This window comes from Catenuloplanes japonicus (assembly GCF_000717135.1).
Classification (GTDB): domain Bacteria; phylum Actinomycetota; class Actinomycetes; order Mycobacteriales; family Micromonosporaceae; genus Catenuloplanes; species Catenuloplanes japonicus.
In genome coordinates this window covers 1-95308 of sequence record NZ_JNXY01000041.1, presented here as the reverse complement: position 1 = coordinate 95308, position 95308 = coordinate 1, and the positions used below count along the sequence as shown (strand labels likewise).

General features: G+C 71.9%; 93 protein-coding genes and 3 pseudogenes. 46 read left to right on the top strand and 50 right to left on the bottom strand.

Annotated elements, in window-relative coordinates; translation table 11 throughout:
* Nucleotides 1-504 precede the first annotated feature (504 nt).
* On the top strand, nucleotides 505-1686 hold the full coding sequence (locus OP04_RS43635; RefSeq protein ID WP_063746879.1) for an LCP family protein: 1182 nt from the start codon (nucleotides 505-507) through the stop codon (nucleotides 1684-1686).
* On the opposite strand, the gene OP04_RS43630 is transcribed toward OP04_RS43635, so the two are convergent.
* The 5 genes from OP04_RS43630 to OP04_RS43610 all read right to left on the bottom strand — a co-directional run bounded on the left by OP04_RS43630 (nucleotide 1631) and on the right by OP04_RS43610 (nucleotide 7303).
* Entirely contained in the window at nucleotides 1631-2626 is a 996-nt protein-coding gene (locus OP04_RS43630; RefSeq protein WP_033345910.1) for a DUF418 domain-containing protein, read from the bottom strand. The genes OP04_RS43635 and OP04_RS43630 overlap by 56 nt on opposite strands.
* A 774-nt stretch (nucleotides 2627-3400) precedes the next feature.
* Nucleotides 3401-4054: a response regulator gene (locus OP04_RS43625; RefSeq protein ID WP_269746742.1), complete on the bottom strand. Its 654-nt coding sequence runs from the start codon at nucleotides 4052-4054 to the stop codon at nucleotides 3401-3403.
* Nucleotides 4051-5409, bottom strand: coding sequence for a sensor histidine kinase (locus OP04_RS43620; RefSeq protein ID WP_051799972.1), 1359 nt, complete (start codon nucleotides 5407-5409; stop codon nucleotides 4051-4053). Before OP04_RS43620 ends, OP04_RS43625 begins: the two co-directional genes overlap by 4 nt.
* A 64-nt stretch (nucleotides 5410-5473) precedes the next feature.
* Nucleotides 5474-6286, bottom strand: coding sequence for a cyclase family protein (locus tag OP04_RS43615; protein WP_033345909.1), 813 nt, complete (start codon nucleotides 6284-6286; stop codon nucleotides 5474-5476).
* Between the two features lie 60 nt (nucleotides 6287-6346).
* Nucleotides 6347-7303, bottom strand: a complete 957-nt coding sequence (locus OP04_RS43610) for an oxidoreductase (protein WP_033345908.1) — start codon at nucleotides 7301-7303, stop codon at nucleotides 6347-6349.
* A 103-nt stretch (nucleotides 7304-7406) separates the two neighbouring features.
* On the opposite strand from OP04_RS43610, the gene OP04_RS43605 reads away from it, so the two are divergent.
* On the top strand, nucleotides 7407-8279 hold the full coding sequence (locus OP04_RS43605) for a helix-turn-helix domain-containing protein (protein ID WP_051799971.1): 873 nt from the start codon (nucleotides 7407-7409) through the stop codon (nucleotides 8277-8279).
* On the opposite strand, the gene OP04_RS43600 is transcribed toward OP04_RS43605, so the two are convergent.
* Genes OP04_RS43600 through OP04_RS48845 form a run of 3 tightly spaced genes read right to left on the bottom strand, consistent with a single transcriptional unit; the run spans nucleotide 8224 to nucleotide 9821 of the window.
* Nucleotides 8224-8943: an ABC transporter permease gene (locus OP04_RS43600; RefSeq protein WP_033345907.1), complete on the bottom strand. Its 720-nt coding sequence runs from the start codon at nucleotides 8941-8943 to the stop codon at nucleotides 8224-8226. The genes OP04_RS43605 and OP04_RS43600 overlap by 56 nt on opposite strands.
* Before the next feature lie 12 nt (nucleotides 8944-8955).
* On the bottom strand, nucleotides 8956-9162 hold the full coding sequence (locus OP04_RS55090) for a hypothetical protein (protein WP_198154205.1): 207 nt from the start codon (nucleotides 9160-9162) through the stop codon (nucleotides 8956-8958).
* Complete coding sequence (locus tag OP04_RS48845) at nucleotides 9159-9821, bottom strand: ABC transporter ATP-binding protein (protein ID WP_198154203.1); 663 nt, start codon at nucleotides 9819-9821, stop codon at nucleotides 9159-9161. Before OP04_RS48845 ends, OP04_RS55090 begins: the two co-directional genes overlap by 4 nt.
* Nucleotides 9822-9931: 110 nt before the next feature.
* Between OP04_RS48845 and OP04_RS43590 the strand changes: the two genes are divergently transcribed.
* Together OP04_RS43590 and OP04_RS43585 are read left to right on the top strand one after the other, a co-directional pair.
* On the top strand, nucleotides 9932-11119 hold the full coding sequence (locus OP04_RS43590; protein WP_063746878.1) for a sensor histidine kinase: 1188 nt from the start codon (nucleotides 9932-9934) through the stop codon (nucleotides 11117-11119).
* The gene (locus OP04_RS43585; protein WP_033345906.1) at nucleotides 11116-11718 is read left to right on the top strand and encodes a response regulator transcription factor; all 603 of its coding nucleotides are present in this window, start codon (nucleotides 11116-11118) and stop codon (nucleotides 11716-11718) included. Before OP04_RS43590 ends, OP04_RS43585 begins: the two co-directional genes overlap by 4 nt.
* Nucleotides 11719-11763: 45 nt before the next feature.
* Here the strand turns inward: OP04_RS43585 and OP04_RS43580 are convergent, their stop codons facing one another.
* From OP04_RS43580 to OP04_RS43565, 3 genes are all read right to left on the bottom strand, one after another.
* Complete coding sequence (locus tag OP04_RS43580; RefSeq protein ID WP_033345905.1) at nucleotides 11764-13656, bottom strand: zinc metalloprotease; 1893 nt, start codon at nucleotides 13654-13656, stop codon at nucleotides 11764-11766.
* 101 nt (nucleotides 13657-13757) lie between these two features.
* A complete protein-coding gene (locus OP04_RS54150; protein WP_051799970.1) occupies nucleotides 13758-14390 on the bottom strand; it encodes a hypothetical protein in 633 nt (210 codons plus the stop codon).
* A gap of 182 nt (nucleotides 14391-14572) precedes the next feature.
* Entirely contained in the window at nucleotides 14573-15424 is an 852-nt protein-coding gene (locus OP04_RS43565; RefSeq protein ID WP_033345902.1) for a helix-turn-helix transcriptional regulator, read from the bottom strand.
* A gap of 84 nt (nucleotides 15425-15508) precedes the next feature.
* Here OP04_RS43565 and OP04_RS43560 point away from each other — a divergent pair, with 84 nt between their 5' ends.
* Nucleotides 15509-16270, top strand: a complete 762-nt coding sequence (locus OP04_RS43560; RefSeq protein WP_033345901.1) for an SDR family NAD(P)-dependent oxidoreductase — start codon at nucleotides 15509-15511, stop codon at nucleotides 16268-16270.
* A 4-nt stretch (nucleotides 16271-16274) separates the two neighbouring features.
* Here OP04_RS43560 and OP04_RS43555 read toward each other — a convergent pair whose 3' ends face one another.
* Together OP04_RS43555 and OP04_RS43550 are read right to left on the bottom strand one after the other, a co-directional pair.
* Entirely contained in the window at nucleotides 16275-16571 is a 297-nt protein-coding gene (locus OP04_RS43555) for a hypothetical protein (RefSeq protein WP_033345900.1), read from the bottom strand.
* Entirely contained in the window at nucleotides 16568-16831 is a 264-nt protein-coding gene (locus OP04_RS43550) for a hypothetical protein (protein WP_157241141.1), read from the bottom strand. Before OP04_RS43550 ends, OP04_RS43555 begins: the two co-directional genes overlap by 4 nt.
* 297 nt (nucleotides 16832-17128) lie before the next feature.
* Here OP04_RS43550 and OP04_RS43545 point away from each other — a divergent pair, with 297 nt between their 5' ends.
* The 3 genes from OP04_RS43545 to OP04_RS43535 all read left to right on the top strand — a co-directional run bounded on the left by OP04_RS43545 (nucleotide 17129) and on the right by OP04_RS43535 (nucleotide 19697).
* The gene (locus tag OP04_RS43545) at nucleotides 17129-18001 is read left to right on the top strand and encodes a helix-turn-helix domain-containing protein (protein WP_033345898.1); all 873 of its coding nucleotides are present in this window, start codon (nucleotides 17129-17131) and stop codon (nucleotides 17999-18001) included.
* Nucleotides 18001-18192, top strand: a complete 192-nt coding sequence (locus tag OP04_RS43540) for a DUF397 domain-containing protein (RefSeq protein WP_033345897.1) — start codon at nucleotides 18001-18003, stop codon at nucleotides 18190-18192. The genes OP04_RS43545 and OP04_RS43540 overlap by 1 nt, the downstream gene beginning before the upstream one ends.
* 128 nt (nucleotides 18193-18320) lie before the next feature.
* Complete coding sequence (locus OP04_RS43535; RefSeq protein WP_085067249.1) at nucleotides 18321-19697, top strand: AAA family ATPase; 1377 nt, start codon at nucleotides 18321-18323, stop codon at nucleotides 19695-19697.
* A 40-nt stretch (nucleotides 19698-19737) separates the two neighbouring features.
* Here OP04_RS43535 and OP04_RS56625 read toward each other — a convergent pair whose 3' ends face one another.
* Nucleotides 19738-21168 (bottom strand): GGDEF domain-containing protein, encoded by a 1431-nt coding sequence (locus OP04_RS56625; RefSeq protein WP_033345895.1) that lies wholly within the window; start codon nucleotides 21166-21168, stop codon nucleotides 19738-19740.
* A gap of 28 nt (nucleotides 21169-21196) precedes the next feature.
* On the bottom strand, nucleotides 21197-21913 hold the full coding sequence (locus OP04_RS43525) for an SDR family oxidoreductase (protein ID WP_063746877.1): 717 nt from the start codon (nucleotides 21911-21913) through the stop codon (nucleotides 21197-21199).
* Between the two features lie 53 nt (nucleotides 21914-21966).
* On the opposite strand from OP04_RS43525, the gene OP04_RS43520 reads away from it, so the two are divergent.
* On the top strand, nucleotides 21967-22350 hold the full coding sequence (locus tag OP04_RS43520) for a winged helix-turn-helix transcriptional regulator (RefSeq protein WP_033345894.1): 384 nt from the start codon (nucleotides 21967-21969) through the stop codon (nucleotides 22348-22350).
* Here the strand turns inward: OP04_RS43520 and OP04_RS43515 are convergent.
* The gene (locus OP04_RS43515) at nucleotides 22347-22751 is read right to left on the bottom strand and encodes a RidA family protein (RefSeq protein ID WP_033345893.1); all 405 of its coding nucleotides are present in this window, start codon (nucleotides 22749-22751) and stop codon (nucleotides 22347-22349) included. The genes OP04_RS43520 and OP04_RS43515 overlap by 4 nt on opposite strands.
* Nucleotides 22752-23089: 338 nt before the next feature.
* Here OP04_RS43515 and OP04_RS43510 point away from each other — a divergent pair, with 338 nt between their 5' ends.
* The 4 genes from OP04_RS43510 (at nucleotide 23090) to OP04_RS43495 (ending at nucleotide 27486) form a co-directional block, all read left to right on the top strand.
* Complete coding sequence (locus OP04_RS43510; protein ID WP_051799967.1) at nucleotides 23090-23743, top strand: HEAT repeat domain-containing protein; 654 nt, start codon at nucleotides 23090-23092, stop codon at nucleotides 23741-23743.
* Entirely contained in the window at nucleotides 23730-24725 is a 996-nt protein-coding gene (locus OP04_RS43505; RefSeq protein ID WP_033345892.1) for a MerR family transcriptional regulator, read from the top strand. The genes OP04_RS43510 and OP04_RS43505 overlap by 14 nt, the downstream gene beginning before the upstream one ends.
* 82 nt (nucleotides 24726-24807) lie before the next feature.
* Nucleotides 24808-26028 carry a cytochrome P450 gene (locus tag OP04_RS43500; RefSeq protein ID WP_033345891.1) on the top strand — a complete coding sequence of 407 codons (1221 nt, stop codon included), beginning with the start codon at nucleotides 24808-24810 and terminating at the stop codon, nucleotides 26026-26028.
* A gap of 48 nt (nucleotides 26029-26076) precedes the next feature.
* Complete coding sequence (locus tag OP04_RS43495) at nucleotides 26077-27486, top strand: FGGY family carbohydrate kinase (protein WP_033345890.1); 1410 nt, start codon at nucleotides 26077-26079, stop codon at nucleotides 27484-27486.
* Between the two features lie 200 nt (nucleotides 27487-27686).
* Here the strand turns inward: OP04_RS43495 and OP04_RS43490 are convergent, their stop codons facing one another.
* Together OP04_RS43490 and OP04_RS43485 are read right to left on the bottom strand one after the other, a co-directional pair.
* Nucleotides 27687-28199 carry a GNAT family N-acetyltransferase gene (locus OP04_RS43490; RefSeq protein WP_198154201.1) on the bottom strand — a complete coding sequence of 171 codons (513 nt, stop codon included), beginning with the start codon at nucleotides 28197-28199 and terminating at the stop codon, nucleotides 27687-27689.
* A 25-nt stretch (nucleotides 28200-28224) separates the two neighbouring features.
* Nucleotides 28225-28875 (bottom strand): GntR family transcriptional regulator, encoded by a 651-nt coding sequence (locus OP04_RS43485; protein WP_033345889.1) that lies wholly within the window; start codon nucleotides 28873-28875, stop codon nucleotides 28225-28227.
* Between the two features lie 16 nt (nucleotides 28876-28891).
* On the opposite strand from OP04_RS43485, the gene OP04_RS43480 reads away from it, so the two are divergent.
* Both OP04_RS43480 and OP04_RS43475 read left to right on the top strand, forming a co-directional pair.
* Nucleotides 28892-31672, top strand: a complete 2781-nt coding sequence (locus tag OP04_RS43480) for an FAD-binding and (Fe-S)-binding domain-containing protein (RefSeq protein ID WP_232323959.1) — start codon at nucleotides 28892-28894, stop codon at nucleotides 31670-31672.
* A 33-nt stretch (nucleotides 31673-31705) separates the two neighbouring features.
* Complete coding sequence (locus OP04_RS43475; protein ID WP_033345887.1) at nucleotides 31706-32479, top strand: hypothetical protein; 774 nt, start codon at nucleotides 31706-31708, stop codon at nucleotides 32477-32479.
* A gap of 46 nt (nucleotides 32480-32525) precedes the next feature.
* Here the strand turns inward: OP04_RS43475 and OP04_RS50775 are convergent, their stop codons facing one another.
* Complete coding sequence (locus tag OP04_RS50775; protein ID WP_198154199.1) at nucleotides 32526-33512, bottom strand: hypothetical protein; 987 nt, start codon at nucleotides 33510-33512, stop codon at nucleotides 32526-32528.
* Nucleotides 33513-33675: 163 nt separating this feature from the next.
* Here OP04_RS50775 and OP04_RS43460 point away from each other — a divergent pair, with 163 nt between their 5' ends.
* Genes OP04_RS43460 through OP04_RS43445 form a run of 4 tightly spaced genes read left to right on the top strand, consistent with a single transcriptional unit; the run spans nucleotide 33676 to nucleotide 36612 of the window.
* Complete coding sequence (locus OP04_RS43460; protein WP_033345886.1) at nucleotides 33676-34206, top strand: RNA polymerase sigma factor; 531 nt, start codon at nucleotides 33676-33678, stop codon at nucleotides 34204-34206.
* A complete protein-coding gene (locus tag OP04_RS43455; protein ID WP_051799964.1) occupies nucleotides 34203-35024 on the top strand; it encodes a zf-HC2 domain-containing protein in 822 nt (273 codons plus the stop codon). Before OP04_RS43460 ends, OP04_RS43455 begins: the two co-directional genes overlap by 4 nt.
* Nucleotides 35021-35866 carry an ATP-binding cassette domain-containing protein gene (locus OP04_RS43450; protein WP_051799963.1) on the top strand — a complete coding sequence of 282 codons (846 nt, stop codon included), beginning with the start codon at nucleotides 35021-35023 and terminating at the stop codon, nucleotides 35864-35866. Before OP04_RS43455 ends, OP04_RS43450 begins: the two co-directional genes overlap by 4 nt.
* Nucleotides 35863-36612, top strand: coding sequence for an ABC transporter permease (locus OP04_RS43445; RefSeq protein ID WP_033345884.1), 750 nt, complete (start codon nucleotides 35863-35865; stop codon nucleotides 36610-36612). The genes OP04_RS43450 and OP04_RS43445 overlap by 4 nt, the downstream gene beginning before the upstream one ends.
* A gap of 132 nt (nucleotides 36613-36744) precedes the next feature.
* On the opposite strand, the gene OP04_RS43440 is transcribed toward OP04_RS43445, so the two are convergent.
* Nucleotides 36745-37539, bottom strand: a complete 795-nt coding sequence (locus OP04_RS43440) for a hypothetical protein (RefSeq protein WP_033345883.1) — start codon at nucleotides 37537-37539, stop codon at nucleotides 36745-36747.
* Between the two features lie 159 nt (nucleotides 37540-37698).
* On the opposite strand from OP04_RS43440, the gene OP04_RS43435 reads away from it, so the two are divergent.
* Nucleotides 37699-38130 carry a hypothetical protein gene (locus OP04_RS43435; protein ID WP_033345882.1) on the top strand — a complete coding sequence of 144 codons (432 nt, stop codon included), beginning with the start codon at nucleotides 37699-37701 and terminating at the stop codon, nucleotides 38128-38130.
* A gap of 34 nt (nucleotides 38131-38164) precedes the next feature.
* Here OP04_RS43435 and OP04_RS43430 read toward each other — a convergent pair whose 3' ends face one another.
* The 4 genes and pseudogenes from OP04_RS43430 to OP04_RS43420 all read right to left on the bottom strand — a co-directional run bounded on the left by OP04_RS43430 (nucleotide 38165) and on the right by OP04_RS43420 (nucleotide 40181).
* A complete protein-coding gene (locus OP04_RS43430) occupies nucleotides 38165-38788 on the bottom strand; it encodes an MSMEG_1061 family FMN-dependent PPOX-type flavoprotein (RefSeq protein WP_033345881.1) in 624 nt (207 codons plus the stop codon).
* A 9-nt stretch (nucleotides 38789-38797) separates the two neighbouring features.
* The gene (locus OP04_RS54145) at nucleotides 38798-39277 is read right to left on the bottom strand and encodes a siderophore-interacting protein (RefSeq protein ID WP_456297626.1); all 480 of its coding nucleotides are present in this window, start codon (nucleotides 39275-39277) and stop codon (nucleotides 38798-38800) included.
* 80 nt (nucleotides 39278-39357) lie between these two features.
* A pseudogene (locus tag OP04_RS56915) lies at nucleotides 39358-39579 on the bottom strand (siderophore-interacting protein); the annotation flags it as partial.
* Nucleotides 39576-40181, bottom strand: coding sequence for a TetR/AcrR family transcriptional regulator C-terminal domain-containing protein (locus tag OP04_RS43420; protein ID WP_033345880.1), 606 nt, complete (start codon nucleotides 40179-40181; stop codon nucleotides 39576-39578). The pseudogene OP04_RS56915 and the gene OP04_RS43420, both read right to left, overlap by 4 nt.
* 102 nt (nucleotides 40182-40283) lie before the next feature.
* Here OP04_RS43420 and OP04_RS43415 point away from each other — a divergent pair, with 102 nt between their 5' ends.
* On the top strand, nucleotides 40284-40721 hold the full coding sequence (locus tag OP04_RS43415; RefSeq protein WP_198154195.1) for a VHL beta domain-containing protein: 438 nt from the start codon (nucleotides 40284-40286) through the stop codon (nucleotides 40719-40721).
* Here OP04_RS43415 and OP04_RS43410 read toward each other — a convergent pair whose 3' ends face one another.
* Nucleotides 40722-41774, bottom strand: coding sequence for an acyl-CoA dehydrogenase family protein (locus OP04_RS43410; protein ID WP_063746876.1), 1053 nt, complete (start codon nucleotides 41772-41774; stop codon nucleotides 40722-40724).
* 10 nt (nucleotides 41775-41784) lie between these two features.
* A complete protein-coding gene (locus OP04_RS43405; RefSeq protein WP_033345878.1) occupies nucleotides 41785-42510 on the bottom strand; it encodes an alpha/beta fold hydrolase in 726 nt (241 codons plus the stop codon).
* A 55-nt stretch (nucleotides 42511-42565) separates the two neighbouring features.
* Here OP04_RS43405 and OP04_RS43400 point away from each other — a divergent pair, with 55 nt between their 5' ends.
* Nucleotides 42566-42985 (top strand): MarR family winged helix-turn-helix transcriptional regulator, encoded by a 420-nt coding sequence (locus tag OP04_RS43400; RefSeq protein WP_033345877.1) that lies wholly within the window; start codon nucleotides 42566-42568, stop codon nucleotides 42983-42985.
* A 177-nt stretch (nucleotides 42986-43162) separates the two neighbouring features.
* Here OP04_RS43400 and OP04_RS43395 read toward each other — a convergent pair whose 3' ends face one another.
* Nucleotides 43163-44422 carry a glycosyltransferase gene (locus tag OP04_RS43395; protein WP_063746875.1) on the bottom strand — a complete coding sequence of 420 codons (1260 nt, stop codon included), beginning with the start codon at nucleotides 44420-44422 and terminating at the stop codon, nucleotides 43163-43165.
* Entirely contained in the window at nucleotides 44338-45033 is a 696-nt protein-coding gene (locus OP04_RS43390) for a DedA family protein (protein ID WP_033345876.1), read from the bottom strand. The genes OP04_RS43395 and OP04_RS43390 overlap by 85 nt, the downstream gene beginning before the upstream one ends.
* A gap of 133 nt (nucleotides 45034-45166) precedes the next feature.
* Here OP04_RS43390 and OP04_RS43385 point away from each other — a divergent pair, with 133 nt between their 5' ends.
* From OP04_RS43385 to OP04_RS43375, 3 genes are read left to right on the top strand one after another with little or no spacing between them, the layout of a single operon-like run.
* The gene (locus OP04_RS43385; RefSeq protein ID WP_051799961.1) at nucleotides 45167-46342 is read left to right on the top strand and encodes a sensor histidine kinase; all 1176 of its coding nucleotides are present in this window, start codon (nucleotides 45167-45169) and stop codon (nucleotides 46340-46342) included.
* A complete protein-coding gene (locus tag OP04_RS43380) occupies nucleotides 46339-47001 on the top strand; it encodes a response regulator (RefSeq protein WP_033345874.1) in 663 nt (220 codons plus the stop codon). Before OP04_RS43385 ends, OP04_RS43380 begins: the two co-directional genes overlap by 4 nt.
* A gap of 54 nt (nucleotides 47002-47055) precedes the next feature.
* Nucleotides 47056-48069, top strand: a complete 1014-nt coding sequence (locus OP04_RS43375; RefSeq protein WP_033345873.1) for a hypothetical protein — start codon at nucleotides 47056-47058, stop codon at nucleotides 48067-48069.
* Here the strand turns inward: OP04_RS43375 and OP04_RS43370 are convergent.
* Complete coding sequence (locus OP04_RS43370) at nucleotides 47997-48950, bottom strand: FAD-dependent oxidoreductase (protein ID WP_033345872.1); 954 nt, start codon at nucleotides 48948-48950, stop codon at nucleotides 47997-47999. The genes OP04_RS43375 and OP04_RS43370 overlap by 73 nt on opposite strands.
* A 164-nt stretch (nucleotides 48951-49114) precedes the next feature.
* On the opposite strand from OP04_RS43370, the gene OP04_RS43365 reads away from it, so the two are divergent.
* The 3 genes from OP04_RS43365 to OP04_RS43355 all read left to right on the top strand — a co-directional run bounded on the left by OP04_RS43365 (nucleotide 49115) and on the right by OP04_RS43355 (nucleotide 51905).
* Nucleotides 49115-50065 carry an SCO2521 family protein gene (locus OP04_RS43365; protein ID WP_051799960.1) on the top strand — a complete coding sequence of 317 codons (951 nt, stop codon included), beginning with the start codon at nucleotides 49115-49117 and terminating at the stop codon, nucleotides 50063-50065.
* Nucleotides 50062-51039, top strand: coding sequence for a DUF6879 family protein (locus OP04_RS43360; RefSeq protein ID WP_051799959.1), 978 nt, complete (start codon nucleotides 50062-50064; stop codon nucleotides 51037-51039). The genes OP04_RS43365 and OP04_RS43360 overlap by 4 nt, the downstream gene beginning before the upstream one ends.
* A gap of 128 nt (nucleotides 51040-51167) precedes the next feature.
* Nucleotides 51168-51905: a class I SAM-dependent methyltransferase gene (locus OP04_RS43355; RefSeq protein WP_157241131.1), complete on the top strand. Its 738-nt coding sequence runs from the start codon at nucleotides 51168-51170 to the stop codon at nucleotides 51903-51905.
* Between the two features lie 3 nt (nucleotides 51906-51908).
* On the opposite strand, the gene OP04_RS43350 is transcribed toward OP04_RS43355, so the two are convergent.
* The 5 genes from OP04_RS43350 to OP04_RS43330 form a co-directional block, all read right to left on the bottom strand.
* Nucleotides 51909-52871 carry an SCO2522 family protein gene (locus tag OP04_RS43350; protein ID WP_085067245.1) on the bottom strand — a complete coding sequence of 321 codons (963 nt, stop codon included), beginning with the start codon at nucleotides 52869-52871 and terminating at the stop codon, nucleotides 51909-51911.
* Nucleotides 52868-53800, bottom strand: coding sequence for an SCO2523 family variant P-loop protein (locus OP04_RS43345; RefSeq protein WP_033345871.1), 933 nt, complete (start codon nucleotides 53798-53800; stop codon nucleotides 52868-52870). Before OP04_RS43345 ends, OP04_RS43350 begins: the two co-directional genes overlap by 4 nt.
* 6 nt (nucleotides 53801-53806) lie before the next feature.
* A complete protein-coding gene (locus OP04_RS43340) occupies nucleotides 53807-55669 on the bottom strand; it encodes an SCO2524 family protein (RefSeq protein ID WP_033345870.1) in 1863 nt (620 codons plus the stop codon).
* Nucleotides 55670-55722: 53 nt separating this feature from the next.
* A complete protein-coding gene (locus OP04_RS43335) occupies nucleotides 55723-56505 on the bottom strand; it encodes an SCO2525 family SAM-dependent methyltransferase (RefSeq protein ID WP_085067244.1) in 783 nt (260 codons plus the stop codon).
* 475 nt (nucleotides 56506-56980) lie between these two features.
* A complete protein-coding gene (locus tag OP04_RS43330) occupies nucleotides 56981-57520 on the bottom strand; it encodes a carboxymuconolactone decarboxylase family protein (protein ID WP_033345868.1) in 540 nt (179 codons plus the stop codon).
* Nucleotides 57521-57666: 146 nt separating this feature from the next.
* On the opposite strand from OP04_RS43330, the gene OP04_RS51250 reads away from it, so the two are divergent.
* Nucleotides 57667-58647: a glutamine amidotransferase-related protein gene (locus OP04_RS51250; RefSeq protein WP_085067243.1), complete on the top strand. Its 981-nt coding sequence runs from the start codon at nucleotides 57667-57669 to the stop codon at nucleotides 58645-58647.
* A 12-nt stretch (nucleotides 58648-58659) separates the two neighbouring features.
* Here the strand turns inward: OP04_RS51250 and OP04_RS43320 are convergent, their stop codons facing one another.
* Nucleotides 58660-60111, bottom strand: coding sequence for an amidohydrolase family protein (locus OP04_RS43320; protein ID WP_033345867.1), 1452 nt, complete (start codon nucleotides 60109-60111; stop codon nucleotides 58660-58662).
* Nucleotides 60112-60180: 69 nt separating this feature from the next.
* On the opposite strand from OP04_RS43320, the gene OP04_RS43315 reads away from it, so the two are divergent.
* A complete protein-coding gene (locus tag OP04_RS43315; protein ID WP_232323958.1) occupies nucleotides 60181-60636 on the top strand; it encodes an MOSC domain-containing protein in 456 nt (151 codons plus the stop codon).
* 168 nt (nucleotides 60637-60804) lie between these two features.
* Here the strand turns inward: OP04_RS43315 and OP04_RS43310 are convergent, their stop codons facing one another.
* Nucleotides 60805-61830, bottom strand: a complete 1026-nt coding sequence (locus tag OP04_RS43310; protein ID WP_033345865.1) for a medium chain dehydrogenase/reductase family protein — start codon at nucleotides 61828-61830, stop codon at nucleotides 60805-60807.
* A gap of 96 nt (nucleotides 61831-61926) precedes the next feature.
* Here OP04_RS43310 and OP04_RS43305 point away from each other — a divergent pair, with 96 nt between their 5' ends.
* A complete protein-coding gene (locus OP04_RS43305) occupies nucleotides 61927-62553 on the top strand; it encodes a TetR/AcrR family transcriptional regulator (protein ID WP_033345864.1) in 627 nt (208 codons plus the stop codon).
* 24 nt (nucleotides 62554-62577) lie between these two features.
* Here OP04_RS43305 and OP04_RS43300 read toward each other — a convergent pair whose 3' ends face one another.
* The gene (locus tag OP04_RS43300) at nucleotides 62578-62817 is read right to left on the bottom strand and encodes a hypothetical protein (RefSeq protein WP_033345863.1); all 240 of its coding nucleotides are present in this window, start codon (nucleotides 62815-62817) and stop codon (nucleotides 62578-62580) included.
* A gap of 207 nt (nucleotides 62818-63024) precedes the next feature.
* On the opposite strand from OP04_RS43300, the gene OP04_RS43295 reads away from it, so the two are divergent.
* The gene (locus tag OP04_RS43295; protein ID WP_033345862.1) at nucleotides 63025-63909 is read left to right on the top strand and encodes an NAD(P)H-binding protein; all 885 of its coding nucleotides are present in this window, start codon (nucleotides 63025-63027) and stop codon (nucleotides 63907-63909) included.
* 39 nt (nucleotides 63910-63948) lie between these two features.
* Here OP04_RS43295 and OP04_RS43290 read toward each other — a convergent pair whose 3' ends face one another.
* Entirely contained in the window at nucleotides 63949-67035 is a 3087-nt protein-coding gene (locus OP04_RS43290) for a transglycosylase domain-containing protein (protein ID WP_157241129.1), read from the bottom strand.
* A 325-nt stretch (nucleotides 67036-67360) separates the two neighbouring features.
* Nucleotides 67361-67513, bottom strand: coding sequence for a hypothetical protein (locus tag OP04_RS54140; protein WP_157241127.1), 153 nt, complete (start codon nucleotides 67511-67513; stop codon nucleotides 67361-67363).
* A 282-nt stretch (nucleotides 67514-67795) separates the two neighbouring features.
* Here OP04_RS54140 and OP04_RS43280 point away from each other — a divergent pair, with 282 nt between their 5' ends.
* Genes OP04_RS43280 through OP04_RS43270 form a run of 3 tightly spaced genes read left to right on the top strand, consistent with a single transcriptional unit; the run spans nucleotide 67796 to nucleotide 71538 of the window.
* A complete protein-coding gene (locus OP04_RS43280) occupies nucleotides 67796-69235 on the top strand; it encodes a DUF2079 domain-containing protein (RefSeq protein ID WP_063746873.1) in 1440 nt (479 codons plus the stop codon).
* 21 nt (nucleotides 69236-69256) lie between these two features.
* On the top strand, nucleotides 69257-70456 hold the full coding sequence (locus OP04_RS43275; RefSeq protein ID WP_033345860.1) for a MalY/PatB family protein: 1200 nt from the start codon (nucleotides 69257-69259) through the stop codon (nucleotides 70454-70456).
* 53 nt (nucleotides 70457-70509) lie between these two features.
* A complete protein-coding gene (locus tag OP04_RS43270) occupies nucleotides 70510-71538 on the top strand; it encodes an SDR family oxidoreductase (RefSeq protein WP_033345859.1) in 1029 nt (342 codons plus the stop codon).
* Nucleotides 71539-71825: 287 nt separating this feature from the next.
* On the opposite strand, the gene OP04_RS43265 is transcribed toward OP04_RS43270, so the two are convergent.
* Nucleotides 71826-73352: a flotillin family protein gene (locus OP04_RS43265; RefSeq protein ID WP_033345858.1), complete on the bottom strand. Its 1527-nt coding sequence runs from the start codon at nucleotides 73350-73352 to the stop codon at nucleotides 71826-71828.
* 10 nt (nucleotides 73353-73362) lie between these two features.
* Nucleotides 73363-73881: a hypothetical protein gene (locus OP04_RS43260; protein WP_033345857.1), complete on the bottom strand. Its 519-nt coding sequence runs from the start codon at nucleotides 73879-73881 to the stop codon at nucleotides 73363-73365.
* 209 nt (nucleotides 73882-74090) lie between these two features.
* Between OP04_RS43260 and OP04_RS43255 the strand changes: the two genes are divergently transcribed.
* Nucleotides 74091-76658 (top strand): glycoside hydrolase family 97 catalytic domain-containing protein, encoded by a 2568-nt coding sequence (locus tag OP04_RS43255; protein ID WP_232323957.1) that lies wholly within the window; start codon nucleotides 74091-74093, stop codon nucleotides 76656-76658.
* 36 nt (nucleotides 76659-76694) lie between these two features.
* Here OP04_RS43255 and OP04_RS43250 read toward each other — a convergent pair whose 3' ends face one another.
* Nucleotides 76695-78434 (bottom strand): phosphatidylglycerol lysyltransferase domain-containing protein, encoded by a 1740-nt coding sequence (locus OP04_RS43250; protein ID WP_051799955.1) that lies wholly within the window; start codon nucleotides 78432-78434, stop codon nucleotides 76695-76697.
* A 130-nt stretch (nucleotides 78435-78564) separates the two neighbouring features.
* Here OP04_RS43250 and OP04_RS43245 point away from each other — a divergent pair, with 130 nt between their 5' ends.
* Nucleotides 78565-79578 carry a hypothetical protein gene (locus OP04_RS43245; protein ID WP_033345856.1) on the top strand — a complete coding sequence of 338 codons (1014 nt, stop codon included), beginning with the start codon at nucleotides 78565-78567 and terminating at the stop codon, nucleotides 79576-79578.
* Nucleotides 79553-80569, top strand: a complete 1017-nt coding sequence (locus OP04_RS43240; RefSeq protein WP_033345855.1) for an alpha/beta hydrolase — start codon at nucleotides 79553-79555, stop codon at nucleotides 80567-80569. The genes OP04_RS43245 and OP04_RS43240 overlap by 26 nt, the downstream gene beginning before the upstream one ends.
* Before the next feature lie 56 nt (nucleotides 80570-80625).
* Here the strand turns inward: OP04_RS43240 and OP04_RS43235 are convergent, their stop codons facing one another.
* A complete protein-coding gene (locus OP04_RS43235; RefSeq protein WP_232323956.1) occupies nucleotides 80626-81957 on the bottom strand; it encodes a sensor histidine kinase in 1332 nt (443 codons plus the stop codon).
* A gap of 53 nt (nucleotides 81958-82010) precedes the next feature.
* Between OP04_RS43235 and OP04_RS43230 the strand changes: the two genes are divergently transcribed.
* Nucleotides 82011-82685, top strand: coding sequence for a response regulator transcription factor (locus OP04_RS43230; RefSeq protein ID WP_033345853.1), 675 nt, complete (start codon nucleotides 82011-82013; stop codon nucleotides 82683-82685).
* Between the two features lie 74 nt (nucleotides 82686-82759).
* On the top strand, nucleotides 82760-83383 hold the full coding sequence (locus tag OP04_RS43225) for an SGNH/GDSL hydrolase family protein (protein WP_232323955.1): 624 nt from the start codon (nucleotides 82760-82762) through the stop codon (nucleotides 83381-83383).
* Between the two features lie 9 nt (nucleotides 83384-83392).
* Here the strand turns inward: OP04_RS43225 and OP04_RS43220 are convergent, their stop codons facing one another.
* Entirely contained in the window at nucleotides 83393-85447 is a 2055-nt protein-coding gene (locus tag OP04_RS43220) for a HelD family protein (RefSeq protein WP_033345851.1), read from the bottom strand.
* Nucleotides 85448-85771: 324 nt separating this feature from the next.
* Here OP04_RS43220 and OP04_RS43215 point away from each other — a divergent pair.
* Nucleotides 85772-86674, top strand: a pseudogene (locus OP04_RS43215) (RNA polymerase sigma factor); the annotation flags it as partial.
* A gap of 723 nt (nucleotides 86675-87397) precedes the next feature.
* Here the strand turns inward: OP04_RS43215 and OP04_RS43210 are convergent.
* On the bottom strand, nucleotides 87398-88651 hold the full coding sequence (locus OP04_RS43210) for a glycosyltransferase (protein ID WP_033345850.1): 1254 nt from the start codon (nucleotides 88649-88651) through the stop codon (nucleotides 87398-87400).
* 98 nt (nucleotides 88652-88749) lie between these two features.
* Between OP04_RS43210 and OP04_RS43205 the strand changes: the two genes are divergently transcribed.
* The gene (locus OP04_RS43205; protein ID WP_033345849.1) at nucleotides 88750-89349 is read left to right on the top strand and encodes a MarR family winged helix-turn-helix transcriptional regulator; all 600 of its coding nucleotides are present in this window, start codon (nucleotides 88750-88752) and stop codon (nucleotides 89347-89349) included.
* A 4-nt stretch (nucleotides 89350-89353) separates the two neighbouring features.
* Here OP04_RS43205 and OP04_RS43200 read toward each other — a convergent pair whose 3' ends face one another.
* Nucleotides 89354-89980 carry an NADPH-dependent F420 reductase gene (locus tag OP04_RS43200; protein ID WP_033345848.1) on the bottom strand — a complete coding sequence of 209 codons (627 nt, stop codon included), beginning with the start codon at nucleotides 89978-89980 and terminating at the stop codon, nucleotides 89354-89356.
* Complete coding sequence (locus OP04_RS43195) at nucleotides 89980-91005, bottom strand: LLM class flavin-dependent oxidoreductase (protein WP_033345847.1); 1026 nt, start codon at nucleotides 91003-91005, stop codon at nucleotides 89980-89982. The genes OP04_RS43200 and OP04_RS43195 overlap by 1 nt, the downstream gene beginning before the upstream one ends.
* A gap of 74 nt (nucleotides 91006-91079) precedes the next feature.
* Between OP04_RS43195 and OP04_RS43190 the strand changes: the two genes are divergently transcribed.
* Both OP04_RS43190 and OP04_RS43185 read left to right on the top strand, forming a co-directional pair.
* Nucleotides 91080-91535 (top strand): MarR family winged helix-turn-helix transcriptional regulator, encoded by a 456-nt coding sequence (locus OP04_RS43190; protein ID WP_033345846.1) that lies wholly within the window; start codon nucleotides 91080-91082, stop codon nucleotides 91533-91535.
* Between the two features lie 186 nt (nucleotides 91536-91721).
* Nucleotides 91722-92009 (top strand): ATP-binding protein, encoded by a 288-nt coding sequence (locus OP04_RS43185; protein WP_033345845.1) that lies wholly within the window; start codon nucleotides 91722-91724, stop codon nucleotides 92007-92009.
* A 159-nt stretch (nucleotides 92010-92168) separates the two neighbouring features.
* Here the strand turns inward: OP04_RS43185 and OP04_RS43180 are convergent, their stop codons facing one another.
* Both OP04_RS43180 and OP04_RS43175 read right to left on the bottom strand, forming a co-directional pair.
* On the bottom strand, nucleotides 92169-92837 hold the full coding sequence (locus tag OP04_RS43180) for an NADPH-dependent F420 reductase (RefSeq protein WP_033345844.1): 669 nt from the start codon (nucleotides 92835-92837) through the stop codon (nucleotides 92169-92171).
* On the bottom strand, nucleotides 92834-93445 hold the full coding sequence (locus tag OP04_RS43175; RefSeq protein WP_033345843.1) for an NADPH-dependent F420 reductase: 612 nt from the start codon (nucleotides 93443-93445) through the stop codon (nucleotides 92834-92836). Before OP04_RS43175 ends, OP04_RS43180 begins: the two co-directional genes overlap by 4 nt.
* A gap of 179 nt (nucleotides 93446-93624) precedes the next feature.
* On the opposite strand from OP04_RS43175, the gene OP04_RS43170 reads away from it, so the two are divergent.
* Nucleotides 93625-94527, top strand: a complete 903-nt coding sequence (locus OP04_RS43170; RefSeq protein WP_033345842.1) for a LysR family transcriptional regulator — start codon at nucleotides 93625-93627, stop codon at nucleotides 94525-94527.
* Nucleotides 94528-94579: 52 nt separating this feature from the next.
* Nucleotides 94580-94792: pseudogene (locus OP04_RS43165) on the top strand (nitroreductase family protein); the annotation flags it as partial.
* An 8-nt stretch (nucleotides 94793-94800) separates the two neighbouring features.
* Here the strand turns inward: OP04_RS43165 and OP04_RS55085 are convergent.
* On the bottom strand, nucleotides 94801-95308 hold a 508-nt coding region (locus tag OP04_RS55085; RefSeq protein ID WP_033345840.1), incomplete at its 5' end, for a sensor histidine kinase.

The following is a 95308-nucleotide window of genomic DNA, read 5'->3' as shown; positions in this document are numbered from 1 at the left end:
CCTCTAGCCAGGCTCCTATAAAGTCACCACCCGCCCACACCGGCACGTGCACCCCACGGGCCCCGTGCCGGCACAGCCGACAGATCGCTCAAAGACCCGCAGTCAGCCAGCGGACGAGTCAAACCCACCGGCACGGGACCCACCACCAATACTTACTGCCAGCGGAGTCTTCGGCTCGCCGGAGGTTGGCCCGCGGGAGCGGCGCTGCTGGACCACGCTGGAAGCGGGAAAATCATGATCGTGGGGTCTGGGGCTCGGGCCCCAGGGAAGCAGAGCGCCAGCGGGAGCAAACGGGCTGGACCACGCTGGAAGCGGGAATATTTGTTTTACGAAATTCGCCGTGAATCGGGGACTTTGCCGAATGAATCGACAAATGCGGCAACGGCCGGTGTGAGCTGCGTCGCATTGGACGTCCTCGTAGGCTCCTGGCGGCTTCTACAACTGTCTAGAGGGAAACACCAGTACACGTCGGCCTGAACGTGCCGGCAGAGGAGAGGTATCGCGGTGGCGAGCGAGCGTCGTAGGTTCCCGATCTGGGCGCGCATCGTCCTCGTGGTTGCCGTGGTGCTGGTGGTGGCGAGCGGGGGCGTGGTGATCGGCGCACATGTGCTGGTCAGCAAGGCAACGAATTCGATCACGCAGACCACGCTGCTCGAGGGCGAGGCCAGCGCGGCCGAGGGGCCGCAGGGCAACAACATCGAGGGCGCGGTCAACCTGCTGCTGGTCGGCATCGACGCGCGCGGCGACGGTGGCGGGAGCGACGGCGATTCGGTCCGGTCGGACACGATCATCGTCCTGCACATCCCGGAGTCGCACGATCAGGCCTACCTGATCTCGCTGCCGCGTGACTGGCTGGTCGACATCCCGGCCTACGAGAAGAACGGTTTCCCGGGGATCAGCGACAAGATCAACACCGCCTTCTCCGCAGGGTACGAGGGTGAGGGCACCCACCTGGAGAAGCTCGGCCGGGGCATGGACCTGCTGTCCACCACGATCAACAAGGCGACCGGCATCAAGTTCAACGGTGCCGCGATCATCGACTTCGAGGGCTTCTCCAGCGTCATCCACGCGCTCGGCGGCGTGGACATGTGCGTCGACCAGGAGGCCGAGTCCGCGCACCTGGGCGTGGACAAGGACGGCAAGCTGGTGCAGGGGTGGTACTCCGAGTGGGGCGGCATCCAGCTCCAGCCCGGCGTCACTCCGTTCGTGCACAAGACCGGGTGCCGGAAGATGACCTCCACCGAGGCGCTGGACTACGCACGCATCCGCAAGAGCCTGCCGAACGGCGACTACGACCGCCAGCGCCACCAGCAGCAGCTGATCAAGGCGATCGTCACGCAGGCGACGTCCACCGGCGTGCTGACCGACCTCGGCAAGCTGAACAAGGTGGTCGAGTCCGCGGGCGACGCGTTCATCCTGGACACCCGCGGCACCCCGATCATCGACTACCTCTTCACGTTCCGGAACGTGACCTCGAACGACCTGACACTGATCAAGACGAACTCCGGCGTGGTCAACACGCGCATCATCAACAACACCTCGTTCGAGGACCTGAGCCCGCTGTCGCTGGAGATGCTGAAGGCCGCCCAGGAGGGCACACTCGGCACGTTCCTCACCGCCCACCCGGAGTTCATCGCGCCGTCGGCCGGGGATCCGCCGGCTTCTCCGACTCCCTCCGCGGGATAGACCACCAGGTCACGGCCCGCCACAGCCATTCGGCCGGGCCGTAACGGTGTCGGGCCAGCCAGTAGCGGCTCGCCACCGCCTGCACGACCAGGATCGCAAGCGCGAGCAACGCCATCCGGCCGTAATGCGCGGAGCCGGTCAGCCCGATCAGCGGCCCGGCCACGGCCGCGATCAGTGTGGCACTCAGGTAGTTGGTGAGCGCCATCCGGCCCAGCGGTGCCAGCACCCGCTGCGCTCCGGCGCCGGGCCTGGTACGCAGGAAGAGCAGCAGCGCCGTGCCGTAGGCGATCGCGCCGATCAGACCGGCGGTCGTGGCCGCGACGTCGTCGGCCGGCATCCTGTACTGCCAGACCGTCGCCGCCACCGCGCCGAGCGTGGAGACGCCGCACAGGATCGCGAGCTGCGCACGGCGCTGCGCGAGCGTGTCGATCACGCCGTAGCGGACCGCGGCCAGCCCGATCAGGAACAGCCCCGGGATGAGCAGCACCCCGCCGCCGACCATCACCCCGCCGGCCAGCGCCAGCCCCGCGAGCACGAGCACGATCGGCCGGGGCAGCCAGGAGGCGGGCAGAAGAACGACGATCCCGATGACGGCGTACGGGAGCAGCGCTTCTCCGGGATGCAACACCACGTGCGCGAGCCCGACCAGCGCGAGCGCGGCCAATCGACGAAGCAGGATGAGACGCGGGTATGCGGTGCGGTTTGCGGCGGAGTCGAGAAACAACGCGAAACTCACGCCGAACAGGAAACTGAAGATCGGGAAGAAACGGCCGTGCACGGTCAGCTCCAGCAGCCTGGCGCCGGGCGAGCCGTATTCCATGTGCACGGTGATGATCTGCCACGGAATGTTGACCAGGAGAATGCCGCAGAGCGCGAAGCCCCGCAGCGCATCGAGCGCATCGACCCTGGTTCGGGGGCCACGGACTCGGACGCGGGCCACGGACTCGGACGCGGGCCACGGACTCGGACGCGGGCCACGGACTCGGACGCGGGCCACGGACTCGGGCGCGGGCCACGGACTCGGGCGCGGGCCACGGACTCGGGCGCGGGCGCTGCCGCGCCCGATATTTCGTGTTATTGAGCTTTCGGCGTCGAGGTCCGGACCCGTCGCGATCAAGCGGGCACTTCGTGCCCGAAATTTCGTGAAATAGCAGCCCGAGGGGTCACGGCGTCCTCACCCTGACGCCGAAGGCTCAGTATTGGTTGCGTTGGGTGGTCCGGTGGCGGTTTGCCTCCGGCGGGAGCGCCCCGGTTCCAAAGCACTGTCAGCTGCGCTGGGCCCGGATCCGTGGGTGGCTGGGTTTCGCACGGCCTGGCTGCCACCTCTGTGGGTGCTTGCGCATAAAAGACAAAACACCCGCGTGACAGGCGGCCAGAAAGGCGATTCAAGATCCTTGCATACACCACGGTTGTTATTCGGGCCGAATAACAACCGTGGTGTATGCAAGGATCTTGGGCCAGCCTGACGCCCGTCGCCGGGTGGGTGTTTGCCCTTTGCTGCACCGCTGCTCTGGTGGCCGTATTGCCTGCGGATCACGGCGGATCGAATGGACGCTGCGCGCCCGAAATTTCGGTAGATAGTGGGGTGCGGAAGTCGACCGCGGTCTCACCTGGTGTGCTGGCGCCCAGCTGCGGGTCAACTGCCTGGCGGTCCGCGAAACGACGGGTGGAACGGATGGACTCGTGCCTGTCGCCGGTCGGGCGCCGAGCGGGATCACGGATGGTGGTCGGCGAGGCCTGAGCGCCAGGCCCAGGAGGCGACCTCGACGCGGTTGCGGACGCCGAGTTTGGCCTGGGCCGCGGCGAGGTGGGTGCGGACCGTGGTGACGGCGACGAAGAGGTCGGCGGCGATCTCGTGGTTGGTGCGGCCCTGGGCGACCGCGCGGACCACCTCGCGCTCCCGGTCGGTGAGGTCGGCGGTGGCGGGCGCGGGCCGGGACTGACGGAAGTGCTGGAGCAGGCGGACCGTGATCTGGGGCGCGATCAGCGCGTCGCCGCGGACGGCCGCGTGCACGGCTTCGATCAGCAGGCCGGCGCCGCAGTCCTTCAGCAGGAAGCCGGACGCGCCGTTGCGCAGCGCGGCGTCAACGTACTCGTCCACGTCGAACATGGTGATCACGACGACCGGGATCGGGTCGGCGACGTCCGGGCCGGCCAGCAGGCGGGTGACCTCGATGCCGTCGAGGCCGGGCATGCGCACGTCGAGTACGCACACGTCGGGGCGCAGGCGGCGGGCGTCGGCGAGCGCGGTACGGCCGTCCGCGGCCTCGGCCACGACGGTGATGTCCGGCTGCGCCTCGAGGATCATCCGGAAACCGGCCCGGATCAGCTCCTGGTCGTCGGCGAGCAGGACCCGCAGCGCGGTCACCGGGCCTCGTCGGCGGGGACGCGGTACGCGGGCGTCCCAGGCTCGCGGGTGGCCACGGCGCGGGGCGTGGGCGTACCGCGCGACGATCCGCCGGGTGTGCCGTCGACGGGCGCGTCGGCGGCGACATCCACGCCGCTGTCGGACACCCGGCGCGGGGAGGAGCCTGGCGCTCCGGGATCACGACGCACGGGTGCGTTGCGCGACGGGCCGCCGGGCAGGGCGTCGAGGGGCAGATCGGCGGTGACCTCCCAGCCGCCGGCGGGGGTCCGGCCGGCGGAGAGGGTGCCGCCGAGCAGGGCGACGCGCTCGCGCATGCCGACCAGGCCGTAGCCGCCGCCGTAGGTCTTCGGGACGCCGCCGGGCCGGCCGTCGTCCCGTACCCTTATCGCGATTTTTCCGTTTTTGTTGCTTATCGTTACGGCGATCTCTCGCGCACCGGACGCGTGGCGGCGCGCATTCGTCACCGACTCCTGCGTCACGCGCAGCACGGACGTCGCGATCTCCGGCGGCACCGGGGTGGGCAGGTCGAGCGTCAGTGTGACCGGAGTCCCCGGCGACGCGGCCAGCTGGTGCAACGCTGCCGTCAGGTCGTCGGCGGGGGCGAGCGCCGACGGCCCCGCCTCGTCATCACGGAGCGTGGCGACCATCCGGCGCATCGAGGCGAGCGCGTCCGTGCCGGCGCGTTCGATGACCGGCAGCACCCGGGCCGCGGCCCCGCTGTCCGCCGAGGCCACGGCCTGGGCCGCCTGCGCCTGCACCACCACGCCGCCGATGTGGTGCGCGACCACGTCGTGCAGTTCGCGGGCCAGGTCGATCCGCTCACGGCGCTGCGCCGCCAGCACGGCCTCCTCGGTACGGTGGCGTCGCTCCTGGTCGCGGCCACGCAGGTACCAGCCGCCCATGATCGAGGCCAGCAGCAGGACCGCGACCGTCGGCAGCATCTCGCTGACCGGCGCGTCCGCCCCGGTGGTCGGCCGGAGCAGTCCGGCGGTCCCGATCGCGGCGACCTGCACCACGACCAGGCGCGCGGTCCCGCCCGGCGGCAGCTGACGGACCACGGCCACGTTGATCGCCATCAGTGCGGCGATCTCGCTGGACAGCAGCGGCAGCCCGGCGATCGTGATCGCGCCGAGCGCCCACAGCAGCACGGACGAGAGCACCACGACCGCGGACGCGGCGAGCGAGGCGGCGCGCGCCCTGGTCGTGGCCGCGAAGGTGAGCGCGGCGAGTGCCAGCGCGCCCGGCACCGCCCACAGCTGCCCGCCGACCGAGATGCCGCGCGCGGTCTCCAGGTCACCGGCGATCAGCACGCCGAGGAGCAGCACCACCGGCCACTGCCCGCGCAACGTCGTCACGCGAGGCAGCCTAAACGCCAAGCGGATCCCGCCGCGCCTCCGGTGATCGCCGGTCAGCGGCCCGTCAAGCCAGCGCGAGCACCCGGGCCGGGCCGCCGGAGCCCTCCTCCCACGGGGTCACGCCGACGACCAGCGTGGCGCCGTGCGGCGGCATCGTGTCCAGGCCGCGCAGGTTCTCCAGGCCGTAGCGGTCCGCGCCGAGCAGCATGAAGTGCACCGGGTAGTCGGCGGACTCGCCCGGGTCGAGGCTGAGCGTGTCGATGCCGAGGCTGCGGATGCGGCGCTTGGTGAGCAGCCACTCGCAGGCGTCCGCGCCGAAGCCGGGGAAGTGCATGACGCCGGCGCCGTCCGGGTTGCGGTAGCGGGGCGCGGAGCCGGCACGCCGGTCCCAGCCGGTGTGCAGCAGTACGGCCGCGCCGGGCGGGATGCGGCCGTGTTCGCGCTCGTGGGCGGCGAGGTCGGCGACGGTGAGCACCGCGTCCGGGTCGTGGGCGGCGCGGCGGGCGATGCTGATCACGGCGGCGGGCAGGACCAGTTCGTCCGGCGTGAGGTCGGTGACGGCGCGGCCGCCCTTGACGAAGTGGTTCGGCGCGTCGACGTGGGTGCCGGTGTGCTCGACGATGCGCCATTCCTGCATGTAGTAGCCGTCGGTCTCGATCGACTTGTAGGGGCCGCGCCGCGCCTCCTCACCGTCCGCGAACGTGGGGAACGTGGTGGTGAACGGGTGCGTCAGGTCCCGGACGGTCCGATGCGGCGCGGCCCGGGCGGGCGCCGGGGCCGCGAGCAGCGCTCCGGCGGCGGCGAGGCCGGCCAGCGCACCCCGGCGGGAGACGACGGGGTGCGCGGCGGCGTGACGCAGGCATTGCTCGGTGCACATGTCGGTGCTCCCTTCACTGAAGGAAGCGGACCACACGCCACTCCGCAACACAAGCATCACTCAGCGTGTCGAACGAGACCGGATGGTGTCCACGCCGGTGAGCTTCGCCGACAGGTCCCACAGCCGGGCCGCCTGCTCCGGGTCGACCGCGTGCGGCATGACGCCGCCGGACTGGAAGTCGAACGTGGTGGTGACCTCCGCGACCTCCACGTCCTCCAGGTAGAGGCCGCCCAGTCCGTCCAGCGCCGGCGAGGTGGACGCCCACACCGCGGTCGCGGCGCCCTGCGACGGGGTCTTGAACGCCCAGCCGGCGGGCGGGGTGCCGTCCTCGTTCAGCCAGCCCATCGCGATCATCTCCTCGACCGGCAGGTGGCGGGCCAGCTGGGACGAGTCGATCACGCCGGGGTGCGCGGCGAACGCCTGGATGCCGAGGCTGTTGAGGTGCACCGCGAACAGTCCGTTCGCGGACTTCGACTGGCCGTAGGCGGCCCATTTGTCGTACCCCTGGAGGAATTGCGGGTCTTCCCACCGGATGCCGCTGTGGTAGTGGCCGTTGGAGCTGAGCGACACGACCCTGGCGCCGTCGCGGAGTGCCGGTGCCAGCCGGTTGACCAGCGTGAAATGCCCGAGGTGGTTGACGGCGAAATGCGATTCCCAGCCCTCGGGGGTACGGGCGAGCGGCGCTGCCATGATCCCGGCCGAGGCGATGATCAGGTCGAGTCGTCGTCCGGTGGCGAGGAACGCGTCCGCGAACGCGGTCACGCTCTCCTGGACGCCGAGGTCGAGCGCGGCGACGGTGACGCGCGGAATGCCGGCCACCGCTTCCTGGGCCGTCGGCAACCGCCGCGCGGGCACGACCACGGCCGCACCGGCTCCGGCCAGCGCCTGCGTGATCGCCAGCCCGACGCCGGAGTAGCCGCCGGTGACGATCGCGGTCCGCCCGGTCAGGTCCAGGCCGGTCAGGACGTCGTCCGTGGTGCTGTGCCGGCCGAAGCCGGAACCGATCTTGTTCTGCATGCCCCCAGCAGACCGTTCCGGGCATCGTGCGCTCCAGAGCCCGCGAAGGGGGTACTGCGAGTGACTCCACCGGTGGCGTCGCACCGACGTACTGTTGCCGACCATGGGAGACGGGCCGCAGGTACGGGCGCAGTTGCGCCGGACGATTCGCGACTTCCTGTCCACACGCCGGGCCGCGGTCACGCCGGAGCAGGCCGGGCTGCCGCCGATCCGCGGTCACCGCCGGGTCAAGGGCCTGCGTCGCGAGGAGGTCGCCGCGCTGGCCGGGATCAGCGTGGAGTACTACATCCGGCTGGAGCGCGGCGACGCGCGCGGCGTGTCCGAGACCGTGCTGGAGAACATCGGCCGTGCGCTGCGGCTGGACGAGCCGGAGCGCGCCCACCTGCGCGCGCTGCTGCAGTCCGCCGGCGGGGTCCGGCCGTGCCGGCTGATCACGGCCGCGCCGGTGCTGCGCCCGCCGGTGCAGCGAATCGTCGACTCGATGACCGGCACGGCCGCGATGGTGATCGACGGGCGGTGGGACCTGGTCGGTGCGAACACGCTGGGCCGCGCGCTGCACCGCCCGGCCCGGTTCGTGTTCCTGGACCCGGCCGCGCGCACCTACTGGCCGGACTGGGACGAGGTCGCGGACGACTACGTCAACGGCCTGCGCGCGGAGTCCGGCCGGAACCCGTGCGACCGCGGGCTGACCGCGCTGGCCGAGGCGCTGTGTGCGGGCAGCGCGGAGTTCCGGGCACGCTGGGAACGGCACGACGTGCACGTGCGGACCAGCGGTGTGCGGCGATTCCACCATCCGCTGGTCGGCGCGCTGGAGCTGCCGTTCGAGAGCACGCCGCTGGCCTCGGACCCCGGCCAGACGCTGATCATGTTCAGCGCCGAGCCGGGGTCGCCGTCCGAGGACGCGATGGTGCTGCTGGAGCTCAGCGGCGGGGCTCCCAGCGGAACATCCGGGTGGCCAGCGCGATCGCGACGATGACCCAGGCGATCGTGGGCGCCAGCAGGATCAGCGACTCGCTCGCCGGCGTGCCGCCGTTCCAGGCCGCGGTGATCAGCTCGGTGGCCGCGCCGCCCGGCAGCAGGCGCTTGAGCAGCGTCAGCTCCTCGGTGCCGGAGATGCCGACCCAGCTGGCGATGCCGATCACGCCGAGCATCACCGGGAGCGTGGTGACCTGCGCGTGCTCCGGCGAGTTCGTCAGGCCGGCCGTGGCCAGCGCCAGGCCGATCATCATGGCGACGCTGGCCAGCACGCCCGCGACCACCAGCGCAACGTGCACCGGCGCGGCCGCGACCACGGCCAGCACGGTGAGGATCGCGCCGACCTGGACCACCGCGATGAGCGTGGCAGGCAGCAGCAGGCCGGCGATGATGCCGATGTCGCCGGCCGCGGTCGAGCGCAGCCGCTTGAGGAACAGGTTCTGCCGGCGCGACGCCAGCGTGGTGACGGTGCTGGCGTACAGGCCGACCGCGGTGATCGTGAACAGCACCACGGCCGCGATGTAGCCGATGCTGCCGAGCTGGGCGAAGACCTCGTGCCGGTAGACGAAGAACGCGCTGATCGCGGCCGGCATGATCATGCTGGTGACCAGGATGAGGCGGTTGCGGAAGATCTGGATGAGTTCGCTGCGTGCGATGGCGAGCATGGCGGGGTCCCCTCAGGACTCGATGGCGCGGAAGACGTCGTCCAGGCGGGTCGGGCCGGCCTCCAGGTCACGCAGCTCGACGCCGTTGTCGTAGGCCCAGCCGAGCAGGTGGTAGAGGTCCTTGGGCAGGTTCGTGGACTCGACCAGCCACCGGTCGCCGTGGCGCCTGGCCGGGATGGGGAGCGCCGGGGCGTACGACGGCAGCGTGAATGTGATCATCGAGGGAGCGTGCGGGTCAGCTCGGCGACCGTTCCCTCGCGGTGGAAGACGCCCTTGTGCATCAGGCCGATCCGGTCCGCGCGCTGCTGCGCCTCCTCCAGGTAGTGCGTGGTGAGCACGATGGTGGAGCCGTTCTCGCGCAGCCGGTCGACCGCGCCCCACAGGTCGTCGCGGGACTGGATGTCCAGGCCGGTGGTCGGCTCGTCCAGGAAGATCAGCTCCGGGCCGCCCCAGATCGCGGTCGCGAAGTCCAGCCGCCGTTTCTCGCCGCCGGAGAGCTGGGCGACCTTCGTGCCGGCCTTGCGGGTCAGCTCGACCACGTCCAGCACGCGGGCGACCGTGTCGTCCCGGCGGGTCAGCCGGCCGATCAGGCGCACCGACTCGGCCACGGTCAGGTCCGGGGAGAAGCCGCTCTCCTGCAGCATGATGCCCATCCGCGGCCGGACCGTGTCCCGGTTCCGCGGGCTCTCGCCGAACACGCGCACGGTGCCGGACGTCGGCTCGCGGTGCCCCTCGATGATCTCCAGCGTGGTGGTCTTGCCGGCGCCGTTCGTGCCGAGCAGCGCGTACAGCTCCCCGGACTCGACGCGGAAGGACAGATCCTTGACGGCGTGGAAGTCGCCGTAGCGGACGTTCAGGTTCTCGACTGCGATGACCATGCCGTAGATTCCAGCCGTTCCCGGCCGGGCCGGGCAGTGCGACGGTGTCACCGGAAAGACATGACGTGGTGTCACTGCCGCAGTGCTCGACCAGCGGAAATACTGGTCCGATGAGAACCCGCCGGACGGACGCGCAGAAGCAGCTGCGCGCGCTGAACCTCTCCACCGGCATCCCGGTGATCATCGCGGCCGGTGCGCTCCAGGTGGCGATGGACGCGTCCAGCTGGTGGCAGACGCTGATCCTGATCGGCAACCTGCTGCTCGCGGTGCTGGCGTTCGAGCGGTGGGCCGCCCACGACCTGACCCGCGTCGCGGTACCCACGATGATCCTCACCGCCGCGGTCTGGCCGCCGGCCGTGCTCGTGCTGGACAGCCCCAGCGGCTACTACGGCTTCGCGATCGTCGCCGCGCACGTGGTGCCGATGCTGCCCCGCCTGCGGATCCCGGCCGCGGCCGCGATGATCGGCTACGTGGGCGGGGTCGGCGCACTGCGGCTGCTGGTCGCGCCGTGGGACGTGTCCGACCTGCTCATCGCCTACATCCTGGTCCCGACCGGCGTCACGCTGGTGATGGCCGGCTTCATGTTCCCGAACAAGGGCTTCTACGACGTGGTCGCGGAGCTGGAGGAGGCGCGCGAGCGCGAGGCGGAGCTGGCCGTGACGCGCGAACGGGTCCGGTTCGCCGGCGACCTGCACGACATCCAGGGCCACACGCTGCACGTGGTCAAGCTGAAGGTCGCGCTCGCCCAGCGGCTGGTCCGGGCCGATCCGGCGCGTGCCGAGGAGGAGCTGCGCGAGATCCACGCGCTGGTCGCGGAGACGATCACGCAGACCAAGGAGCTGGCGTACGCGCAGCGCCGCCTCAACCTGTCCGCCGAACTGGAGAACGCGCGGAACCTGTTCGAGGCGGCCGGCATCCGGGTCGTGGTCGAGCGCGCCGCGGAGCCGGGCACGCAGGTCAGCGAGCTGCTCGGCCAGGTACTGCGCGAGACGACCACGAACATCCTCCGGCACGCGCAGGCGACGGAGGTCCGGATCACGCTGTCCGGGGCGGGCATCACGATCGTCAACGACGGGGCGCGGGCGACCTCGGATCCTGAACTGCGCGGCCTCTCCACGCTGCGGCAACGGCTGGCGGACGAGGACGGTGAGCTGACGGTGGAGCAGCGTGACGGGAGTTTCACGACCGCGGCCGCCTTCCCCGTGATCTCTGCCGATTCGCCGCCTTCCGCTGATGCGCGGGTTTCCGGCAGTGCGCGGGTTTCCGGCGGTGCGCGGGTTTCCGGCGGTGCGCGGTGACGACCGTGGTGCTGGCGGACGACGAGGCGTTGCTGCGCAAGGCGATGGCCGCGCTGCTGCCGATGGAGGGCGACATCGAGGTGCTGGCCGAGGCGGAGGACGGTGACACGGCGGTCCGCGCCACGCTCAAGCACAGCCCCGACGTGCTCGTCATCGACCTGGAGATGCCCGGCACCGACGGCCTCGGCGCCGTCGCCCAGATCCGCCGCGACCGCCCCGGCCAGGTCATCCTGATGCTCACCCGGCACGCCCGTCCCGGCGTGCTGCGCAAGGCGCTGAAGCTCGGCGTCCAGGGTTTCGTCACCAAGTCCGCCGAGCCCGCCCACATCGCCACCGTGATCGCCACCCTGCACAGCGGCCGCCGCTGGATCGACCCGGACGTCTCCGCGCTCGCCGTCATCGACGACTGCCCGCTCACCGACCGCGAGCTGGACGTCCTGCGCGTCACCGGCGAGGGCTACTCCGTGGCCGACATCGCCGCCCGCCTGCATCTGGCCCAGGGCACGGTCCGCAACTACCTCTCCAGCGCCATGCAGAAGACCCAGACCCAGACCCGTCACGAAGCCGCCCGGTACGCCCGCGAGCACGACTGGCTGTAGGAACCCGCCCGGCGGACCCGGACGGATCCACCGGGCGGGCGCTGATCACGGCAGGGAACGCGGGCCCGAGCCCGGCTCCAGCGTGTCGATGAACTCGTGCGGGTCGTCGGCCTTGCCGGAGATGCGGGCCTGCTCGGCCTCGGCGCGCATGGCGGACGCCACCGCGTTCGGGTCGACGCCGGCCTTCTTCGCGGCGCGGACCACCGCGTGGTAGCCCTCCTCCGCGAACGTGTACGCGGCCCGGTACTCGTGGTTCGCGAACGCCTTCTTGGCCAGGCCGAGCGCGAGGTCCGCGGCGTACAGGTCCGCGGTGGCCCTGCGCGCGTCCGGGTCGGCGAGCACGTTCGCGGCCAGCGCGTTCGCGGCCTCGTTGTAGGCCGCGGTCAGGAACCGGTCGCTGTTGTCCCGGTCGAACTGGCTGAAGTCCCAGTTCACGTCGATGTAGCTCATCATCGAGTTGCTCTCGTCGCCGACCCAGGCGAAGTAGAAGTCGCCGCTCGGGCCGATGTCCGTGGCCGACTCGCTGTCCCAGCCGTCGTGCGGGTGCGACATGCCGAGGTGGTGGCCGGCCTCGTGGATCTGCGTGGTGGTCAGGCCGTAGCCGGCCGCCACGATGCCCGGCGACAGGAACGAGAAGACGTAGCTCTGCGTGCCGTCGGCCCAGTTGTCGTCCGCGTAGCCGAGCGGCGTGCCCGCGTTCTCGTCCGTGTAGACGTAGTTGATCAGTGGCAGCTCGTAGTCGACCTTGCCGGCGTCGTCCTTGGTCCGCGCGATGAACTCGTCGTTGTAGAGGAACAGGTTCGCCCCGGACGGCAGCGTCTGGTCCTCGTAGCAGGTCTCGCCGGTCACGAACTGGCCGGTGAAGCAGGCGGTGTTGCGCGCGTCCCAGGCGATGTCCTGGTTGTCGTAGTCGAGCCGGTTGCGCCAGCGCAGCTCGGACAGCTCCTTCACCAGCAGGTCCGGCTTGATGTACTGCGCGGACGCGTCCACGCCGGGCCAGCCCTCGTACGTGTTGCTGTCCACGTTGATGCTCTTCGGCACGCCGGTGGTGGTCGGCAGCTCGACCGGGTAGAGCGGCGACGTGGTCATCAGCAGGTCCAGCGCCACGTACCGGGTGAGTTTGGCCAGGTCACCGGCGAGCGCGGACGGCGCACGGAAACCACCGGCGGTGTACTCCCACGCGGTCGGCATGCGGTAGTCCGGATAGTCGTCGCCGTCCACGTCCAGCTGGTCGACGATGTAGTTGGCCATGTTCGCCTCCGGGCCGGCGGACAGGTCGGCGAACCAGACCCGGCGCGTGCTGCCCAGGCCGGTCTCCTCGTCGTCCGCGGTGGTGCCGCCCCAGGCCATCATCTTGCGGCTGTCCCGGTTCGCCCCGAAGTCGTAGCCGGTGTCCGGGTCGGGCTCGCCCGTCTTGCGGTAGAGGTGGAACTTGAAGTCGGCCCGGCCGTACCAGTTGATCAGGAAGATCGTGTTGCGCCGGGTGTCGACGCCGCGCGGCGGGTTGTACGCGAGGTACTTCTCCACGCTCGGCCCGTCGATGTAGTTGTTCTCCGTGACGTCCAGGACGTTCTTCTCCTGGGCGTTGTAGGCCTCCTGGTACGCGGTCAGCGGCGCCGGCGTGGCCAGGCCGGACAGCTTCTTGAAGAACGCGTCCTCGTAGCCGCGGTCCGCATAGGAGATCTTGTAGTCGTAGGCGTAGGTGATGCCCAGCTTCTCCCGCTCGCCGTACCACTGCCGGGACCGGACCTCCGGCACGTAGGTCTTGGCCAGCCCGCTGGTGAACTGCGCCTGGTTGACCTCCTGCCGGTCGTAACCGAGGAAGACGACGTTGACCGGGACCTTCTCGACGAGCGTCGGCTGGGCCCCGGGCGCGAGGTGCGCGAACCTCGGGGCCGGCGCCGCGGCGCTCGCCGGTGTCGCCGACGCACCGACCATCGCCGCTATGAGCGCTGTGACAAGCGCAGCTTTCCGTGTCATGCGGCTATACGCTTCCACCGCTCCGGCCATCAGTAAATGCCCAGATTCGAATATCTCTGTTAATGAATCGACCGTGATCCGGTCAGGGTCCACCGCGAGGCGAGGATCGCGGCGACGCCGACGACCGCACTGGTCATGCCGAGCGCGAGCGGCTCGGCCATGCCGTCGAAGAGCAGCAGCGGGATCACCACGGGCATCACCATGGCGGCGGCTACGAGCGCGATCCGCACGGCGGACGACCCGATCCGCGCCGGGACCAGCCGCACCAGCAGCACCACCGGGATGACGGCCACCGCCGCGGCGAGCGCGGCGATCACGCCGAACATCGTGCCGTAGAGCACCACGACCAGCACGCCGCCCGGAACGTATCGCACGTCGAAGTCCTCACTGAACAGCGGCCAGGCCTGCGCGATCCCGATCAGCGCCGGCCCCACGGCCGCGCTCACCGTCAGCCACCGGCCGCTCGGCCCCGGCGCGCGCCCGGCGAGCCGCCAGACGATCAGCACCAGCAGGACCGCGGGTGCGCCGATCGCGAGGACCCGCGCAATGGGCACGACGTCCGACGCCGCGAAGAGCAGCGTCAGTCCGACCAGCGCACTCCCACCGATGACGCCGATGCCGAGCATGGTCGCCACCAGCCGCCCCACCAGCGCCGCCGGCCTCGCCCCGCCCAGCGTCCACTGTTCGTCCATGACGTCTCCCCTCTTGTTTGAGCGGTCGCTCAAACATCAGAGTAGACCCATTTAAGCAGTCGCTCAAGGTTTACGTTTGACCGTGCGCCCGCGGATGTGGCAGGGAGCCCGCTGCCGCCCCGGCCTCGGCGTGTGATGCGAGACCACACCAGGCATATCAAAAGCTTTTGGGTGTACGGGTGTCAGCGCGGAAGATCCAGCCGCTGGGTGCCGACGACCGCGAGCAGCCGCAGCGCCTCCTCGTCCGGCGAGCCCGGCGACGCCGTGTAGATCACCAGCCGCTGGTCCCGGTCCGCGATGTCCAGCACGTCGCAGTCGACCGTGACCGGCCCGACCACCGGATGCGCGAACGTCTTGCGCCGCGTCGGCTCGTCGCGCACGTCGTGCGTGTCCCACAGCTCCCGGAACGCCGTACTCCCCGCCCGCAGCTCCCGGACCAGCGCCGCCAGCTCCGGATCGTCCGGGTAACGTGCCGCCGCCGACCGCAGCCGCTGCGCCGACGCCCGCGCGAAATCGTCCGCGTCCGAGACACCCCACAGGCGCTGCCCGTCGCGGTGCGGGCCGAGGAACACGCGGCGGACCAGGTTGCGATCCCGGCGCGGCGTGGCCGAGAAGTCTTCCATCAGCGCCGCCGCCAGCGGATTCCACGCCACGATCTCGTGACTGGCGGAGATCACGGTCGCGGCCGCGTGCGGCAGCCGGTGGATCAGGTCGCGCAGGCTCTGCCGCACCTCACGCGACGGCTGGTGCGGCGGCGCGGGCGCCACGCCGGCCAGCCGGTGCAGGTGGTCACGCTCGGTATCGGTGAGCCGCAGCGCCCTGGCCAGCCCCGCCAGCACCTCCCGCGACGGCCGCGACCCGCGCGCCTGCTCGAGCCGCGTGTAGTACTCGGTGGAGATGTACGCCAGCTGCGCCGCCTCCTCCCGCCGCAGCCCCGCCGTCCGGCGGCGCCGCCCGGCCGGCAGCCCGACGTCGGCCGGCGCGATCCGCTCCCGCCTGGTGCGCAGGAACTCCGCCAGCTCGTCCCGATCCATGCTCTCAGTGTGCGCCGGTCGTGGCCGGTAGCCAGGTACGACCTGTACCTGGATGGCACCCACCGGCCGGAACAGGCTTGCCGCATGACAGAACTGCTTCGTGACAAGGTGGCCTTCGTCAGCGGCGCGAGCCGGGGCATCGGCGCGGCCGCGGCCCGGCTGTTCGCCCGCGAGGGGGCCAGGGTGCTGCTGGCCGCCCGTACCGCCGCCGATCTCGCCGCCGTGACCGACTCGATCCGCGCCTCCGGCGGGACCGCGTCCTATGTGGTGTGCGACCTGTCTTCCCCCGCGTCCGTGCGCGCCGCCGTGGACCGGGCCGTGACCGACTACGGCCGCCTCGACGTGGCCTTCAACAACGGCGCCGCGTTCACCCCGCCGACCCCGCTCGACCAGGTCCCGGACGACGACTTCGACCTGCTCTACGCGGTCAACCTGCGCGCCGTGTGGGTGGCCGTGTCCGCCCAGATCGCGGCGATCCGGGCGACGGCGGGCGCGGGCGCGATCGTCAACAATTCGAGCATCGGGAGCCTGCGCGGCAACCCGGCCCTCCCCGCCTACGGCGCGATGAAACGCGCCGTGAACAGCCTGACCGAGTCCGCCGCCGTGACGTACGGCCCCGAGAACATCCGCATCAACGCCATCGCCCCCGGCAACACCCGCACCGACATGATCGACACCTGGCAGACCCACACGTCCGGCCTGGTCGACACCCTGGTCGCCCACACCCCGCTCCGCCGCCAGGCCGCCCCCTCCGAAATCGCCGAAGCCGCCGCCTGGCTCCTCAGCGACCGCGCCTCCTTCATCACCGGCGCCATCCTCCCGGTCGACGGCGGCGCCCGCGCCTGACCACTCATCCCACCTGAGCACGGATGGCGGGGCGACCGGATTCCCGGCACCAACGCATGAACCGATCACTGGCGGCCTCCGCATCACCACCGCGCACGCTCAAAAAATCGAGCATGTACGCGGCCATGAGCACGCAGAGAGCAGCACGATCATTCGCGTAGTCACCGCGGATGGAAACGCGGTAGGCGATACACGGCCACTCACCGCAGCCCTGCTTGCACTCCCAGCTCTCGTCGTGCTGATGCCGGAGCGTGGCGGGGAGCAGATCACCGAGCCGCTCGCCCTCGAACGCGAACGTCACGCCGTGTCACCCCGCCTAGGAGCCGGAAACAGCGCACCGGCGAGCCGAGTCACGTCGACCAGGAGCCAGATGTCGCTCCCGGCCTCGTCACCGGTCTCCGGGTCGATCTCCCTGACGCCAAGTCCGAGCCACTCCAGAGCCGGGAATCGGGCGGGATCGACGGAGACGTGCGTGACCTCCGCGACCCGGCGGGACTTCGGTTCCCACCACATCGGCGGGTCATAGACGTCTACCGGGACCAGCAGCAGGGTGTCGCCCACCTTCAGCGGAGGAGGGATCGGCCGCCCCATTCCGGGCTTACGCGATTGCAGCATGGGCATCACTCGCCACTCCCCACTGAGAAGTTCGCACGCCCACGCCGAAGATCACCTCTCAGCGACGTGGGCGGCACCGAGAGCAGCCTTGCGCCACCGCTACGCTGCCAGCAACAACCCAAACAGGGATTCCCCTTTTTAATTTTCCCCTGTTTCAGCAGGCGATCCGGGGATGTCTCGGTCAACCCTCGCCCGATGTCTCGTTTAGACCTCCGGGCGATACTCTGAGCTGGGAGGTAAGCGGTGACGGAAGGCGGCTCGTCAGTCCCTCGACGACAGGTCGGGCGGCTGCTCAAGCAGGCACGCGAGGCTGCTGGGGTGCCGGTGGAAACGGCGGTGCGGACCATCGAGGTCGGCCGCAACAAGCTCTACCGGATGGAGAACGGCGAGGCTCCGGTCCGCCAGATCGAGGCCGAGAAGCTGTGCTCCCTCTATCAGGTCTCCGCCGACCTGACCGAGGTGATCGTCGCGCTATCCGGCGAGACGAAGGTCAAAGGCTGGTGGCATGCCTACGGTGACGCCGTTCCGGCGTGGTTCGAGCTGTACGTCGGCATGGAAGGCGCGGCCAGCCGACTACGTCAGTTCGAGCCCGCACTGATTCCCGGTCTGCTGCAAACCGAGGCGTACGCCCAGGCCATCCTGAGTGTAGATCCGAACGTCGGCCCGGAGGCCTTGGCCGAAAGGGTACGGGCACGTCTGACCCGGCAGAGGCTGCTGACCCGCAGCGCGCCGCCCCCGCCGGCTCTGGAGATCTTTCTCGATGAAACGGTGCTGCTCAGACCGATTCATGGCTCCGACGAGTGGTGTCGACAGCTTGCCCATCTCGTCAACATGTCCACGAAGCCGGGCATCAGCGTCCGCATCCTGCCTCGCCTCGCCGGCCTGCACCTGGCGAACGAGAGCGGCGCGTTCGTGATTCTCGACTTTCCTCGCCTGGGACCACGCCCACCCGAGCCGACGACGGTATACAGCGAGGGCCTGACCGGCGCGTTGTATCTCGACAAGCCGCAGGAGGTGGCTGCTTTCGAGCGGGTCTGGCTCGAGCTCGATCGTCTGGCCCTGGATCGGAACGCCTCCGACGATCTGATCAGCACAATTATCAAGGAGACAGTGTGATGACCGACCTGACCGGCGCGATCTGGCGCAAGAGTGGCCGCAGCGGTTCCAGCGGCGGCAACTGCGTCGAGGTCGCCGGTAACCTGACGACGGTTGTCGGTATCCGTGACAGCAAGGATCCGGCCGGACCGGCGCTGGTCGTGAGCAGGTCCGCGTTCCGCACATTCACCGCGAGCCTGAAGACTCGGTGAGAACGTAGGCAGCTCTCTGCCTGGCCAAACGAAGGCAGGTCAGGCGAGAGCAGGTCAGGCGAGGGACGAGATCGCCTAGGCGATGGCGCACGTACCTGACCGCGAGTCCCAGCGATATCGAGACCGCGATGGAAACGGGGAATCGATGGAGGACGTGTTCGGTGTACCTACATCGCCTACGCATTCAAGGGGTGCGAGGCTTCCACGGTTCGCACGCTGTCGACCTCAGCTTCGCGCGGGAGAGCGGCAATGACGTCCCTGCCGATCGCTACCGAGGATTCAGCGTCATTACCGGCCGCAACGGTTCTGGAAAGACCACGCTGCTTCGCGCCGCCGCGACCGCGCTCGCCGGTCCGGAGGTGGCGAACAGCTTGACCGAGGGCGACCGTGACTGGATCAGTCACGGTCTGGCAGAGGCGACGGTCAGCGCCGACATCACGCGGGCCCGGGACTTCGATGAGCTCGAACGACACACGTACCAGCCCGCGGAGATCTTCCCGGCCGCGTTGAAGTGGGAACGGACCGAGGGTGCACGAGCACGGCCTCGGGCCGATACCCACCACGGACTCGAAGCGGTCATGGCTGCGCGGTCATTATGGTCGGCGAAGCCGACCGGCTGGTTCGCCGCAGGATACGGCCCGTTCCGGCGCCTGGCCGGGGCGAGCGGCGAGGTCGCTCGGCTGATGACCGGAGACTGGACCACGGCGCGTTTCGCCACATTGTTCCGTGAGGAGGCCTCGCTGGCCGAGACCGTGCAGTGGCTTCAGCAGGTCAACTATCGTGCCCGTTCCGGGCGCTCCGGCCACGCCGAGCTGGAGGAACGCGTGATCAGTCTCCTGAACGACGGACTGCTTCCGGAGGGCCATGTGGTCGACCGGGTAGATCCGGACGGCTTGTGGATCACCAGAGGATCCGGCTCGCCCGCCCGCATCGACGAAATGAGCGACGGGTACCGCACGATCACTGCCCTCGTCACGGACATCGTGCGGCAGATGAACAACTGCTTCGAGGATGGAATCGAATGGGCTGGCGACGGTCGCCCCTTCATCACCGCACGCGGGGTGGTGCTGATCGATGAGATCGACGTCCACCTGCACATTTCCTGGCAGAAGCGAATCGTCCCGTGGCTACTGGAGCATTTTCCTTTCATGCAGTTCATCGTCACCAGCCACAGCCCTTACATCTGTCAGAGCGCGTCGCCCGGCAGCCTGATCCAGCTCCCCGGCCCGGCGGATCGCTTCCCGCCCCGCGTCGCCGGCGAGGAACTGTTCCGGCGCGTCGTGAACGGCAGCGGCGACGACGCCGTTCTCACCGACCTCTTCGGTTTGGGCTCCCCGTACTCCGCGCGGATCGATGAGCTGCGGGCGGCCCTGACCAGACTCGAACGGCTGGCCATCCGCGGTCAGGCGCAACCGGACGACCTCGCGAAGCTCACGGAACTGTCGGAGAACCTCTCGCCCTCGCCCGGCAGCCGGGTGCGCGATGTGCTGGGAGACGACGTTTGATCCAGCGCGGCCGGCTTCCTCGACGACCGCCTGTGACGGCTCAGCCGCGGTGGAAGCAGCCGCGCCCGTCAGCCTTGGCCGCGTACATCGCCGCGTCGGCTCTCTTGATCTCGGTGTCGGGGTCCGCGCCGTGCGGGGCCGTGATGATGCCGATGCTGGCGCCGACCGTGACCGGGCCCGCGGCCGTCATGATCGGCGCGGCGACCGCGGTCACGATACGGGCGGCCACGGCTGACGCCTGGTCGTCCGGAGCACCGGGGAGGATGACGGCGAACTCGTCGCCGCCGAGACGGGCCACCAGGTCGCCGGTACGGACGGCGCCGCGGATGCGGGTGGCCACGGTCTCGAGCACGGCGTCGCCGGCCTCGTGGCCGTGAGTGTCGTTGATCGTTTTGAAGCCGTCGAGGTCGACGTAGAGGAGCGCGGTCGGGCCGTCCGTCAGCGCGCCCTGCCAGCGGGTGTGGAAGAGGCGGCGGTTGGCGAGGCCGGTCAGCTGGTCGGTGCCGGCCTGGGACTCGGCGGTGTCCAGCGCCTGGGCCAGCAGTTCCACGACACCCTGGAGACGTGCCATGACCAGCAGGAAGAGGACGACGCAGCCGGCCACCACGATCGGCACGTCGAGCGGGCCGCCGCGCAGCCATTCGATGGTCAGCACGAGCGGCGCGGTGAGGCTGGCGGCGGCGAGCGCGAGCAGGCGGCCCCGGCCGATGAGCACGCCGGCAGGGGCGGAGGCGGAAGGCGGCTGGGAGACGGCGGACATGGTGGGGTGCAGTGCGGCGGCGGCGAGCAGCGCGTTGGTGAGCAGCCAGCCGAGGTCGAGCACGCCGCCGATGACGTACAACCCGTCCAGCTCCTGCAGCGAGTAGACCACGTCGGCGACCAGCAGCACGACGACGGCGGTGGTGAGCAGGTGGTACGCGGGCGGGTGCCGCCCCGGTCCGAGCGTGAGCCGGACCAGCAGCCCCAGCGCGAGCAGGTCGAAGATCGGGTAGGAGAGCGAGACGACCCGGCCCAGCATCGACACGTCCGCGACCTGCGCGGTCGGGCCGATCACGTACAGCCAGGCCAGCATGGCCGCGCCGGTGGAGAGGATCGCGGCGTCGAGCAGCACGGCCACGTCGTGCCGGGCCTGGCGCGCGTGGACGAAGCCGATCAGCGCGGCGATCACCAGCACGTTGCAGGCGATGTAGAACCCGTCCGCGATCGACGGGAACACGTCGCGCCGGTAGACGATGGTCTGGAGCCAGTAGCCGACGTCGCCGGCGGCGAAGAGCGCGACCTTGCCGGCCATCAGGTACCACGGCCAGCGGATCGCGGGCCGGTGCCGGTGGACGCCGATGACGACGGCGCACACGACCACGGCCTGGTAGAGCGCGCCGAAGACCGCCTGCGCCGGTTCGGACGGCAGCACGAGGTAGGCGGCCGCGCCGGCGACGCTCAGGCCGAGGTACCACCGCCAGATCGAGGACACACCCTGCATATCGGCCGGACGGTCACGGTCATGAACGCCGGTCGTCGCCGTTCAGGTGTGATCCGGCGTGCGGGCCCATCAGCTGCCGGCCGCCGTCGACGGTCCAGGACGCGCCGGTGACGTAGGAGCCGGCCGGGCCGGCCAGCGTGGCGACCACGGCCGCGACCTCGCGCGCGCCGCCGGGCCGGCCGAGCGGGATGCCGTGCGGGTCCTGATCCTCGCCCGGCGCGACCGAGTTGACCGTGATGTCGTGCGCGCCGAGCTCCTGCGCCATGACCGTGGTGAGCAGGCCGAGACCGCCGTCGGCCGTGTGGTGGGCGCGCGGCGAGGGCACGCCGGTGATGGTGATGATGCGACCGCCCCGCCCGCCCGCGATCATGCGGTGGACCGCGCGCTGCACACAGATGAACGGCCCGCCCGTGAACACCTGCCGCCAGTCCTTGTCGGCGGTATCGGCGGCCGGCGTACCGATGCCGGTCCCGGCGCAGGTGACCAGCACGTCCAGGCCACCGAGCGCGTCCGCGAGTTCGTCGACCACCCGCGCGGCGCCGGGCAGCGCGGTCGGGTCCAGCGCTCCGATCTCGGCCCGGCGCCCCGCGGCGCGTACCCCCTCGGCGGTTTTCTCGGCTTTTGAAAGATCCGCGTGCGCGGTGATGCCGATGTCGAAACCGGCCTCGGCCAGCACGACCGCGATCGCCCGGCCGATGCCCGATTCCGAGCCCGTGATGACTGCCACTCTCGCCATGACAGCGCGTTACCCGGGCCGGGGCGGTCCACGCGCCTCTTTAGAGTGGTCGGATGGGAACCAGGCGAGAGATCAGCACGCTGCCGCCCGAGGCCGACCTGGCCAGGGCCGACTCGCTGGCGCGGGAGATCTTCTCCGACATCGCCAACAAGTGGGCGTTCCTGATCATCGAGTTCCTCGGGCAGCGCACCATGCGGTTCAGCGAGCTGCGGGACGAGGTCGGCGGCATCAGTCACAAGATGCTCACCCAGAACCTGCGGCTGCTGGAGCGCAACGGCCTGATCTCGCGGACCGTCTACCCCACCGTGCCGCCGCGCGTGGAGTACACGCTGACCGAGGCCGGTGACGCACTCCGCGGCGTGGTCGACGGGATGTGCGGCTGGACGCAGCGTTACCTCAGGCAGATCGAGGCGTCCCGCGCCGAGTACGACGCCTAGAGCACCGCGGTCGCCTCGATCTCGACCAGGTGCTCCGGCACGTCCAGCGTCACGATGCCGAACAGCGAGGCCGGCGCCAGCGGCACCGTGCCCAGCTCCGCCGACGCCCGCGCGATGCCGTCCAGCAGCAGCGGCATCTTGTCCGGCGTCCAGTCGACCACGTGCACGACGAGCTTCACCACGTCGTCGAACGTGGCCCCGGCCGCCGCCAGCGCGATCCCGACATTCCGGTAGGCCTGCGCGACCTGCGCCGTCAGGTCACCGACGCCGACATCATTGCCGTCCGCATCCTGTGCGATCTGCCCCGCGACGTGGATCAGCGTCGTCCCGGTCGCGACCGACACCTGCCGGTAGATCGGGACCTCGGGCAGCCCGGCGGGGTTGATCAGAGTGACGGCCATGTCTGTGCTTCCTCTCTTTCGGTTACTCAGAAACCGTAAGAGACCGCTGCCGACCAGGGAAGAAGGCACTTTTTCGAGAGCCAGGCACCTTTCGGTAACCACGACCCCAAGAGCACAAAGGCAGAGATTCCCACTTCGCGGTGGTCCGGCAGCGTTGCTCCCGCGGGCACCGGTCGTCGCTGGCGCTCCTCCCTTCCACTTCCGCGCCGCACCGGCTCAGACCAAGGACCCGACCGGGCGGTCATCACCGTGGCAAAGAGACCACGACGGGCGGTCGCGGCGGAGACTTGACCTTGTCACAGTGACAAGGCTTTGACTGGCGGGCGGAGGTGGTTTCGATGGGCCTGTCGGAGATGCTGAGTTCCGGGAACTCGTCGGTGCGGCTGAAGGCCGCGCTGGCGGTGGGCACGCGGGCACACGCCGGCGTGGCAGATGTGCTGGTGGCGCGGTGTGCGGTCGAGCCGGACTTCTTCGTCCGGGACATGCTGACCTGGGCGCTGACCCGGCTGCCGCAGGACGTGACGGTCCCCAGGCTGCTGACGGAGCTGCGGAGCCCGGTCGCGCAGGCCCGCAGCCAGGCACTGCACACGCTCTCCAAGATCGGCGACCCGGAGACATGGCCCGCGATCACGCCGGCGCTGCTGCATGACGCGGACGACGAGGTCGCGCGCACCGCCTGGCGCACCGCGGTCGCGCTGGTGCCCGCCGACGAAGCGCAGGCGCTGGCCGGCGAGCTGGCCGCCGAGTTCGGCCGCGGCGAGCGCGACGTGTGGCGCAGTCTGAGCCGGTCACTGGTTACGCTCGGCGACGAGGCCGAACCGGCGATCGCGCTGGCCACCACGCACCCCGACCCGGCGGTACGCGCCCACGCGCGCGCCACCGCCCGCCTGCTCCACGACCCCGAGGCCGCGTTCACCGTCACCGTCGAGGAGGAGGCGAGGTCCGGCGTGCCCCGCCACGACGACCGCGAGGAGGAACGTGCTGATCGGTGAGGTGGCGCGGCGGTCCGGCGTGAGCGCCCGGATGCTGCGCCACTACGACACGCTCGGCCTGGTCCGGCCGACCGGCCGCACCGTGGGCGGCTACCGGGAGTACACGCCGGACGACATCCGCCGGATCTTCCACGTCGAGGGCCTGCGGTCGCTGGGCCTGTCGCTGCGCCAGATCGCCCGCGCGCTCGACGAACCCCGTTTCACCCCGGCCGCGCTGGTCGGCGACCTCATCGCGCAGACCGAGGAGCGCCTGCGCCGCGACCGTGAGCTGCTGGAACGCCTGCGGGCCGTCGACGCCACCGGCCCCGCGGACTGGCAGGACGTGGCGCGCGTGGTCGAGTTGCTGCGCGGCCTCGGCTCGCACAGCGCGCAACGCCGCCAGCAGGCGATCCTGGCCCCCGCCGAGAGCGCGCCGGCCCGGGTGCTGGCCGAGGCCGTGCTCACCGAATCCGACCCCTACGTGGCCGGCGCGCTGCGCTGGGCGCTCGCCCGCGCGGGCGGGGAGGGCGTGGCAGGCCTGGCCGCCGGCATGGCCTCGGACGACGCCGACGTGCGCCGACGCGCGGTGATCGCGCTGGCCGCCCTCCCCGGCGACGACGCGGACGCGCTGCTCGGCGCGGCGCTGACCGATCCGGATGCGGCGACCCGCCGCCAGGCCGCGCTCGCGCTCGGCGCCCGCGGCGAGACCCGTGCCGTCCCGACGCTGGTCTCGATGGTGGTCGACGGCCCGAACGACGTCGACGCCGCCGAACTGCTGGGCGCGCTGGCCGCCGATCCCGCCTGGGCCGACCGCATCATGGCCGCGCTGCGCACAGAACTCCGGACCACCGATCCCGCGGTACGCCTGCGCCTGGTCCAAGCCTTCGCCGAAATGCCCGGAACCGTCGCACTGACGGCGTTGCAGCAGCTCACCACGGATGCCGACCGCCCGGTAGCCCTCCTGGCCACCACGCTCGTGGCCGCCCTCCGGCAGCAGCCCTGAGCACCGCTCGGCAGCGGATTATCCAGAAAACTGCAGATCAGGCATAGATGTTGATCGCTGCGTTGGACGAGAATCACCAGGCATGAGCGAAAAACCAGCTACGGTACGTGAGTATGACGTCACCACTCCCGAGGTGCTGGCCGATCCGACCGCGTGGCTGCACCGGGTGCGCGAGGAGAGCCCGGTCGCCTGGCTGCCGCGGTTCGGCGGTTACCTGCTGACCCGGCACGCGGATGTGGTGTCCGTCCTGCAGGACACCCGCCTCGACACGGCGAACATGATGCGTGCGATGGAGGCGCTGACGCCGGAGCAGCGCGAGGAGCTGACGCCGCTGCGGGAGGCGGTGACGCTGTGGGTCGGGCACACGAACCCGACCGATCACCGGCGCTTCCAGCTGCTGCTGAAGAAGTACTTCACGCCGCGCATGGTGGACCGGCTACGCCCCAGGGTCCGCGAGATCACGCACGATCTGCTGGACGCGGTGGCCGGCAAGGGCAGCATGGAGGTGATCCGCGACCTGGCCTACCCGCTGCCGGCGAACGTGATCGCGGAGATGCTCGGCATGCCGGTCGCGGACCGGGAGCGGCTGCAGGCATGGTCGCGGGACGTGCTGATCGTCTTCGGTCAGAGCGGTGACCTGGCCGCGTTGCGCCGCTGCCAGGACAGCATGATGGAGTTCCACGACTACCTGCGCGGGCTGGCCGCCCAGCGCCGCGCCGAGCCGCGGGAGGACGTGCTCAGCATGTTCGTGGCGGCCCAGGCGGACGGCATCGTCACCGAGGACGAGGCGCTGGCGAACTGCGTGCTGCTGCTGTTCGCCGGCCACGAGACCACGGCGAACCTGATCGCGAACGGTCTGGTGCTGCTCTTCCAGAACCCGGACGTGCTGGCCGCGCTGCGCGCCGACCCGGAGCAGATGCCGATGGCGGTCGAGGAGATGCTGCGCCTCGACGGCCCGGCCGGCGCGATCCAGCGCAAGGTGGTCGAGCCGGTGGAGGTCGGCGGCCACCTGCTGCCCGCGGGCGCGCACGTCTTCGTCTCGCTGGCCGCGGCGAACCGGGACCCGGCCGTGTTCCCGGACCCGGACCGGTTCGACGTGTCCCGCGGCCGCAGCCGGCACATGGCGTTCGGCACCGGCACCTACTACTGCCTCGGCGCGTCGCTGGCCCGGATGGAGGCGGACGAGTGCTTCCGGATCCTGCTGGACCGGATGCCGGCCCTCCGACCCGCCTACGACCGCCCGGACTTCGTGCCCGCCCCGCCGGTCAGCCACCGCCTCGCGTCGCTGGAGGTGCTCTTCTGAGTAGGCGTGCGGTTGTCGCCCGTCCCGCGCGCGCCGAGGATCGGGCGAATGACCACTGTGCTCAGCATCGATCAGGGCACGTCCGGGACCAAGGCGATCGTGGTGGCGGCGGACGGGCACCTCGCGGGCGCGGCCGCGCGGGCCGTGCAGCCGCGCTACTCCCCCGGCGGCGCGGTCGAGCAGGACCCGGCCGCGCTGCTCGACAGCGTGATCGACGCCGGCCGGGAGGCGGTCGCGCGGGCCGGCCTGCCGGTCGACGTGGTCACGCTCGCGAACCAGGGCGAGACCGTGCTGGCCTGGGATCCGGAGACCGGCACGCCGCTGTCCGACATGATCGTCTGGCAGGACCGCCGGGCCGAGCCGATCTGCGCCGCGCTCGAAGAGCACCAACAGACCTTTGCCGAGGGTACGGGTCTGGTGCTCGATCCCTACTTCTCCGCGCCTAAGATGGCCTGGCTGCGCCGGCACGTCACCACCGCCGGCGTGGTGACCACGTCGGACACCTGGCTGCTGCACCACCTGACCGGCGCGTTCGTCACGGACGTGAGCACCGCGAGCCGTTCGCTGGTGACCGGCTTGGACACCACCAGCTGGGACCCGGCGCTGCTCGCGCTGTTCGGCCTGGAGCACGAACCGCTGCCCGAGATCGTGAACTGTGACGCCGTGGTCGGCACCACGACCGCGTTCGGCGGCACGCTGCCGGTCGGCGGCCTGATCGTGGACCAGCAGGCCGCGCTGGCCGCCGGCGGCTGCCTGGCGCCGGGCGACGCGAAGTGCACGTTCGGCACCGGCGCGTTCCTGCTGGTCAACACCGGTTCCGGCGCGACCCGCTCGCGGGCGGGCCTGGCCGCGTCCGTCGCCTGGCGGGTGCGCGACTCCACGGTCTACTGCCTGGACGGCCAGGTGTACGCGGCCGCGTCCGCCGTGCGCTGGATGCAGCGGCTCGGGCTGATCGCCGAGGCCGCGGACCTGGACCGGGTCGCCGCGCCGGACGACGGCGGCGTGCTGGCCGTGCCCGCGCTGGCCGGGCTGGCCGCGCCCTGGTGGCGTCCGGACGCGACCGCGTCGCTGACCGGGATGACGCTGTCCACCACCGCGGGCCACCTGGTGACCGCGGTGCTGCGGGGCATCGCGGCGCAGGTCGCCGAGCTCGGTGACGCGGTCGCCCGCGACCTGGGCCGGCCGTTGCGCAGGCTGCGCGCGGACGGCGGGCTGACCGAATGCCGCACGCTGATGCAGGCGGTCGCGGACGTGATGCGGGCCGAGGTGGAGGTGTTCGCGTCACCGCACGCCACGGCGATGGGCGCGGCCGCGATGGCCCGGATGGCTGTCGAGCCCGGCCTCAGCCTCACGGACGCGGTGGTGCCGTGGACGCCGAGCGTGGTCTATGCCCCGCGCTGGGATGCGGACCGGGCCGCGGATTTCCGCAGCCGCTGGCGGGAGGCCGCGCTCGGGTGACCGGCCACGGTCGGGTGACCGGCCGCAGTCGGATGACCAGCCGCAGTCGGGTGACCGGCCGCGCTCAGGTGAAGGTTGGTGGGTCGCCGTCGGCCCGCCGGACAGCGTCGCCATGGTCAGGCGACCGCCCGGAGGACCGCACGCGCGGCGATGACGGTCGCGTCGAGCGACCCCGCACGCGTGCGGCGGCCACGCCGGGCTCAGCTGAGCACTCGGCACATCCGCAGGCTGACGATGTGGTCGTCGATGCGGGACAGTGCGGCCCGCACCGTGTCCTTCGGCTCGAAGCCGCGCGCCCGGTAGAACCCGATGCCCGCGCGGTCGCCGAGGAACACCGACACCCACATCTCGGTCCCGCCCGCCGCGCGGATCTGCGCGGTGACGCTCTCCAGCAGCGCGGTCCCCAGGCCTCGCCCGCGCGCGGCCGACTCGAGGTAGACGCGGGACAGCTCGCCCCGCCCGGCGCCGAGCATGCCGCCGCCGGCCGCGCCGAGCACCCGGCCGTCCTCCTCGATCACCTGGTAGCCGAACCACTCCGGTGGCGACGGCGAGATCTCCTCGGCGACCCGGTCCGCGTCGTAGAACGCGACCACCGAGCGGTCGATGTATCCCTGGGGCAGCAGCTCGCGGTAGGTCTCGCGGTAAGCCGTGGCGCAGATCGTGGCGATGCTGGTCACGTCGGCTTCGACGGCGGGACGGACAACGGCGGTCAACGATGATCCTGGCACGCCCGCTAGATTAGACATCCAGATTCGCCATCAACAGTGCACCCGTGGCGGAAAGGTGCGCGCGCATCGCCGCGAACGCCGCGTCACCGTCCCGGGCCAGCACGGCCGCGACGACCGGTTCGTGCTCCGCGTGGATCTCCGCGAGCGTACGCCCGCTGGCTGTCGTGGGTGGTCCGAGCAGCGCGGTCGTGGTCCGCAGCTGCGCCACGATCGCGGCCGACCGGGGCCGCCCGGCGGTGCGCAGCAGCAGGTCGTGCAGCGCCCGATCCGCCGCCCAGAACGCCTCACCGTCCGCGCGCGCCATCGTGTCCAGCGTGTCCCTCAGCAGCGCGTGCTGCGCGTCCGTCCCGTGCAGTGCCGCGAGCCGGGCCGCGTCCGGCTCCAGCGCCAGCCGGATGCCGATGATCTCCTCCACGTCCGCCGCGCGCGGTGGCAGCACCCGGAACCCGCGATTGCGCTGGATCTCCACCAGCCCCGCCGCCTCCAGCCGCAGCAGCCCCTCGCGGACCGGGCTGCGGGACACGCCGAGCAGCTCCGCCAGCTGATACACCGAGTAGGTCCGGGACGGCACGAGCTGACCGGCGGCGACGCCGTCGCGGACCGCCTGGGCGACCGCGTCCGCGAGCGAGGGCGCCTCTGACGGCAGGCTGAGCTGGGGCATGAGTAACATGTTACGCATGACTGACGTGGTGGCGGCCCTCGAGAAGGCCGGGCTCGAGGTGCGCGCCGACGCGGGCACGCGCGGCATGTACGCGTCCGACGCCTCGCTCTACCGCATCCCGCCGCTCGCCGTGGTCCGCCCGCGGCACGTCGACGAGGTCGCGGCCACGCTCGCGGTCGCCCGGGAGACCGGCGTCCCGGTCACGTCCCGCGGCGCCGGCACCTCCGTGGCCGGCAACGCGGTCGGCCGCGGCATCGTGCTCGACTTCTCCCGGCACCTGAACCGGGTCCTCAGCGTCGATCCCGAGGCGCGGACCGCCGTGGTCGAGCCCGGCACCGTGCACGCGGTCCTGCAGAAGGCCGCCACCCCGCACGGCGTCCGGTTCGGCCCGGACCCGTCGACGCACCCCCGCTGCACGATCGGCGGCATGATCGGCAACAACGCCTGCGGCTCGCGATCGCTGGCGTACGGCCGCACCTCCGACAACGTGGCCGGCCTCTCCCTGCTGACCGCTTCAGGAAAATCTTTCTCCACGGGGTACGACTCGGGGGCCCCCTTCGTCCGCGGCGCCGACGACCTGGTCGATGACGTGCGCGCGGTCCTCGGCCGGCACCTGGCCACGGCCCGCACCGAGTTCGACCGGTTCGGCCGGCAGGTCTCCGGTTACGCCGTGCACCACCTGCTGCCCGAGCGTTTCGACCTGACGCAGGCGCTGGTCGGCTCCGAGGGCACGCTCGCGGTGATCACCGAGGCGACCGTGAAGCTGGTCGTGGACGCGCCGGTCCGCGTCGTGGTCGTGCTCGGCTTTGCCGACATCGTGGCCGCCGGCGAGGCCTCCCCGTCCGTGGTCGCGCACGGCCCGACCTCCTGCGAAGGGCTGGACTCCCGGCTGCTGGACGTGCTGCGTGCCCGCCGTGGCCCGGACGCGGTCCCGGCCCTCCCCCGCGGCCGTGCCTGGCTGTTCGTGGAGCTGGCCGGCGACGATGCGGGCGAGGTGGAGGCGCGGGCACGGAAGCTGGCCGGGGACGGCATCGGTGAGGACGCCCTGGTCGTCACGGATCCGGCCACGCAGGCCCGGCTGTGGCGCATCCGCGAGGACGGCGCCGGGCTGGCGGGGCGCGCGCCCTCGGACCGGCCGGCCTGGCCCGGGTGGGAGGACGCGGCCGTGCCGCCGCAGAAGCTGGGCGCGTACCTGGCCCGGTTCGACGAGCTGGTCGCGTCGTACGACATGACCTCCGCGCCGTTCGGGCACTTCGGCGACGGGTGCATGCACGTGCGCCTGGACCTGCCGCTGGACCAGCCCGGCGGCACGAAGATCATGCGCGAGTTCCTGACCGATGCGGCGAAGCTGGTCGGCGAGTTCGGCGGGTCGCTGTCCGGCGAGCACGGCGACGGGCGCGCCCGCTCCGAACTGCTGCCGCACATGTACTCGCCGGACGCGATCGCGCTGTTCGGCGCCGTCAAGCACGCGTTCGACCCGGACAACCTGCTCAATCCCGGCGTGCTGGTGGATCCGGACCCGATCGACGCGGACGTGCGACCGGCCGGGCGGTTCCCGATCAAGGCGCTCGCGATGGCGTACCCGCACGACGACGGCGACCTCGGGCAGGCCGTGCACCGCTGCACCGGCGTCGGCAAGTGCCGGGCGGACAACTCGGCGGCCGGCGGCGTGATGTGCCCGTCGTACCTGGCCACGCGCGAGGAGAAGGACTCCACACGCGGGCGGGCCCGGGTGCTGCAGGAGGTCGTGCGCGGCGAGCTGTCGTTCGCCGACCCGCACGTGCACGACGCCATGGACCTCTGCCTGGCCTGCAAGGGCTGCGCGTCGGACTGCCCGACCGGCATCGACATGGCCACCTACAAGTCCGAGGTGCTGCACCAGACCTACAGGGGGAAGCTGCGGCCGCGGTCGCACTACACGCTCGGGAAGCTGCCGTTCTGGGCGCGGCTGGCGGGGTGGGCGCCGAGGCTGGCCAACCTCGGGGTCCGGCTGCCGGGCGTCGGGAAGATCGCGCTGTGGCTGGCCGGGGTGGACGGGCGGCGGTCGGTGCCCGCGTTCGCCCGCAAGCCGTTCCGCCGCACCTTCGCGCCGGCGCCGGGCGGCACCCCGGTGATCCTGTTCGCGGACTCGTTCTCGGACGCGTTCTCGCCGGAGGTCGCGGAGTCGACGGTCCGGGTGCTGCGTGCGGCCGGTTACGAGCCCCGCCTGCCGTCCGGGTCGGTCTGCTGCGGCCTCACCTGGATCACCACCGGGCAGCTCGACGCGGCGAAGAAGATCCTCACGCGTACCGTGGCGGCCCTGGCTCCTGATGCCCGCGAGGGCATCCCCATCGTCGGCATCGAGCCCAGCTGCACCGCCGTGCTCCGATCCGACATCCACGAGCTGCTCCCCGGCGACGCGGACGCCGCCGCCGTGGCCTCGTCCGTGAAGACGCTGGCCGAGCTGTTGTCGGCAACGCCCGGCTGGACGCCGCCGGACCTGTCCGACGTGGAGGTCGTCGCGCAGCCGCACTGCCACCACCACGCGGTGCTCGGCTGGAAGACGGACGCGGACCTGCTGGCCTCCACCGGCGCCACGGTCACGCGGCTGGCCGGCTGCTGCGGCCTGGCCGGCAACTTCGGCGTCGAGATCGGCCACTACGAGGTGTCGGTCGCGGTCGCGGAGCAGAACCTGCTGCCCGCGCTGGACGCCACGCCCGGCGCCGTGGTCCTGGCCGACGGCTTCTCCTGCCGCACCCAGGTCGCCGACCTGCGCGACCGCCCGTCCCTGCACCTGGCCCAGCTGCTGGACCGCTGAACCGTCCGGCCACGGAGGGCCGACAGTGGTGACATGGATGAATGTCCCCCGCTGCGGCTCGGCCGCTGGGAGGCCGCGCGTCTGCTCCGCAGCCCGCTGGTGGTGCTGGGCTGTCTGCTCGCGCAGGTGCTGTGCCTGCGCGCGCTGCACGGTTCGGCGCTGGACCACTACCAGGCGATGACGCTGCTCCCCGGCTTCGTGCTGGGACCGGTAGCGTTCTTCGCCGCCAACCTGACCGCGTCCCGGGAGCGGCGCGCCGGTATGACCCACGTCGTCGCCGTCGTCCCGGTGGATCTCCGGCAGCGGACCGCGGCCGCGCTCGTCGCCACCGCCGGGCCGGCCGCGCTCACCGTTCTCGTCGTCGTGGTGACCGTGCTGGCCCACCGGGCGATGCCCGGCCCGCCGCTGGTCCGGCCAGGCCTGCCGGAGCTGGCCGTGCCGCCGGTGACCGTGCTGGCCGCGGGGCAGCTCGGGGTGATGACCGCGCGGTGGCTGCCGTGGCCGGGCGCGGCCGCCTCGGTCATGCTGGCGCTGGTCCTGTGGGTGCAGGGGTCCGGCGCCGAGTTCCGGCGTCCGGTGTGGAGCGCGCTGGCGCCGTTCGCCGAGCTGGACATCAACGCCGGCGGCCGCATCATCGGCTTCCTTCCCGTGTCGATGCCCTGGCACGTCGCCTATCTGCTGTGCCTCGGCGCGATGGCCGCGGTCGCGGCGCTGCTGGCCACGCCCGGTCCCCGGCGCGGGCTCCTGGTCGCCGGTGCGGGCGCGGTGCTGGCGGCGGTCCTCTGCGGGTGGCGTCAGTTCGGCTGAGCGGGACGGCGGCGCCCGGAGCGTTCGGTCGCCGCCGTCCCGGTGGTCAGCAGGCGCCGCTGACCTGGAGATGGAACGGCACGTCGGTCAGGCCGCCGCCGACGTTCTTGGTCTCCACCCGGACCACCCAGTCCGGGAACTCGGCGTCACGGGTGGTGAACGCCAGCACCTGCTGGCCGGCCGAGCCCGCGGCCGGGGCGCCCGGCACGGCCACGAAGGCGCAGCCGTACGAGTTCCCGCCGAGCAGGAACACCCGGTACTGCCCTGGGCCGATCTTCGCGGAGTTGATCAGCGGTGATGCGGAGCGGGCCAGGCTCCCGTCCGCGCGGACCACGGCCCAGCGGCTCACGCTGCCGGGATCCGGGCACTGCACCTGGAGGTGGAACGGACTGTCGGTGAACGTGCCGGGGATGGTCCTGGTCTCCACCCAGATCGCGTTCGGGTTGCCGGACCGGGTGGCGGTGGAGATCGTGCCGGGCGCGGCGACGCCGGTCCAGCCGGTGTGGCCGCGGGTCGCCACGTAGGCGCAGCCGGACACCGGCCGGTTCAGTCTGACCTCGTACTGGCCGGCGCCGAGGTGGACCACGGACGTGACCGCGGCGGACCCGCGGGCCAGCGTGCCGGTGTCGCCGACCACGGCCCAGTCGCTGTCGCCGGGACACATCGCGTGCAGGTGGAACGGGAAGTCGGCGAGCGTGCCACCGGGCGAGGTGAACGTCTCCACATGCACGTCCATCTCCGTGCCGCCGCTGGCGACCGTCACCACGCCGGGCGCGTAGACGATCTCGTTCCCCGGGCCGGCGATGGCCGCGGTGTACGAGCACGGGTCCATGTTCTGCTGGAAGCGGACCTCGTACCGGCCCGCCGACTGCCGGACCACGGTGGTGACGCCGGATCCGCGCACCAGGCCGCCGTTGTAGTCGGTGACCGCGAACAGGCCGGGCGCGGTCGAGGCCACGGCCGGCGTGCCGGTCAGCAGCACGCCCGGCACGATCAGCGCCGCCACCACGGCCAGGATTCTCATGAGGCGCACGAGAGCGCTCCTACTCTGCTGGGGCCGCGACCCCGTCGGCCGCGGCTGTGTCCCCTGTCCGCGCCGGCCGCCGGTCCGGACCGCGGGGATGCCCGGTCACGCAGATGGCGAGCGCTTGCCGGTGGGCCGAACCGGCACGCCCCGGGGGTACGACAGTCGGTGCATGGACGTCGATCCGCGCGCCGACGGCGAGCTCGTCGCCGCGCTCCGCCGGGGTGACCGGCACGCGCTCGAGACGCTGTACCGGCGGCACACCGGCTGGCTGGTGCACCGGCTGTCCCGCCGCTGCGCGGACCCGGGCCTGGTCGACGAGGTCGTCCAGGACACGTTCCTGGCCGTATGGCGCGGCGCGGGCCGGTACCGGGGCAGTGGCGACGTCGCGGCCTGGATCTGGGGCATCGCGATCCGGCGGCTCATCGACCGGTTCCGGGGACAGCGGTCCGCCGCGCTGCACATCAATGAGTCCGCGCAGACCGAGCCGTCCGCCGAGGACAGGGTGCTGGTCGGCGTGGAGTACGGGGACCTCGGCGGCGCGCTCGGCCGCATCTCGCCGGAGCTGCGGGCGGTCGTGCAGGCCACGGTCCTGGACGGGCTCACCACCCGGGAGGCCGCGCGGCTGCTCGGCATCCCGGCAGGCACGGTCAAGACCCGGATGATGCGCGCCCGCGCGGCCCTGCGGGAGGAGCTGGCATGAACGACGACTGCATCGACCCCGTGCTGGCCCGGTGGTACGCGGACGGGACCGCCGGATACGCCCGGTCCGCCTCCGTCGAGGCCCACCTGCTCGCCTGCGCCACCTGCCGCGCGACGATCGGCGCGGCCGTGCCCGGCGACCGGCTCGACCGTATCTGGGACGGTATCGCCGCCGAGCTGGACGCGCCGCGCCCCGGCCCGGCCGAGCGGCTGCTGACCTGGTTCCGGGTGCGCCCGGACACCGCACGGCTGATCGTCACCACGCCGTCGCTGCGGCTGAACTGGCTGGCCGGCATCGCGCTGATGCTCGGGTTCGCCGCGCTGATGGCGGACGCCGGCGACCGCGGCCGGCTGTTCTTCCTCACGCTCGCGCCGCTGCTGCCGGTGGCCGGGGTCGCGGCCGCGTTCTCCGGGCCGCTCGACCCGATCCGGGAGGTGACGGTCGCGGTGCCGTACTCCCGGTTCCGGCTGCTGCTGATCCGCGCGCTCGCCGTGCTCACCACCAGCGCCGGGCTGGCCGCCGGCATCGGCGCGCTGCTGCTCGACGACGGCTTCCTGACCGCCGGATGGCTGCTGCCGGCGCTGGCGCTGGTGTCGGCGACGCTGGCGCTGTCGGCCCGCTGGGACGCCGGGACCGCCGCGGCCGGCGTCTCGCTGGCCTGGACCGGCTGGCTGTGGCTGCCGGAGCCGATGGGCGCGGTGTCGTTCACCGCGTTCACGACCGGGTTCCAGCTCGCCTACCTGCTGATCGCGCTGGTCGCCGGCGCGGCGCTGGTGCTGGGCAGGCACGTGTTCGAGTTCGGCAGGGACCCCCGATGAGCATGCCGACGGTGGAGATGACCGGGCTGGGCAAGCGGTACCGGCGGACGTTCGCGCTGCGGGACGTGTCGCTGCGGGCCGGCGTCGGCGTGACCGGCCTGCTCGGGCCGAACGGCGCCGGGAAGACCACGCTGCTGCGGATCGCCGCGACCGTGCTCACCCCGGACCTCGGCGCGGCCTACCTGTTCGGGCTCTCGCCGCACAGCGACGACACGCGCCGGCACATCCGGCGACAGCTCGGCTATCTGCCGCAGGACGTCGGCATCCACCGGTTCTTCACCGCGTTCGAGTTCGTCGACTACGTGGCGATCCTCAAGGAGATGGCCCACACCCGCAAAAGACATCAGGAGGTACGCCGGGTACTCGGCCTGGTCGGCCTCGCGGACCTGGCCGGGCGGCGCGTGCACACGCTCTCCGGCGGCGCCCGGCGACGGCTCGCACTGGCCCAGGCGCTGCTCGGCGACCCCGCGCTGCTCATCCTGGACGAGCCGACGGCCGGGCTCGACCCCGAGCAGCGGCTGCTGTTCCGGGAACTGCTGTCCCGGCTCGGCGAGGACCGCACCGTGCTGCTCTCCTCGCACCACAGCGACGACCTGGCCGCGCTGTGCGGGCACATCGTGGTGCTGCGCGAGGGCAGGACGGTCTTCGCCGGGCCGCCCGCGGAGCTGACCGCGACCGCGCGCGGCCGGGTGTGGACGTCCGGGACGCGGGATCCCGGCGCGATGCTGGCCTGGCGGACCGGCGAAGGCGCGTACCGCAACGTCGGCGACCCGCCGCCCGGCGTCGACTTCGTGGCGCCGCAGCTGGAGGACGCCTACCTGCTGCTGGTCCGGTCGCCGTGACACCGCCGGCGCTGGCGCTCCGGGAGGCCGCCCGGCTGCTGCGGCACCCGCTGGTGCTGGCCGGGACCGTGCTGGCGATCGGCATGTCCGCGGAGTCGGCGCGGCTGACCGAACCGCTCTACGTCTACCAGGGCATGACGATGGTGCAGAGCTTCTGTCTCGGTCCGATGGTCATCGTGGCCGCGTTCCGGGCCGCCGGCCGGGAGCGGCGTGCCGGAACCGCCGAGCTCATCGCCGTGACCCCCTACGGAGCGCGCCGCCGCGTCCGCGCGCTGCTCTGCGCCGCCGCCGGTCCCGCCGTGCTCACCGCCGTGATCGTCGGGGCCACCCCGATCCTCTACCGGTACGCCGGCGCGGTGCCGCTGCGCTGGCCGGGCCTGGCCGAGCTCGCGGTCCAACCGGTACGACTGCTCGGCGCCGGCCTGCTCGGGATCATGGCCGCGCTGTGGCTGCCCCTGCGGGGCGCGCCCGCCGCCGCGCTGTGCCTGGCCGGTACCGTGATGGCGGTGGTGAACGCGTACACGCACGGCACGCTCCGGCTGACGCTCGCCGCGCTGTTCCCGTTCGGCGACCTCGCGGACGGCTGGTCCGACCCGGCGTGGCACGTCGCCTACCTCGGCTGCCTGTGCGCGCTGGCCGCGTGCGGCGCGCTGCTGGCCACGCCCGGCCCGCGGCGCCGGCCACTGCTGTGCGCGACGGCGGCGGGCGCGGGCGCGGCCGTGACGGGCTGGCTCCAGCTGCGGTGACCCGACGGGCGACGCGTGATCGGCCGGGCATTGCGGCCGGTCGATGCTCCGGCGGGTGAGGTCCGGCCGCCGCGACGTTCACCGGGCCACCAGTGATCCAGGCGTGGCGCCGGCCGGGCCGGCGGCACCCGGTCAGCCGAACTGCGCGCAGCCGGTCACCACGGTGGCCGTGACCGCGACGGCCGCGGACAGCAGCAGGTGGCGGCGCGGGCCCGGGGTGGCCAGCAGCGCCGCGATCGCGGCCAGGCCGCCGAGGCAGCACAGGTAGGCGGCGTGCCAGCCGGGAGACCCCGGGAGGTAGGAGACGACGCCGGCGTCGTCCTGGACGGCCATCTCCCGCCAGGGCGCCAGCGAGAGCAGCTCCTGCCGCCCGGCGGAGGCGGGCAGCGTGAACGCGCCGACCAGCCCGGCCAGCGTCGCCGCGGCAGCGCCCGGCCACGGGGCCAGCCGGGCGACCGCGACGCCGAGCAAACCGCCGCCGAGCACGGTCGCCGGCTGCACCGCGAGCTCACCGAGGCTGGGCCAGCGGGCCGGCTGCGGGCCGTACCGGTGAAAGATGATCATTTGGACGGCGGTGAAGCAGCCGGTCAGCACCGCGGGTGCGAGCACCGCGAGCAGCGCCGCCGCGGTCCGCCGGCGGAGCGGCACGGGCACGGCCGCGAGGAGCTCGGCCGTGCCGGCCCGCCGGTCGCGGGTGGCCAGCAGGTTCGCGGCGAACAGCACGGCCACGCCCAGCGGCATGCTCGGCACGTGCGTGAGCACCAGGAACACGTTCAGCGGCGTGCCCGGGGCGGAGGCCATCAGCGACGAGTCGCGGACCGCCGGGATCAGGCTCCAGGCGGCGGAGAGCGCCAGCGCGGCCGGCACGAGCGGGTGCCGGATCAGGCGGGCGGTCGCCGCCAGCACCAGAGTCGGGAACGCGCCCACACCTCACTGTCGCGCCCCGGGCCGCGACCGGTTCGGATCATGCGGGATGTCGCTGCCATCCGCACAACCGGACCGGGCGCCGGGCCGGGCGGGACCGCGCCGCCGACAGGCCGGATGTCGCGACCACACCGGGCGCGCCACCACGATCGGAGTGATCACATGTCCACCGGAACGTTCCAGGTCCCACCGCCGAGCCCGGCCCAGCTGGCCGGACGGGTCGAGGCGGTCGTCGTCGACTCCGGCGGCAACCCGCCGGACGTCATCAAGGCCGGCGACGCATGGGCCGTCGAGGTCTCGTGGGAGCTGACCGGCACGCTCGTGCCGCTGATCGCGGGCGAGTGGAACCTGCGCCTGACGATCAACGAGGTGGCCGGGCCGAACGACTCGTCGCTGACCGCCGGGCCGATCCCGGTCACGTCCGCGAACGGCGCCTACACCGCGAGGATCCCGGTCCCGGCCGGTACGGTGCGGGCGCTGCCGGGCGGCAACCCGTACCAGGTCATCGTCACGCTCGGCTACACCACCGCGGCCGGTACGCCCGGCGGGATGGGCGGCTACGTCGACTGCGGTGTCGTCCTGATCATCGCGTGAGAGAGGGCCCGGCCGGTGTCGGCCGGGCCCGTTCTCAGTACGTGTCCCTCGCTCCGCGATTCATGAACGCGTCGATCATGGATGCCGGGACCGGCAGCGGCACGCCCGCCTGGCTCTTGGCCATCTGCCCGGCGCTCGGGACGTCCGCGCGCTCCGGCCAGGTGCCGGTGTCCCACAGCGAGGCCCGGACGAACGCGCGGCTGCAGTGCAGGAACAGCTCCTCGACCCGCACCTCCACGGTCAGCCGCGGCACCACGCCCTGCACCGCCAGCCGCTCGGCATAGGGGGCGTCGGCGACGATGCGGGCGGAGCCGTTGACGCGCAGCGTGTCGCCGGAGCCGGGGACCAGGAAGAGCAGGCCGATGTGGGGGTTGCGGAGGATGTTCTCCAGGCTGTCGAGGCGCCGGTTGCCCTTGCGGTCGGGGAACGCGAGCGTGTGGTCGTCGAGCACCAGCGCGGCGCTGCCGGGTGGGTCGCCGCGCGGCGACACGTCGCAGAGCCCGTCCTCGGACGCGGTCGCCACCAGGAAGAACGGGCTGAGTTCGATGAAGCGGCGGGAGGCGGCGTCGATGTGGTCGATGCCCTTCTCCGCGATCACCTTCAGCGGGCGTTTGACGTAGTCCCGGAGCTGTGCGGATGTTTCGATAGATATCGTCATAAATCCTCCTCAGCCGAGGCTTGCGCGGCCGTGCCGCCAGTAGCCCATGAATGCGATGTGCTGTTTCGCCATGCCCCGCTCGTCGACCAGGTGCCGGCGCACGCCGGTGGCGAGCTTCGCCTCACCGGCGACCCAGGCGTAGTCCGCATCGACGGCGGACTCCCGCACGGCGGCGAGCGCGGACGAGTCGTCGCGGGCGAGCCAGCTCACCCGTACCCCCGGCGGCTTTTTGAGGTTTGTGCGCTCGTCGGCGGCGGACGGCACCTCCAGGAACACGTCGCCGGTGGAGTCCGCCGGCAGACCCTCCAGGATGGACAGCACGGCGGGCAGCGCGCTCTCGTCGCCGGCCAGCAGGATCCGGCGCGCGGTGGGCGAGGGGAGATAGGTGTAGCCCTCGTCGACGATGCCGGCCGGGTCGCCGACGCGGGTGCGGGCCGCCCAGGCGGACGCCGGGCCCGCATCGCCGTGCAGCGCGAACTCGATGTCCAGCTCCAGCGAAGCGGGGGGTGGGCGCGGATGGTGAACGTGCGCACCCAGGGGCGGCGGGACAGCGGCTGGAACAGCGTCTCCGCCATCCAGCCGTCGTTGCCGAAACTCGGCAGCCAGAGGCCGTCCTGACCGAGACGGGGGAAGAACAGGCGCACGGCGTGGTCGCGGCCGTGCGCGGTGAAGCCGTCGAGCGACTCGCCGCCGAGCGTGATCCGGACGAACGACGGGCTGATCCGGGTCGTGGCCAGCACGGTGAGCGGGAGCGCGCGGCGAGCCCGGGAGCGCTTGACCTTCGGGATCATGACCGGGCCTGCTTCAGGCGGAGGCGGACGCCGTCGAGGAAGAGCTCCAGGCCGTAGGCAAAGCGTTCCTCGGGGTCGGAGCGGACCACGTCGCTCATGGCGCGCAGCAGCTCGGTGTCCTCGATGCCGCGGTCCTCCCAGTCGCCGGCCTGCTGCTGGGCCTGTTCCTCGATGGTGTGGCCGAGGATGTAGTACTCGAGTGCGAAGAGCACCCAGCCGGCCCGGTCGAGCGGGAAGCCTGCGTCGGTCAGGAGGCGCACGCCCATCTCGCCGGCGTAGACCGTGTTCTGCTCCTGGACGTAGGTGCCGGAGACGACGCGGGCGCCGTCGCGGTGGGCGAGGAACGCGCGGCGGGCACGCATCGCGTACTCGGTGAGCTGGGCGTCCCAGGTGCCGGGCGCGAGCGGCGGATCGAGCGCCTCGCCGATGATCCGGTCGGCCATGGCGCCGAGCAGCGCCTCCTTGTCCTTGAAGTGCCAGTAGATCGCGCCGGCCTGCACGCCGAGGCGCGCACCGAGTTTGCGCATGGTGAGGCCGTCGAGGCCGTCGTCGTCGAGCAGGGCGATGGCGCCGGCGACGACGTCCGCACGCTTCAGTTGCATACCGGGCAGCATACTTGAACGGCGTTCAATCCTAAACGGTGTTCAAGTGGTGTGCGTCACCCCTCCGCGGGGGTGATGGACATCGCCGCTTACCGTTCTGTCGTGATCAACCCGAATCGCCGATGGATCGTCCATGTCGCGCTCGCGGGCGGGGCCGTGCTGTGTGCGGTCGCGCTGGGCGCCGCCGTGCTGCTCATGCCCGAGGACAAGGCGGCCCCGACGCCCGCACAGGAGACACCGGACACGCCGGACACTCCGGGCTGGGTGGAGTTGCCCGCGCTGGCCGCAGACACCGCACCGACCGGCGTCGGCAGCGGTGAGGAAACGCGGATCACGTTCGACAACCAGGGCGACGAGGCGTACGTGATCTCGTGGCTGGAGGAGGACGGCACGCTGACGCCGTACTCCACGCTCGCGCCGGGCGAGACCTACGAGCAGACGTCCTACTCCGGCCACTACTGGCTGGTCGCGAAGGAGGACGGCACGCCGGTCGTGATGTTCCAGGCCGCGAACGAGCCCGGACACGCACTCATCGAGTAGTCACAGCCGCGTGCTGTCGACCTTCTCCCCCAGCAGGACCGCGCCCGCGGTCTCCACGATGTCGGCCGAGACCATGGCGTGCTGGGTGGCCGCGTGCACGTCGCGGAAGCGCTGCTGCAGCGGCCCGGCGTCGTAGACCGCGGTCCCGCCGGCGGCGCTGTAGAGCAGGTCGACGGCGCGGGCCGCGTGCCGTGTCCCGGTCGCGATCGCCAGCCGTTGCGCCGCGCGCCGCACCTTGCCGGCGCCGCCCTGCACCAGCTCGCTCTGCAGGTAGGCCAGGCCGGACCGGTGCAGCGCGGTCGCCTCGGCCACCGCGTTCCGGAACGCCGGCCGGCCCGGCTTGGTGGCGGCCAGCGCGGTGAAGTCCTCGATCGCGCCGCGGGCGATGCCGAGCGCGACCGCGGCGATGCCGATCGACAGCGTGGTGAACGGCGGGATCCGGTACAGCGCACCGGACGCGTACGGCGGCCCGGCCAGGCTGAACACGTGCTCGGCGGGCACGAACACGTCGTGCACGGAGAAGTCGTGGCTGCCGGTGCCGCGCAGGCCCATCACCTGCCACGTGTCGTGGATCGTGACGTCGGCCGCGGGCAGGACGCACATCCGTACCCCCGAGGGGGTCATGGCGCCGGCGACCAGCCAGGTGGCGTGCCGGCAGCCGCTGGAGAACGCCCACCGCCCGGTCAGCCGCCAGCCGCCGTCGACCGGCTCCGCGCGGCCCATCGGCGCGGCCACGCCGGCGATCAGGAAGCGGGGGTCCGCGAGCATCCGCTTCGCCACGTCCGGTTCGAGCCAGGCCAGCGCGATGCCGGTGCCCGCGCCGATCATGGCGACCCAGCCGGTCGCGCCGTCCGCCCGGCCCAGCTCCTCGAAGATCTCCACCATGCGCTCGGGCGGGGCCTCCAGGCCACCGGCGGCCGCGGGCGTGGCCAGCCGGAACACCCCAAGATCAAGAAGAGCATCGACGATCTCAGGGGGTACGGCCGCCGCCCGGTCGATCGTGGGGCTGAGCTCGCGGAGCGTGGGGCCGAGGGCGCGTACCTGATCCAGCATCGGCCTATTGTCACCCGGCGATGAACTCGGCGACCGCGTCCAGCGCGAGTTTCGGCGTCTCGACCTGTGGTAGGTGGCCGGTGCCGTGCAGCGGGCGGTAGGTCGCGCCCGGGATCGCGTCCGCGTAGGCCTGCCCGTAGGCCGGGTCGACGATCCGGTCGCTCTGGCCCCACAGCACCATGACCGGCACGGTGACCGCGGCGAGGCGGCCGGCCAGCGTCGGGTCCTGCATGGTGCGGCCCGCGTAGTGCGCGATCGCCTCGCGGTTGCCGGGCATCGCGGCCCTCTGCGCCTCGGTCGGGACGATCTGGAACGCCTCCGGGTCGTGGTACGACAACGCGGCCAGCTCCGGCGGCGTGAGCGAGAAGAAGTCCGCGACCGGGTGGCCGGGCACCTCGAGGCCGACCCCGTTGATGATCACGACGCGGCCGACGCGCGGGCTGCCGCACAGCGCGATCTCGGCCGCGATCCAGCCACCGATCGAGTTGCCGATGACGGTGACGTCGTCCTCGTCGCTGCCGTCGAGCAGGTCGGCGTAGTGCCGGGCGAGGTCACGGACGGAGTCGAGGTGGTCCGGGCGGGGCGTGCCGTTCCAGCCCGGGTGGGTGGGGACGCGCACGTGGGCGGGCAACTCGGCCGCGAGCAGGTCGCCGAAGGCGGACACGGACATCGGGCCGGCGCCGCCGTGCAGCAGCAGGACGGCGCGGCCCGCGCCGGTTTCGTAGATCTCGGTCATGCCGCCGACGCTATATCAGCATGTTGATATAAGCAACCTGATATAGGATGGCGGCATGGAACCCGAGGACGTCGGCCTGCTGATCAAGCGGGTGCAGCACCGCCACCACCGCACGCTCACGGCCGCGCTCGCCGACCTCGGCGTCTCGCTGGTCCAGTGGGACACGCTGCGCCACCTGCACCGCAACCCCGAGGCCTCGCTGCACGACCTGGCGCAGCTGACGTTCCAGACGGACCAGGCGTTCGGCACGCTCGCGGTCCGGATGGCCGACCGCGGCCTGATCGAGCGCGTGCCCGGACCGGGCCGCGCGGTGCGGCACCGGCTCACCGAGAAGGGCGAGCGGATCCGCGCGGCCGGGCAGGAACGGGCGAGCGCGGTGGTCCGCACCTCGCTCGGCCCGCTCACCCCGGCACAGCTCGACCAGCTCGGCGCGCTGCTGCTGACGGTGCTGGAGGAGCCGGTTCCGCCCGCGTGAGGAGCCCGTCTCCATCGCGCCGACGGACAGGTCCGCGCACTGGCGCGCGTGGCGCGTGCCAGTGCGCGGGTGAAGTCCGCCGCGCGGCCGATCGCCGCGTGTTCCGCGCGGCAGGAGCCCCCTGTGCGGCCGACGGCTTCCCCGATCGCCGCGTGTTCCGTGCGGAAGGTGCCCGCCTCAGGCCGCGCGGCGTCCGGTGTCCGCGCGGCCCGTTCCGCGCGCGTGACCGTTGCGGTCGCCGCCGTTGAGCAGCACCGGGCCGGGCTGCCGTGCCGGGCCGGCCGGCACCCGGGCGATGCCGTAGAGCTGGGCGAACGCGGCCACGGTGCGGGACTCGTCGTGCTGCTCCGCCACCGCGCGGGCGTTGCGGCCCAGCGCGTCCGCGTGCGCCGGGTCGTCGAGGATCGACAGCAGCCGCCGGACCAGCGCGCGCACGTCGCCGGGCGGGAACAGACAGCCGGTCTCGCCGTCGACGATCAGGTGCGGGAGCGCGGCCGAGTTCGCGCCCACGACCGGGCGGCCGCAGGCCATCGCCTCCAGCGTGACCAGGCTCTGCAGCTCCGCGGTGCCGGGGTTCACGAAGACGGTGCAGGCGGCGTACGCGTCCGGCAGCTCGTCGTCCGGGACAAAACCGGCGAAGCGGACGTCGTCGGCCACACCGAGCTCGGCCGCGAGCGCGCGCAGCGCCCGTTCCCGCGCGCCGGTGCCGACCAGCAGCAGCTGGGAGTCCGTCATCCGGCGGACGACCGCGAACGCGCGGACCAGGACGTCGAGATTCTTCTCCGCGTCGAGGCGGCCGACGTACCCGATGGTGGGTGTGTCCTTGAGGTCGTGTCGCGCGCGGAATCCGGCGGCATCGCCTCGCGTCGAGAACCTGGTCAGGTCGATGCCGCAGGAGATCGGCAGGACCGGTCCGGGCACGCCCGCGACCATGGCCAGCGCGGCCGCGTACGGCGTGGGCGCGGTGACCACGTTCGCCTTCGCGAAGACGCGGGCGGCGTCGCGCCAGGCCCAGTCGTGCACGAGGTCCCGGGCCAGCGGCAGGTAGTGGGTCAGGTTCTCCGGCATGAAGTGGTTCGTGGCGACGACGAAGATGCCGCGCGCATACGCGGCCGCGATCAGCGCGCGGCAGATCGGGAAGTGGCTCTGCACGTGGACGACGTCGGGCCGCACCTCGTCCAGGATCCGGCCGGCGGCCGCGTGCAGCCCGACCGGCAGACTGAACCGGAAGTCCCGGCGCTGCCAGATCGGCAGTGATCGGATCCGGTGCTCGACGATGCCGCCCTCGGTGGTGCGGGTGCGGCTGCGGTAGCCGGTGGCCGGGCTGACCACGTGCACCTCGTGGTGGACGTTCAGCGCGGCGGCGAGACGCTGGGCGAAGTAGCTGGCGCCGTTGACGTGCGGGGCGTAGGTGTCGGCGCCGATGAGGATGCGCATGGGGTGTTCTCCTTGGTGTGGTGCCCGCGGGGTTTCCGGACGAGGCGGGTCAGCGTGCGGTGGTGTGTCGCCGCCAGGTGGATCAGCGCGATCGGGATCGCGACGGCGGCGGTGAGCAGCAGGAATCCGCCGGGCAGCGCGAGCAGCCCGGTCAGCGAGCTGCCGAACAGCGCGCCGAGCCCGAGCAGCACGGCCGCCCGCACGGCCGCACCGGCCGTCACCCAGGCAGCGAACCGGCGGAACGGCAGCTGCGCGACGCCCGCGGCGACGAACGCCGGGACCGCCAGCACGTCGAGGAGCTTCGCGGTGACGACCAGCCGCGGCAGCGCCGCCGGTCCCGGCAGCGCGCGCACACCCGGCAGCCGCCGGAGTGCTCGCGTGGCCGATGCGCCGACCCGGCCGGACCGGGCGAGCAGCGACGCCGCCCCCGGCCGGGCCGAGGCACGCCCGGCCAGGTAGAGCAGGCTGTCGCCGGCCACCTCCGCGAGCACGACGATCGCCCAGACCGGCCAGAACCGCGCCAGCCCGGCGCCGACCATCGCGCCGGCGCTGACCGTCGCGGCCGGTCCTTCGACCAGCACGAGCGGGCCGAGCCAGGTGTACGGATCCATGCCGAGAACTGTCGGCCGCGGTTGTCGCCCCGGTCGTCCACCGGCGGAGCCGTCCCGCGTAGCTCTGCCGTAGGGGGCCCGATGACCCGCCAGGAGGACGCTTTCGCATGCTCAGGTCGGTAACGTCGCCCACGTGAACGGGGTACCGAGGCAGTGGTGGCTGCTGGTCGGGTCGGTCGCCGGCGTGCTGCTGGTGGTCACCGCGATCGTGATGACGGACGAGTACGACGTGCCGCTGATCGTGGCCTGGGCCGCCTCGACCGCGCAGTGTGCGGCGCTCCCGCTGGCGCTGCGCAACCCGCGGATCGCCACCGCGGTGCAGCTCGCGGCCGTGCTGGTGTTCGCGCTCGGGCAGGAGGGCGCGCACGGCCTGTGGCCGCTGCAGCCACCGGTGATGCTGATGCTGAGCGCGCACATCGGCCTGGTCGGGCTGCGGTGGCGCTGGCAGGAGGCGGTGGTGACCTGGTGGGCCACCGCGCTGTTCTGCATCGTGCTGACCATGGCCGACCCGCGCGGCCGGACGCTCGACGAGGGCGACACCGGGCTGATCATCTACGCGACGAACTCGGTGCTGGTGCTGTTCAGCACGATCGCCTGGCGGCAGCGTGGCGCGGTCCGCCGGGAGCTGGCCCAGGCCCGCCGCGACGTGGAGCTGGAGCAGGCACAGCGCGCGCTGGTCGAGGAGCGGAACCGGATCGCCCGGGAACTGCACGACGTGGTCGCGCACAGCATGTCGGTGATCCACATGCAGGCGACGTCCGCGGCGTACCGGATCCCGCACATCGATCCGGAGTCGCGCGCGGAGTTCGGGCGGATCGCGGCCGGCACCCGGGCCACGCTGCGCGAGATGCGCGCGCTGCTGGCACTGCTGCGCGACGACGGCGCGGAGAGCGAGCTGCGCCCGATGCCGGACCTGCGCAACCTGGGTGAGCTGGCCGAGTCCGCCCGCCGCGGCGGCGTGCCGGTCACGCTGGAGGTGTCCGGCGCGCTGCACGACGACACGGTCGGCCTGGCCGCATACCGGATCGTGCAGGAGTCGCTGAGCAACGTCATCCGGCACGCGCCCGGCGCCCCGACCCGCGTCCACGTGGCGGTCGAGGGCGACGAGCTGCTGGTCGAGGTGGTCAACGGCCTGCCGGTCTCGCCACCGCGCCTGATCGAGGAACCCGGCCGCGCCCGGCACGGCCTGGTCGGCATGCGTGAGCGCGCGCGGCTGGCCGGCGGCGTCGTGCACACCGGCGCCCGCCCGGACGGCGGTTACCGTGTCACCGCCCGTCTCCCGCTCGCCCCTTCGGAAGGTCTCGCATGATCCGGATCCTCGTCGCCGACGACCAGCCGATGATCCGCGCCGGCGTGCGCGCGATCCTGGACTCCCAGCCCGACATGTCCGTGGTCGGTGAGGCGGAGAACGGCCGGCAGGCGATCGACCGGGCGCGCAGCCTGCGCCCGGACGTGATCCTGATGGACGTGCGCATGCCGGAGCTGGACGGCCTCGCCGCGACCCGCGAGGTGGTCGGCGCCGCACCGGACGGTCCGCGCGTGCTGATGCTGACCACGTTCGACATCGACGACTATGTTTACGAGGCGTTGCGGGCCGGTGCCAGCGGTTTCCTGCTCAAGGACAGCGAACCCGAAGAGCTGATGCATGCGGTACGGGTGGTCGCCAAGAGCGAGGCCCTGCTCGCGCCGCGGATCACCCGACGCCTGATCGAGAATTTCATCAACTCCCAGCCGCCCGCGCCCGCCGCCTCCACCGCGCTGAACTCGCTGACCGAGCGTGAGCTGGAGGTGCTGCGCCACATGGCGATGGGCATGTCCAACGCGGAGATCGCCAAGGCGCTGTTCATCGCGGAGCAGACCACCAAGACCCACGTCAGCCGCATCCTGAACAAGCTCGGCCTGCGCGACCGCGTCCACGCCGTGGTCTTCGGCTACGAGAACGGCCTGGTGACCCCCGGCCGACGATGACCCTTCACGCAACGACATTGATGGGTCACCATAGGTGAGGACCGAAGGAGCCTCATGAGCCGTGGCCGTCTGATCGCACGGATCCTGATCACCGCCGTCGTCGGTGGCACCACCTATCTGATCGGCGCGCTGGTGAAGCAGCCGCCCGCGCAGGCCGTGATGCTCGCGTTCTTCGTCGGCGGCGTGGTGCTGGTCGTCCAGCTGCTCGCCGAGTTCGACACGCGGGTGGCCGCGGTGGAGGCGGGCCAGGGGCGGCTCACCGGCGAGCTGCGCGACCTGCTGGCGGAGAAGTTCGCCGCGGTCAGCGAGGCCACGGAGCTGTACGGCCGGGTCGAGCACTCACCACTGCGCGACGACGTGGTGCGGGTCGCCCACAGCGCGCTGCAGGTCGGGCACGAGCTGCCGCCGCTGGTGGTGAACCTGGCTCGGGCGCAGCTGCAGTACGCCGACCACCTGCTGCGCCAGGTCGGCAGCGGCGAGGCCACCTACGAGGGCGAGGACCGGGAGTGGCTGCTCGCGCTGACCCACCACGTGGCCTCCACGCTGGACGCGATCAGTCCGGGCTCTCGCGACCACGACGGCCGGTTCCTCGACGAGGGCCTGTGGCGGACCGAGCTGGGCCGCAGGTATCTGGAGGCGCAGGCCCGCGCGCTGCGCAACGGCGTGGCCATCCGCCGGCTCTTCATCCTGGAGCACGAGGATCTGCTCGCCGACGCGGACTTCCGGGAGATCTACGACGAGCAGGCGGCGATGGGCATCCGGGTCCGGGCGATCGCGCTGGCCGAGATCCGGATCGCGGGCATTCGCTTCGTGTCCGACTTCATCCTCTTCGACGACGTGGTCAGTTACGAGAACGAGCTGGCGCCGACGAAGCACCGCTTCGGCCTGCCGATGTATATCCGCACGTCACTGTTCATGGACAGCCGGCGGATCGACCGGCAGCGGCAGCGGTTCGAGGCGCTGTGGGCGGCCGCGCACGAGCTGGGTCCGGCCGGTCAGGGCGCCTCCACCAGGTCCGCCGCGGCGGAGGCGCAACCCCAGGAGAGACTGACCCCGCCCCCGCCGTGACCGTAGTTGTGCACCAGGTGACCGCCGGGGATCGCCTCGCGCTCGACCCGGACGCGGGAGCGCGTGGGGCGGAAGCCCACCCGGTGGTCCAGCACGCGCGCGCCGGCCAGCTCGGGGCGGACCTCGGCGCAGCGGGCCACGATCCGCTCGGCGAGCGCGGGGTCCCAGGCCCGATCCGTACGCGCCGGGTGGGCCGTGCTGCCCAGGACCATGCGGTCACCGTGCGGCAGGAAGTAGGTCATCTCGGCCGCGTCCTCCGCGTCGGCGAAGAACTCGTCGATGCCGGGGTTCTCCACCACGACGAGCTGGCCGCGGACCGGCACCACCTCCGGGTCCGGCACCAGCGCGCGGGCGTCCGCGCCGGTGCAGTTGACCAGCACGTCGAAGCCGGCGGGCACCTCGGTCAGCGAGGCGGCCTCGCCCTGCTCGATCTGCACGCCCGCGTCCTTCGCGCGCAGGACCAGGTAGGTGAGGTAGACGGGCATGTCCACGATCGGTGCGGTGTACCGCCACCCGGAGAGGTAGCCGGCGGGCAGCGTGGCCGGGTCCGCCAGCGTCAGGTCGGGCAGGTCGCGGAGCCAGACCGGCGGCGCCATCCCGGTGTGCGAGGCCTCGAGGCCCTGCACCAGGCGGACGCCGGCCTCCGGATGCGCGGCGAGCGTGCGGAACGCCTCCAGCGTCTCGTCGCTCCACTCGGTCACCCGCTCGTGCTCGGCGACGACCGGGCCCCACAGCGCGCCGGCCGCGCACGAGGTGGACTCGTGCGGCAGCTCCCGCGCGCGGATCAGCACGCGGTGGCCGCGCTCGGCGAGACGCAGCGCGGTCGTGATGCCGGAAACGCCGGCGCCGATTACAAGGACGTCAATGCCTGAACGGGCCATTATTCGAGCGTAACGCGCACGCGCACCACAGTGGTATATGCGATCTTCAGCGCGTCCAGCCGTTTGCGCACAATGGGCCGGGAGGAGCATAGCGATCTCGACAGTCAGGCAAGTTCCATTAGAGAATGGGCGGCCGGGTAACCGTCCGTGGTCCCGTCGTCACAATGAATCCCGGGGGCTCGATGCTGGTGCTGGGCGAGGTGCGTACCGGCCTGATCCAGAACTCCACCGCGTTGTCGAAGGTGGACGCCGCGCGCCTGCTCGACCTCGTGCTGGGCGAGCGGGTCCGCGTGTCCGAGCGGCCCATTCACCACGCGACGTCGCCGGAGCGGCTGGTCGGCGTGGACTGCCCGCTGAGCGCGCGGAGCAGGGCGAGCGTGCGCGGCGTCGGCACGGTGCTCACCCGCGCGGCGGTGACCGAGGGGCACGTGCTGCAGGGCTCGGCGTACACCCGGATCCGCCCCGGCACCGGCCGCCGCCTCCCCTGGGCGCACTACCTGGGGCACCCCGGCCAGGTGGAGACGATCGGCCGCGGCAACGACCTGGACCTGGCGCAGGGCTTCCTCGGTGCGGACCGCACGCCCGGCACGCTGGACCTCGGCGCGATCTGCGACCGGGCGATGGACGACGTGCAGCGCTCCCCGTCGCTGGACCGGCGGATCACGCTGCGGACCGCGCCCACCAGCCTGCGCTGGGCCGCGGTCGAGGGCGCGGACGCGCTCCAGTTCACCGTGGTGTCCCCCACGCTGCGGACGCTGCGGGTGGACGTGCCGGCGGAGCGGCTGGACGCGACCGTCACGCTCTGCGAGGACCTGGCGCTGCACGACTGGCTGCTCACCACGCTGCTGGACCTGATCGACCGGAACCTGACGTCCGCGGCCGCGGACGCGCGCAGCGTCCGGCGGCTCCGTCCGGCCATAGATCACCTGCTGCACCTCTGGATGCCCGCGGCCCGGGTGGACGAGGAGTTGCTCCCGGTCTGGGAGCGGATGGAACGCCGGCCCGGCTTCACGCGGCAGTGGAACGCGTGCGTGAGCCGGATCCGGGACCAGGTCACCGTGAACGCCATCGCGGTTCTGAGCGGGGACGAGAGACAGCGAGGGATGACCGGATGATCGAGAATACGACGGATGACCGGGAAAAGCTTCCGGTGGGACTTCTACGTAAAGTCGGCACCACCACGCTCACCGCGGGCATCGCCTATGTGATTACCAGCCTGGTCGACAAACCGAATATCGCGGGATTCACGCTCTCCGTGCTGATCGGGGGAATCACCCTGATTGTGCAATTCCTGAATGACTTCGAGAATCGCCTCCAGAAGGTGGAGACCCACCAGCGTGACCACACCCAGCACGTCGAGGATCTGGTGGAGACGCGGTTCCACAAGCTCAACGAGGCGACCGAGCTGTTCAGGCTGGTGGAGACGTCGACGATGCGGCCGGACGAGGTCACCACGCTGGTCCGCCACTCCACGCTGATCGGCCCGACCACGCCGCCGCTGGTGCAGAGCCTGGCCAGCGCGCAGATCCGCCGGACGTCGAACCTGCTGCGTGAGCTCAGCGAGAAGGCGGACGCGATCTACGAGGGCGAGGACCGGGAGTGGCTGCTCTGCCTCACCGAGGACTCCACGGTCGGCATCGACGCGGTCAGCCTGATGACGGTGGACTCCGGCAGCAAGGGCGTGTTCGAGGGCGGCGGCCTGTGGACCAGCGACCTCGGCCAGCGCTATCTGGACGCGCAGCGCCAGGCCGTCAAGCGCGGCGTCACGGTCCGGCGGATCATGGTGCTCGACCAGCCCACCGGTGAGGACGACGAGGAGTTGCGACACCTCTCCGACCTGCACCGGGCCGCCGGGATCGAGGCGCGCGTGCTGGAGCCGAGGGCGGTGCCGGGCACGCTGCGCAACGCGCTGCTGGACTTCATCGTGTTCGACGGCTCGCTGAGCTACGAGACCACGCGCGCGTCCAGCGTCGACCACTCGGCCAAGGCGATCATCGCCACGACACGGCTGGTGATGCGACCCGATCGGGTTCGCGACCGCATCCGATGGTTCGACGACCTCTGGGACTCCGCTCGCGAAATGCCGTAAAATCTGGCAAAAGGGACACGGTTTCGGAGCACGAGCATGCGACACTGGCGGGGGACGCGCTTGTGCCCGGCACCTGGCGGCGTGAACAATGAGCGCCGCCCGATCTGCCCACAATGGAGTTGTCAGACGTGAGTGTCGTTAGGGAACAAACGGACGAGCTACGCCTTCGCGAAGAGCTGCACGGGATGTATACCGAGGTCGGCTTCTACGAGCCGGACAGCTGGAAGGCCGCGCCCGCCACCGTGGACGAGCACTCACTGAAGATTCTCGGCCACCCGGTCATGGAGGACTGGGAGCGCCCCTACATGCAGGAGCTGGCCCGGATCGCCACGCTGAACGGCGGCCGCGTGCTGGAGATCGGCTTCGGCATGGGCATCTCGGCCGGGTTCATCAGCCGGTTCTACGACCAGCGCGGCATCGGCCGGGGCGTCACCGAGCACGTCATCGTGGAGGCCAACCGCGACGTGGCGGCGCTGGCCCGCAAGTTCCGCGACGAGCACCGGCCCGGCCTGGTCCGCATCGTCGAGGGCGTCTCCTACGACGTGATCGCGGAGAACGCGGACGGCGTCTTCCGGGACGGCGGCTTCGACGGCATCCTGCACGACGCCTATCCGCTGGACGAGTCGCAGGTGCAGAACCAGGCCCACTTCGCCGGTACGGCGTACCGGCTGCTGAAGCCCGGCGGCATCTTCACGTACTTCTCGGACGAGCCCACGCAGTTCCGGCCCGAGCACCTGCAGATGCTGCTGGACGCCGGGTTCGCCCGCAAGAACATCGACCACAAGATCATTCGCGTGGTGCCGCCGGCCGACTGCCTCTACTGGAAGCGCGACACCATTCTCGCGCCGATCCTGCGTAAGGGCTGACGCTCAGAGGTCCACGAAGATGTACTCCACGCGTCGCGTCAGGTCGGCCGGCAGCGCGAACCCCTCCGCGTCGGCGCGCTGGAGCAGCTGATCGGCGGCGGCGCGCTCGACCGCGATCTGGCTCAGGATCGTGCGCACGCCGTGCTCCGTGCTGAGGAAGCGGTTCCCCAGGACGGACACGGTGCGGTAGGCGGAGAACGGGGCCGCCCGCGGGTTCATCCTCAGGATCGACGGGACCTGCCGCCAGTCGTCCGGCAGTACGGCCGGCACCGGGTGGGGAACCGCCACCGGCTCGTCGCGGTCGCGCAACAGGCCGAGCCGCAGCAGCTGCCACACCGCGGCGAGGAACGCGCACGACCAGGTGCGCTCGCCGCCGGTCTCGTCCCATAGCTGCACGTCCGCGAAGATCGAATGCCGGTTCGCGGCGTGCTCCAGCGGCGGGCTCCAGCCGGGTGAGTCGACCATCGCCTGCGCCGCGGCCGTGTGCGGGCTGCGCTGCCCGTTGCACAGCCAGCCGGACTCCGAGGCCGGCGGCCGGTCGCCGTTGCTGCCGGGCACCGGATCGTTGACGATGTGGTGCTCGACCAGCTGGGCCAGCGGCACACCGTCCGCCACGGCGCAGCCGGCCTCGCGCGCGATGTAGTCGATCGGCAGCTCCGCCTCGGCCGCGCACTCCATCAGCATCGGGATGATCTCGTCGGGCCGGCCGAACGGCGCGAAGTAGTCGTCGATGAGGAAGCAGGTCGCGACGCGAGGCGTACCCCGGACGAGTCTTGCTCTGCAGGCTTCTCGCGCCGCGGCGGCCCACGGCGCGACCGCCCGGAAGTAGCGCACCAGGCCCTCCGGGCCCATGGCCAGGTCCTCCCGGTAGAGGTGCCCCAGCTCCAGCGAGAGGTGAGCGAGCGGCACGTTCCGCGCGGCAGGCTCGGCCGACGTCTCCCGGAACACCGGGTCGGCCCTGGTCACAGCACTTCCCACGCGGCGTCGTCGGTGAGCTTCTTGGCCAGCTCCGTGAACGCCTCCACGGTCTGCGCGTTGGCCACCTTGCGCGCCCACACGTCGTTGTCCGAGATCAGCTGCTCGCGCCACTGCAGCACCGGGTCGTGCGGGATGACGCCGAGGATCGCGGTGCGGCCGACCCGGTTCTCCCGGGCCAGCGCGATCAGGCTCTCGTTGCACTCGCGCAGCCAGGCGAGCTGCGTCGCGTTCAGCCCGGACAGCTCGGAAGAATCAGGATCGACCACGGCGGTACGCACGAAGCGCAGCGAATCACGCAGCTGGTCCGGGTCGTGCCCGGCCTTGACGCCGGCCTCCAGGATGCCGCTCTCGCCGAAGACCAGCGAGGACGCGGCCAGCACGTGCTGCTGCGTCCAGCGGTGGAAGACCAGCCAGCGCGCGGTGATCTGCCGCAGCGCCGGGTCGGTCAGCGCGGCCAGCGCGATGTGGGTGGCGTGCGAGCGGCCCGCGCTCAGGTCGACCAGGCACAGGTCGAACTCGCTGTGCAGCCGCAGGAACAGCTGCCGGCAGCGCTCGATCGCGTACTTCGTGGTGTGGAACTCGCCGCCGCCGACATCGCCCGGGATCAGCGTCAGCCTGCCGGAGCCGGGCGGACGCTGGCGCAGACTCGCGCGGTCCGACTCGGTCCAGACGTCGATGCGGTGCGGCTCGGAGACCGTGCCGCCGGTGGGGCCCTTGTCCAGGTACGAATGGACGCCGCCCCGATTCGTACCGTGGGTGGCCTGGGGGATGTCGAAGATCGCACCGGCCGTGGGCGAGCCGAAGTCGAAGTCGAGATAACAGACGTTCGCCCCCTGGAGCGCGGTGCGGTAGGCGAGGTTGCTGGTGGTCACGGACCGGCCGGTGCCGCCCTTGTCCGAGGTCGCGAAGACGAACACGGGCGATCAGTCCGTTCCCTCGACGTCGGCGCGGGCGACCGCGAGCGCGTCGATGTCCCGCAGGACCTTGCTGGCCAGCGCGATCGCGGTGGCGGGCCGGTCCTGCACGATCTCGCGGGCCCGGGTCAGGCTCGCGCCGATGCCGGTGAACGTGCCCCGCATCTTCTCGTTGTCGCCCAGCGGACGGCTCAGCAGCTCCTGGTCGAACAGGTGCTCCGCCTCGGTCAGCAGCTCCAGCGCGAACTCGGTCAGCGTCGGGCTGCGCAGCGGGTTGCTGAACAGCACGCGCGTCGCGCCGACCACGCCCAGCACCACGCGCACGGTGTAGTACCAGGACGGCAGGTCGTAACGCGTGGCGATGGTCGGGAAGACGTCACCCGGCTGGTCCCACAGGCTGCGGCTCGGCCCGGTGTCGAAGCGCCGCTCCGCCAGGTGGTCCCAGGTGCGGTCCGCCAGGTCCAGCAGGTTGGCCCGGCGGTCGGTGTCGTTGATCAGGCCGGCGATACGCGTGGTGCGCTGCAACAGCAGGGGTGCGAAGTCGGTGGCGGACCAGCGCAGCACCGGGCCGCCCCGGTCCTCGCTGCCGACCAGGTCGAACGGCACGCCCGGCGCGTGCATGCGCATCGCGGGCTCGTCGTCCTCCAGCGGGCGGCGGCTGATCCGGCCCCGGTTGCCGAGCTCGGTGAGGACGAAGCCGACCCGGGACAGCTCCGCGTCGGAACCACGCCGCTGCACCAGGTCGTGCACGACCAGCGAGGTGACCAGCAGGCTCAGGTAGTCGGACTCGACATCGTCCGTGGTGCGCCACGGGATGTCCTCCAGCGGCCACCGGCGCCCGCCGCCGAACGTGGCCAGCGTCGCCCAATATGACCTCGTCAGGTCCCAGCGCAGTTGCAGGGCACGGGACAGGCGCTGCTGCTCCTCGTTGAGAATGTTCAGAATCCGGGTGCGCTCGGAGAACAGGTCCTCGATCGCATCCATGGCGACGACCGTGAAGTAGAGCCACGGCGCGCTCAGCGCGATGCCCTCGGTCTGCTTGCCGACCGTCTCGGTGGTGTCGATCGTGGGCGCGCCGTTGACGATGCCCCAGGACCAGCCGCACTCGAAGAGCCTGTTCGGATTCTCCAGCTCGTCGGTGGCCTGGCCGGAACCGATCGTCATCTCCGCGATCGCCGCGGTCGTCTCCCGCAGCGCCCGGCGCAGCTCGGAGACCACCTTGCGCTCGGGCACATTCGCCTGGTTGGCGGTGCGGATCAGCGCCCGGCCCTCGGTGGAGTCCGTCGCGAACGTCGACACCGTGAAGCTGCGCAGCAGGCCGACCATGGCCGCGCTCAGCCGCAGGCTGGCCATCCGCTCCAGATCGTCCATCTCGCGGCGGATCGTGGCGCCACGGACGACGCTGCGGAGCACGCGCAGGAAACCGAGCACGGCCAGCGCGAGGCGCACGGACATCGCATAGGAGTCCACGATGTCCAGCTCGCGCTGCTCGGCGGTGGGTGCGTCGTCGCCGGCCGAGGTGAAGTAGCTGCCGCCGGAGAAGATCGGGGTCTCGTCGGGGGCGGTGTACCGCTCGAAGTACTCCGTGATGATCCGGATCAGCGTGCGCGGGATGGCCACGGCGTCGCCGAGCGGGCGGAGCACCTGGAGGATGTCACTGGGCGTGTCGTCCGGCTGGTCGAGACCGAACGGGTCGACCTGGGTGGCCGGCAGCATGAGGCAGAGCAGTTGCTCGGCATCGCTGATGGAGTTTCGCCCCTCCCGGCCCTCCCAGTTCCACCCCTTGTCGCCATTGCCGTCGGCGTCGCGAATCGAATATTCGGCGAGCGCGCGCCAGATCTCAAGAAGCTCTTGACGAGGACGAATCCGCATCCACCATCAACCATCCGAAAGCCAGAGGCGCGCCGGCCGCCGGAATCCGGAGGCTAACGTCGCCAGCCAGTGACGAGGATCATCCCATCATAGCCATCGCGTAAAGGCTTGTCGCCCATGCCGATCTCGTACAGATTGTCGATCTTCGCCCACTCGCCGACGTACCGACGGACGTCGCTGACCGTGATCGGCACGGCCGGAAAGTCGATCTTCCCGACCTTGTAACCGTGAGAATTCTGCATGAAAGCGGCGGCAAAGGGCGCGTCCGGGCGAAGTGCGCCGAGAAAGCCGCCGACCGCGGACTCGAACTGGTGAACCCACTTGGAGATCGACTCCGCCACGAAGAACATGGTGCCCATGTCGAGCGCCCGCTCCGTCATCTCGAAGACGCTGCCGTGGGTGACGCGCGTCTTGCGCTGCAGGTCGGTCCACGGGTCCTCGACGGCGGCGTACGGCCCGGACTCGATCAGGTGATGCCAGTACTGCTCCCAGGCGGGTCCGTGGCGGCGCAGCTGCTTCTTCAGCCATTTGATATTGCCGCGGGACCACTCGTAGAGCGTGATCCGGTCGCAGAACGGGAGCATGCAGAGCGCGGGATAGAGATTGGCGCCGGATCCGACATCGATTCCTCGTGCGTCGGGCGAGAGGTTGGCGCGCGCAAAGAAATCGCGGACCTGACTGAGAATCTCTCGATCGTCATCACGCAAATGGCGATAGTTGTGGATGAAGTAGGCGTCCGGGTCGAATTCATCCCACGGATAGTCCTCGTTCGCCCCGTCTGCCACCTCGGTGGGATGTGCGCCTCCACCAGCCCCCATGGGCGCGATTTGCGTCATGACAACCTTTTCTGTGCTGACACCGTCACCACGCCAGACGCGAAAGGGGTCATGAGCTGCGCACCGCCCTCCGGAGCGCCGCCACCCCCGAAAGAGACCGTCGGCGGATCATTCTCCGGGCATTCCCGTGGCGGTGGAAAGCCCTGTCGGGTGGCGACGCTATTAGCAGCCGAGGTGATCGCTGAAGCGGACGACGACATTATGGGCGATAAAAACTCAGTGTAACTCTCGACGGGCACCGATGGGTGCGCCCCCGCCGCCCGGCCCGCACCCTGATCCACCCCGCTCGCACCTATGCCGTCCGTCTTCATGTCACCGCGTTTTCCGTGCTGCCGCCGGCCACTCCCGGGCCTGCCCGCCCGAGAACCTGTCCATTCAGGATGGACGAAAAATACGCCTCAGCGGTTCGACGCGGGGGGCCGGGTTCGCCCGTACGGGGCGGGGCCCTCGCGAGCCCCGCCCATCGCACGACGGATCAGTGGGAGACGGTCACGGCCGGGAAGTCCAGCTCGGTCTGGCCGACCGAGTTGAAGTAGTTGGTGAACGTGTTGAGCGCGACCGCGGCCACGATCTCGCCGATCTCACCGTCCGTGTAACCGGCGGCGCGGACCGCCGCGAGGTCGTCGTCGGACACGAAGCCCCTGGTGTCGATCACGGCCTTGGCGAAGGTCAGCGCCGCCTCGGTCCTCGGCTCGGACGCCCGCGCGCTGCGGCCCGCGACCAGGTCAGCCTCGCTGACGCCGGCCCGCGCGCCGAGCACGGTGTGCGCGGCCAGGCAGTAGCCGCAGTCGTTCGCGACGGCGGCGGTCAGCGCGATCTGTTCCTGCACGCGGCCGGGCAGGCTGCCCTTGGAGAGCGCGCCGCTGAACTGCAGGTAGGCGTCGAGCACGGCCGGCGAGCTGGCCATCGCCCGCATCATGTTCGGCGTGACGCCGAGCGCGCGCTCGACGCGGCCGAGCAGCGTACGGGCCGGACCTTCGGCGGTGGCGGGGTCGACGGTGGCGAGGCGAGTCATGGGCGTTCCCTTTCACATCGGTGCTTGTTGGCAGTGCCAAATATACGGATCCGCAATCGCCGGGCAAGCGTGATCCAGCACACTTGATTAGGACTGCCAACTATCTGCATACTGGCCGCGTCGTGACCGAGCGTAGGGAGTTGTCGATGCGGGTAGCGGTGCTGCAGCACGTGTCGTTCGAGGGGCCGGCGCTGATCGCCCCGGCCGTCACCGCGGCCGGGGGTTCGCCGCGGGTGGTCCGGCTGGACCTCGGTGAGCCGCTGCCGTCCGCGGCGGAGATCGGTGCGCTGGTCGTGCTGGGCGGGCCGATGGGCGCGCTCGACGATCACAAGCATCCTCATCTGGTACGCGAGCGCGCGCTCATCGCCGAGAGCGTGGACCGGGGGCTGCCCGTGCTGGGCGTGTGCCTGGGCGCGCAACTGCTCGCGGCCGCGCTCGGCGCGGAGGTGCGGCGCGGGCCGGTCGTGGAGGCGAGCCTGCGCGGCCGGGTCGTCGTGATCGAGGCGTTCCAGATGCTCTGCCCCGGGTGCGTCAGCCAGGGGCTGCCGCAGGCGTCGAAGCTGGCGCGCGTGTTCGGCGACGACCTCCGGGTGATCGGGCTGCACAGCGTGTTCGAGCACCACGCGGCGATGACGCCGGTGAGCCTGGAGGCGTTCCTGCACGAGTACCGGATCAGCTTCCCGGTCGGCGTTGATGCGCACGCCGGCGACGATCCGACACCGGTGACGTTCGCGCGGTACGGGATGCGCGGCACCCCGACGACGATCCTGATCGACCGGGACGGGGTGGTGCGGGCGCACCATTTCGGCGCGGTGGACGACATGGCGCTGGGCGCGGCCGTCGCCGGCCTCGTCGCGGCCCCGGCGTCACCGCTGCCGTCCTCGCAACCCTCCTCACAGCCGTCCTCGCCGCCGATCGTCGTCGCGGAGTCCGAGGCCGTGTGCACCGTGGATGGTGTGCACCTGACCTCGACACGACAGCACTGCATGGCGAGATTCCGGCGCGGGCCGCCAGCCGAGGTGCCCGGCACGGCGACAGGCATGACCGCCGGGCTCAGCCCCGACTACGACCGTGATCGTCCGGCCCCCGTCCCGGCCGGCCGGTCACCCGGCGAGGACGCCGGGTGACCGGAGTTGAGGCTAGGGGAAGAGGTGCTGCTTGAGGCCGGCGGCGGTGAACAGGTGGTCGCGGGAGGCCTCGAGGGTGGCGCGGAGACCGGGGAGGTCGGCGTCGAGGAGGGTGCCGCGCCACTTACGGACGGTGCCGGCGACGATGACGGAGTCCACGTTGGAGCGGTCCATCAGCGTGACCACGGCGCCGGGGGCGCTGTTCATCGGGGCAACGTTGAGCGCGGTGGCGTCGAGCAGGACGATGTCGGCCTGCTTGCCGGGGGTCAGGGAACCGGTGGTGCCGCCGAGGCGCAGGTCGCGGGCGCCGTTGAGGGTGGCGAAGCGGAGGACGTCGCGGTCGAGCAGCAGCTCGGGGGTGCCGGGCGCGGGGGTCGGCCAGATGTTCTCCGGGGCGCGGGGCTGGTCGAAGATCTGCGCGTTGACCAGCATGCGCTGCAGCGTGAGCGTGGAGCGCATCAGCGTGAACGGGTCCGCGGTCATCGTGGTCTCGACGTCGGAGCTGAGCGAGGGCTCCATACCGAGCTCCTGCATCTTCAGCAGCGGCGGCGTGCCGTGGCGCATGGCCATCTCGATCGGGACCGCGAGGGAGACGCGGACGCCGGCGTCGCGCGCCGCCGTCCAGACCTGGTCGGAGATGTGGACCATGTGGATGAACAGCACGTCGGGGCCGAGGGCGATGCCGTTGTCGCCGCGGGCGATGCCCTGGAGGATCGGGTCCATCAGGAAGCCGAGCGCGTGCGCGGCGATCTGCAGGTCCAGCTCGCGGGCCAGCGTCCAGACCGGGGCGTAGACCGGGCCGAAGTCGGCGCCGCCCGCGACCTCGCCGCCGATCGCCATGGTGAGCAGCTGGTCGGTGGAGGAGAAGTACTGCTCCTTGAGGCGCCGGGCGTCCTGCGGGAACTGCGACTCGGGGCGGCCGTCGCCGGCCCAGTAGCCGACCACGGAGCGGGCGCCGGCGTCGGCCAGCGCCTGGACGGCGGCGTCGCTGTGCTCCGGTGTGTGGTGGATCTGCGACGTGTCGAGCACGGTGGTGACGCCGGCGTCGAGCTGGGAGAGCCGGCCGTACAGCATGTTGATGTGCACGTCCTCCGGCCGGTACGCCGGCGCGAAACGGCCGATGATGTGCTCCATGTAGGACGGATCCGCGCTCGGCGAGCCGGAGCCGTCGTTGAGCAGCAGGCCGTTCGGCAGGTAGGAGCGCAGCGCGGTCTCGAACAGGTGGTGGTGCGTGTCGACGAAGCCGGGCATGACGACCCGCCCGCGCGCGTCGATCACGTCCGCGTCGGGAGCGTCGATCGTGGGCGCGACCGCGACGATCCGGCTGCCCTCGACCAGCACGTCCGCGGACTCGAAATCACCGACGGCCGGGTCCATCGACATGACCGTGCCGCCGCGGATGACGTAGCGGCGGCCGGGGCGGCCGCTGTCCCGGGGCGGAACGGCCGGAGAGTGGTCGGTCACGTGGTTGCTCCTCTGCAGAGTTTCAGATCCTTATGTTCGACGGCTGTGCGCGGCAAAGGTTCACGGGTAGTGAGGAAGATCCGGTCCGGGCACCACGCGGTGCGGCGTGAGCCCGGTGGCGGAAGCACCGATGAGGCCTCATCGACGGTCGTGGTGCCGCTGGTGCCGATGATGCGGTACCCGGTGAAGAGCGCTCGGCCTGAAGTGCCTCACAGAGCCGTCGCGGGTACGGACGGGCTGCCCGGCGACCGCGGCTGGGCCTGCCTCGACGGCGAGGACGGGACGGCCGGGAGCGCCGAGCATCCGGGGCCGGGCGCGGAGTTGCGGGTCGGGGGCGCGGTATTGCGGTGCGTGGTGCCGAGCCTGGCGCGGGAGGGATATCCGGCGGACCACGCCGTCTTGACCACGCCGGCCCGTCACTACCGTCGTGAGCTGCCCGGCCTTGGCCGCGGCGCGTGTTTCGGCGTCTACGCCGAGGTGCTGGAGCCGGGGCCGTTGACGGTCGGTGATCCGGTCCAGGGATAGCGGGAGTGCGGCATCCCCCGGCACCGCGTCTCCGGGAGCGCGGCCGGTGGCCGCACGCCGCCGCGGGTTTTCGGTGACCACCCACGGATCCGAGGCCGCGGGAGCGCGCGGAACCGGACCACGCCGGAAGCGGGACAGCGAAGATCTTCAAAGATCTTCGAAGATCTTTCAGACCGCATCGGGTACGAGGACGATCTTGCCCGCGACCGTGCGGGACTCCGCGAGCGTGAGCGCGGCGGCGGCCTCGGAGAGCGGCATCCGCGCGGCGATCTGCGGCGTGAGGTGGCCGTCGGCGAGCAGGCGCAGCACCTGGGTGAGGTCGTCGCGGAGGCGGGCGCGGAAGACCGCGGGCCGCCGGTTGCCGGCCCAGAAGTTGTAGAAGTAGGCGCTACGGCCGTTGGGCAGCCAGTTCCAGGCGAAGAGGCGGGCGAAGAGCGCGAGCACGGGGAGCTGGGAGTTGCCGGCCTCGTTCTTGGTGGCGGCGGTGCCGTAGGAGACGAGCGTGCCGCCGCGGCGCAGCAGCTTCCAGGAGTCCAGGATCGCAGGGCCGCCGACGTGGTCGAAGACGCCGTCGACGCCGTCCGGCGCGAGTGCGCGGATGCGGTCGTAGAGGTGCGGGTCGCGGTAGTCGACCGGGGTGGCGCCGAGCGCGCGGACCAGGTCGTGGTGTCGTGGCGAGGCGGTGCCGATCACGGTGATGCCGGCGTGCCGGGCGAGTTGCAGCAGCGTGGAGCCGACGCCGCCGTTCGCGCCGAGGACGACGATCGTGCCGCCGCGGCGGACCTTGGCGAAGCGGTGCAGCATCTGCCACGCGGTGATGCCGTTGACCACGACGGTCTCGGCCTCGGCCGCGTCCACGCCGTCCGGGATGCCGACCAGGTCGGCGGCGTCCAGGTCCAGCTCGCTGGCCCAGGCGCCGATCTTGGTGACGGCGGCGTAGCGGCGGCCGATCATCGCGGGGTCGACGCCGGGGCCGGCCGCGATGACGGTGCCGACCACGTCGTAGCCGGGGACGAACGGGAAGGCGGGCTGGTCGTAGTACTTGCCGCGGCGCATCTGCTGCTCGGCGAAGCTGACGCCGGTCGCCTCCATGCGGAGCGTGACACGGCCGGCGGCGGGGGCGGGCAGCGTGCGGGTGCGGACCTGCAGGCCGGTCGGCTCGACGGTGCCGGGCAGCACGATTTCGGTGGTCATGACGCTCTCCTCGGGGGTTTCTCGGGTGGGGCCTCACTATGGTTACATGCGTTAACTTACACACGCAAGCTTACGGGCATAAGTTAAAGTGAGCGCATGACCGATACAGCGAGCCGCGCACGTAACCGCCGAGGTGAGGGCGGGCGACTGCGCGAGGAGATCGTGGCCGCGGCCGTGGAGCTGCTGGCCGAGACCGGCGACGAGCGGGCGCTCACGCTGCGCTCGATCGCGCGACGGGCCGGGATCGCGGCGCCGTCCATCTACGCGCACTTCGCGGACCAGCCGGCGATCATGCTGGCCGTGGTGCGGGGCGCGTTCGCGGAGCTGACGCTGGTGCTGCGGACCGCGGCAGAGCAGACGGACACGCCGCGCGCACGACTGGAGGCGATCAGCCGGGCCTATCTGGACTACGCGCGGACGCACCCGGAGCGGTACCGGACGATGTTCGGCGGGCTGTGGGTGCCGACGCTGGAGAGCGGCGGATCGGTCACCGAGGAGGATCTCTCCACGCTCGGCGACGAGTGCCTGGGCCTGCTGACGTCCGCGCTGGCCGAGTGCGCGGCCACCGGTGTCTCCACCAGCAGCGATCCGGCGGCGGACGCGGTGGCGCTCTGGCTGGGGCTGCACGGGCTGGCCCACCAGCGCGCGTCCACCCGCGCGTTCCCGTGGCCGGACGGCATCGAGGACCGGCTGATCACGTCGCTGGGCGGGCTGGACCGGTGATCAGGGCGTCGGTAGGCCGCCAGGTCAGCGCGTCCCTGATCGCCGGCGGGATTTCTCCGGCGAGTCGTCGACGACCAGCCGGACGCCGGCTCGCGCGCTCAGCGTGGTCAGCAGCTGCGCGTCGAGCGCGAGTGTCTGCCCGTCCCGGACGATCGGCGGCCCGGTCACCCGGCGCTTGATGGCGTCCGGCAGCCGGAACACGGTGCGCATCATCGCCCGCTGCAGGCGCGCGTTCAGCGGGACAGCGTCGTGGCCAGTTCCCACAGGTCCCTCCCCAGGTCCGTCGAGTAGAGCGTGTTCATGCTGGTCCGGGCGGGGTGAAGGGGACACCGCGAAAGCTGCCGTCTTGTGCCGGGATCCGGCCATTCGGATCGTGGCGATATCAATCGGAAGTCGATCGGTCTTTCTCTTCGGCAGTGGTGACGGGGTTGACTGAAGGGGTCGGAATTCACCGCGAAAAGGATGAAAGCCATGATTGTGGTTACCGCGCCCACCGGCGGCATCGGCTCCCGGGTCGTGCGGCGGTTGCTGGACGACGGCGCGCGGGTCCGCGTCGTGGCCCGGGATCCCGCACGGTTGACGCCGGACGTCGTGGCACGGGCGGAGGTGGTGGCCGGGTCGCACGCGGACCCGGCCGTGGTGGAGGCCGCGTGCGACGGCGCGGACGCGGTGTTCTGGCTGGTGCCGGCGGATCCGCGGGCGGCGAGCCCGGACGAGGCCTACGGAGGCTTCGCACGAGCGGCGATCGCGGCGTTCGCGGCGGGCCGGGCCGGGCGCGTGGTCGGGATCTCCGGGCTGGGGCGGGGCACGGCCGTGGCGGGACGGGCCGGGTACATCACGGCGACGCTGGCGATGGACGATCTGATCGCGGCGACCGGTGTGCCCTACCGGGCGCTGACCCCGCCGTCCTTCATGGACAACACGCTGCGCCAGGTCGTCCCGATCACGACGCAGGGGGTGCTCTCCGGGCCGTACCCACCGGATGTGCCCTTGCCGCTCGTCGCCACCGGCGATATCGCGGCGGTCGCGGCCCGGCTGTTGCAGGACGACACCTGGCGTGGGTACGAAGAGGCGCCGGTGCTCGGGCCGGAGGACCTGAGTTACGACGCGCAGGCGGCGATCATCGCGGACGTGCTCGGGCGCCCGGTCGCCTACCGGCAGGTGTCACCGGAGGACTTCATCGCGGCCCGGATGAGCGGCGGCCACTCGGCGGCGATGGCGCGGGGCCTGCTGGACATGGCGCTGGCCAAGGCGGACGGGCTGGACGCCGGCGTCGTGCGCACGCCCGCGACCACGGGTCCGACCACGTTCCGGCAGTGGTGCCTGGAGGTGCTGAAACCGGCCGCGAGCGCGTAAAAGGGCTCGGCCGGTACCGAAGTACCGGCCGAGCCGTCGTCAGTTGTCGCCGCCGGGGCCCGGCGGACGTGACGTGGGTGCGGTCGTCGGGGGCGTGGTCGGCGGGCCGGTGGTGTTGCCACCACCGGGGCCGCCCGGTCCGCCGTTGGTCGGGGTCGGGCTCAGGTCCGGGTCGGGATCCGGGTCCGGGTCGGTGCCGGGGTTCGGGCTCGGGGTCAGGCTGGCGGTCGGGGACGCCTTCGGCGACGGTGAGACGCCGTTGGCGAGCACGCTCGGGTCACCGACCTTGCCGGCCTCCGGGAACGACTCGACCTTCATCGCGAGTTCCTTGGTGACCGCGTTCATGAAGTCTTCCCAGATCTGGCCCGGGGTGCCGCCGCCGAACATGTTGCCGCCGGAGGCCTCCTTGAGCGCCTCGCGGTCGCCCTTGGCGCCGACCCAGACACCGGCCGCGAGCTGTGGTGTCGCGCCGAGATACCAGGCGTCACCGTTCGACGCCGGGTCGGACGGGCCGAGCTCCCAGGTGCCGGACTTGGCGAACGACGGCCGCCCGCCCGCCAGGTCGTGCGGGTTGACCTCGCTGTTCGCCGGGATCTTCTGCAGCACCTTGAGCATGCTGTCGATCTGCTCCGCGTCGAAGACCTTCTTCGGCTCGATCTTCTCGCCGTTGACCTTCGACCACTCGCCGGTCGAGCCGTTCTTCTTCTCGACGTTGACCACGAAGTGCGCCTTGTTGTACGCACCGCGGGCGGCCAGCGTGGCCAGGCCGTTGACGTGCTCGATGACCTTGACCTTGTACTGGCCGAAGCCGACCTCGACGTCGAACTTGCTCGGCGAGACCTTGCTCGGCTCGACCTCGGCAAGGTTGATCTCGTCGTCGTCGTTGGTCCACATGCTGCGCACACCGGCGTCGCGGGCGACCTCGACCACCTTCTCCGGGCCCATCGCGTCCGTCATCCAGTAGAACGCGGTGTTGCGGGAGTCGATGGTCATCTGCTCCAGCGGGCAGTACTGCTTGCAGGAGGGGACGGCACGGCCGGCGTCGGAGATCTCGCGGTTGCGGGCCTCGTCCTTGACCTTGGTCGCGTCCCAGTACGAGTCCATCGACATGCCCTCACGCAGGCCGGCGACCAGCGTATACATCTTGAACGTGGAGCCCGGCGGATGACCGCCGTTGAGCCCGGCGTAGTCGAAGCCGGAGCCGTCGTCACCGCCGTAGTACGCCAGCACCTGGCCGTTGGACGGGTCGATCGCGACCAGCGCGGCCTGGTGACTGTCGGCCAGCTTGCTCATCGGCGAGGTCTTGCTGTTGCGGGACGCGGCCTCCTCGGCCAGCCGCTGCATGGTCGGGTTGATCGAGACCTCGACCTTGTACGGCTTCTCCCGCCAGTCGTCGATGCCCATCGCCTCGAGCTCGGCCTTGACGTACCGCATGACGTGCCCGAGGGGTTTGGTGTTGACGCACTGCAGGTGGCAGGCGTCCGGGTCGTAGGCGACCAGCGACCCCTCCGGGTACTCCGCCTTGGCACGGTCCTCGGCGCTGATCGCGCCCATGGTCACCATGTTGTTGAGCGTGTAGCCCCAGCGCTCTTTCGAGGCTTCCTTGTTGTACTGCGGGTCGTAGCCCTGGTGGCCGCCCTTCATGGGCTCCGGCTGCTTGATCACGGCGGCGAGCACGGCGGCCTCGGAGGGCGTGATCGCGTTCGGGTCGCCGGCCGGCGTGGTCACCGACTTGTTGAAGTACGCCTTCGCGGCCGCCTCGATGCCGTGCGCGCCACGACCGAAGTAGATCGCGTTGAGGTAGAAGGAGAGGATCTCGTCCTTCTCGTAGGTGTCCTCGATCTTCCGGGACAGCAGCGCCTCACGGATCTTCCGGTTGTAGTTGATGCCGGTCAGATCCGCGGCATGCCGCGCGTACTGCTGCGTGATCGTCGACGCGCCCTGCGTGTCGCCGCCGGAGACGTTGTTCCAGGCCGCGCGCGCGATGCCCTTCATGTCGATGCCGTGGTGGTCGTAGAACTTGTTGTCCTCCGCGGCCACGACCGCGTCCTTGATGACCTTCGAGATCTTTTCCCGCGGTACGACCGTGCGGTTCTGCTCGCCGAGCTTGGTGAGCTCGGTGCCGTCCGCGAAGACGACCGAGGTCGTCTCCGGCTCGAACGTGTTGATGTCCGGGATGTCCTCGAAGGCGTAGGTGACACCGACGATGCCGACGCCGGCGGCCATGACGACCACGGCGAACGCCGCGATCGACCAGTTGGCGATCTTGCGACGCCGGCGGCGCTTGGCGAGGTCCGGGTCGAGCGGGGCACTGCCGTGCTTGGCGCGGCGGGGGGCGTCCGCGGGGTCGGCGCCACCGGCGGGACCGTCCGGGGAGACCGGGCGGACGCTGGCGGAGGCGCGACCGGCGGGGGCGTTACCGACGGAGGCGCTGCCCACGGACGCGCTGCCGACCTTGGCGCCGCCCACGGCAGCACCACCGACGGCGGCGCCACCGACCGCAGCACCACCGACCGCGGCGCGGCCGGGCGTGCCGGGGTTCACGGAGGCGCGGCCGGGCTGTCCGCCACCGCTGCCTCCGACGGAGGCGCGACCGGCGCCGCCGCCCTGGCCGGAGCCGTAGCCGCCCTGGCCGCCTTGACCGCCGCGGCCCGAGTCGTAGCCGTCCCGGTCCGCGCCGCGGCCACCCTGGTCGGAGCCGTAACCGCCCCGGTCGCCACCGCGACCGCCCTGGTCAGAGCCGTAGCCGCCGCGGTCCGAGCCACGTCCGCCCTGGTCCGCGCCGTACCCGCCACGGTCGGCGCCGCGGCCGCCCTGATCGGAACCGTAACCACCGCGGTCGGAGCCGTAGCCGCCGCGGCCGCCCTGGTCAGAGCCCTGCCCTGAGCCGTAGCCACCCTGGCCGCCCTGGCCCGAGCCGTAGCCGCCCCGGGCGGAGCCGTAGCCGCCCTGGTCCGAGCCATGGCCGCCCGGCGCGGAGCCGTAACCACCCTGGCCGCCCGGCGCGGAGCCCTGGCCGCCCGGCACGCGTGCCCCGCCTACCGCGGGGCCGTGCGCGTTCGGGGGGCCGGGCCGGGCGCTGCCGGAGGCACGTGAGGGCGGGTTCTCGCTCCCACCTACGGTCATCGCGTCTACCCTTCTAAGTCCTGCTTGCGCTCCGAGGTAAGAAGCGCAACGCCCTCGATCGGTTAGCGCCCGGCGAGGGATCTCGCTCGGATCGTCGCACGAGGGGCAAATCGGTGACGAACGGTCGAAGCATCATCGACGGAGCGTGCCGGGTGCTGCGGGCGCTGCCCGAGCCCGGTCCGGACCGGCAACTGGCGCGGCCGGCGAAGATCAATCGGCCTTCCGCGCCCGACGGTGGACAGACTACTCGGGCACTCTCGGAGCCCCTCACGGACGAGCGCCGAAGCATCGACGACCGTCGGAACCCACGGCCTACCAGCACTGATCAGTCGGTCAGCCGCAGGAGCGCGTCCCGCAGGCCCGCACGGCTTCGCGGACCGCACTTCGGGAACACCTGAGACAGGTGCGCGCCGATCCCCCGGCCGGCCGGGCCGACCGCCGCCGGCTCCGCGATCTCCTGCTCACGCGCGGTCAGCATCGGCGATTCGCCGACGGTAACCGGGCCACGCCCGGTGGTGACAGCACCCGGCCGGAGGCGCCGCGTCGTCCGTGACCGGTGCGGTCCGGCCGGCCGCTCGACCGCACCGGCGGGCAGACGACATCAGCGCGCGACCGGCGTTCTTCCGCGACCGGCAGGGCACCATCCCGGAGCGGATTGTCCACTGAGGATGTGTTGCGTCCGCGTGAACGCCGGATGTCCTTCCGTAGCAGGCGAACCCCTGCGTGCCGGCATCGGCGCGGGATCGCGATACTACCCGCCATGACTTCGACTGCCACGGAGACGGAGACCCCGTCCCGGGGACGGCCGTTGCCGTTCCGAGTCCCGGTGGGTGCGTACCTCGGCTGGGGCTTCGCCCTGGCCCTGTTCGCGTTGTATACGGCCGCTTCCGTCCGCGGGCACCAGTTGCTGACGACGTACGGCTACGACCTCGGCATCTTCGAGCAGGTCGTGCGGTCGTACTCCGAGGGGCACATGGGGGTCACGGAGCTGAAGGGGCCCGGGTTCCGGCAGCTCGGTGACCACTTCGCGCCGGCGCTGATCCTGCTCGCGCCGTTCTACTGGCTGTTCCCGTCGCCGCTCACGCTGCTGGTGGCGCAGTCCGCGCTGATGGCCGTGGCGGTGGTGCCGCTGGTCGGCTGGGCGCACCGGGCGCTCGGCACCGGCGCGGCCGTGGTGATCGGCGTCGCCTACGGGCTGTCGTTCGGCATCGCGCAGGCCATCCGGTTCGACTTCCACGAGATAGCGTTCGCGGTGCCGCTGCTGGCGTTCAGCATGACCGCGCTCGGCGAGAAGCGACCGGTGGCGGCCGCCGCGTGGGCGCTGCCGCTGCTGCTGGTCAAGGAGGATCTGGGGCTGACGGTCGCGGCGATCGGGCTGCTGATCGCGTTCTACGGCGCGCGGAGGCTGGGTCTCGCGGTCGCGGCGGCCGGCGTGGTCGGCATGGCGCTGGTGGTGCTGGTGTTCCTGCCCGCGATGAACCCGGACGGCGCGTACGCCTACACGTCCATGGTCGGCGGTGGCGACGCCGAGCGGGTGGTGGTGCCGGCCGGCCGCTGGGTCCGTGAGGTGCTGTTCGCGCAGACGAAGGTGACCACGCTGTTCATCACGTTCGGCATCACCGCGTTCGCCGCGCTCCGGTCGCCGCTGGCGCTGGTGGTGCTGCCCACGTTCGCCTGGCGGTTCGCCGCGGACAAGCCCGCGTTCTGGGGCGTGGCCCACCACTACAGCGCGGTGCTGATGCCGATCCTGTTCGCGGCGCTGATCGCGGCGCTGGTCCGGACGAGGTCGGTCGACGCGCCGGAGAGCCGGCGGATCGTGCGGGTGGAACTGGCCGCGGTCACGGCGGCGGCGCTGCTGATGTTCCCGGTGACGCCGCTCTACCTGACGTTCCGCGCGGACACCTGGCGGGAGCCGGAGCGGGTGCGGGTGGCGAACAGCATCCTGAACGAGATCCCGGACGACGTGCACGTGGCCGCGTCGAACAACCTGGCGCCGCAGCTGACGGACCGTACCCTCGTGACGCTCTTCGGTTTTGAGGGCCTGCGCCCGAATCCTCAGTGGATCGTCGTGGATCTGGAGCGCCCGCTGAGCTATCCGATCGGCATCGAGGAGACGAAGCAGGCGCTCGAGGTGGCCAAGACCCAGGGCTACGTCGTCGTGCGGGACGAGATGGGGATCACGCTCCTCAAACGTCCGTAGACCGGCACATATGATCGGCGCATGTCGATACTGGCGAACCCGTTGGAACAGCTGTCCCTGGCGCAGCTGCGGACCCGGACGAGCGTGAAGTGGACGACCCACCCGGCGGACGTGCTGCCGCTCTGGGTGGCCGAGATGGACGTGCTGCTGGCGACGCCGGTCGCGGCGGCACTGCACACGGCCGTCGCGACGGGCGACACCGGCTACTCCTCCGGCCTGGACTTCGCGGAGGCGGTGCGGGACTTCGCGGTCGCGCGGTGGGGCTGGGACGGGCTCGACACCGCGCGCACCGCGATCGTGCCGGACGTGATGCTGGGCGTGGTCGAGACGCTGTACCTGCTCACCGCGCCCGGCGACGTCGTGGTGGTCTGCCCGCCGGTCTACCCGCCGTTCTTCGCGTTCATCACGCACGCGGGCCGCCGCGTGCTGGAGGCCCCGCTCGGCGCCGACCTGCGCCTCGACCTGGACGCGCTGGCCACCGCGTTCCGGCACGCCCGCCGCACCTCGGACCGCCCGGTGCTGCTGCTGGCCAACCCGCACAACCCGACCGGTGTCGCCCACACCCGCGCCGAGCTGACCGCGGTGGCGGCGCTGGCCCGGGAGCACGGCGTGCGCGTGATCGCGGACGAGATCCACGCGCCGCTGGTGCTGGCCGGCGCCGCGTTCACGCCCTACCTCAGTGTGCCCGGCGCGGAGGACGCGTTCGCGCTGTTCTCCGCGTCCAAGGGCTGGAACCTGGCCGGCGTGAAGGCCGCGCTGCTGGTCGCCGGCCCGGAGGCTGCCGCGGACCTGGCCCGGCTGCCGGAGGAGGTCGGCCACGGCGTCAGCCACCTCGGCGTGCTCGGCCAGACCGCCGCGTTCCGGCACGGCGGCGACTGGCTGGACGCGTTGCTCGCCGGCCTCGACCGCAACCGGGACCTGCTGGCCACGCTGGTCGCCGCGCAGCTGCCCGGGATGACGCTGACCCGGCCGGAGGCGACGTACCTGGCGTGGCTGGACTGCCGGTCACTCGGCCTGCCGTCGGCCCGGCCCATGCTCGGCGTGACCACGGACCTGGACGGGCCGGCCCGGATGTTCCTGGACGAGGCGCGGGTCGCGCTCAGCTCCGGGCACGTCTACGGCAGCGGCGGCGCGGGCTTCGTGCGGCTCAACTTTGCGACGTCGGCGGCGCTGCTGACCGAGGTGGTGGAGCGGATGGGCACGGCGGTGCGGGCCCGCTGAGGGGTCCTGCGGGAGCCCTGGCTGCGCGCGGCGGCCGACCGGATTCTGAGTCCATGCCACAGGTACTCGTCACCGGCGGATCCGGCTTCATCGCCGGACACTGCATCCTCCAGCTCCTCGCGGCCGGCCACCGGGTCCGCACGACCGTCCGTTCCCTTGCTCGGGAGTCCTCCGTGCGGGCCGTGCTCACCGAGGCCGGCATGGCCGACGGCGACGCGCTGAGCTTCGCCGCCGCCGACCTGATGCACGACGCCGGCTGGGCCGAGGCGGTGGCCGGGTGCGACTACGTGCTGCACGTGGCCTCCCCGGTGCACCTCGGGCCGGTCCGGCACGACGACGAGGTCGTGGTCCCGGCCCGCGAGGGCGCGCTGCGCGTACTCCGGGCCGCCCGCGACGCTCGCGTGAAGCGGGTCGTGCTCACGTCCGCGTTCCACGCGGTCGGCTACGGCCATCCGCGCTCCGGGCACACGTTCACCGAGGACGACTGGAGCATGCTCGACGGGCCCGGCATGGACGCCTACGGCCGCAGCAAGACCCTGGCCGAGCGCGCCGCCTGGGACTTCGTCGCCACGGAGGGCCGCGGACTGGAACTGGCCACGATCCTGCCGGTCGCCGTGATGGGCCCGGTCATGGGCGACGAGATCACCGGCGCGAACCACTTCATCCAGCGCAGCCTGGCCGGCGCGCTCCCCGGATACGCCAACCTCTACCTGCCGATCGTGGACGTGCGCGACGTCGCCGCGGCCCACCTGCTCGCCATGGAGACGCCCGGGGCGGCCGGGCGTCGTTTCCTCATCTCGAACGGGCCGGCGCTGCCGCTGGCCCACATCGGCGCCGTACTCAGGAAGAACCTGGGCGACGCGGCCGCGAAGGTCCCGGCCCGAGTGCTGCCGGACATCATGGTGCGGCTCGTGTCGGTCTTCGCGCGTGAGTTCCGCTCGATCGTGCCGGACCTCGGCAACGCCAAGCAGACGTCGAACGCGCGGGCCCGCAGCATCCTGGGCTGGCAGCCTCGGCCTGCCGAGGAGGCCATCGTCGCGGCAGCGAGCAGCATCGTCCAGAAGGGACTCGTCTCGCGATGACGCTCCACATCGGATTCATCGGGCTCGGCGATCAGGGGTTGCCGATGGCGGTCGCGGTCGCGGAGGCCGGATTCCCGCTGCACGCTCCGGCCCCCGCTTCCGGCGTGGTCCGGCAGCGTTGCTCCCGCGGGCAAACCTCGCGCCGGGCTCCGCTGGCGCTCCGCACGACGCGAGGAGCCGGTTCCGCCGTGGCCGGCTTCACACCACACCCCGTCGGGGTGTCCCCATGCCGTTCCCGTGGCATGAGAGACACCCCGATCAGGGTGAGACCGGCCCGGCTCTTGCGGTCACGCGGCCGACGCTTCTCCTGACTTCGCGGCCGTTGCCTCGCCCCCGGGAGTCACGGCAGCCTGCGTGGCGGGCACCGGCTTTGCGACAGCCGGTGCCGTCGCGCTCGGGGCGCGACCGTCCGTGGTGGCGTGGCCGTTACCGAGGCGGCCCAGCAGGCCGGCCAGGTCGACGCCGGTCAGGTCCGTACCGAGTTGCAGGCCCTGGGCCACGTTACTGGCCACCGCCCGGGTCAGCGACGACGCGCCGTCCGTGGAGATCACGGTCAGCTTGTCGATCTCGCCGATCGGGCGGCTGGCGGCCTCGACCACCTGGGGCAGCACGTGGGCCAGCAGGTCCAGGACGGCGGCGTCGCCGTACAGGTTGAAGGAGGCGGCCTTCAGGCGCATCGACTCGGCCTCGGCCTGGCCCAGGGCCCGCCACGCGGCACCCTCGGCCTGGCCCTCCAACTCGGTCGCGCGGGCCAGTGCGGTGCGCCGGGCCAGCTCGCCCTCACCAACCAGCCGGTCGCGTTCCGCGTCGGCCTGGGCTGCGGCGATCGTGCCCTGGCGGCGGGCGTCGGCGGAGAGGACCTCGGCGTTGCGGTGCGCCTCGGCCTCCTGCTCGACCCGGTAGCGGGCCGCGTCGGCGGGCTTGCGGACCTCCACGTCCAGCTCGCGTTCCTTCAGCTCGGCGTTACGCTCGGCGACCTTGCGCTTCTCGGTCAGGATCGCCTGGTTCTGCTCGGCCTCGGCCAGCGGGCCGGCCGCGGCGGACCGGGCCTTCGCGGCGTCGACCTCGGCCCGGATGCCGGCCTTCTTCAGCTCCAGGTTCCGCTCGGCCTCCGCGACCGACTCCTCGGCCAGCAGCCTGGCCTGCTCGGACGCCTGCCGGGCCAGCGACTCGGCGATGGCCGCGTCCTTGAGCACGCGCGCGGCCTCGGGACGGCCGAGGTCCTGCAGGTAGGTGCCCTCGGTGAGGATGTCCTGGACCTGGAACGTGTCCAGGACCAGGCCCTGGTTGGTCATCGAGTGCTCGGCCTCCTCCGCGACCGCGTTCGCGAACGCGACCCGGTCACCGATGATCTCCTCGATGGTCAGGCGGCCGACGATGGCGCGCAGCGAGCCGGCCAGCACCTCGCGGGTGAACTGGTCGATCTCCTTCTGCTGGTGCAGGAAGCGCTGGGCGGCGGCGCGGACCGCGTCCTCGGTGCCGCCGACCTTGACGATGGCGACGCCGTGCAGGTTGGTACGGATGCCGAGCTTGCTGACCGCGCCCTGGATGTCGACGCTGATCCGGCGGCTGGACAGGTCGAGCGACTGCTTGCGCTGCACGACCGGGAGGACGAAGACGGACGCGCCCATCACGACCTTCTGGCCGGAGAAGTCGAGCGAGCGGATGCCGGCCGCGTTGGTCACGGACCGGCCCTTGCGTCCGGTGATGATGAAGGCCTCGTTCGGGCCGGCGACCTTGATCCGGGAGAAGACGAACATCACGACGAGGAAGACCACCAGCACGCCACCGGCGGTCCCGATCAGAATCGGCATGTGCTGCTCCTTATGGCAGTGGAACGACGATGACGCTGGTGTCCGACGGCGCCTCGACGACGAAGACCTCGGCGCCGAGCGCGAGCGGGGTGTCCGCGCGGGCGTAGAGCTTCACCGGCAGCCCGCCGGCCCGGACGCGCACCTCGCCGTATCCGTGGACGGGGATCGCGGTGACCACCACGCCGATCGCGCCGACCAGGTCGGCGCGGGTGAGCGTGGCGTCGGTGGGGATGTTGCGGGCCCAGCGGGACAGCCGGACCGCCATGTAGGCGGTCGGTACCGCCGCCGCCACGCCGACGCCGGCCGCGGCCAGGAGCTGGCCGGTCGTCCGCGCGCCCATGACCTCGACCGCGATCGCGCCGCCGAAGCCGAACGCGCCGAGGAACGCGGCGATCGACTCGACCGAGGCGGGCCCGCCGAGGTCGACGTGCACCACCCGGAGTGCCCCGGCGCCGAGCAACGCCAGCGCCAGGATCGCCGCGCCGAAGCCGCCCACGAGCAGGAAGATCAGCGTAGGTGCATCCATCATGGACCCTCCTGACCGCCACAAGATCCCGCGTGGGTACGACCGGAGCGGTGATCACTCACCGTGCGGGCGCTCCACCGCGAGGGTAAACATGGCGTGCCAATCCGGCGGCTCCCGGCGTACCCCCGAATGATGATGTTGAATTTATTGCCCCTCGCCCCCGGGGTGCGTAAGGTCGTTGCAGCAATCGATTCCCGTCGTTGGGGGCCAACGTGCATGCGCTGCTGACCGCTGTCCTCGTCGCCTCCCTGATGCCCGGCGCTCCGGCAGCGGCGGCGGCCCGGGAGTGGACGGTCCCGGCCCCCGGCGGCGGGGTGACCGCGCGCGTCACGCTCGACGAGGGGCGGCTCGCGTTCGGCGTCGACGGCGTGCTGCCGGCCGCGCCGATCGGCCTGCGCACCACCACGGCCGATCTCAGTGCCGGGCTGAGCTTCGTGTCGCAGAGCGGCCGCACGGTCCGTGAGCGGTACACGATGACCACCGGCAAGCGGCTGGTCCGCGACACCACGCTGCGCGAGTCCACGTTCGCGTTCACCGGCGCGGGCGGCACCCGGCTCGACCTGGTCGTGCGCGTCTCGGCCGAGGGCGCGGCCTACCGCTATGCGCTGCCGGAGCCCGCCACCGTCACCGGCGAGGTCTCGTCCTGGACGGTCCCGGCGGACGCGGACGCGTGGCTGCTGCCGTACTCGCCGAACTACGAGGAGGCCTGGGTCCAGCGCACGGCCGGCGGCGCGCCCGCGGCGGACTACGGCTTCCCCGCGCTGTTCCGGACCGGCGGCTCCTACGTGCTGCTCACCGAGTCCGACGTGGACGGTCGCTATGCGGGCGGGCGGCTCAGGCACGCGGGTGGCGGCGCCTACACGGTCGCGCTGCCGGAGACGGCGATCGGCGCGGTCGGGCGCACACCCTGGCGGGTCGCGATCGTCGGCAGCCTCGCCACCGTCACCGGGAGCACGCTCGTCGACGACCTCGCACCGCCCTCGAAGATCAACGACACCTCGTGGGTACGCCCCGGCGTCGTCGCCTGGTCCTGGCTGTCCGAGCACGCGAGCCCGGCCGATCCGGTGCGCCAGCGGCAGTACATCGACTTCGCCGCCCGCAACAGCTGGCCGTACGTGCTGATCGACGAGGGCTGGGACACCGCCTGGGTGCCGGAGATCGTGCGCTATGCCCGTGCGCGCGGCGTCGACGTCATCCTGTGGCTGCACTGGACCACGCTGGACACGCCGCAGGAGCGCGACACGCTGCTGCCGCGGATCAAGGCGTGGGGCGTGGCCGGCTTGAAGATCGACTTCATGGACTCGGACAGCCAGGCCAGATTCCGCTGGTACGACGAGATCCTGCCCGCCACGGCCGCGCTGAAACTGATGGTCAACTTCCACGGTGCGACCACCCCGCGCGGGCTGCAGCGCACCTGGCCGCACGTGCTGACGCAGGAGGCGGTGCGCGGCGCGGAGCAGTTCCGGACGCGGGCCGCGACGAACACGATCTTCCCGTTCACGCGCAACGTGGCCGGTGGGATGGACTACACGCCGGTCACCTGGGCGGTCACGGACCGGGACACGACGGATGCGCACGAGGTGGCGCTGTCCGTCGTCTACGAGTCCGGCTGGCAGCACCTGGCGGACCGGTTCGAGACGTACGAGACACATCCGGAGGCGCTGCGCACGCTCAACCAGATCCCGACCGTATGGGACGAGTCGCGGCTGCTGTCCGGCGCGCCGGGACAGTCCGTGACCATGGCCCGGCGTGCCGGCGACCGCTGGTGGGTGGCCGGGCTGAGCGCGCTGCCGGCCGGGAACAGCACGGCCGGTCTCGACTTCCTCGGCGGCGGGCGATGGCTGGCCGAGACGCTGCGCGACGGCGACCACGGGCTGGTGCGGGAGAGCCGGATCGTGCGGCGCGGCGACACGCTGACCGTGCCGACGGCCGCGAACGGCGGTTTCGTGACCGTCGTCTGCCCCTACACCGGGGCGGCGAGCTGTGATCGCGCGATCGTGCCGGTGCCGGCGACCGTCCTGACCGTCAGCCCGGCGACGGCAGAGGCGCAGCCGGGCAGCACGCTGGAGGTCGCCGCGACGTTCACACTGCCGGCCGGCGGCCCGATCACCGAGGTGCGCCTGGCGCCGGCCGCGGGTGGCACGGCGGTGACCGCGGCCCGGCTTCGGGGCGGCGAGTCGGTCGCGGGTTCGTGGCGGCTGACCGTACCCACGGATGCTCTTGGGGCTGTCGACCTGCCGATCGTGGCAACCTATCTCTGGCAGGGCTCGACGGTGCACGTCGAGCAGGCGGTCCGGCTGTTCGTGCCGCCGCCGGCCCCCTCCGGCGACGCGTGGGTCAGCGACCTGCCGTTTCTCGGTGAGTCCAATGGGTACGGCCCGGTCGAGCGGGACCGTTCCAACGGTGAGCAGTCCGGTGGCGACGGCAATCCGCTGACGCTGCGTGGTGTCGTTCATCCGAAGGGGCTCGGCACGCATGCGGCGTCGGAGGTGACGGTGTGGCTCGGCGGGGCGTGCACGGTCTTCACCGCGGTCGCCGGCATCGACGACGAGGTGAGCACGCCGGGTTCGGCCGCGTTCGAGGTGGCCGGCGACGGCCGGGTGCTGGCGGGCACCGGCGTGCTGCGCAGCAGCGATCCCGGCTTCCAGGTCACCGCGGACGTGACCGGCATCCGTCGCCTCACGCTGCGGGTAACGGACGGCGGCGACGGCAAGAACTTCGACCACGCGGACTGGGCGGCCGCGCACCTGAGCTGCACGGGTCCGCGATCCGCCCAGTAGTTCTCCGCCGCGATCGGACGTGGCAGGATCACGTCGTCAGTGGTCTGCGGTGGCCGGTGTCCGGGACGGGGCGGGCAGGGGCACGAGAGCGGATCGGCGCGGGTGGGGCAGGAAGGACTCGGCGGACAGGACCCCGACCGCGATGCGGGGCAGGTCGCGGGCGGTCGGGAAGCACAGGTAGCGCGGGTGCCACTCCGGCTGGTACTTGGCGTTCGCGCGGTACAGGGACTCGATCTGCCAGGCCCGGGACGCCAGTCGCAGCAGCCGGTGCCACATCCGCAGCACCGGGCCGGCGCCCAGTTCGTCGGCGCGGGCGAAGACCGACCGCAGCACGGCAAAGTTGAGTGACACCCGGCGGACGCCGAACGCGGGCGCCGCTTCCACCGCGGCCACCACCATCAGTTCGGTCAGCCCGTTGCCCGCCTCACGGTCGCCGCGCATCAGGTCCAGCGAGAGACCGTCGTCGCCCCACGGCACGAACTGCAGCACGCCGCGGATCCGGGCCTCCGCGTCGCGGCAGATCACCAGCAGGCACTCGCCGTCGCCGGGCTCGCCGATGCGGGACAGCGCCATCGAGAACCCGCGCTCGACCGCGCCGTCCCGCAGCCGGTCCGCGGCCAGCACGGCATCGGCCAGTACCGCGGCCGGCAGGTCCCGCTGGCGGTCGACGCTGCACGTGTAGCCGGCGCGCTGCATGCGGTTCACGGCCTGCCGGACGCCACGCATCGGGCGGCCCTGCAGCGAGAATCCGCCGACGTCCAGGACCGCCTCGTCGCCGAGCTCGACCACGTCCAGACCGTGCTTACGGAACGCCTTCCCGGCCGCATTGCCGCAGCCCAGCACCGCGGGCGTCCAGCCGTGGGCGGCGCAGTCGGCGAGCCAGGCGCCGATCGCGTCCGGCCACGCGGACTCCGGGCCGATCGGGTCGCCGGACGCCAGGCTCACCCCGTTGATCACGCGGTAGGCGATGACGGCGGACCCGTTGGCCGCCCACAGCAGCGACTTGTCGTGCCGCAGCGCGAAGTAGCTGAGCGAGTCCTTCCCGCCGTGCCGGGCCAGCAGCGCGTGCAGGCCGGCCTCGTCGGTGACGGTCCGGTCCGGGCAGCGCGTGCCGGGACGGAGCAGCAGCACGATCGTGGTCCCGGCCGCGAGCAGGCCGAACGCGCCGGTGGTCCAGTCGACCATGTGCGCGGCGAACGGCGACGCGAACCGGACCGGGCCGGTCACCCCGAACACACCGAGCGCCGCGTGTACGGCCCAGTCCGCCGGGCCGCTGCCGGGCGCGAGCCGGTGGTGCCGGGTGGCGATCTCCAGGAAGCCCAGCGCGAAGCCGGTCGCCAGGAAGCCGGCGCCGACCGCGAACGCCCGCACCCGGCCGGTCCGCCCGGACGGGGACCGGAACTCGTGCCGCGCCGCGACGAGCAACGCGCACAGCGCGATCGAGACAAGGGCGGCACCGGGGGTACGGCCGACCTGCAGCAGGAAGCCGAGGCCGACCACGGTCATCGCGACCTGCCAGGCCCGCTGGTTCCCGCGGCGGAGCCCGGCGCCGAGGTAGATCAGCAGCGCGCCGCCGACCAGCATCGAGACGCGCGCGGTGAGCAGCCCCGCGGTCGGCATGAACTCCAGCACCATGGTCCGGCCGTGCCGGGGCTTCGCGAACGCGGCCCACATGTCGAACAGGCCGGCGAACTGCACGACCCTGGCGACCAGCGCGCGGCGCCGGGGCGGCCGCGTCTGCCAGGACGTGCGGGTGTCGGTGTCGGGCTGGCTCATCGTCGCTTCCGTTCCGGTCGGTGCGGCCGCTGTCCGGCGGTCGCACCGCGACGGTAGGCGCCCGAGAATGAGAGGACGATGAAAAGCCTTCTCATGAAGATCTCATCGTGCGTCTGCGACAGTCGCGGCCATGTCGCTCACCGGTAGACCGCTGATCGTGCTCGCGGCCCTGGTCACGCTGCTGGCGCTCGGGGCGACCGTGCTGTTGTGGCGCCGATCGGGGCGGTGGCGTCTCGTGGTCCGGCCGCTGGGCGTGCTGCTCGTCGAGGCGCTGCTGATCATCACCTGCGGCCTGTGGGCCAACCGGCACGCGCAGTTCTACCCGACCTGGTCCGCGCTGCTGGCGTCCGGCGGGAGCGGGCAGGCGTCGTATCCGAAGCCGGTCGGGGCGCTGGACCGGTGGGTGGCGGACCATGCGCCGCCGGACGGGACGTTCGCCTGGGAGCCGGCCGGCTGGGAGGGCTGGCATCTCACGCAGGCGCCGACCGTCACGCTGCCGCCGGACTACGCGGCCCACCCGGACCGCACCTTCTCCGCCGTGGTGATCGTCGGCGGGGCCGGCACGCCCGCACCGGACGACGCGAGGCTCGCCGATGATCACCACCGCGGTTCCGGCACGCCTGCCCGGGAGGGCGTCGTGCTGATCATCGTGCCGGTCACCGTGGCCACGCCGCCGGAGGTGCTCGCGACCGCGTTGCCCGCGGCGGTCACCCACGACCTGCGGGTGACCGGGCAGCGGTGGGCGATGGTCGCGCCGACCGCGGCCGTGCTCGCCACGTCGGTGGCAGCGATCGGCCTCGCCGCGGCCCGCTATCCCGCTTTCGCAGTCGTCAGCACGGACAAGAACGCCGCCGCGGGTACGAACAGCAGCACCGATGAGTCGCCCGGCACGGACACGGGCGCAGCCACCGGTGCCGGCACCACCGCGACTACCTGCACAACTACCGCCGCCGCCGTCGGCGCGGACAGGGGTACCAGCGCGGGTGCGGTGACCACGCTGCCCGCGGGGGTCGACGTGCACTGCGCGGCCACCCTGCCGGCCGCGGTCGACTGGGCGGTCTCGCAGACCCCGCCGCCGCTGGTGCCCGGTGCGCCGGCCGATCAGGAGGGACGCCCGCATGGCGCCGAACAGTCTCGCCGCTGAGCTGACCGCGCTCGGCGTGGCGCTGGCCGCCGCGATCGCGCTCGGCGTCGTCTGGGACCTGTCCGCGCGGCGGCGGCGCTTCGCGTACCGTGGGACGGTTTTGATCCTGTGTGTCTGCGCCGCCGCGGCGACCGGGCTGATCTGGCTGAACCGGCAGGTGGCCGCCTACCCCACGTGGGCGTCGCTGGCCGAGTCCGGCAAGCCGCCCGCGGACGCGGCCCCGCCGCCACGGCGCGCGGGTGGCGGGCATGTCGAGACGTTCACGGTCGAGGGCCGGGCGAGCGGGCTGACGCTGACGATGTACGCCTACCTGCCCGCCGGATACCAGCCCGGCCTCCGCTACCCGGTGATCGAGGCGTTGCACGGGTATCCGGCGTCGCCGCTGCAGTGGCTGGACAGCCTGGACGCGGTGGGCGTGCTCGACCGGGAGATCGAGGCGGGGCGGATGGCGCCGACGATCGTGCTGTTCCCGTATCAGACGCCGAAGCCGTCGCTGGACACCGAGTGCACGAACATGGCGAACGGGCCGCAGACCGAGACGTTCCTGACCGAGGACGTGCCGGCGTTCGCCGCGGCGCATCTGCCGGTACGGACCGATCCGGGCGCGTGGGGGCTGATCGGGTACTCGGCGGGCGGGTTCTGTGCGGCCAGTCTGCTGATGCGGCATCCGGACCGGTACGCGGCCGGGGCGAGCCTGTCCGGCTATCCGGATCCGGGGATCAAGGTCGGGGACGGGACTGAGCACACCACGTACAACCTGGTGTGGCGGTTGCGGAACATGCCGGTCCCGGCCGTGTCGCTCTATCTGGCGTGTGCGCGGACGGACCGGACCGCGCTGCGCGGGGCGACGGATCTGGCCCGGCTCGCGACCGCGCCGATGACGGTGACGACCGCGTTCGCCGACAACGGCGGCCACAACGCGCAGACGTGGGCCGCGTCCGCGCCGCCCGCTTTCGCCTGGCTGTCCGCCCGCCTGGCCCGGCCCGTGTGATGAGCCCGCCCGGCCCGGCTCGCGCCGTGAGCCCGCACGGCCGCGCCGTGAGCGCGTCAGGTCCGCAGGCGCACGGTCAGCACCGCGCCGTCGAGCGGCGGCCCGTTGCGCAGGTCGACCGTGCCGTCGTGCGCGGTCACGATCGCGCGGACGATGGACAGGCCCAGGCCGGAGCCGCCGGTGCCGCGGGCGGCGTCGCCGCGGACGAAACGCTCGAAGACGCCGCCGAGGACGTCGCTCGGGACGCCGGGGCCGTCGTCGGCGCACTCCAGGCGTACCCCCGCGGGCTCTTTGTGAATGATGAACCGCAGCCGGGTCGCGCCGGCGGCCGCGCTGTTGGCGGCCGCGTTGGCCAGCACCTGGCGCAGCCGGTCGGCGTCGGCGGGGACGACCACCGGCTCCCCGCTCGCGGTGATGTCGATGCCGAACGCGGGGGCGAGCACGCGCGCCTCCTCGGTCGCCAGGTCCAGCAGGTCGACCGGGTGGCGGTCGACGACGATCTCGCCGGCGCGGTGCCGGGCCAGCAGCAGCATGTGCTCGGACAGGCGGATGAGCCGGTCGGTCTGGTCGCGCGCGGCCAGCAGCGACTGCTCGACCTCGGCGCGGTCGTCGAGCGCGCCGAGCGCCAGTTCGATCTCGCCGCGGAGCACGGTCAGCGGCGTGCGCAGCTCGTGGCTGGCGTCGTCGACGAACGTGCGCTCGCGGGCGAACGCCATCTGCAGCCGGTCCAGCATCCGGTTGAGCGTGCGGCCGAGCGTGGCCAGTTCGTCGTCGCCGGGCACCAGGGGCAGGCGGCGGTCGCTGTCCAGCGACGAGATCGCGGCCGCCTCCTGGCTGAGCGCCTCGACCGGGCGCAGCGCGGCGCGGACCAGCAGCCAGCCGGCACCGACCAGGCCCGCGATCAGCACGGGCGCGGCGAGCAGCAGCACCAGCCACTGGCGGTCGATCGCGCTCTCGATCAACTCGGCGTCCGTGGCGACGGCCAGCACGTTTCCGGAGCCGTCGCCGACCGGGCCGGCCAGCACGGAGACCGGCACCAGGGTGCGGCCGACGCCGATCGGCAGCTCGATGTCCAGCCAGGTGTCGGCGCTGACGGCGCCGGCCAGCGCGGGGGTGAGCAGCCGGTTGCGGCCGAGCGCGGGCGAACCGGAGATCAGCGTGCCGTCGGCCGCGTAGAGCTGGGCGAGCGAGTCGCGCGCGACCGCGTGCGGGCTGCCGTCGCGCAGCGCGGTGATCAGGTGGTCGCGGCGGTCGTAGAGGTCGGTGCCGACCGCACCGGACAGCTGGTCGTCGAGCACGAGGCCGACCAGCCACAGGCACACCAGCAGCACCACGGTCGTGCCGGCAGAGAAGATCACCACCAGGCGGGTACGCAGTGAACGCGGCACCGGAACACGCCTCCTCACGGTCACCCCTTGTGATCGAACTTTATCCTGAGGCGATGAGAGCGCTGATCGTCGAGGACGACCCGGCGATGAGCACCATGCTGACCCGGGGCCTGCGCCGGGCCGGGTACGCGGTGGACACGGCCGCGACCGGCACGGACGCACTGTGGAAGATCAGCGAGAACGCGTACGACGTGGTCGTGCTGGACGCCATGATCCCGGATCCGGACGGTTTCCAGGTGTGCCGGCGCCTCCGCGACGACGGTCACTGGGTGCCGGTGCTGATGCTCACCGCGCGTGACAGCGTGACGGACCGGGTGCGCGGGCTCGACGCCGGCGCGGACGACTACCTGACGAAGCCGTTCGCGTTCGCGGAGCTGCTGGCCCGGCTGCGCGCGCTGGCCCGCCGTGAGCCCGCGGAACGCCCGGCCGAGCTGCGCGTCGGGGATCTGGTGCTCAACCCCGCCACCCGCACGGTACGCCGCGGGGAGGTGCCGATCGAGCTGTCCGCGAAGGAGTTCATGCTGCTCAACGAGCTGATGCGGCGGCCGGGCCAGACGTTGAGCCGCAGCCATCTGATCGATCATGTGTGGGATTTCGCCTACGAGGGCGGGTCCAACGTGGTCGACGTGTATATCCGCTATCTGCGGGACAAGGTGGATCGGCCGTTCGACCGGCAGACGATCGTGACGGTCCGGGGCGTGGGATACCGGCTGGACGACACGGCGTGAAATATGGTGTTTGCGCGGTCCTGTCGTTGCTGACCGCTTGTGCGCCCCCGCCCTACGCAGCTCCGGCTCCCGCGGTGGTCGTCGCGTTCGGCGACTCGGTGCCGGCGGGCAACGCGTGCGACTGCGTGCCGTTCCCGGAGCTCTATGCGCAGCGGCGGCCCGGTCCGGCCCGCGCGCTCAACCTCGGCATGGACGGCTACACCTCGGCCGACCTGCTGGACGAGGTGCGGGAGGCCGACCTCGGCGACGCCGTCACGGTGCTGATCATGGTGGGGGCGAACGACGCGGCGGACGCGTTCCCGGGCGCGGGCGCGGCCGGTTATGCGCGGATCGCGGCCCGGACCGAGGCGAACGTGGCCGAGGCGGTCCGGGCGATCCATGCGGCTACGGGCGACGGGCTGCCGGTGTTCGTGATCGGGTACTGGAACGTGGTGCAGGACGGGGACGCCGCCGCCTACGGTCCCGGGGAGGACGAGGAGGCGGCGGTCGCGACCGAGGACGTCAACCGGGCGCTGGCGGAGGCGGCGGCACAGACCGGGGCGACGTTCGTGCCGACGTACCCGCTGTTCAAGGGCGTGGACGGGCGGGCGGACCCGACCGGGCTGCTGGCGGAGGACGGCGACCACCCGAACGAGGCCGGGCATCAGGTCATCGCCGCGGCCATCCCGGTGCCGGGAACCGGGCCGGCGCAGGGCTGAGCGCGGTCCTCACGAGACGTGGAGCCGGCCCAGCTCCTGGGTGCAGCGGGTCAGCGCCACGTACAGCCCGTTCCAGCCGCGTGGCTCGGCCGCGATGCCGGCCTCGTCGACGACCAGCGCGGCATCCCACTCCAGGCCCTTCGCCTGCGTCGCGGTCAGCACCGGCACCCCCTCCAGCACCGGCAGCAGCGCGTCGATCCGGGCCACCGGCGCGACCACGCCGACCGTGCCGCCCTCCCACCGTTTCCGCAGCTCCTCGACGGCCTCCACGGCGGCGTCGGTCAGGCGGTCCGCGATCGCGAACCGTTCCCACGGCGCGATCCCGGAGGAGCGGACCGCGCGCGGCGGGCTGTTCCGGCTGCCGGCGCGCTCCAGGACCGGGCCGGTCAGCGCCATGACCTCGCGCGGTGTGCGGTAGCAGATGGTCAGCTCCGCGGCGGTCCAGCGGTCGCCGAGCGTGGCGTGCACGGCCTGCGCCCAGCTGGTGTGCCGGTGGGCGGCCTCGGCCTGGTCGATGTCGCCGACCGCGGTGATCGAGCGGCTGGGGCAGCGGCGCAGCACCATCTGCCACTGCATCTCGGACAGTTCCTGGGCCTCGTCGATGACGACGTGGCCGTACACCCAGTCGCGTTGGCTCCTGGCCCGGTCCGCGATGAACTCGCCCTGGGCCGCCGGGCTCGCCACGCTGCCGAGCAGGTCCGCGACCGCGTCGAGCAGCGGGAGGTCGCTGGACGCCCAGGTGCCGGGCTCGGCCGCGACGAGCGCAGCCTCCCCCGCTGACAGGAATGCCGGATTTTTCAGGAAATAGCGCAGCACGTCGGCAGGGTCGCGCGTGGGCCAGACCGACTCGACGAAACGGCCGATCACCTCGTGCGACGCGATCCGCTCGCGCAGCTCCTCGATCTCCTCCTCGGACATCAGCCCGTCCACGTCCGAACCGGACCGGCCGTCGCGCACCCCGTCCGGCCGGCCACCGCGGTCGAACCGGGCCAGGATCTCCTCGAAACCTTCCTCCATCTCGTCCAGCAGCGCGGCCCGCTGCTCCGCGACCGCCTCCGCCAGGACCTGGAACAGCTGCTCCGCGAAGGCCGTGCGCGCCCGGTGGTACGACCGCCCCGGCACGGCCGAGGCCAGCATCTGCGCCACGACGTCCGCGCCGATCACGTACGCCTCGCCCTCCCACCGCAGCGTCAGCTCACGCGCCCGGGGCAGCAGCGACCGCACGTGCGCCTCCAGCGCCGGCTGCCACGCGGCCCGGCCCTTGATCTCCGCCACCCGCCGCGACTCCGTGCGCTCCACCTGCGCGCCGGGCAGCAGCGTGTCACACGTCGCGGAGACGACCGCGGTCTCGCCGAGCGCGGGCAGCACCTGCGCGATGTAGGTCAGGAACCGCACGGACGGGCCGAGCACCAGCACCGCCTGCTCCGCCATCCGCCGGTGCGTGAACAGCAGATAGGCCACCCGGTGCAGCGCGACCACGGTCTTGCCGGTGCCGGGGCCGCCCTGCACGATCAGCGGCCCGGTCGCCTCCGCGCGGATGATGTCGTCCTGCTCGCGCTGCAGCGTGGAGATCGCGGTCGACATCGTGCCGGTACGACGCTCGTTCAGCGCGGACAGCAGCGCGCCCTCGCCGACCAGGTCACCGGTGGAGGTGCCGTCCAGCGGCTCGTCGTCCACGCCGACCACGACCGGGCCGTCCGTGCGGACATGCCGGCGCCGGGCCTGCCCCTGCCGATCCACCGGCGTCGCCGTGTAGAACGGCCGTGCCGCGGGCGCCCGCCAATCGATCACCAGCGGGTCCGCGTTCTCGTCCTCGTCGCGGATCCCGGCGCGGCCCACGTGCAGCACCGTGCCGTCGCGCCCGTCGAGCCGCCCGAACACCAGCCCGTCCGCCGGCAGCTCCTCGTACTGCCGCCGCAGCCTGCGGTGCCGGGCACGCTCGGTCGCGTCCTCCGCGGGCACGGCCAGCTCGGCCGCGAGGTGCGCGGCCAGCCGGTCGCGCTGCGCCGTCGCGATGTCGAGAAAGCGTTGTTCCTCCGCGACGGCGGAATCATGTCGGCGCATAACCTGACCTCGAATTGATCGGCTCATTCCGAGCGGCAATGTTAAGCGGATTCCACGCCCGGCCGCGGCCGGGAAACGCCTGGAAGAGACGGTTCTCTCACCGGCTTGCACCCGGCGCCGCGATAGTGATCTCACGGCCCGAAATTCGTACTTGACGACAAGCATTTCATGTGTGCAAATGCGTTTTACCGGTGTGAGGTCTGCGGAAAAACGCAGAAGGCGGCACACTGTACGCACCACCGCTCGCCACGGCGCGGACCAGGAAACACGACGAAGGGGGCGGTCACGGTGCTGGACATCGAGGAGGAGACGGCGCCCGTCATCGCCGCCGACCCGGTGCGGGCCTACCTGAAGGAGATCGGCCGCGTCCCGCTGCTCGGCGCGGACCAGGAGGTCGACCTGGCCAAACGCGTCGAAGCCGGCCTCTACGCCCATCACCTGCTGCACCTCGACCGCGCGCTCGACCCGGTGCTCGCCGCGGACCTGCGCGCGATCGCCCGCGACGGCGTCCGCGCCCGCGACCACCTCCTCGAGGCGAACCTGCGGCTGGTCGTCAGCATCGCCAAGCGCTACACCGGTCGCGGCATGGCGTTCCTGGACCTGATCCAGGAGGGCAACCTCGGTCTGGTCCGCGCGGTCGAGAAGTTCGACTACGCCAAGGGTTTCAAGTTCTCCACGTACGCCACCTGGTGGATCCGGCAGGCCATCGCGCGCGCGATGGCCGACCAGTCCCGCACGATCCGGCTGCCCGCGCATCTGACCGAGGTGCTCAGCCGCGTCAAACGCGCCCAGCGCGAGCTGCTGCACAAGCTCGGCCGCGACGCGACGCCGGAGGAGCTGGCGGCGGAGATGGGCAGCACGCCGGAGAAGATCCTCGAGGTGCAGCGGCACGCCCGCGACCCGATCTCGCTGGACGCGTCGCTCAACGGGGAGGACACGTCGCTCGGCGACCTGCTCGCGGATCGCGACGCGGTGGTGCCGCTGGACGCGGCCAGCGCGGCGCTGCTGTCCGACGCGCTGGCGGAGATCCTGAAGACGCTGACGCCGCGCGAGGCCGGAATCGTCCGGATGCGTTACGGCTTCACGGACGGCACGCTGCACACGCTCGACGACATCGGCCGCGTCTACGGCGTCACCCGCGAACGCATCCGCCAGATCGAACACCGCACGCTGGCCAAACTCCAGCATCCGGCGCGTTCCCACACGCTTGAGGGATATCTGGACTGACCATTTCCCCCTCCGGGAAAAGCCACATTCTTTTTTCTTCCCACTTCGCGGTGGTTGCGGTCCGCATGCCCCCGCGGGCACCGGTCGTCGCTGGCGCTCCTCCCTTCCGCTTCCGCGGTGGTGCCGAAAAACCCGTGCGGTTCTCCGGCCGCTCCGGCCGGGTCCGCCGCACGCGACACTCGACATGCGGAAGCAGATCGCCGCGTCACGACTCGGCGTGCGCAAGCGGGTTTCCGCGTCACGGCTCGGCGGGCGGGGGCAGGTCGCCGCGTCGCGGGATTTCGGCGGGCAGAGGCAGGTCGCCGCGTCGCGGGATTCGGCTTGCGGGAGTCCGGGCGCTGACTCGCCCGAAATTTCGGCGCTGAGCGGACTATCTACCGAAATTTCGGGCGCAGAGCGCCCTGAAGCGGCCGATCGCAGCAACCCGCACGGGTGTGCCGGACCACGACGGCACCGGCTCCTCGCGTCGTGCGGAGCGCCAGCGGAGCCCGACGCGAGGTTTGCCCGCGGGAGCAACGCTGCCGCATCACGCCGGAAGCGGGCAAGCAAGATCTTGATCTTGGGTTGTCGTCTCTTGATCGGTGCGCGTACCGGCGGCACGCCGAGGGGCCGGACCATCGCGTCAGCGGACTCGGGGTCTGGGGTCGTCCCCAGGCAAACTCAAGCGCCCGCGGGAGCAACGCTGCCGGACCACGCCGCGCGCGGGTACATGAATTGGGATTGTCATCGGGTCTCGATGATTTCGACGGCGCGGGTGGTGGCGTCTTCGGTGGCCATGTTGGCGGCGATGGCTTGGGCGCGGCGGGCGGGGGCGGGGAGCAGCAGTGGGGCGATGGCGGTGGAGAGCGTGGTGGCGGTGAGGGCGGCCAGGGGGATGGTGGTGCCGACGCCGAGGCGGGTGACGGCACGGCCCCAGAGGGCGCGGTCGGCGAAGTCGGCGCAGATGACGGTGGGGAGGCCGGCGCCGATGGAGGCGGCGGTGGAGCCGGCGCCGCCGTGATGGACCGCGATGCGGCAGCGGGGGAAGATCCGCTCGTGGTCGACGGCGCGGCGCAGGAGGATCTGGGGGTCGGCGCCGGGGAGTGCGAGGTTGCTCCAGCCGGCGTTGAGGAGAACGCGGACGCCGAGGCGGGTGGCGGTGCGGCGGATCTCCTCGACCAGGCGGGGTCCGTCGAGGACGGGCTGGCTGCCGAAACCGATGTAGACGGGCGGGTCTCCGGCGTCGAGCCAGCGGGTGAGTTCCGGGTCGGCGTGGTCGGTGCGGATCAGGGCGCGGTGTTCCGGTTCCAGGCGCAGGGGGCCGATGAGCGGGCGGCGCGGGTTCCGGTCGGCCAGCTCGGGGGTGAGGAAGCGGCTGTAGGCCTGGAGTTCCAGGATGCCGGCGCGGGCGAAACGGACCGTGGCGGGCCGGGTGACGGGCGGGAGGCCGAGGTCGGCGCGGAGGCGGTTGACGTCGGCGGCGTTGTGGCGCCACTGGGTGCGTTCGAACAGCTGGTGGGTCAGGCGGGTGAGCGGGGCGGGGAGGCGGCGGGCGGTGACGAACGGGGAGGCGTAGTACGGGTTGGAGCGGGTCGGGAAGTAGTGCAGCGCGATGAACGGGACGCCGAGCCACTCCGCGAGCGAGGAGCCCTCCTCCTCGACCAGGCGGGTGCCGATGACGACGTCCGCGCCCTTGACGGCGGTGGTCAGGTCGGCGTGGACGGCGCGGATGACCTCGCGTTTCTTGGTGACGAGCAGGCGCACGTACTCCCGGCTGTTGCCCGCGGCCAGGAAGCGCTGGCCGTCGGGGGACTCCAGGAACTCCCGGGTGTCGAGGCTGACCGGGGTGGCGTCGAAGCCGGCCTCGCGGGCGAACGGGACCAGGTCCACCGGGACGGCGAGCGCGACCTCGTGGTCGCGGGATCGCAGCCGCCAGGCCAGGGCCAGCGCGGGTTCCACGTCGCCACGCGTACCTACGGCCAGAATGACCACTCGCACGGTCGTCTCCCCTCCGGAATCGTCACCTCCTTGACGAGCGGCGCGGAGAACGGCTCACGTGAGCCGTGACACTTCCCAGTGCCAACTATCCTGGGGGGATGAGTGACGTTCCCGGCCCGCCGCCGGCCAGTCAGATGCTGGCCGGGCTGGCGCGGCTGGGGCAGGCCGTGCGGATGGAGGCGTGGCGCAACGCCGGGCCGCACAATCTGTCCCCGTTGCAGGCCGACATCGTCCTGCTGCTGCAGACGCGCCGGGTCGCGCTGCGGCAGGGTGACATCGTGACCGCGCTCGCGTCCACGCCGCCCACGGTGTCGGATGCGGTGAAGGTGCTGCGGCGCAAGGAGTTGCTGTCGGCGGACCGTGACCCGGCGGACGCGCGGGCGGTGCTGCTCGGCCTGACCGAGGCGGGGCGGGCCGAGGCGGCACGGCTGAACGTGATGTCGGAGAGTCTGGGCAGCGCGGTCGGGACGCTGCCGCCGGACGATTTCGCGGCGACGCTGCGGGGCATCGTCACGCTGATGCGCGAGCTGCAGGACCGCAGGCTGATCCCGGTCTCACAGATGTGCCTGACCTGCCGGTTCTTCGTGCCGGACGCGCATCCGGCCGAGACCGGCAGGCCGCACCACTGCAATGTCGTGGACGCGCCGTTCGGGGACGGCGAGCTGCGGGTGACCTGCCCGGACCACGAGCTGCCGTGAACGGTCAGCGCCTCCCGTCGAAGCGGGCCAGCATGGCGGTGACCTCGGCCGCGTCCGTGTTCGCGCCGAAGAGTTCCGTGCCGGGTTCCATCCGGATGCCCTCGGACAGCGGGCCGGCCACGACCGGGTCGAAGCCGAGCCGGTCGACGAGCGCGGCGGCCTCGGCCAGGTCGGCGGGTTCGCCGGCTATCGCGATCGCCTTGCGCCCTGGCGCACCCCCTGGCCGGGGTTGCTCTTCGAGGTCGTGATAGCCCATGTGGTTGAAGCCTTTGACGACGCGGGCGCCCGCCAGGAACGCCTGGACGATCTCGCTGGACGAGGTGAGGTCGTCGCGGACGCCGTCGACCTCCCACCAGTAGTTCATCGCGTCGACGACGAGCTTGTCCTTCAGGAGCGCGGCGGGCACGGTGCGGTACTTGCCGAGCGGCAGCGCGAGGATCACGATGTCGGCGCGCGCTGCCGCCTCGTCCGCGGTCACGGCGACGGCGCCGGGCGTGAGGATCTCGACGATCAGCCGGATCTTCTCGGGCGGGCCGGAGCCGGCGATCAGCACGTCGTAGCCGGCCGCGGTCGCGAGCCGGGCCAGGACCGTGCCCAGCTTGCCGGCGCCGAGGATGCCGATGGTGCTCATCAGTTCTCCGTCATCATGTCGCGGACCATGGGGAACACCTTCGCGCCGAGCAGCTCGACCGCGCGGGTACGGGCGCTGATCGGCTGCGCGCCGACCGTGTAGATCAGGTCGAAGCGTCCCACGCCCAGGGCCTTCGCCGCACGGGCGATCTTCCGGGCGACGGTCTCCGGCGATCCGATGTAGAGCGAGCCGTGCGCCACCTCCTGGTCGAACTCGGCACGGCGGAGCGGCGGCCAGCCGCGCAGCGCGCCGATCCGGTCGCGCTGGACCTTGTAGTGCGGGTAGAACAGCTCCTTCGCCTGCTCGTCCGTGTCCGCGACGAAGCCGGGCGAGTGCATGCCGACCGGGTGCGCGACCGTGCCGAGCTGCTCCGCGGCCCGCCGGTAGAGGTCGACGTAGGGCGCGAACCGTTCCGGCTGACCGCCGATGATCGCGAGCATCAGCGGCAGGCCGTGCCGTGCGGTGCGGACCACGGACTGCGGCGAGCCGCCGACGCCGACCCAGGTGTTCAGCCGGCCGGACTCGGTCTTCGGGAAGACGTCCGCGTCGGTCAGCGCGGGCCGGGTGGTGCCGGACCAGGTGACCGGTTTCTCGTCGAGCAGCTTCACGAACAGGTCGAGCTTCTCCTCGAACAGCACGTCGTAGTCGGCCATGTCGTAGCCGAACAGCGGGAACGACTCGGTGAACGAGCCGCGGCCGAGGATCGCCTCCGCGCGCCCGCCGGACAGCGCGTCGACGGTGGCGAAGCGCTGGAAGACGCGGACCGGGTCGTCCGAGCTGAGCACGGTGACGCCGGACGCGAGCGAGATGCGCTTGGTCACGGTCGCGATGCCGGCGAGCACGGTCTCCGGCGTGGAGATCGCGTACTCCGGGCGGTGGTGCTCGCCGAGCGCGATCACGTCGACGCCCAGCTCGTCCGCGATCACGGCCTCGCTGACCACCTGCTTGATCGCGGCCGCGTGCGACACCAGCACGCCCTCGTCGTTCTCCGGGCGGTCGCCGAACGTGTCCAGACCCAGGATCATGACGAACTCCTCAAAATAATTGACACATCAATCAGCGGTACGATGGACACGTCAACCACTGGAGGTGAACCTTTATGCCCGGCCCCCGCAAACTTCCCGACCGAGACGAGCTCGCCGTCTGGCGCGACTTCGTCGAAACCACCGACCGCCTGCGCAGCCGCATCACCACCCGCCTCCACGACGACACCGGCCTGTCCTCCGGCGACTACGCGGTCCTGCTCGCACTCAGCGAGGCCCCCGGCAACCGGCTGCGCTCGTCCGCGCTCGCCGCCCACATCGACTGGGAACGCAGCCGCCTCTCCCACCACCTCGGCCGCATGGAACGCCGCGACCTGATCCACCGCGAGAGCTCCCCCGACGACAGCCGCGGCGCCGAGATCATCCTCTCCCCCACCGGCGCGTCCGCCTTCCACGCCGCCACGGTCCCCCACCTGCGCGCCGTCCGCGAGATCTTCGTCGACGCCCTCACCCCGGAGCAGCTGAAGGCCGCCGGCGAGATAGCGGCGGCACTCCGCGCGCATTTCCGCTGACGCGCCGTCAACATTCATCCACCGACTTCGCGGGCGGTTGCGGGCGCTGCGCGCCCGAAATTTCGTCATAAAGGAAACAGGTCACGACGACCCCATAGTGATCACTCACGACCACGGATGGTAGGCGGCCTGCCGGTAGACTCCACGGAAGTAAGATTGAATCTAACTTCGGAGCGACCGATATTCGTGGGACGCAGCGCGGAACTCCGCCGGATAAGCAAGCGCGTCGATGAGATCCGGCGCACCGGGCAGGGCCGGTCGCTGGCGATCCGCGGACGCCGACAGGTCGGCAAGTCCCGTCTCGTGCAGGAGCTCTGCAATCGCACCGGCCTGCCGTGCTGCTTTCACACCGCGGTCAAGGGCGCGTCCGCCACCGAGGCGGTCGGGCTGTTCCATCGCACGCTTCGCGAGTCGACGCTGCTCACCGAGACCGCCCGGAACCTGCTCCCCGCGGCCGCGCCGGCCGGTGGGTGAGGAGACATGCTGCGCCGCGACGCCCCGTCCGTTCCCGGCTTCGACCCCGCCACCAGTGGGCTGGTCGTCGTCAGCCGCTCCGGGGCTGATATTCCCGCTGGTGAGGTGGGTGTGGTCCGGGGGCCCGGCGACGTCGTGGGGGCCTGGAACGCATAGGGGTCAGCGCGTGGCGAGGGCCAGGGCCGTGCGGATGGTGGCCTCGTCGGCGGGCCGGCCGCGCTCGTGCGAGAAGGGGCCGTAGGACGTCGCCCAGACCGGGGTGCCGGTGGACTGGCGCCACCCGTCGGCGAGCCGGCCGGCGTCCACCACGCCGTAGCCGAGGGAGTCGATGAACGCGGTCACGGTCGCTCTCGCGGGTGCCGAGTCGCCGGCGATCGGGACGAAAGAGCGGTCGGGGGCGCCGGACGGGCGGGCGAGGGACAGCAGATGCTTGACGAAGATGTTGTTGAAAGCCTTCACCAGGAAGGCGTCCGGGACGTACCGCTGCAGCAGTTCGCTTGAGGTGAGCGAGCGGCTGTCGAGCTCGGGGACGGGGCCGTCACGCTCGGGGCCGTAGTTGCACACGTCGATGACCGCCTTGCCGGCCAGCGGCGCGGCGGGGAGGTGCGGGAACGCGCTGACCGGGACGGTGATCACGACGATGTCGCCGGCCGCGGCGGCCTCCGCGCTCGTTGCGGCGGAGGCCTGCGGGCCCAGGGACGCGGCCGTGTCCCTGAGCGTCGCGGGACCACGTGAGTTGCTGAGCACAACCCGGTGGCCGGCGTCGACGGCGAGCCGGGCGATGGCGAGGCCGATGCTGCCGCTGCCGACGAGTCCGACCGTGGTCATGAAAGGGCCAGGGCGGCGTCGAATCCGGCGCCGTTGTCAGCCAGGCCGACCAGGAGGAATCCGGCCCATTCGAGCGCGTGGGTCAATTCGAGTCCGCCGGCGTCGCGGGGGCGCATGCCGAGGCTTTCCAGGAATGCGGCGACCCGCGCTTTCGCGTCGGCGTCCTCGCCGGCAAAGAATGCGTCGAGAGGGCCGTCCTCGGCGATGACGCCGCCGAAAATGGTATTGAACGCCTTGACGACGTGAGCGCCCTCGGGGGCGACGGCGGCGATCTGCTGGGCCACCGAGTTGCCCTGGGACGTGGCGAGGCCGCTGGCGTCGGTCTTGAACGGGTTGGTGATGTCGACGAGAATCGTGCCGGTCAGCGCGTCGCCGTAGTGCGTGACCACGTCGACCGCGGCAGCGTGACGCACGGCCACGATGACGATGTCGCCGGCCGGGCGGGCGCCGAACGTGCCGGCGGTGGCGCCGTTGCCGATCTGCTCCGCGAGCGCTCGCGCCTTGCCGGCGTCGCGGCTCATGAGCTCGACGGTGTGGCCGTGCTTGGCGGCCCGGGTGCCGATGGCGGCGGCCATGTTGCCCGCGCCGATGATGCTGATGGTGGTCATGATGTGTCTTCTCCTGCCGTATTCGGAAAGGACGCGCATCGCGTTTTCCCATTGCCTGCCGTGCTGTTTCGGACGACCCATTCGGTTACCTGTCGAGAATGCCTCCGGCCCGGTCGGCTGTCCAAGACCTCTTTCGGCCGCTGCGATACCCTCAAGGCATCGCCGGACCGGGAGGCTCCATGGATCTGGACCTGCGCAAGTTGCGCTACTTCGTCGCCGTCGCGGACCGGCTGCACTTCGGCCGCGCCGCCGAGGAGCTGCACATCGCGCAGCCGGTGCTCAGCCGGCAGATCCGCGCGCTGGAGCATGATCTCGGCGCGCCGCTGTTCACCAGGGACAGCCACGGCGTGACGCTGACCGACGCCGGCCGGCAGTTGCTGACCGACGCCGGTCCGCTGCTGGCCTCCGCGCACGCGGTCCGCCGCCGGGTGACGGTGGCCGCGCGTGGCAGCCGGCGGCTGATGGTCGGGTTCCGGGCGGGCATCACGGCCACCCCGGCGGTACGGAGGTTCGCCGTCCGGCATCCGGACGTGCTGGTGGACGTGCAGCGCATCGAGTGGGACGACCAGGCCGCGATGCTGCTGGACGGCCGGATCGACGTCGCCTACGTGCGGCTGCCGATCGACGAGGCCGGGCTGCGCGTGATCCCGCTCTACGCGGAGCCGCGGGTGGCGGTGCTGCCCGCGGGCCACCGGCTGGCCGGCAAGGAGCAGATCACCGAGGCCGACCTGGCCGGTGAGCCGCTGGTCTGGCACGCGGACGCGAGCACGCAGCCCACCCGTCGCCCGCACCCGAACGCCGGATATCGGGCGCGCGGCGTGGACGAGACGCTGGAGCACGTGGCGGCCGGTCGCGGCATCTCGTTCCTGGCCCGGTCCGCGACCGTGTTCTACACGCATCCGGAGGTCAGCTACGTGCCGATCCCGGACCTGGCGCCGGACCAGGTGCACCTCGCGGTGGCCGCGTCGCTCACCTCGCCCGTGGTCGACGACTTCGTCACCGCGGCCCGGGAGACGGCCGGGGTCACGGCGGAGTGCGGCAACTACGAGATGTGGCAGCTCGGCGGCGCGCCGGAGAACTAGCGCATGGCGTGGTCGATGAGGATCTCGGCGGCGACGCGGGCGTGGCGCGCAGACGTTGCTGCTGGCCATGGCCGCGCACGGGATCTCCAGCTGCCCGCAGGCGCTGCTGAGCTTCTACGCCGACACGGTGCGCGAGACGCTCGGCATCACCGGCGGCCGCCTGCTGTTCGGCGTCTCGTTCGGCTACGCCGACCCCGGCGCGCCGATCAACACGATCCGGGTCGGCCGCGAGCCGCTGAACCGCACGACCCGCTTCCATCGGTAGCGGGCGCCTCACCAGGGCAGCCACGCCTCCAGCGTGAAGCCGCCACCCGGCTCGCGGCGGTGATCGAGCCGGCCACCGGCCAGCGACGCGCGTTCCGCCAGGCCGATCAGCCCGGTCCCGGTGCCGGGAATGACCGACGCGCGCGTGTCGACGGCGCCGGGGTTGCGGACCGTGATGGACAGTCCCTTCCCGGGCTCGCCGGTGACGTCGACCGTGACGCGCGCGCCCGGCGCGTGCTTGCGGGCGTTGGTCAAACCTTCCTGGATCATGCGGTACGCGGTGCGCCCGACCACGTCCGGCGGCGGCACCTCCACGGCCGGCAGCGACAGTGCGACCCGGGCACCGGCCGCGCGCGACTCCTCGACCAGCGTGGTCAGGTCCGCCAGCGTCGGCTGCGGGCGCTCCGGATCTCCCTCTCGGGCCGGCTCGCGCAGCACGCCGATCACCTCGCGCAGGTCCTGCAACGCCTGATGCGCACTGGCCCGGATCACCCCCGCCGCCTTCGCCACCTCCGCC

What these genes read in the sequence shown, in the direction of transcription:
- OP04_RS43455 (WP_051799964.1), top strand. Translation starts at nt 34,203, where the DNA reads ATGAACGACGACTGCATCGACCCCGTGCTGGCCCGGTGGTACGCGGAC.
- OP04_RS43480 (WP_232323959.1), top strand. Translation starts at nt 28,892, where the DNA reads ATGACTGACGTGGTGGCGGCCCTCGAGAAGGCCGGGCTCGAGGTGCGC.
- OP04_RS43600 (WP_033345907.1), bottom strand. Translation starts at nt 8,943, where the DNA reads ATGCTCGCCATCGCACGCAGCGAACTCATCCAGATCTTCCGCAACCGC.
- OP04_RS43375 (WP_033345873.1), top strand. Translation starts at nt 47,056, where the DNA reads ATGAGCCGTGGCCGTCTGATCGCACGGATCCTGATCACCGCCGTCGTC.
- OP04_RS43460 (WP_033345886.1), top strand. Translation starts at nt 33,676, where the DNA reads ATGGACGTCGATCCGCGCGCCGACGGCGAGCTCGTCGCCGCGCTCCGC.
- OP04_RS43200 (WP_033345848.1), bottom strand. Translation starts at nt 89,980, where the DNA reads ATGAGCACCATCGGCATCCTCGGCGCCGGCAAGCTGGGCACGGTCCTG.
- OP04_RS43195 (WP_033345847.1), bottom strand. Translation starts at nt 91,005, where the DNA reads ATGATCCTGGGTCTGGACACGTTCGGCGACCGCCCGGAGAACGACGAG.
- OP04_RS43520 (WP_033345894.1), top strand. Translation starts at nt 21,967, where the DNA reads ATGGGAACCAGGCGAGAGATCAGCACGCTGCCGCCCGAGGCCGACCTG.
- OP04_RS43430 (WP_033345881.1), bottom strand. Translation starts at nt 38,788, where the DNA reads ATGACGATATCTATCGAAACATCCGCACAGCTCCGGGACTACGTCAAA.
- OP04_RS43280 (WP_063746873.1), top strand. Translation starts at nt 67,796, where the DNA reads ATGACTTCGACTGCCACGGAGACGGAGACCCCGTCCCGGGGACGGCCG.
- OP04_RS43400 (WP_033345877.1), top strand. Translation starts at nt 42,566, where the DNA reads ATGGAACCCGAGGACGTCGGCCTGCTGATCAAGCGGGTGCAGCACCGC.
- OP04_RS43340 (WP_033345870.1), bottom strand. Translation starts at nt 55,669, where the DNA reads ATGCGGATTCGTCCTCGTCAAGAGCTTCTTGAGATCTGGCGCGCGCTC.
- OP04_RS43305 (WP_033345864.1), top strand. Translation starts at nt 61,927, where the DNA reads ATGACCGATACAGCGAGCCGCGCACGTAACCGCCGAGGTGAGGGCGGG.
- OP04_RS43495 (WP_033345890.1), top strand. Translation starts at nt 26,077, where the DNA reads ATGACCACTGTGCTCAGCATCGATCAGGGCACGTCCGGGACCAAGGCG.
- OP04_RS43270 (WP_033345859.1), top strand. Translation starts at nt 70,510, where the DNA reads ATGCCACAGGTACTCGTCACCGGCGGATCCGGCTTCATCGCCGGACAC.
- OP04_RS43330 (WP_033345868.1), bottom strand. Translation starts at nt 57,520, where the DNA reads ATGACTCGCCTCGCCACCGTCGACCCCGCCACCGCCGAAGGTCCGGCC.
- OP04_RS54150 (WP_051799970.1), bottom strand. Translation starts at nt 14,390, where the DNA reads ATGGACGAACAGTGGACGCTGGGCGGGGCGAGGCCGGCGGCGCTGGTG.
- OP04_RS43190 (WP_033345846.1), top strand. Translation starts at nt 91,080, where the DNA reads ATGCCCGGCCCCCGCAAACTTCCCGACCGAGACGAGCTCGCCGTCTGG.
- OP04_RS43170 (WP_033345842.1), top strand. Translation starts at nt 93,625, where the DNA reads ATGGATCTGGACCTGCGCAAGTTGCGCTACTTCGTCGCCGTCGCGGAC.
- OP04_RS43450 (WP_051799963.1), top strand. Translation starts at nt 35,021, where the DNA reads ATGAGCATGCCGACGGTGGAGATGACCGGGCTGGGCAAGCGGTACCGG.
- OP04_RS43475 (WP_033345887.1), top strand. Translation starts at nt 31,706, where the DNA reads ATGGATGAATGTCCCCCGCTGCGGCTCGGCCGCTGGGAGGCCGCGCGT.
- OP04_RS43370 (WP_033345872.1), bottom strand. Translation starts at nt 48,950, where the DNA reads ATGGCCCGTTCAGGCATTGACGTCCTTGTAATCGGCGCCGGCGTTTCC.
- OP04_RS43275 (WP_033345860.1), top strand. Translation starts at nt 69,257, where the DNA reads ATGTCGATACTGGCGAACCCGTTGGAACAGCTGTCCCTGGCGCAGCTG.
- OP04_RS43230 (WP_033345853.1), top strand. Translation starts at nt 82,011, where the DNA reads ATGAGAGCGCTGATCGTCGAGGACGACCCGGCGATGAGCACCATGCTG.
- OP04_RS43435 (WP_033345882.1), top strand. Translation starts at nt 37,699, where the DNA reads ATGTCCACCGGAACGTTCCAGGTCCCACCGCCGAGCCCGGCCCAGCTG.
- OP04_RS43540 (WP_033345897.1), top strand. Translation starts at nt 18,001, where the DNA reads ATGACCGACCTGACCGGCGCGATCTGGCGCAAGAGTGGCCGCAGCGGT.
- OP04_RS43395 (WP_063746875.1), bottom strand. Translation starts at nt 44,422, where the DNA reads ATGCGCATCCTCATCGGCGCCGACACCTACGCCCCGCACGTCAACGGC.
- OP04_RS43605 (WP_051799971.1), top strand. Translation starts at nt 7,407, where the DNA reads ATGGGAGACGGGCCGCAGGTACGGGCGCAGTTGCGCCGGACGATTCGC.
- OP04_RS43485 (WP_033345889.1), bottom strand. Translation starts at nt 28,875, where the DNA reads ATGCCCCAGCTCAGCCTGCCGTCAGAGGCGCCCTCGCTCGCGGACGCG.
- OP04_RS43310 (WP_033345865.1), bottom strand. Translation starts at nt 61,830, where the DNA reads ATGACCACCGAAATCGTGCTGCCCGGCACCGTCGAGCCGACCGGCCTG.
- OP04_RS43510 (WP_051799967.1), top strand. Translation starts at nt 23,090, where the DNA reads ATGGGCCTGTCGGAGATGCTGAGTTCCGGGAACTCGTCGGTGCGGCTG.
- OP04_RS43250 (WP_051799955.1), bottom strand. Translation starts at nt 78,434, where the DNA reads ATGAGCCAGCCCGACACCGACACCCGCACGTCCTGGCAGACGCGGCCG.
- OP04_RS43610 (WP_033345908.1), bottom strand. Translation starts at nt 7,303, where the DNA reads ATGCAGAACAAGATCGGTTCCGGCTTCGGCCGGCACAGCACCACGGAC.
- OP04_RS43535 (WP_085067249.1), top strand. Translation starts at nt 18,321, where the DNA reads ATGGAAACGGGGAATCGATGGAGGACGTGTTCGGTGTACCTACATCGC.
- OP04_RS55090 (WP_198154205.1), bottom strand. Translation starts at nt 9,162, where the DNA reads ATGATCACATTCACGCTGCCGTCGTACGCCCCGGCGCTCCCCATCCCG.
- OP04_RS43240 (WP_033345855.1), top strand. Translation starts at nt 79,553, where the DNA reads ATGGCGCCGAACAGTCTCGCCGCTGAGCTGACCGCGCTCGGCGTGGCG.
- OP04_RS43580 (WP_033345905.1), bottom strand. Translation starts at nt 13,656, where the DNA reads ATGGTCGGTGCGTCGGCGACACCGGCGAGCGCCGCGGCGCCGGCCCCG.
- OP04_RS43220 (WP_033345851.1), bottom strand. Translation starts at nt 85,447, where the DNA reads ATGCGCCGACATGATTCCGCCGTCGCGGAGGAACAACGCTTTCTCGAC.
- OP04_RS43365 (WP_051799960.1), top strand. Translation starts at nt 49,115, where the DNA reads ATGAATCCCGGGGGCTCGATGCTGGTGCTGGGCGAGGTGCGTACCGGC.
- OP04_RS43245 (WP_033345856.1), top strand. Translation starts at nt 78,565, where the DNA reads ATGTCGCTCACCGGTAGACCGCTGATCGTGCTCGCGGCCCTGGTCACG.
- OP04_RS43590 (WP_063746878.1), top strand. Translation starts at nt 9,932, where the DNA reads ATGAGAACCCGCCGGACGGACGCGCAGAAGCAGCTGCGCGCGCTGAAC.
- OP04_RS43360 (WP_051799959.1), top strand. Translation starts at nt 50,062, where the DNA reads ATGATCGAGAATACGACGGATGACCGGGAAAAGCTTCCGGTGGGACTT.
- OP04_RS43500 (WP_033345891.1), top strand. Translation starts at nt 24,808, where the DNA reads ATGAGCGAAAAACCAGCTACGGTACGTGAGTATGACGTCACCACTCCC.
- OP04_RS54140 (WP_157241127.1), bottom strand. Translation starts at nt 67,513, where the DNA reads ATGCTGACCGCGCGTGAGCAGGAGATCGCGGAGCCGGCGGCGGTCGGC.
- OP04_RS43390 (WP_033345876.1), bottom strand. Translation starts at nt 45,033, where the DNA reads ATGGATCCGTACACCTGGCTCGGCCCGCTCGTGCTGGTCGAAGGACCG.
- OP04_RS51250 (WP_085067243.1), top strand. Translation starts at nt 57,667, where the DNA reads ATGCGGGTAGCGGTGCTGCAGCACGTGTCGTTCGAGGGGCCGGCGCTG.
- OP04_RS43560 (WP_033345901.1), top strand. Translation starts at nt 15,509, where the DNA reads ATGACAGAACTGCTTCGTGACAAGGTGGCCTTCGTCAGCGGCGCGAGC.
- OP04_RS43565 (WP_033345902.1), bottom strand. Translation starts at nt 15,424, where the DNA reads ATGGATCGGGACGAGCTGGCGGAGTTCCTGCGCACCAGGCGGGAGCGG.
- OP04_RS43205 (WP_033345849.1), top strand. Translation starts at nt 88,750, where the DNA reads ATGAGTGACGTTCCCGGCCCGCCGCCGGCCAGTCAGATGCTGGCCGGG.
- OP04_RS43380 (WP_033345874.1), top strand. Translation starts at nt 46,339, where the DNA reads ATGATCCGGATCCTCGTCGCCGACGACCAGCCGATGATCCGCGCCGGC.
- OP04_RS43260 (WP_033345857.1), bottom strand. Translation starts at nt 73,881, where the DNA reads ATGATGGATGCACCTACGCTGATCTTCCTGCTCGTGGGCGGCTTCGGC.
- OP04_RS43290 (WP_157241129.1), bottom strand. Translation starts at nt 67,035, where the DNA reads ATGACCGTAGGTGGGAGCGAGAACCCGCCCTCACGTGCCTCCGGCAGC.
- OP04_RS48845 (WP_198154203.1), bottom strand. Translation starts at nt 9,821, where the DNA reads ATGGTCATCGCAGTCGAGAACCTGAACGTCCGCTACGGCGACTTCCAC.
- OP04_RS43335 (WP_085067244.1), bottom strand. Translation starts at nt 56,505, where the DNA reads ATGACGCAAATCGCGCCCATGGGGGCTGGTGGAGGCGCACATCCCACC.
- OP04_RS43525 (WP_063746877.1), bottom strand. Translation starts at nt 21,913, where the DNA reads ATGGCGAGAGTGGCAGTCATCACGGGCTCGGAATCGGGCATCGGCCGG.
- OP04_RS43265 (WP_033345858.1), bottom strand. Translation starts at nt 73,352, where the DNA reads ATGCCGATTCTGATCGGGACCGCCGGTGGCGTGCTGGTGGTCTTCCTC.
- OP04_RS43515 (WP_033345893.1), bottom strand. Translation starts at nt 22,751, where the DNA reads ATGGCCGTCACTCTGATCAACCCCGCCGGGCTGCCCGAGGTCCCGATC.
- OP04_RS43615 (WP_033345909.1), bottom strand. Translation starts at nt 6,286, where the DNA reads ATGTGCACCGAGCAATGCCTGCGTCACGCCGCCGCGCACCCCGTCGTC.
- OP04_RS43420 (WP_033345880.1), bottom strand. Translation starts at nt 40,181, where the DNA reads ATGCAACTGAAGCGTGCGGACGTCGTCGCCGGCGCCATCGCCCTGCTC.
- OP04_RS43295 (WP_033345862.1), top strand. Translation starts at nt 63,025, where the DNA reads ATGATTGTGGTTACCGCGCCCACCGGCGGCATCGGCTCCCGGGTCGTG.
- OP04_RS43405 (WP_033345878.1), bottom strand. Translation starts at nt 42,510, where the DNA reads ATGACCGAGATCTACGAAACCGGCGCGGGCCGCGCCGTCCTGCTGCTG.
- OP04_RS43410 (WP_063746876.1), bottom strand. Translation starts at nt 41,774, where the DNA reads ATGCTGGATCAGGTACGCGCCCTCGGCCCCACGCTCCGCGAGCTCAGC.
- OP04_RS43180 (WP_033345844.1), bottom strand. Translation starts at nt 92,837, where the DNA reads ATGACCACGGTCGGACTCGTCGGCAGCGGCAGCATCGGCCTCGCCATC.
- OP04_RS43175 (WP_033345843.1), bottom strand. Translation starts at nt 93,445, where the DNA reads ATGACCACCATCAGCATCATCGGCGCGGGCAACATGGCCGCCGCCATC.